Below are 113,523 nucleotides of genomic sequence, written 5' to 3' on the forward strand. Positions count from 1 at the left end.
GGGCGATCGAGTATCTCGGCCGGCTGGACCATCAGGTGAAGCTGCGGGGCCTGCGGATCGAGCTCGGCGAGATCGAGGCGGGCTTGCGCTCATACCCGGGCGTCCGGGAGGCGGTGGTGCTGCTGCGCGCGGGGCGGCTGATCGGCTATGTCGCCGGCGAGACGCAGCCCGACGAGGCCGGGCTGAAGCAGCACCTCGCGGCCCTCCTGCCGGAATACATGGTGCCGTCGCGGCTGCTGTGGCTGGAGCATCTGCCGCTCTCGGCCAACGGCAAGCTGGACCGCAAGGCGCTGCCGGACCCGGAATGGGAGAGCGACGCGGACAGCCGGGCCGAGCCCGAGGGCGAGACCGAGCTCGCCATCGCCCGCATCTGGCAAGACGTCCTCGGCCTCGCCCGCGTCTCCCGACACGACGACTTCTTCCAACTCGGCGGACATTCGCTGGCCGCCATGAAGGTGCGGGCGCTGCTGCTGGAGCGGCACGGCCAAGCCTTGCCGATCCGCCATTTCTTCGACCATCCCACCCTCGCCGGGCTGGCCGCCAGCCTGGACCTCGGGCCTGCCGAGCAGCGCCTGGACGAGATGGACAAGTGGATGAGCGAACTCGAGGACCTGACATGACCGTCGACGCTCAGCAGATCGCCCGCCGTTTCGCCGCGCTGGCGCCGGACCGCCGACGTGCCTTCCTCGACAAGCTGGCCGAGCACGACGTGGATTTCGCCACCCTGCCGATCGTGCCGGTCGAGCGTGGCGCCGACCTGCCACTGTCCTACGCCCAGCGCGGGCTGTGGCTGACCTGGCAGCGCGACCCCGCCAGCCCGGCCTACACCATGGCCGGCATCCTGTCCCTGTCCGGCGATCTCGACGCCGCGGCGCTGCAGGCGGCAGCCGGCGACCTCGTCGCCCGGCACGAGGCGCTGCGCACCACCTTCGGCATCGATGCCGACGGCCGCCCGGTGCAGCGCCTCCACGCCGAGCTGGTGCCGCCCTTCACCATCCGAAACCTGCGTGCGGGAGGGGAAGCGGAGAGCGACGCCTTCGCCGAGGCCCTGGCGCGCCAGCCCTTCGACCTCGAAGCCGGGCCGCTGCTGCGCTTCGAGCTGCATGGGCTGGGCGACCGTGAGCACCGGCTGGTCCTGGCCCTGCACCACATCGTCGCCGACGGCTGGTCGATCGGGCTGCTCATCCGCGACCTCGCCGCCCTCTACGCCGCCCGGCGCGACGACAAGCCCGCCGGCCTGCCGCCGCTGGCGCTGCACTATGCCGATTACGCCGCTTGGCAGCGCGGCTGGCTCGAGGCGGGGGAGGAGGCGCGCCAGCTCGACGCCTGGAAGGCGGCGCTGGGCGACAGCCACCCACCGCTCGACCTGCCCTTCGACCGGCCGCGGCCGGCGGAGCGCAGCGACGCCGGGGCAGCACACCATTCGCGGCTGTCCGGGCCGGTCAGCAACGGGCTGCGCGCTTTGGCCCGCAGCCGCAACGCCTCGACCTTCATGGCCGTGCTGGCGCTGTTCAAGCTGCTGCTGGCCCGCAACGGCGGCGGCGACGACATCCGCATCGGCGCGCCCCTGGCCCATCGCGGCCGGGCCGAGACCCATCCGATGATCGGCTACTTCACCAATGTCGCCGTGCTGCGCACGGTGATCGACCAGCGCCAAGGCTTCACCGCCCTGCTGGACCAAGTGCGTGAGGGCCTGCTGGCGGCCGAGACCCGGATCGACGTGCCCTTCGACATGGTGGTCGAGGCGCTGGCCCCGCCGCGCCAAGCCGGGGTGCACCCGCTGTTCCAGGTGAAGTGCACCGAGCAGGCCGATGCGCCGGGCCGCGGCAACTTCGCCGGCTTGGCCATGACGCTGCGTGGCCTCGGCAGCGGCGCCGCGCATTTCGACCTCAGCCTCGACTTCACCGACCGGGCCGAGGGCATCGACATCCTGATCGCCTACACCACCGACGTGTTCGACGCGGCGACGATCGAGCGGCTGACGGCGGATTTTTCCGTTTTTGCCGAGGCCGTCGTGGCCGCGCCGGGGCGGCGCCTGGCCGATCTCGCGCCGGCCCCGGCGCCGGACACCGCGTTCGGGCCGGTGAGCGGCGAGGCTCCGGCGGATCTGGTCGCGGCTTGGCGGGCACAGGCCATGGCCCGGCCGGAGGTGGTCGCGATCCGGCATGAGGAGCGGTCCTACAGCCGGGCGCAGCTCGACCAGGCCTCCGACCGGTTGGCCCGCCGGCTGATCGCCTGCGGCCTCCGGCCCGAGGACCGGGTGGCACTGCAGATGGGGCGGACACCGGAATGGGTGCTCGGCATCCTCGGCGTGCTCAAGGCCGGCGCGGCCTATCTGCCGCTCGACCCCGCGGCACCGGTGGAACGGCGGGCCGAGCTGCTGGCCGACAGCGGTGCCCGCTGGCTGCTGGTCGATGCCGAGACGCCGGAGAGCTTCGGCTGCGAGGTGCTGCGCCTGTCGCTGGACGACGGCATCGATGAACCTCTGGCGCAGTTGCCCGAGCCGGCGCCCGGCCAAGCCGGCTGCCTGATCTACACCTCGGGATCGACCGGCAAGCCCAAGGGCGTGGTCGTCACCCGCGGCGGCATCGCCGACTACGCCCGCGGCGTGCTGCAGGTCCTCGGCCTGCCGGAGGGGGCGCGGATGGCGATGGTGTCGACCGTCGCCGCCGATCTCGGCAACACCGTGCTCTACGGCGCCCTGTACGGCGGCGGCGAGCTGCATCTGATCGACCCGGTCCGCGCCTTCGACCCCGACCGCTTCGCCGAATACATGGCGGCGCAGCGCATCGAGGTGCTGAAGATCGTGCCGAGCCACCTGCAGGCGCTGCTGCAGGCGCGCCGGCCCCAGGATGTGTTGCCGGTCCACACGCTGGTGCTGGGCGGCGAGGCCACCGGCTGGCCGTTGCTGGAGCGGATTCGGGAGCTGGCGCCGGGCTGCCGCGTGGTCAACCATTACGGCCCGACCGAGGCCACCGTCGGCGCGCTGTGCCAGCCTGCCGCCGAGGCTTGGCGCGCATCCGGCACGTTGCCGATCGGCCGGCCCCTGCCGGATGCCGCGGCGCATGTGCTGGACGACCACCTGAACCCGGTGCCGGCCGGGGCGGCGGGCCAGCTCTATCTCGGCGGCCCCGGCGTCGCGCGCGGCTATCTCGGCCGCCCGGACCTGACCGCGGAACGCTTCGTGCCCGATCCCTTCGGCCCGTCCGGCGCCCGGCTGTACCGCACCGGCGACCGGGTGCGGCGGCTCAAGGATGGCAGCCTCGAGTTCCTCGGCCGGGCCGACGACCAGGTGAAGATCCGCGGCCACCGCGTCGAGCCGGGCGAGGTCGCGACGGCGCTGCGCGGCCTCGACGGCGTCGCCGATGCTGCCGTGGTGGCGCTGCCGGCGGAGGATGGCCGGATGCAGCTCGTCGCCTATGTCGCGGCGCCTGCCGGCACCGATCTGGAGGCGGTGAAGGCCAAGCTCGCCACGCGGCTGCCGGACTACATGGTCCCGGCCGCCTGGATTCGGCTCGACGCCCTGCCGGTCACCGCCAACGGCAAGCTCGACCGCAAGGCGCTGCCGACGCCCGAGGCGGCGAAGCCGGCTGGCGACCCGCCGCGCGGCGAGACCGAGCAGGCGCTGGCCGTCCTCTGGTCCAGCCTGCTCGGCACCGATGCGATCGGCCGCGATGACAACTTCTTCGCTCTCGGCGGGGATTCGATCCTCAGTCTCAAGCTGCTGGCCCGGATCCGCAAGCAGGGGCTGGCGGGAGGGCAGGCTCTGACCTTGGCCGATATCCTGAATGCCCGCAGCCTGGCCGATCTCGCGGCCCGGATCGCGCCGGCGCCGCCAAAGGGGCCGGAGGTGGTGCATCTGCAGCACGGCGGCGACGGGGTGCCGCTCTACTGCCTGCCCGGGCTGATCGTGAACTCGACCGAGTTCGCCTCGATGGTCGCGGCGCTGGGTGGCGACCGACCGGTCACCGGCTTCGTCAGCCACGTCTACACCGGGCAGCGCTGGCGCGGCTACGACATGCCAGCGCTGGCCGAGGAGTTCGCCGCTCATATCGAGCGCACCGCCGGCGGACGCTGCGCCCTGCTCGGCTGGTCCTCCGGCGGCGACCTGGCCTTCGAGACGGCGCACCGCCTGAAGGGGCGCGTGGCTGTCGAGTTCCTCGGCCTCGTCGACGTCTTCGAATCTGTCGATTTCCGCACCGAGCAGCTGCCGTCGGCGGAGGAGCGGCAGCGGGCCGCGACCCTGCTCGAGCGGTGGCTCGGCCGCTCGGCCATGGCGGCGCAATGGCGGTCGCTGTTCGGGCTGATGGACGAGGCCGAGAAGGCGGCTCTGGACGAGTATGTCCTGGCCCATGCCGGCGGCCTGCCGGCCGACGGGCCTGACCTGACCTCGCGCGAATTCGAGCTGTGGGCGATGCTGGACAAGCGGCTGCGCGCCGCGCGCTACGCCTACCGGCCGCTCGATCTGCCGGTGCATGTCTGGCAGGCGGAGGATTCGCTGGGCCGGCCGGAGCGGCTGCGCGACTGGAGCCTGCTGGCCCCGGTGGCGGCGCTGGTCCGGGTGCCGGGCGCCACCCATCTCGACATCATCCACGCCCCGGATTTCCAGTCCGGCGTCCGTGAGGCGCTGCGCCGGGCCGATGCCATCACGGCGGTAGCGGCACAGTAGGGGGAAGTCTGCCGGTCAGTGCGGATAGCTGATCGGCGGGCCGCCGGCCGGGTTGGGCAGGACGCCCATCGGGATGCCGTAGATCGCCTGCAGCCGCTCGGGCTGCAGGATGGCGTCGGGCGCGCCGCGGGCGATCAGCCGGCCGGAATGCAGCGCCACGATATCGTCGCAGAATCTCGCCGCCATGTTGATGTCGTGCAGCACCACGACGACGCCCAGCCCGCGGCTTCGGCTCAGCCGCTGCACCAGCGCCAGCACGTCGACCTGATGGGCGATGTCGAGGGCGGAGATCGGCTCGTCCAGCAGCAGGCAGGCGGCGTCCTGCGCCACCAGCATGGCCAGCCAGGCGCGTTGCCGCTCGCCACCCGACAGAGTCTCGACCAGCCGGTCGCCGAAGGGGGCGATGTCGGTCAGCGCCATCGCCTCCTCGACCTTCTCCCGGTCGACGGTGCCGAAGCGGCCGAGCGCGCCATGCCAGGGATAGCGCCCGAGCGCCACCAGTTCGCGCACCAGCAGGCCGGAGGCGGGCGGCGTCTGCTGCGGCAGATAGGCGACCCGGCGGGCGAAGGCACGGTCGGCCCAGTCCCGCAGCGGCCGGCCTTCGAACTGGACCGAGCCCGCGCTCGGCGGTTGCTGCCGCGCCAGGATCTTCAGCAAGGTCGATTTGCCGGAGCCGTTGTGGCCGATCAGCCCGGTGACCCGGTGCGGCGCCAGCGTGATATCCAGCGGCTGCAGTAGGGTGCGGTCGGCCACGGCGAAGGCGGCCTGCGACAGCTCGAACATCGCCGGCGCGGCCTCGATCCCGGCCGCAGGCGCGGGGGCAGTGTGGTTCATGCCGGTCTCGCTTTCACCAGCGGGCAGGTCGAGCACAGCTCGAGGCTGGGGATCAGATAGCGGATGCAGCAGACCCGCCGCAGCCTCTTTTGCTGGCCGTCGCGCTCGACATAGCGCACCGGCTCGAACAGCGGGTTGCCGCGCCGGCCGGGCCACTCGCGGCTGGCTAGCAGGGCGCGGGCCTGGGCCGGGCCGGGGCCGCGGGCCATGCCGGACTCCTCGATCTGCCGCAGCAGGTTCTCGAACAGGTTGCCGACATTGCTCCACAGTACCTTCGCCGAGGCGCCGCTCTGCGCCACGACCGCCCGGATCAGCGGGTCGATATGGCCGTCGACCAGCGTGCCGAACCGCTCGAAACCGTCGGCCGGCGCGGCCCGGCCGCCGCCATGCGGTAGCCGGAAGGCCGTGGTCTGCCCGTCCGGAGCGATGATCACATCGACCTCGTCGAGGTCGGTCGGCAGCCCATGCTCCAGCAGCAGGCTGGCTGCCATCACCGGCGTCAGCAGCGTCCAGAAATGGAACTTCGACCACATCGAAGCCACCGCCCGCGGCTCCGGCTGGTCGTAGCGCTGGGCGAAGCGCTCCAGGATCGGGCCTAGCACGGCGGGGTCGAGCAGGTCCGATCCGCGCACGCCCGGGCGCGGATCGTCGGCCAGCACCAGCCGGTCGGCGAAATCGGCCAGCGGGCCGATGAAGATGGGAGCGATCGCGTCAATCATCGTCGCTGCATCAGCCAGAGGAAATACGTGCCGCCGACAAAGGTCGCGACCAGCCCGGCCGGCACCTGCCAGGGAAAGGCGATGGTGCGGCCCAGCCAGTCGGCCAGCACCATCAGCCCGGCGCCGAGCAGGCCGGCCGCCAGGATCTGCGGCGTCGGCCGCCGCAGGCCAAGCATGCGGACCATGTGCGGTCCCATCAGCCCGACGAAGCTCAGGGGCCCGACCGTGAGCGTCGCCCCGGCCGTCAGCAGGGCCGCCAGCAGCAGCAGGGCAGCCCGGCTGCGGGCCAGCGACACGCCCAGTGCCCGGCCGGTCACGGCGCCGAGCGGCAGGATGGTCAGCCAGCGCCCGGCCAGCGGCAGGATCAGGGCGGCGGCGAAAGCGAGGCCGCAGGTGATTGCGGCGTCACGGGCGGAGACGCCATAGGTCGACCCCGACAGCCAGCCCAGCAGCAGCGCGGTGCGCGGATCGCCGCTGAACAGCAGCCCCACCAGGAAGGCATAACCGATGGTGGTCAGCGCCGTGCCGGCCAGCAGCATGTGCTCGGAGGAGAAGGCTGAACGCCGGCCGAGCGAGAGCACTGCCAGCAGCGCTGCCAGGGCGCCGAGCCCGGCCACACCGGTGAGTGCCAGTCGGTCCAGCCCGGGCACCACCAACGCGGCCAGGATCAGGGCCAGGGCGGCGCCGGAGGAGACGCCAAGCAACTCCGGGCTGGCCATGGCGTTGCCGGTCAGGCGCTGCAGCACCACGCCGGCCGTCGCCAGCATGAAGCCGGCGCCCAGGGCGGCGGCGACGCGCGGCGCCCGCCAGGGCAGCAGTAGGTCGAGCTCGCCGCCCAGGCTCCAGTGCCAGCCATCCGGCGTGCGGCCCTCCGCCAGCGCGGCCCAGACGACCAGCCCGAGCAGCAGCAGCGCGCTGACGACCCAGGGCCAGGGGTGCCGGCGGCGGTGATCGGTGGTGTCGGCCGGGCGGTCCGGCCGGGCCTGGCCCGCTGCCGGCCGCAGCCGGCGCAGCAGCCACAGCAGCAGCGGCGCGCCGAGGATGGCGGTGACCGCGCCGGTCGGCACCGACCCAGCCGCATCGACGAACTGCACCAACTGGTCGGTCAGCGCCAGCAGCCCGGCCGAGACCGCAGGCCCCCAGACCAGCCGGTCCCGGAAGCGGCGGGCGCCGGTGAGGCGGGCGATCGCCGGCCCGGCCAGGCCGATGAAGCCGATCGGCCCGACCAGCGCGGCGACCGAGGCGCTCAGCAGCACCGCTACCGCGATCGCCGCCAGGCGTGCCGCCGCTGGCGACAGGCCGAGGCTGCGCGCGCCGTCCTCGTCGATATCGAGCAGCGTCAGCGGCCGCAGCATCAGTGCGCCGGCCAGCGCGGCAAGGGCCAGGCGCGGCGCCAGGGCCAGCGCCACGTCCCAGTTGTTCTGGTTCAGCGATCCGCCCTGCGACACGAACAGGTCGGTCAGGGCCTGGTGGTTGAACAGCACCAGCATCTTGCTGCCGGCGTCGAGATAAAAGGTGACGACCAGCCCGGCCAGGATCACGGCGATCGGGGCCAGCCTGTGGCGCCAGCTCAGCAGCAGGATCAGGGCCATCGCCGCGGCGCTGCCGAGCAGGGCCGCGACCTCCTGCCCGACATCGAGCAGCGACGGCGCCGACAGGGTGGCGGCGATCAGCGCCAGCCGGGCGCCGGCGAAGACGCCCAGCGTCCCCGGCTCGGCCAGCGGATTGCGCAGCGCCTGCTGGAACAGCACGCCGGCGAGGCCCAGCGCGGCGCCGCCGAGCAGTCCCACGATCAGGCGCGGCAGCAGGCTGTACTGCGCCAGCATCTGGCGCATGTCGGCCGGGTCGGGCGCGGTCAAGGCTTGCTGCCATTCCGCCGGCGGCAGCAGCGCCCGCAGATGGTGCAGGAACAGGGCCAGGGCCGCGGTAATCAGCAGCGCCGCCAGCAGGGCCGGGCGGCCCGTTGCCGCCGGCCGGGACAACGCCAGGTCAGCCATTCACGGTGCCGTGCGCCGGCAGAACCCGGGCGAGCTGCTGGGCGAAGCGCGCGGCCGAGAACAGCCCGCCATTCGGATAGATCACCGGCATCTCGATCACCCGGCCCTGGCGCACCGCCGGCAGCGCCGCCCAGAGCGGGCTGGCGGCGAGCTGCCGCAGGGCACGCTCGGTCTCGGCGCCGCGGTCGAAATGGATCAGCCGGGCCTCGGCATTGCCGGCCAACTGCTCGATGCCGATCGAGACGGTGCCCCAGACATTGGTCCGCCCGGTCCAGGCATTTCGCAGGCCGAGGCGGGACAGGACGTCGCCGATCATGCCGTTGCCGCCGAAGATCGCGGCGTGGCGCCCATCCTCGTTGAAGCGGACGACATAGACCGGCCGGTCGGTCCAGGGCTCCAGGACCCGGCGCGCCTCCGCCAGGGCGGCGTCGGCGCGGTCGGTCCAGGACCGGGCTTCGGCATCGCGGCCAGTCAGCGCCGCCGCGCGCATCAGCACGTCCCGGGCATGGTCCAGCGCCGGCTTCTGGGTGGAGAAGGTCGGCAGCCACGCGACCGGGGCGATGCGTTCGAGGTTGTTCTGGCCGACCTCGGCCCAGGACGGGGCCAGGATCAGGTCGGGCCGGAGATATTGCAGCAACTCGAGATTTGGTTCCTGCAGCGGGCCCAGATCCGGCACGCCGTCCGGCAGCGCCGGCTCGGCCACCAGCCGCTGATAGAGTGGGATGTTGCCGACCGCGACGGGCGTGATGCCGAGCGTCAGCAGCGTCTCGGTCAGCAGCAGGTCGAGGCACGCGACCCGGCGCGCGATGGCACTGGAAACTTGCGCACGGACCCGGGCCGGGCCCGCCAGGGCCAGGCCGATCCCGCCCAGGAGCGCGCGCCGGTTCAGCATCAGCAGCTCACCAGCGGTAGCCCAGCGAGGCCGAGACGGTGAGGGGTTCGCCGTAGCGGCAGCCGCTGATGTCGGCGCAGGTCATGTACTCCTTGTCGAACAGGTTCTTGGCGTTGAGCTGCAGCGTCGTCCCGGTCAGGCGCTCGTCGAACGCGCCGAAATCATAGGCAATCATGGCGTCGACCAGCACCCGGCCCGGCACGTCCTTCTCGGTCTCCTCATTGCCCGGGATGTTGGTCGAGCTCAGATACTGCAGCCCGGCGCCGATCGTCAGGCCGGCGAGGCCGAGTTCGTCCAGCTTGTAGTCCGCCCACACAGCAAGGTTGTGATACGGCACCTGGGCGAGGCGCTCGTCCTTGAAGTAGTCGGCCTCGTTCTCTAGGAAGCGGGCGTCGGTGTATGCATAGGCGGCGACGAGGTTGAGCGCGCCGATGCTGGCCCGAGCCTCCAGCTCGATGCCTTGCGACCGCACCTTGCCGTTCTGGATCGAAAAGGTATTGTCCTCCGGATCCGTGGTCAGGACGTGGTCCTGGTCGATCCGGAAGATGGCGCCGCTGATCAGGAAGTTCTCGCCGGCCGGCTGGTAGCGCAGGCCGATCTCGTACTGGTCGGCCTTGGTCGGCTCGAACTGCTGCCCGGTCGCGCTGATGCCGGCGTTCAGCGCGGTGGGCTGGAACGACTGGCTGAAGCTGGCATAAGGCGCCAGGCCGTTGTCGAACAGGTACAGCAGCCCGACGCGGCCGGTGAAGGCGGTGTCCTCGCGGCTCTGCTTCCGGTCGAGGTCGAAAGCATCCAGGAACGCCTGCGAGCGGTAGTTGGTGTTGTACGAGTTCGCCCAGTCGTAGCGGCCGCCGAGCACCAGGATCAGCTTGTCGTAGATCTTCATCTGATCCTGCAGGTAGACGCCGACCTGCGATCCCGAATTCTTGAATCCGGTGTTGTTGGTGTTGACGGTGACGTTCGCGTCGTAGACCGGGTCGTAGATGTCGGTGAGCGGGCCCACCGAGCCACCGAAGCGGTTGGTGTCGTAGCTGACGCCGTAGGTGTCGACACCGGCCAGGAGGGTGTGCTGGACCGGCCCGGTCTCGACCTTCGCTTCCAGCGAGGTGTCGGTGGTGAAGCCGGTCGACGTCTCGCGGCGGTTGACCACGGTCCGGGTCAGGCTGTCGCCGGTGAGCGTGCCGTAGTTCAGATAATCCCAGGTCACGTCGGCATGATAATAGCGCAGGGAATTGCGCAGGGTCAGGCTGTCGTTGAACTCGTGCTCGAGCTGGTAGCCGAGCGTGTAGCTCTCGCTATGGTAGCGGTCGTAGCCCTTCTGGCCGATGAACAGGTCGCGCGGGATCGTGCCGTGGCGCAGATCGTCGTAGTCCATCGGCGGGGCGAAGCGGGTGTAGATCTCCTGATAGTCGCTCAGGAAGGTGATCGTGGTCGCGTCCGAGGGGCGCAGGGTGAAGGCCGGGGCGATGTACAGCTTGTCGTCGGGGACGTGGTCCACCCAGTTGCCCGAATCGCGCCACAGCCCGGTCAGGCGGTAGGACAGCATGCCGTTCTCGTCGATTGGGCCGCCGGTATCGCCCGAGAACTGGGTCCGGCCATAGCTGCCGTATTCGGCGTTCACCTCATGGAACGGCGTGTCGGTCGGCCGCTTGCTGATGGCGTTGACCACGCCGCCCGGGCTGAGCTGGCCGTAGAGAACGGAGGAGGGGCCGCGCAGCACCTCGACGCGTTCGAGGCCATAGGGCTCCTGGTTGCCGTCGTAGACGTTGGACTGCAGCCGCAGGCCGTCGCGCAGCATGCCGGAGCCGCCAGCGGCGACGTTGAAGCCGCGGATCATGAAGTCGTCGTTCATCCGGCTGTAGGCCGGGGACTGGAAGGTGATACCGGGCGTATAGGTCAGCGCCTCGGACAGGGTCTCGGCATCGGTCGCCGTGATTTGGTCCTTGGTGACCACCGAGATCGATTGCGGCGTCTCGATCAGCGGCGTGTTGGTCTTGGTGGCGCTGAGGCCGGTGTTGGCCACGAAACCCTGCACCGGGCCGGTCGGGTTCTCGCCCTGGCCGGTGACCACGATCGGCGGCAGTGCGGCAGCACCGTCCGGGGCCCGCTGGGCCGATGGTTGTGCCGGAGGCTGGGCTTGCGTCTGCGCCTGCGCGAACGTGCCGACGGATCCGCCGGCGGCGACGAGAATGGTTGTCGTTAGCAACATCCGCACGCGATCGCGCGTGCCGTATCCAGCACTCATGCCACCCCATCCTTCTTATTCGGAACCGCGGGCGCCGGCGGCTTTCGCCGCACCCGTCTTCGAATGCCGGGTGCTCAATTATCAAGAATAATAATGACTCGCAATCTCAATTCGCGAAGATTTTCGGCGATCTCGACGGATCGGCAGCCCCTGCTATCAGCGGCTCGCCGATCATCACGCCTTGGCAAGCCGGTCGAGGATGGTCTGGGCCTGGTCCAGATGGCGCTTGATGGTCGGCGCGAGCTGGGTCGCGATCGCCTTCAGCGCCGGGTTGGCACCGAAGCTGCTGTAGTCCTGCTGCAGCTTCAGCGCTGCGGTGTGGGCTTCGACCTGGGTCCGCATGTACAGCCGGTCGAAATCCTGCTCGGTGGCGCTGGCCAGATCCTGCAGCAGCTGGTCATGCCGGGCGTCGACGCTGGTGGGCAGGGAGAGGTCCTGGCCCTTCGCCGCCTCCGCCAGTTGCTCACTAGCCTTGGTGTGGTCGTCGAGCATCATCCGGGCGAAACTGCGGACCTCTTCGGTGGACGCCTTCTGCAGCGCCGCCTGGCCGGCCGAGACCTCGAACAGGTTGCTGATCGTCGTCTGCTCGACATAGCCGGCGGCGTCGGTCTGCGCCGGCTGCGCCGCGGCGCTCTGCGCCGATGCGGGCGGGACAATCGCCAGGCAGGTCAGGGCGGCGAGGGCCGCAACCGCCAGGAGGCGTCTCATGGTCGGCTCCGTGCTGGAGGCAGGCGGGCTTGCCTGGTCAACGAGCGGCCCGGATCGCCGGTTCCGACGCCATCGGCACCGGGTCGACGCGGATCTCGGCGATCAGCGGCAGATGGTCCGAGACGTGACGGCCCTCGGGATCGACCCAGCTGCGGATCAGGGCGTGATGCGGCCGGCAATACACCCGGTCCAGCGTCAGCACGGGGCAGCGGGCCGGGTAGGTGCGCTGCGGCGTCCGGCCCGGCAGCACTTCGGCCAGCGACCGCCGGACGGCGCCGTTCCAGGTCCAGTCGTTGAAGTCGCCGAGCATCACCGAGGTCCGCGCCGCGCTGTCGGCGATTCGCGCCAGCATCGCCGCCTGGCGCCGCCGCTCGGCGAAGGCGAGGCCGAGATGCACCGAAGCGATGTGCAGCGGCCCGCCCGGGGCGGTGACCATGGTCTCGATGGCGCAGCGCGGCTCCCGGCTGGAATGGGTCAGGTCGTGCAGCTGGATGGCGGACAGGGGCCAGCGGCTGATCAGGAGATGGCCGTAATGCCCGTCAGGTGCGACGATGGTCCGCGCCGCGGCGGTGTGGTTGCCGAGTGCGGCCGCGAGTTGGGCGAACGGCGAGTCCGGGCCTGTGCCTCGGCCGCGCGAATCCACTTCCTGCAGGGCAATGATGTCGGGCTCATGCCGGCGGACGAGGGCGATCACCCGGTCCAGGTCGTAGCGGCCGTCCGGACCGATGCCGGCATGGATGTTCCAGGTCAGCAGGCGGATCGGCGCATCCGTCACGACCGGGAACGCCGCCTCCGGCTGACCAGGGCCTGCAGCCCGACCGACAGCGCGATCCAGGCGGCGATGACCGCCAGCAGGATGCCGATCTGCGCCGGCGACGGGTCGTTCAGGATCGACAGCAGGCGGTCGCCCAGCGTCGACAGCACCAACAGCCCCGGCGCCAGCCCGATGGCCGTGCCCAGGGTGAAGTCCAGGATCGGGATCCGCGCCGCGCCCGCGACCAGGTTGACCAGGGTGAAGGGCGCGATCGGGACCAGCCGGATGGTGGCCACGGCGACGATGCCGCGGCGGGCGGTGCCGTCCCGGATCCGGTGCAGCCGCGGCCCCATCACAGCGCGCAGGGCCTTCTCGCCGGCCAGCATTCCGACCAGATAGCCGGCGAGCGCGCTCGCCAGCGCGCCGGCCCCGGCATACGCCAGCCCCGGCCAGGCTCCATAGGCGGCGGCGGTGGCGGCGATCAGCACTGTCACCGGGAACATCACCATGCCGCCCAGCACGAAGGCGGCGATGACCAGAGGCGGCCCCCAGCCGGTGCCGGCCAGGCCGTGCAAGGACTGCTGCAGCCGCTCCGGCTGGGCCCAGCCGGCGAGGTCGGTGGTGCTCCAGGCCAGTGCCAGCAGCAGGGCGGCGACGACGATCGGGGCGATGCGCAGCAGGCCGCGCCAGCGTGCCTTCACCGAGGCCAGGGCGCGGTCGACCAGGCCGGTCGCGGGCAGCGGGTGGCGCGGATCGGCCACCGCCGCGATGGTCCAGCCTCGCTCCTCCGCGGCCGGTTGGCCGTCCTCGATCGGTCTCAAGCGGCGTTCTCCGTCTCCCGTCGTGTCAATGGCGGCCAGAAGCGACCCGGCTGCACGGATCCGCCGTTCCATCTCCGCCGGGTCGACCCCGCAATGCTCTCCGAGCAGCCGGGCGCGCACCGCCCGGATGGCCTGGCGCTCCGCCGGGTTCATGGCTTCGATGGTCAGGTCGCATTCGCTGTCGACACCCATCGATCTATTGCACAGGTTGGCGGAGCCGATCCGCAGCAGCCGGTCGTCGACGATCATCAGCTTGGAATGGACCATGATGTCGACGGTCCCGCCGTCGTGGCCGGCCTGGGGATGCAGCAGCCGGACGCGGTCGCCGACGCCGGCGGCGCGCAGGATTTCCAGGAAGCGGATGCGGCCCGCTGCCATGGCGCGGTGCTCGACCCAGCTGTGATGGATCCGCGGCGCCGTCAGCACCGCCTGCAATCCGGGCACCTCCCGCATCCGGCGAGCCAAGCGCTCGGCGATGCGAGTGCAGGTCAGGAACTGGTTCTCGATGTAGATCGTCTCCTGCGCCGCATCGATCATGTCCTCATACAGGGCCTCGATCTCGCGCACCTCGCCTTCGCCGGGATAGAGCGGGAGAGTGCGCGAGATGCCGACCGCGGCATCGCCGAAATCGGCCTTGAGCCCCTCGGGCCAGGGAACGGACCGGGCGGCGATGGCGGGCAGTGCCTCGCAGCTGCTGCGCTCCCAGCGCCACCGGGCCAGGTCGCCCAAGGCCCGCGCGGCGGGGCCGTCGACCGCCATCTGCACGTCGTGAAAAGGCGGGTAGGGGACACCCGCGGGGTCGATGCGGCCGGGTTCTTCCGGCCGGTGCTCGGCCGTGTCCCAGCGCCGGATGGTCAGATCGAGCCCGCCGACGAAGGCGACCGTATCGTCGATCACCACGATCTTCTGGTGGTGCGAGGACCCGACCGGGATCTCGTCGTCCAGGCACAGCTCGATCTGCGGCGGCGTGCTCCATTGCAGGGTCAGCAGCGGCAGCGGCTCGCGCTCCAGCGCGTAATAGAGCGAATAGTTCCACAGCAGCAGCTTGACCGACAGCTCCGGCCTTTCGCGGACCAGGGCGCAGAGGAAGTCGCCCAGCGACTTCGGCAGCCCGTCCGCCGGCTCACCCTCGGGGCCGACCAGTGGCGTGCGGCTGTCGATGTCCCAGCCGATCACCAGGATGCGGTGTTTCGCCTGCCGCATCGCCGATCGCAGCGCCCCGAAATAAGCGGCTGCGTCGACCAGCACCGCGGCGCGGTGGGCGTGCTCGATCCGCCAGACGTTCCGCCGCGGCCGCAGCACGGACGTTTCGGGCGGGCATTCCTCGTCGACGGCGGCACTTCGAATGACCCTCACGCGCGGGATCCCTCGCTTCATCTCCTGTCACTCAACGCGCAGAGGACGAAAAATGTCACCGCCGACGGCTCTTGCCGCGGAAACGGCGGCCGGCTAGGAGATGCGACTTCCTCGCCCGGAGAAGAACTATGAGCCTGCTGACCGACGGCGCCGCCGCCACCTGGGGCATCGCCGCGCTGGCCACGGGCGGGGTGATCCTGCGGCCCTGGCGCCTACCCGAGGCGATCTGGGCGGCGATCGGCGCCGTGGCGCTGGTCGGGTTCGGGCTGCTGCCCGTCACCGACGCCCTGGCGGCGATCGGCAAGGGCGCCGATGTCTACCTGTTCCTGATCGGCATGATGCTGCTGGCCGAGCTGGCGCGGACCGAGGGCCTGTTCGACTGGGCGGCGGCGATCGCGGCCCGGAAGGCGCGCGGGTCGGCCAGCCGGCTGTTCGGCCTGACCTATGTCGTCGGCATCGTCGTCACCGTGTTCCTGTCGAACGACGCCACCGCCGTGGTGCTGACGCCGGCGGTCTATGCCGTGGCACGGGCGGCCGGGGCGGCGCCGCTGCCCTATCTGTTCATCTGCGCCTTCATCGCCAACGCCGCCAGCTTCGTGCTGCCGATCTCCAATCCGGCCAACCTGGTGGTGTTCGGCAGCCAGATGCCGCCGCTGCTGACCTGGCTGTCCTGGTTCGCGCTGCCGTCGGCGCTGGCGATCGGCGCTACCTTCGTCGCCCTTCGGCTGACCCAGGCCGAGGCGCTGCGCGCACCGATCGCGACCGCGGTGACCGTGCCGGCCCTGCCGCCGGGCGGCCACATGGCGGCCTGGGGCCTCGGCGTCACCGCCGTGGTGCTGTTGCTGGCCTCGGCCTTTGGGCGCGATCTCGGCCTGCCGACGGCGCTGGCCGGCCTCCTGACCACCGCGGCGGTGCTGTTGCATCGCCGGGCCGCGCCCTGGGGGTTGCTGCGTCGCATCTCCTGGGAGGTGCTGCCGCTGGTCGCCGGGCTGTTCGTGCTGGTCGAGGGGCTGGCCCGCACCGGCGTGGTCCATCTCCTGGCCACCACGCTGCAGCAGGCCGCCGCCGGCTCGGTCGACGGCGCCGCCTGGGGCACCGGCGCGATCGTGGCGGTCGCGACCAACCTGATGAACAACCTGCCGGCCGGGCTGATCGTGCAATCGACCCTGGCCCAGGCGCCGATGCCGCCGCAGATCGCCGGAGCCGCCTTGATCGCGATCGATCTCGGCCCGAACCTGTCGGTCACCGGGTCGCTGGCCACCATCCTCTGGCTGGTGGCCCTGCGCCGCGAAGGGATCGAGGTCGGGGCCCTGCAGTTCCTGCGCCTTGGCCTCTTGGTGATGCCGCCGGCGCTGCTGCTGGCATTGGCCGGGTTCCTGCTGCCCTGGTGATCAGGGCAGCCGCCACAGGCCGAGGAACAACGTGACCGCGAGGATCATCCCGAACAGGATGGCGAGCGCCCAGATCGTTCTCAGGGGCTTCGGCGTTCTCCGTCCAATCGCTTTCCGGCGTCGGGCGTCCGGGGTCTCGTCTTCGGCGACGCGCCGGTCGGCATAGCCTCGCACTCGCTCCGTCCAAGCTCACAGTTGGCCGTTACCCTGCCAATGACGGTTACCGGCCCAGGGTTCCCGGTCAGGCCGTCCGCACCCAGACCAGCATCTCGCCCGGATCGCGGTTGTCCCATGCGTAGTAGGGCACCGCCCTGATCCGCACCGGCCGCTCCGCCGGCGGCTCGGTGCGGTACAGCTCGTCACCCCAATCCGCCGGTGATCCGGCTCGGGCCTCGCCCTCCAGCGTCACCACCCCGCCCAAGAGGCCGGGCTCCTCGCGCGCGGTCAGTGCCGCATCCGCCGGCAGCACCACGCTGTTCAGCGGCACGCCGTGGTCGACGCCCTCCAGGCAATAGACCAGCGGCCCGCGCCGGATCGCGGCCCGGCCGGCATCGTGCCGGATCTCGGGGTGGGCGTGGATCCGCTCGACCGCCAGGTCCAGGTCCAGCCGCACCGTGTCGCCGGCCGCCCAGCGCCGGGTGATCGCGGCATAGCCGTTGCGGGTGACGGTCGCGAGATCCTGGGGCTCGCCATTGACCGACAGGCTGGCCTTCCGGCACCAGCCGGGGATGCGCAGATGCAGGGTGAAGCCGGCCGGCGCCTCCGGCTCGACCGTCAGGGCGATGGCGCCGTCCCAGGGGTAGCGCGTTGTCTGGGTCAGCCGGACCTTGCCGCCGGCGACATCGAGCGTGGCGGTGCTGTCGCCGTAGAGATGGACGGCGATGCCGTCCTCGGACTGGCCGTACATATAGCTGCCGATCGAGGCGGTCAGCCGGGCGATGTTCGGCGGGCAGCAGGGGCAGCGGTGCCAGGTCCAGCGATGGTGGCCGCCACGGCTCTCAAGCGGATTCTCGTAGAAGAAGGTGGCGCCATCCAGCGACAGGCCGGACGCGGCGCCGTTGTACAGCGCCAGCTCCATCATGTCGGCATAGCGGGCATCGGGGCCGAGGCCGAGCATCCGGCCGGCCCAGAACACCAGCCCGACCGCGGCGCAGGTCTCGGCATAGGCGCTCTCGTTCGGCAGGTCGTAATCGGCGGTGAAGCCCTCATTGTCGGCGGAAGGGCCGAGCCCGCCGGTGACGTAGAGGCGCTTGCTCGTCAGGTCGCGCCACAGCCGCTCCAGCGCCAGGCGCAGGCCGTCATCGCCATACTCCATCGCGATGTCGGCCATGCCGCTGTACAGGTACATGGCGCGGACAGCGTGGCCGACGACCTTGTCCTGCTCGCGCACCGGCAGATGCGACTGGTTGTACTCGTAGGTCTTGAAAATGTAGTCCTGCGGGTCGCGGCCCTGCTCGCGCGCCTCGGCGTCGTAGAAATGCGGCTGCCGGCCGCGCTCGTCGATGAAGTAGCGGGCCAAGTCCATGTATTTCGGCTGCCCGGTGACGCGGGCCAGCTTGACCAGCGCCAGCTCGATCTCCTCATGGCCGCAATAGCCGGGCTTCTGGCCGGCGCCGGTGCCGAGCACGGTGGCGACGTGGTCCATGAAGCGGCACATGATGTCCAGCAGCCGGCGCTTGCCGGTGGCCTGGTAGTAGGCGACGGCGCCCTCGATCAGGTGGCCGGCGCAGTACAGCTCGTGGCAGTCGCGCAGATTGGTCCAGCGCAGCCCCGGCTGGATCCGCTGGTACCAGCTGCTGAGATAGCCGTCCGGCTGCTGCAGCCGGCCGTACAGCTCGATGACATGGTCGACCTTGCGCTCCAGCTCCGGGTTCGGGGTGCGCTGCAGGCAATAGGCGGCGGTCTCGATCACCTTGCCGAAATCCGAATCCCAGAACATCTGGGCGGTGACCAGCCCGCCATGGAACGGGATCTTCACCCCGGGCGAGGGCGCGTCGGGGTCGATCTGCTGCAGCATCCCGGCCTCCTCGCAGCGCTGGTACAGCGTGTCGGCGGTCCTGGCGCAGACGGCGTCGATGCGGCCGCCCCAGAAGCCGCGAACCTCGACCTGCGGCACGGCGGGCGGGCGGAAGCGCGCGCGGGGCGCAGTCTCGGCGGCGAGGGCGAGGGTCATCCGGAACTCCATTGATCGAACGGTCGGTCAGGGAATGCGCCTACTTCACCGCGCCGGCCGTCAGGCCGCGGATGTAGAAGCGCTGCAGGGCGAGGAACAGGATCAGGCAGGGGATCATCATCACGGTGACGCCGGCCTGCACCGCGCCCCAGTTCACGGCGCCGAAGCGGCCGGAGCGGACGGCGGTCATCAGGATCGGCAGGGTGAACTTGTCCTGGTCGGTCAGCAGGATCAGCGCCGCCAGGAACTCGTTCCAGGCGGCCAGGAAGGCGAACAGCGCCACGGTGACGATGCCGGGAAACACCAGCGGCAGCATCACCCGGGCCAGCAGCTGCAGGCTGCCGGCACCGTCGATCCGCGCCGCCTCCTCGATCTCGCGCGGCACTGCGTCGAAGGCGTTGCGCATCATGAAGATCGAGAAGGGCAGCTGCAGCGTGACGTAGACCAGCACCAGCCCGGCCAGCGTGTTCTGCAGCCCCAGCTTGGACAGCAGCAGGAACAGCGGCGTCAGGATCGACTGGAACGGGATCATGATCGTGGCGATGACCAGCACGAACAGCGCGTTCTTCAGCGGGAAGCGGAAGCGCGAGAAGCCGTAGCCGCCGAGCAGGCTGACGACCGAGGTGATGGCGGCGGTGGCGAGGGCGACGGTCAGGCTGTTGCCGGCATAGTGGCCGACGCCGGCGCCGAAGGCGTCGAGTGCCTTGTAGCTGTCGGTGCTCCAGCCCGCGCTGGGCCAGGGCGGCAGCGGCGGCAGGTTGGCCTCCGTCGCCGGCTTGAGGCTGGCCAGCATGGTCCAGGCGATCGGGGCCATGAACAGCAGCGCCGCGATCAGCGCCGCCGCCTGCAGCAGGAAGCCGGGCGCGGCCCGGTGCAACGGCACGGCGGCGCTCATGACTCACCCTCCGGATGGCGCAGCAGGCGCAGCTGGACGACGCTCAGGACCAGCAGGATGGCGAGCAGCACCATCGACAGCGCCGCGCCGTAGCCCAGGCGGAACGAGACGAAGGACTGGTTGAAGATCCAGTAGACCGCGGTCACGGTCTGGTTGCGCGGGCCGCCGCCGAGGATGATGTAGAACTGGTCGAAGGCCAGCATCGACCCGGTGACCGACAGGATCAGCGCCAGCGCGATCGTCCGCCGCATCAGCGGCAGGGTGATGCGGCGGAACCGGGCCCACGGGCCGGCGCCGTCGATCTTGGCCGCTTCCAGATAGTCGGCCGGGATGCCCTGCAGCCCGGTCATCAGGATCACCATGGTGAAGCCCGCGACCTTCCACACCACCATGGCGATGATCGACCAGAAGGCCGGGTCGAAATCGGCCAGCAGGTTGACGCGGCCCGCGGTCAGCCCTGCCGCCTCCGCCGCCGGGCTGAACAGCCCGGCATCGACGTTCAGCAGCCAGGCCCACAGCAGGCTGGCCGAGGCGAAACCGACCACGACGGGTAGGAAATAGGCGGTGCGATAGAAGCTGCTGAAGGGCCGCGGCTTCTCCACGAACAGCGCCAGCGGGAAGGCGGCGGAGAAGATCGCGATGGTGACGACGACGGTGTAGAGGGCGGTGAAGCGCAGCGCGTTCCAGAACCGGGTGTCGCGGGCGATGGCGAGGTAGTTGTCGAGGCCGATGAAGCGCGACGCGCCCATCAGCGGCCAGTTGTGCAGCGACATCCACGCCGTCATCGCCAGCGGCACGACGAAGAACACCACCACCAGCGCCACCGCCGGCAGGACGAAAAGGAAGCCCGCCCATTGGTGCCGGCGGATCGGACGGCGGCGGGCGAGGGCCCGCGGAATGGCGCCGGCGGCCTGGGTCGTCGAGATCATGCCGGTCTCCTCGCGAGTGGAGGCGTGGCTTCGGAGGGGTCTCAATTCCCCGGGGCGCTGTCGATGATGCCCTGCATCGTCTCCTGGGCGTTGGCGAGGGAGGCGTCGATGTCGTCGCCGAAGAACACCTCGTTCACCATCTGCGCCCAGGGGCTGTTCAGGCTGTTGATGATGTCGTTGAACACCACGGAATAGGGCGTCCGGCCCTTCTCCATCGCCTCGGCGGCGATCTTGTAGCGGGGGTCGAGATCCTTCAGCGCTTCGCCCGAGATGTCGCTGCGCACCGGCAGGCTGCCGTAGCGGGCCAAGAGCGTCTGCCCCTCCAGCGAGTAGGAGAAGTCGAGGAAGGCCTTGATCGCCGACAGCTTCTTCGTGCCCTTGGTGACGACGAAATTGTCGCCGCCGGCGAAGGAGGACCAGCCGCCGGTCTTCCCCGGCAGGAAGGTGACGCCGTAGTCGATGTCCGGGAACTGCGTGTTCAGCGCGCCGATGGCGAAGGCGCCGGACGGGGCCAGGCCGATATTGCCGCGGGCGAAGGCGGCGAAGAAGTTCGCCCCGGTGTCGGTGCGCGCGCCTTCTGGCACCAGCCCCTTCTTGACCATGTCGCGGTAGAAGGCGATGGCGTCGCGCATCTGCGGCGTGTCCAGCGTCGCCTTGCCGCCGTCCTCGGTCAGGATGTCGCCGCCGCTGGCCCAGATCAGCGGCGTGAAGGTGAAGATGTTGCAGCCGCCGCAGGCGCCGGAGAAGTAGAAGCCCTTGGTGTCGCCGCCCAGCGCTGCGACCTTCTCCGCCGCCGCCGCGATCTCGGCCCAGGTCGTCGGGCCTTTGTCGGGGTCGAGGCCGGCCTGGCGGAACAGCTTCTTGTTCCAGATCAGGACCGAGCTGTCGGCGGAATAGGGCAGTCCGTAGATCCGGTCCTTGTAGGTGCCGGTCTTCACATGCGCCGGCGACAGTTTGTCGAAATAGGGCAGGGATCTGGCGAGGTCGGTGATGTCCTCGAGCTGCCCGGCGGCGGCGAAGGATGGGGTGTAGATCAGGTCCAGCGACAGCGCGTCGGGCGCGGCGCCGCCGGCGGCCGCGGTGGCGTATTTCTGCACCAGCTCCGCGGTTGGCACGATCTGCAGCTCGGCCTTGTCCTCGTGGCTCTGGTTGAAGGCCTCGACGATGCGGGGCATGAAGTTCGACCCGTCGGACCGCACCCACAGGGTGAAGGTCTCGGCTGAAGCGGCGGAGACGGTGAGGGCCAGAAGGGCGATGCCCCCGGCTAGGCGCTGCATCAGACGCTTCATCTCGTGTCCTCCCTCGGTTTCGGCCGTCCTTCGGGGCGGCCTTGTTGATCGGTCGTTTAGCCGCCGGGTGGGGCGCCGCAGGACTCCCGCACCATCAGGCGGCAGGGCAGCCTGCGGATGCCCGGCTCGGTCGGCTGGCGGTCGACCAGCTTCAGCAGGGTCAGCCCGGCCTCGCGGCCCAGCTCCTTCAGGTTCATGTCGACCGTGGTCAGCGGCGGCCGCGTCGCGGCGGCGACGATCTCCCAATTGTCGAAGCCGATCACGGCGACGTCGTCCGGCACGCGGCGACCGCGCTCGCGCAGCGCGTCGACGACGCCGCGGGCGATCTGGTCGTTGCCGCAGAACACCGCGTCCGGCGGGCGGCCGATGCCGTCGAACAGATAGCCGGCGGCCTCATGCCCCCAGGCCTCGGTCCAGTGCCCGGTCAGCACGCCCTGCTCGGGCTCCTCCAGCCCGGATTCGCGCAGCACGTCCCGGTAGGCCTTGGCCCGCTGGTGCACGACGCGGAAGCTGGACGGGCCGGTGACATGGGCGATGCGCCGCCGGCCCAGCCGGGCGAGATGCTCGACCGCCAGCCGCGCCCCGGCCTCGTCGTCGGAGACGAAGCCGATCGAGTCCGGGTCGGGCTCGGTGAAGGCGTAGATCACCGGGATGCCCAGGTTGGACAGGTCGACCGGCAGGTGGCGGTCGATGCGCTTGCCGGAGGCGATGATGCCGTCGACCCGCTTCTCCAGCATGGCATCGACATGGGTCTGGGCCAGCCGCGGGTCGTCCTCGATGTTGCACAGGAAGACCGACACGCCATTGTCGACCAGCGCGTCGGCGATGCCGGCCATCACCGGCAGGGTGAAGCGGCCATAGGTGTCGTTGGTCAAGAGGCCGACGGTGAAGCTACGACGTCGCGACAGACTCTGCGCCAGCCCATTCGGCCGGAAGCCCAGCGCCTTGGCCGTCTGCCGGACCCGCTCCCGCGTCTCCTCCGCCATCCGGCCCTGGTCGTTCAGCGCCTTCGATGCGGTGGCGACGCTGACCCCGGCGGCCCGCGCCACGTCGCGCAGCGTCACCGGCCGGCCGGGCCCGTTCGGAGCGGATCGTGGTGACCTCTGGTCCATGCCGAGTCCGGTCGCGTCTCTGTGAGAAAGTGGTTTCTCTTGTCACTTCCGTGACGCTTGTCCACTAGAGTGAGAAACCGTTTTCTCAAGCACGGTAAGCGAAGTCGGCCGGCGACGGCAAGTCGGAATCATGGGCCTTCGAGATCTCGTCAGTCCATCCCGTCATGGCGAGGAGTGCAGCGACGTGGCCATCCAGACGCCGGTACCGCTGGATGGCCACGCCCCTTCGGGGCTCGYCATGACGTGTGAGCGTCAGGCCGCCCGTACGAAATGGTTGCCGGCGATCTGGCGCACGCCGCCGGTCATGCGGGCGGCGTCGCGGGCCTGGGCGACGAGGTCGGATTGCAGCTGCGAGGCCTCGCCCTGGAACGGCCGCTCCGGGTCCGGCACGGCGGAGAGCAAAAGCTGGGTGTAAGGGTGTTGCGGCGAGTCGACCACCGCGCCGGTGTCGCCCCATTCGACGATCCGGCCGGCATACATCACCGCGATCTCCTCGGCGACGTAGCGCGCCGTGGCGATGTCGTGGGTGATGTAGAGGAAGGCCATGCCGCGCTCGCGCTTCATCCTTTCCAGCAGGTTGAGCACGCCGAGCCGGATCGAGACGTCGAGCATCGAGGTCGGCTCGTCCGCCAGCACCACCTCGGCCCCGACCGCCAGGGTGCGGGCGATGTTGACCCGCTGGCGCTGCCCGCCGGACAGCTGGTGCGGGTATTTCGGCGCGGTCGAGTCCGGCTCCAGCTCCACCGCCGCCAGCAGCTCCATCACCCGGGCGTTGAGCGCCTTGCGGTCGGCGATGCCGGCATGCAGGGCGAGGGGGCGGGCGATGTGGTGGAAGATGGTGTGCACCGGATTCAGCGACCCGAACGGGTCCTGGAACACCATCTGCACGGCGCGGCGATAGGCCAGCAGCTCGGCCGTGCCGTGCAGGGCGGCGACATCGCGGCCGCGGAACAGCACCCGGCCGGAGCTGGGCTGGTGCTGCAACATGAGAATCCGGGCACAGGTGGTCTTGCCGCTGCCGGATTCGCCGACCAGCGCCAGGGCCCGGCCGGCATGGAGGTCGATCGAGACGTCATCCAGCGCCTGCAGCGGCCCGAAGCGCTTGCCGACGCGCTCGAGGGCGAGGAGGGGGGTGTGGGTCATGATGCCTCCGCCGCGTCCTGCAGCGCCGTGCGCCGGGCCCCGTGCACCGAGGGGAAGGAGGCCCAGAGCTTGCGCGTGTACTCATGGGCCGGGGCGCGGAAGATCTGCTGCGCCGCCCCGACCTCGACCAGCTTGCCCTTCAGCATCACGCCGATGCGGTCGCAGAATTGCACCATCAGGCTGAGGTCATGGGTGATGAACAGGATCGAGAAGCCGAGCTTGCGCCGCAGCCCGTCGATCTGCTGCAGGATCTCGCGCTGGACCACGACGTCGAGCGCCGTGGTCGGCTCGTCCATCACGATCAGCTTCGGGTTCAGCGCCAGGCAGATGGCGATGACGATGCGCTGGCGCATGCCGCCGGAGAATTGGTGCGGATAGTCGCGCAGCCGCGCCGGGTCGATGTCGACCATGCGCATCAGCTCGACCGCGCGGTCATGTGCCTCGGCCCGGCTGCAGCCGGTGTGGGTGGCCAGCACGTCGCGGAACTGGGCCTCGACCGTCAGCACCGGGTTCAGGGCGTTCATCGCGCTCTGGAACACCATGCCGACCTCGCGCCAGCGGAAGCGGCGCAGCGTCTCGCCGTCCAGGCGCAGCACATCCTGCCCGTCGAAGCGGATCTCGCCGCCGCTGATCAGCGCCGGCGGTTTGTGCAGCCGGGTGATGGCGAAGGCGATGGTGCTCTTGCCGCAGCCGGATTCGCCGGCCAGGCCGAACACCTCGCCGCGGCCGATGTCGAAGCTGACGTCGTCGACCGCCCGGAAGTCGCCGCGGTCGCCGATATAGTCGATGGTCAGGCCCTGCACCGACAGCAGCGGCTCCGGCACGGCGCTCTCATCCGGGCTCATGGCCGCGCCTCCCGCAGCCGGGCCAGACGCTTCCACCGCGCCATCGACCGGCCGATGCGCAGCTGCGGGTTGGCGACCTCGTCGATGGCGAAGTTGGTCAGCGACAGCCCGGCGCCCAGCAGGGCCAGCACGGCGCAGGGCGACAACAGCTCCCACCACGCCCCGACCGCCATGGCCGAGGCGTTCTGGGCGTTGAACAGCATGATGCCCCAGGAGATGGTCTGCGGGTCGCCCAGGCCGAGGAACTCCAGCGTCGCCTCCGTGATCACGGAATAGATCACGCTGCCGATGAAGTTGATGCCGACGATCGACACCAGGTTCGGCAGCAGCTCGAACAGCATGATGCGCCAGCGCGGCTCGCCGATCATTTCGGCCGAACGCACGAATTCCTTCTCCCTGAGCGCGAAGGTCTGGGCCCGGGTCACCCGCGCGCCCCAGGCCCAGGATGTGGCGCCGATGATCAGGGTGATGACCAGCGGGCTGGCCTGGCCGATGAAGGCGGCCAACACCAGAAGCAGGGGCAGGTTCGGGATCACCAGCACGACATTGGTGGCGAAGTTCAGCGCCTCGTCGACCTTGCCGCCGAGATAGCCGGCGGTGATGCCGACCGCGGTGCCGATCACGGTGATCAGCAGCCCGGCGCCGAAGCCGACCGCCAGCGAGGTGCGGGCACCGTAGGTCAGCTGGGCGAAGACGTCGTAGCCGTTGCGGGTGGTGCCGAGCAGATGGGTGGCCGAGGGCGGCTCGTGCGGCCGGCCGACCCGGCGGGCCGGGTTGTAGTCGGTCAGCAGCGGCGCGATCACCGCCATCACCAGCAGGAAGGTGACGATGACGAGGCCGATCGCGGCCTTGCGGTTGGACAGGGCAGCCAGGATCATCCGCATGGTTCAGCTCCTGCGCAGCCGGGGGTCGAGCCGGGCATAGGCGATGTCGGCCAGGAAGTTCGCGGTCAGCATCGCCAGGGTCATGATCAGGAGCTGCCCCTGGATCACCGGATAGTCGCGCCCAAGGATCGCCTTGTAGAGGGTGTTGCCGAGGCCGGGATAGTTGAACACCACCTCGGTCACCAGCGACCCGCCCAGGATCTTGCCGATGGCGATGGCCAGGTTGGTGACGCCGGGCAAGAGGGCGTTGCGGGCGCCGTACATCAGCATCACCCGCCGGTCGGCCAAGCCCTTGGCCCGGCCCATGGTGATGTAGTCCTCGCCCAGCAGGTTGATCATGTTGTTGCGCATGGTGACCAGGAAATCCCCGGTCAGCACCACCGACAGCGTCAGGACCGGCAGGATCGCGTGGTACAGCACGCTGAGGATGTACTGGGCGGAGAAGGCGGGGTCGATCGAGGTGTCGGCGGCATAGCCGGTCGGGAACCACTGCAGGGTGAAGCCGAAGACGAACAGCCCGAACAGCGCCACCACCACCGCCGGCGTGGCGGTGGAGATGATGGCGGTGGTCGACACCACGACGTCGAAGCGGCTGCCGCGGCGCCAGGCGGCGACGATGCCGAGCAGCGTGCCGAGGGCGAAGCTGAGCACCGTCGCCCCGCCCATCAGCACCAGGGTCCAGCTCAGGGCGCGGCCCAGCACGTCGGAGACCGGGGTCGGGAAGTACTTCACCGAGACGCCGAGATCGCCGGTGAAGACACTGCCGAGATAGGTCAGGTATTGCTGCCACAGCGGCCCGTCGACGAAGCCGAAGGTCTGCTTCAGTGCCGCCAGGTTCTCGACCGACAACCGGGTGCCGGATTGCGAGAACATGATGTCGATCGGGTCGCCCGGCATCAGCCGCGGGATCAGGAAGTTGATGCTCGCGRCCACCAGGAAGGCGACCAGGTAGAAGAACAGTCGTCGGGCGACAAAGGCCATTCCCGGTCCTCGGATGCGGGGGCAGGGGTGGCGCGGGACCGGCTGTCGGCCCCGCGCCGGACGGTGTCCTTACTGTACCGGCCGCAGCGCCAGCAGGTGCAGCAGCCGCTCGTGGTTCGGATCGTAGTTCTGCGGGCTGACGAAGGGGTTGTCGGCGGTGGCCCAGCCGGTGAACCGCTTCGAGTTGTACTCGTACCAGATCGGGTTGTTGTAGATCGGCACCACCGGCAGCTTCTCCGCCAGCAGCGTCTGCGCCTGGTCAAGCAGGTCCTTGCGCTTGGCGTCGTCGGTGGTCTGGGTGTAGGCGTCCAGCAGTTGGTCCAGCTTCGGGTCGAAGAAGCGCTGCGCCGAGAACCGGGTCTTGCCCTTGTTCCGGGAATGGAAGGCGTCGTCCATCTGGTAGTAGGGCGTGGCGCCAACGTACCAGGAGTTCAGTGCCATATCGAACTTGCCGTCCAGCAGGCTCTGGCGCCACACCGCGCCGTCCGGCGTCGCCAGCTTGACGTCGATGCCGATCTGGTTGAGGCCCTCGATCGCGATCTGCGAGGTGCTGATCCAGTCGGTCCAGCCGCTCGGCACGATCAGGTCGAAGGACAGCTTCTCGCCGTCCGGCGTGTCGCGGAAGCCGTCGCCGTCTTTGTCCTTGAAGCCGGCCTGGTCCAGCAGCGCCTTGGCGCCATCCAGGTCGTACTGGGTGTACTTGCCGTAGGTCTCCTTGACCTTCGGGTCGGCCCAGCTCTCGAAGCGCTTGCCGAAGGTGCCGGGGTCGTCGTTCAGCGTCGGATAGCCGTAGCCGGCGACGTTGACCATGGCGTCGCGGTCCATCGCCATGCTGACGGCGCGGCGGAACTCGACGCTGTCGAAGGCCTTGCGATGGACCGGGTCCGGGCTCTCCAGGTTCATGATCACCGCCACCAGGCTGCCCGGCGGGAACCAGTAGCCATGATGGTCCTTGTCGGAGGCGACATAGGTCTTGTCGATGTCCGGCAGGAAGGAGGCGAACCAGTCCAACTCGCCGGCGGTGGCCGCGGTCAGCGCCTGATCGTTGCTGGCGATCTGCGGGAAGCGCAGGCAGTCCACCTTCAGCGACGCCGCATCCCAGTAATGCGGGTTGCGGCACTGCTCATAGACCTGCGGGGTGAAGCGGGTGACCTCGGTCATCGGCCCGGTGCCGACGGGGGTCTCGTTCAGGAAGGTCACCGGGTCGGCCACGTCCTTCCAGGCGTGCTGGGCGATGATCGGCATCTCGACGATCTTCTCGGGCCCCAGCGCGGTCGGCTCCTTGAAGGTGAACTTCACCTGGGTCGGGCTCAGCTTCTCGACGCCGTCGATCACCTGCCAGATGCTGTTGAAGTCCAGCGCCGGGAATTTCTTCATCAGCTCGAAGCTGAACACCACGTCGTCGGCGGTGAAGGGCTGGCCGTCCGACCACTGCACGTTCTCGCGCAGGTCGAAGGTCACCGCCTTCAGGTCGTCCGACAGGCTCATCGCCGTGGCCAGGCGATAATAGGGCTTGTTGCCCTGCAGCTTGCCGAACACCACCAGCGGCTCATAGATGAAATCCATCGTGCTCTGGCGGTACGAGGTGCGGTTGAACGGGTTGAAGTTCCGCACCCAGTTCGTCTCCTCCTCGATATGCATCGACAGGACGGTCTGGGCGACGGCCGTGGCGCTGGTCGCCGCCAGCAGCGCGGCGGCGAGCAGGAATACGGATTTCTTCTGTCTCATGACATAGGCCTCCATGCGTTTGTCTTATCGTTGATGCGGCGCCGGCCCGATGTCCCGGGCCGGCGGTCTGTCAGGATCAGGCTGCGGCCAGCAGGGCCTCGACCTCGGCGTGCAACGCGGTGACGTCGGCCGGGGCGGCGCCCAGGCGTCGTTCCGCCGCGTCCAGCCGGGCGATTGCGGCGTCGTCCAGCGGCCGGGCGCGGGCGGCGGCGCGCTGCATCTCCGGCAGCTCGCCATGGCAGTGCAGGGCGATGTCACAGCCGCCGTCCAGCACCTGGGCGACGCGGTCATGCACCTCGCCCTGCAGCGAGTTCATGAACACGCAGTCGGAGATCAGCACGCCATCGAAGCCCAGGCGGCCGCGGATCACCTCCCCGGTGATCACCGGGGAGACCGAGGCCGGGCGGTCGGGGTCGAAGGCGCTGTAGACGACGTGGCTGACCATCGCCCAGGGCGTGTCGCGCAGCCGGGCGAAGGGCAGGAAGTCGGTAGCGTCCAGCGTTGCGGCGTCGGCGGTGACCACCGGCCGGGTCTTGTGGCTGTCCTCGGTGGCGCGGCCATGGCCGGGGATGTGCTTCATCACCGGCATCAGCCCGACCTCGAGGAAGCCGTCCACCACCTCGCGGCCCAGCGCCGCCACCAGCTCCGGGTCGCCGCCGAACGCGCGCTCGCCGATCACCGCGTCGGCGCCGGGCATCAGCAGGTCCAGCACCGGCGAGCAGGCGCTGTTCAGCCCGACCTCGCGCATCATCCGGCCCATGGCGATGGAGGACAGTCGGATGGCGTGCTTCGCCGCCGGCAGGTCGCGCTCGGCCAGCCGGCCGAAGCTTCTGAAGCTGCGGAACAGCGGCCAGGCGCCGGAATCGAGATGCGAGACCCTGCCGCCCTCCTGGTCGGTCAGCACCGGCGCGTCCGGCCGGCCCACCGCCTCGCGGAAGGCGGCGCACAAAGCGCGCAGCTGCTGCGGGGCCTTCATGTTGCGGCGGCCGAGGAACAGGCCGTAGGGGTTGGCCTCGCGGAAGAACGCCAGCTCGTCCGTCGACAGCGTCGGCCGCTGGATGCCGAGGACGAGTGCGAGCGGCCGGCCGCCCCTGGACGCATTGGCTGCGGTCACGTCTGAGATCCTCCCGAATGTCTGCGATGGGGCCGGCCGCCTGATCGGGGCCGCGCCCTCCGGATCACTCTGTCCTGGACCGTATCATGCCGTGGTATAGACCACTTGTGGAACCCGGAATCTCGACCGCCCCGACGATTTTCTCGTAGAAGGCGACCGGGCCGGCGCCGCCGATGACGGCATAGGCGTGGCCGAGGTGGCGCATCGCCTCCATGGTCTCGCGCAGCAGCGCCTCGCCGATGCCCTTGCCGCGCTGGCCGGGGTCGACGCCGGTGGGGCCGAAGAAGCCGATGGCGGTGGCATTGTGGCAGGCGAAGCCCAGCAGGGCGCCGTCCTGGACCGCGACCAGGCAGCCGACCGGGCGATGGGCGAAGGCGACCTCGACCTCGCTGGCCCAGCCGTCGCCGAAGCGCTCCGCCACCCAGCGGACGACCGCGCGCTTTTCCGGCGCGATGGCGGGGCGGACGGTGATGCCGGCCGCCGCCATCGCGGCGCGCGACGCCGTCGGCGGCTCCAGCGCGTAGAGCTTGACCAGAAGATCGGCCATCCCAGCCTCCCATTATTCCGCAATAACGAAGTATGTGACGTTATTGCGTGCTAATAGCTAAAGCCGGGAACGGGTGCGGCGTCAATACGGAAGGTGCCGGACGTGTCGGAGCGTCGTGGCCGTTCTCGGTCTCGGTGAGCATCTCTGATCGGTCAATGCTGATGCAATGCCTGCCTCGGATGAAGAATTGTCGTTGTAAACAACATGTAAATAGAATTGGAGGGGAGGAATTCTTACAATAATTTTGATGTCTTCGGTAACCCGAAGGCATTGTTTACTGGTTGTGACAATGGAGGACGTATTGACTGAGATTGCAGGCACCGTCTATGCCGGTCCGATTTCCGGCCCGCCGGCCAATCCGACGTTCCGGCCGCTGGCAACCAGCGATTTGCCGCCGGTCAATGGCATCGTGTCGGTCAAGGCGTTCGGAGCGGTCGGCGATGGCTCCAACGACGAAACCGCCGCCTTCCAGGCGGCGCTCGACTGGATGCGCGTCAACGGCGGCGAGATCTTCGTTCCGGCCGGGAAGTATCGCATCACCGATCAGCTCGACTATGTCGTCGACCAGGCTTGGCATGGGCCGCGCATTCGCGGCGTCGGCACCACCGCCGGCAACGAAGGCGGTGCGTCCGTGCTGTTCTATGCCTTCGCCAACGGCCGGTCGCTGTTCAAGGTCCGGTCCACCCTGGGCTATAACTTCCTCGACGGCGGCTATATCGAAGATATCCATATCGTCTCGCCCTACAGCGCGGGATGCACTGCGACAGCCGGCGGCACCACCGTCACCAATGTGAATGCATTCTATTTCCATGTCGGACAGCGCGTCCGCATGCTGAACGGCAACACGCCGGTCACCTTCGGCGGTGCCGCCGAGACCACCATCGCCGCAATCGACCTCGGACTGCAGACCGTGACGCTGGCCAAGGCCCCGGACGCTTCGGTGCCCGGCGCCACCGGCCTGCTGCTGTACGGCTTCTTCTCGCAGCAGGCGGCGCTTGATCTCGGCAACATGCTCGGCTTCGGCATCCGGCGCGTGCGGTTCGATCGGATCTGCGGCCACGGCATCTGGACGCCGCAGCAATATGCCACCGACAGCTTGCCGCCCAACGACAAGCCCTGGGTCTATGTGGACCGTGCCCGACCGACGGGCCGTATTGCGCAGGTGCTCGCCCGCGTGAACCCCACCAGCGGTGCCATCACCAGCTTCGTGATCAACCGACCCGGCACCGGATACCGGCCGGGCGCGACCATCCATGTGACCGGGTGCGGCAAGAATTTCGTCGGTACCGCCGTGGTCGATTCCGTGGTCGGCGTGATCAGCGACCCCACGGCCACGACCCAGGCGGCGGCGACCTCCTATCCGGCCAGCATCCTCTCGGGCGACAAGTTTCTGGTCGCCACCGGCGGCGTTGCGGGGACCTGGCTGGCGGGCCTGACCGGCACCACGCTCACGGCCGGCTCCTACATCGCGTTCAACGGCCCGTCCTGGGCGCTGTCGACCGCCCCGGCGGCCATCGACGGGGCGATCACGGGCGTCAGGATCGCCGTTGCCGGCACCGACTATTATGAGGAGAACGATCACCTAGACGATCGCGGCCCGGATGCCTGGACCTTCGCCCAATGCCAGATCTGGCAGTGCCGGTTCGCCACCCTGGACGGGATCGGGATCAATGCGCCGCATTTCGCCGACGCCGATCTCGACGTCCGCGGCAACAGCTTCGGCCTTTGCGCACAGGGCGCGATCTTGTTGGGCGGCAACAACTGCGTTATCGAGGCGAATTCGTTCGGCGCCAACGGCTTTCATCCGACGGCCGGGTTCTGGCCGGGCATCCATCTGCTGCGCACGGTGTCCAGCCCGCAGAACGTGCGCATCGCCGCGAACGAGCTGGACAGCAACACCTATGCCCATGTGCTGATGGACGGCTGCACCACGGTCCAGGTGACGCAGAACCGCCTGAACTCCTGGGTGACGGCGTTCAACCGGAGCTCGCGCTACTGGGCGGGCCAGACCGGCTGGACCCAGCAGATCCCGGGCATCCAGATCGCGCAGGAGATCAACACCGCATCATCGACGAATGTGGACTGCCTGATCGAGAACAATTCCCACCGGGCCCAGCCGCCCGACGCCTTCGTCCCGGTCGCGAGCTGCGCCACGACCATCGGCAATCCGGTCATTCCGGCCAATGGGGCGGCCTTCATCATCGGCGCCCGGGTGCAGATCCTGAACCCGGCCAATGTTCCGATCGCCTTCAGTGGCGGCGGCAAGGAGACGAAGATCACCGCGATCGACACCGTGGCGGGCACGATCACGCTGCAACTCTCCCCTTCGGTGACCCTGCCGGCGGCGACGATCAAGGCCGTGATCAACGACGAGCATGTGACCTGGGTCGATCTCGGCCGCCACCCGAATTCGACCCGCACCCGCGTGATCGACCCGAGCCAGTCGCAGAACTCGTCGCTCTTCACCAAGGTGGCCAACTACCGTGCCGACATCGGGCCGGGCAGCCAGGTCCGGCTGGTCGACGGCACAGCACAGAAGATCGGCGATCCCGGGCTCGGCGCCGCGGTCGGTCGCATCACCGCTGCGCTCCAGATCCCCGCGAGCTCGGTGCCGGTGGTGGTGCCATGGGCGAGCTATACCTATAGCGATCCCGGCCAGCGGCTGGAGGGCGGGCCGACCGGTCGGTACTTCCTGCTGACCAGCGGCATCTTCGAGGCCGCGGGCACGATCTCGGTCAAATCGGCCGCTGCCGGCGAGACCTTCATCGTGCAGGCGGTGATCGATAGCGATGCGGTGACGACGGCGGGCGTGATCTCGACCCAGGCGCCCCTGGTGCTGCAGGAGCGCACCTATGCCGCGGTCGGTGCGGCCACGGAGGCGATCTCGTTCTCCTTCGCCGTGCCGGTCTCATCGTTCCGGACCTATGTCGGGGCCAATCCTCCCACCATCGCACCGGCGTCGACCGAAACCGGGCTGATCTGGTGGAACCCGGTGACGTTGGAGAACCGCCGCTGGAGCGGATCGGCCTGGGTTGCCCTGACCCAGCTGCCGGGCACCAGCTGCACCACCGTGGCGGCGAGCGCCACCATCACGGCCGTTGCCGCCGGCTTTGCCGTCGGCGCCATGGTCCGCGTCATGAACGGCGCAACGCCGATCACCTTCGGCGGCGCGATCGAGACCACGATCACCGCAATCGACGCCAAGGTCGGGACGATCACGGTGGCGGACCTTGCCGACGCCGCCGTGGCGAGTGGCAGGCTGGAGCTCCTGTCCGCCTTCGATCCGAAGACCACGGTCAAGATCCGGATCCTGACCAAGGGCGCCGTCGCGCGCGATCTCGATGTCTCGAGCGCGTCCTTGAACTGGTGCTCGTTCCGCCAGATCGGCTAGCGAAGCCAGGAAGAACCTGAACGGGGGCGCCGTGCACCACACGGCGCCCTTTTCGCGCTCTGGCCTGCCCTCTCGGTCGGGACGTCCCGTCACTTCGTGCTCCTTCGCTCCACCAGCGTGAAGGGCAGGGTGACGTCGCCGCCGGCGCCGGGCTCGCCGGCGATGCGGCGGCCCAGCAGGGCCATCGCCTCCGCCCCCATGCGGCGGCGCGGCTGGCGGACCGTGGTCAGCGGCGGCTCATAGGTGCCGGCGAACTGGATGTCGTCGAATCCGGCCACCGCCACGTTGCGCGGCACCTCGCGCCCGGTGACGCGCAAGGCCCGGATGGCGCCGATCGCCATCTCGTCATTGCTGCAGAACACCGCGGTTGGCGGGGCAGGGAGGCCCAGCAGCGCCGCCATCGCTAACTCGCCGCTCGGGATGGTGAAGTCGCCGTGGCGGACCAGCCACGGCTCCGGCTTGAGGCCGGCCGCTCGCAGCCCGGCGCCATATCCGGCCAGGCGCTGCTGGGTCAGGATGTTGCTTTCCGGCCCGGCGATATGGCCGATGCGGCGGTGGCCCAGCCCGGCGAGATGGGCCACCACCGCGGCCGCCGCCGCCGCGTTGTCGATGCCGACCACCGGCACCCGGCCGCCGGGGATCGCCTCCGACACCGCCACGATCCGGCCGTCGAAGTCGCGGTCGCGCTGCAGCCGCGGCGGCAGCCGGCCGTTCACCAGGATCAGCCCGTCGACCGCGCCGGTCAGCATCTGGCCGGCATGCCGGTCCTCGCGCGCCGGGTCCTTGGCGGTGTTGCCGACCAGCATGCTGAAGCCGCGCGCCGCCGCCTCCTCCTCGATCCCCAGCAGCACCTCGGAGAAGAACGGGTTGCCGATATCCGGCACCAGCACCAGGATCTGCCGCGCCTCCTGCCGGCGCAGGCCGCGCGCCAGCGGGTTCACGGCATAGCCGGTCTGGCGCACCGCCGCCTCGATCCGCTCGCGCGTCTCGGCCGTGACCAGGGGCGAGCCGGTCAGCGCCCGGCTCACCGTCGCCACCGAAACCCCGGCCAGCCGGGCGATATCGACCATCCTGGTGCGGTTCGACCCATTCCCGGAAGAAGGCAATATTCGATCCCCGATTCCACGGTTGACGCCCCAATGTAATCGATTGTACGATCCGGTCAAAATACGGAATGCGCTGCAGTTCCAGTGTTCGCTGTCCGCTGTGCGGGCGGTGATGGGTCCGATGAGCCGGTAAACCGAATAATCGAGGGAGGAGACTTATGAATTTTCCCCAACGACTTCTGCTGTCCGCCGCTTTTTGCGGTGCAATATCAGCGGCGGCTGCGGGAACGGCGACGGCGCAGACCGTCGACGTGATCCATTGGTGGACCAGCGGCAGTGAATCCAAGGCGATCGGCGTGTTCGCCGAGGAGTTCAAGAAGCGCGGCGGCACCTGGATCGACAGCGCCGTGGTCGGCGGTACCGCGGCGCGGCAGGCGGCGATGAACCGGATCGCGGGCGGCGACGCGCCGGGCGCGATCCAGTGGAACATCGGCGTCGCCGTCACCAACCTGGCGAAGGAAGGGCTGCTGGCCGATCTCGACGACCTCGCGGCAGCCGGCAAGTGGCAGGAGAAGCTGCCGCCGCTGATCGTCAAGAACGCCTCCTATGACGGTCATTTCTACGCCGTGCCGACCGACATCCATGGCGACAACTGGCTGTGGTACTCGACCAAGATCTTCCAGGAGATGGGCGCCGAGCCGCCGAAGACCTGGGACGAGTTCTTCCCCCTCGCCGACAAGATCAAGGCCAAGGGCTACGTCGCGCTCGGCGTTGGCGGCGAGCCGTGGCAGGAGGCGCTGCTGTTCCGCACCGTCCTGATCGGCGCCGGCGGCAAGGAGACCTACCGCAAGGTCTATGTCGACCACGACGCCGCGGCCGCGGGCGGGCCGGAGATGGTCAAAGCCTTCGAGACCTTCGGCAAGCTGCGCGCCTATGTCGACCAGGGCAGCGCCGGCCGGAAGTGGAACGACACCACCACCATGGTCGCCACCAACAAGGCGGCGATGCAGATCATGGGCGACTGGGCCAAGGGCGAGTTCGCCGCCGCCGGCCTGACCCCGGGCAAGGAGTTCGGCTGCGCCCGGCCGCCCGGCAACCAGGACGCCTATGTCCTGACCGTCGACGTCTTCGCCTTCCCGAAGTTGGACGACCCGGAGAAGACCAAGGCCCAGAAGCTGCTGGCCGAGGTGATGATGGACCCGGCCACCCAGGTCGCCTTCAACAAGTTCAAGGGCGCCCTGCCGCCGCGGACGGATGCCGAGGTCGGCACCCTCGACATCTGCTCGCAGGAAGGCCAGAAGGTGATGTCCAAGGTCGAGAACCAGCTGCCGAACACGGCGCTGGCCTTCAGCAACGACGTCGAAGGCCAGCTGCAGGACCTGATCACCCAATTCTGGACCAGCCCGGAGATGAAGCCGGAGGACGCGGCCAAGCAGTTCTCCGAGATCGTCGCCAACGCCGACATCTGACCGACCACCTCAACCGGACCGCTCCGCCGCCGTGGCGGGGCGGTCCCCGGGAGGGATCATGGCTGCGCTCCGCATTCGATACCTGACGGCCAAGGCCGTGGTCGCGCCGACCGTGCTGGTCATGGCCACGTGCTTCTACGGCGCCATCCTCTGGACCATCTACATCTCCTTCACCCGGTCCAGCCTGGTGCCGAACTACGACTTCGCCGGCATCGCCCAGTATGTCCGGCTGTTCGGCACCGCGCGCTGGTACACCGCCTTCGGCAACATGTTCGTGTTCGGCGGGCTGTTCATCGCCCTGGCCCTGGTGCTGGGCACGCTGCTGGCGGTGCTGATCGACCAGAAGGTGAAGGGGGAGGGGGTGTTCCGCACCATCTTCCTGTACCCGCTGTCGATGTCCTTCATCGTCACCGGCCTGGCCTGGCAATGGTTCCTGAACCCGGCCATGGGGCTGCAGGACTTCGTCCGCGGCCTGGGCTGGGAGGGCTTCACCTTCGACTGGATCGTCGACCGCGACCGCGCCATCTACACCCTGGTGCTGGCCGCGGTCTGGCACTCCTCCGGCCTGATCATGGCGATCATGCTGGCCGGGCTGCGCGGCATCGACCACGAGATCTGGCGCGCCGCCAGGGTCGAGGGCATCCCGCGCTGGCGCACCTATCTGTCGATCGTGCTGCCGATGCTGCGGCCGCTGGTCGTCACCTGCGTCGTGCTGCTGGCGATCGCGGTGGTGAAGAGCTACGACCTGGTCGTCGCCATGACCCGGGGCGGCCCCGGCAACGCCACCGACATGCCGGCCAAGTTCGTGGTCGACCTGACCTTCGAGCGCGCCAATATCGGCCTGGCCTCGGCCGGCGCCGTGGTCATGCTGGTCGCGGTGCTGGCGGCGCTGGCGCCCTATCTCTACATCGAGCTGTCGCGGAGGGCGCGATGACCCACACTGCCGTCGTCGGCCCCCCTCGGACGCAAAGCACCCCGCGCGCCGCCCGCCGCCCGGCACGCAAGGTCTCGGCAAGCCGCGCCGGGCTCTACGCCGTCCTGGTGCTGGCCGCGCTGTTCTTTGCCATCCCGCTGCTGATCGTGCTGTCGACCTCGCTGAAGCCGATGGACGAGATCCGGGAGGGCTCGATCTTCGCCCTGCCGATGGCGCCGACCCTGGAGCCTTGGTCGAAGGCCTGGCTGTCGGCCTGCACCGGCCTGTTCTGCGACGGGCTGCATGTCGGCTTCTGGAACTCGATCCGCATCCTGGTGCCGAGCGTGATCCTGTCGGTGCTGGCGGGGGCGCTGAACGGCTATGCCCTGGCGCAGTGGCGCTTCCGCCATGCCGACAAGATCCTGACCGCGCTGATGCTGGGCGCCTTCATTCCGTACCAGGTGATCCTGTACCCACTGGTCAAGATCTTCTCCAACATGGGCCTCTACGGCACGCTGCCCGGCATCGTGCTGATCCATGTGATCTTCGGCCTGCCGACGCTGACCCTGATTTTCCGCAACTTCTACGCCGGCCTGCCGGAGGAGCTGGTGAAGGCGGCGCGGGTCGACGGCGCCGGCTTCTTCCGCATCTTCCTCCAGATCATGCTGCCGATGTCGGTCAACATCCTCATGGTCGCCCTGATCCTGCAGGTTACCGGCATCTGGAACGACTACCTGCTGGGCTACATCTTCGCCGGCCGCGACAACCTGCCGATGACGGTCCAGCTCAACAACATCGTCAACACCACCACCGGCACGATCGAGTACAACGTCAACATGGCGGCCACGGTGCTGACCGCGCTGCCGCCGCTGCTCGTGTACTTCCTGTCCGGCCGGTACTTCGTCCGCGGCATCGCCTCGGGCGCCGTGAAAGGATAGGCCCATGTCCGCCGGCATCCAGATCCGCAGCCTGAACAAGTCCTACGGCGCGCTGCATGTGCTGCGCGAGATCGACATCGAGGTCGATCCCGGCGCCTTCACCGTGCTGCTCGGCCCGTCCGGCTGCGGCAAGTCCACCCTGCTCAACGCCATCGCCGGCCTCGACGACGTCGATTCCGGCGAGATCGTGATCGGCGGCGTCGACGTCACCGACGCCGAGCCGAGCGCCCGCGGCCTGGCCATGGTGTTTCAGTCCTATGCGCTGTACCCGACCATGACGGTGCGCAGGAACCTGTCCTTCGGGCTGCGCGTCAACCGCATGCCGAAGGAGCAGGTGGAGAAGCGCGTCGCCTGGGCCGCCGACCTGCTGCAGATCCGCGAGCTGCTGGACCGCAAACCCGGCCAGCTGTCGGGCGGGCAGCGCCAGCGCGTGGCGATCGGCCGGGCGTTGGTGCGCGACGCCCAGGTCTTCCTGTTCGACGAGCCGCTGTCCAACCTCGACGCCAAGCTGCGCACCGAGATGCGGGTCGAGATCAAGCGCCTGCACCAGGAGCTCGGCTCGACCATCGTCTACGTCACCCACGACCAGATCGAGGCGATGACGCTGGCGACCCGGATCGCGGTGATGAAGGGCGGCCAGGTCGAGCAATATGCCGACCCGCAGACGCTCTACGAGAAGCCGGCGACCCTGTTCGTGGCCGGGTTCGTTGGCTCCCCGGCGATGAACTTCCTGCCCGGCACGGTGGTACGCTCCGGCGGCATGTCCGCCCGGATCGATGGCCACGACCTGCCGCTGGGCGCCTATCCCTTCCTGTCCGAGCCGGTGGCGGGGGACGAGATCGTGCTCGGCTTCCGGCCGGAGGATATCGGCCTGGCCGAGGACGGCGCGCCGGGCATCCCGGTCGAGGCGCCGCTGCTCTTCACCGAGCCGATGGGCGCCGACACGCTGGCCTGGTTCGACCTGGCCGGCAAGCGCGTCTCCGTCCGCCTGTCGCCGGACCGGGCGCGGGCGCTGTCGGGCGGTGCCCGGCTGGCGCTCGACCTGTCCAAGGCCTCCCTGTTCAGCACCCAGACCGAGCGCCGGCTGTAAGGCCGGGCTCCCGAAACCACGAGGAAGCGATGTCCACTCCGGATGTGATCTCCATCCAGCTCTACAGCCTCCGCAACTATGGCGATCTCGACAAGCAGCTCGACGCCGTGGCCGCCGCCGGCTACCACCATGTCGAGACGATCCAGTCGCATTTCGACGATGCCGCCGGCACGCGCCGCAAGCTCGATAGCCGCGGCCTGACCGCATCCTCCGGCCATATCGGCCTGCCGGCGCTGCGCGATCGGCTGGACTGGGTGGTCGAGGGCGCCAAGACGGTCGGCCTGACCCAGCTGTTCATGCCGGCCCTGCCGACGGAGGAGCGCAAGGGCGGCGGTGAGCATTGGCGCCGCGCCGGCCAGGAGCTGGGCGAGTTTGCGGCCCGGCTGGCCGACAAGGGCATCAAGCTCGGCTACCACAACCACCATTGGGAGCTGGAGGCGGCGGAGGACGGCCGCCCGGTGCTGGCGCATTTCTTCGACGGTGCCAACGGCCTTCCACTGACCTGGCAGGTCGACGTCGCCTGGCTGGCCCGTGGCGGGGCCAACCCGTCCGAGTGGCTGGTGAAGGAGAAGGCGCGGGTGACCTCGGCCCATGTCAAGGACATCGCCCCCGCCGGCCAGAAGGCCGACGAGGATGGCTGGACCGATGTCGGCACCGGCACGCTGGACTGGCCGCGGCTGTGGCGCGAATGCCGGGCGGCGGGCGCCGAATGGATGGTGGTCGAGCACGACAACCCCAAGCACCCCGACGCCTTCGCCAAGGCCAGCTTCGACTTCCTCAAGGGCCTGCAAGCCTGACCGACCCCCGGAGACTCCCCAAATGACCCCCGTCACCCTCGGCATCATCGGCTGCGGCAACATCAGCGACGCGTATTTCCGCGGCGCCGCCGGCTCCAGCCTGGTGCGCGTCAAGGCCTGCGCCGATCTGCGGCGCGAGGCCGCCGAAGCCAAGGCCCAGCAATACGGCGTCACCGCCCTCTCGGTCGACGAGCTGCTGGCCGACCCGGAGATCGAGATCGTCATCAACCTGACCGTGCCGCTGGCCCATGCCGCGGTCGGGCTGCAGATCATCGCCGCCGGCAAGCATGTCTATCTAGAGAAGCCGCTGGCGGCGACGCTGGCCGACGCCCGCGCCCTGGCCGAGGCCGCGGCCAAGGCCGGGCTGCGCATCGGCTGCGCCCCCGACACCTTCCTCGGCGGCGCCCACCAGGCCTGCCGCCGGGTGATCGACGAGGGCCGCATCGGCCAGGTGGTCGGCGGCGCCGCGGCGGTGATCTCGCGCGGCATGGAGATGTGGCACCCGAACCCGGAATTCTTCTTCAAGCCGGGCGGCGGGCCGATCCTCGACATCGGGCCGTACTACGTCACCCAGCTGATCAACCTGCTCGGGCCGGTGAAACGGGTGGCGGCGGTCGCCACCAAGGGCTACCCGACCCGCACCGTCACCAGCGAACCGCTCAACGGCCAGATCATCCAGGTCGAGGTGCCGACCACGGTCAACGGCGTGCTGGAGTTCGAGAGCGGCGCCAACATCTCGCTCACCGCCTCCTGGGACGTGTGGAAGAACAAGCGCATCCCGTTCGAGATCTACGGCACCGAGGGCTCGCTGCTGGTGCCCGACCCGAACTTCTTCGGCGGCGCGCCGCAGATCACCGATCAAGGCGGCGACTGGCAGGATGTCGACATTTCCGCCCATCCCTTCGGCGTGCCGAACCGGCCGCTGAAGGATGGCCGCTCGGTGGCCGACTACCGCATTATCGGCGCGCTCGACATGGCCGTGGCGATCCGCGAGGGCCGGCCGCACCGGGCGTCCGGCGACCTGGCGCTGCACGCGCTGGAGGTGATGGAGGCATTCGCCCTGTCCTCGACCGAGGGCCGGCACGTCACCATCGAGAGCGTCTGCCAGCGGCCGGAGCCGGTGCCGCTCGGCACCGACGAGTCGGTCTTCGTCGCGGCGCGCAAGGCGGCGTAGGCGGATCCTCGCGGCGACACCCCCTCCCCCTAACCCCCTCCCGCGAGGGGAGGGGGGGATGTTGGGACGATTGCTTTTTACTCTCCCCCTCCCCCTGCGGGAGGGGGCAAGGGGAGGGGGCTTTTGCCCTCATCTCCGGCCAGCCTTGATCCACACGGTCACCCCCGCCATTCTCGGCCGTCACCGACCGGGACTGCCATGACCACGCTCGACGCCGCCTTCCTCGCTCGCCTCGACGCGCTGCTCGGCCCGGGCGGCGTGGCGCGGGCCGACGCCTTGGCCGGCCTCGATCCCGGCTACCACCCCGACAATCTGGCGGCCGGTATCCAGGCCTCGCCCCGCACCGTGGACGAGGCCTCGGCGGTGCTGGCGCTGTGCCATGAGGCCGGCGTGTCCGTCGTGCCCCATGGCGGTCGCACCGGCCTGGTCGGCGGCGGCGCCTCGCAGCCCGGGCAGATCGTGCTCAGCACCCGCCGGCTTGATCGGATCATCGAGATCGACACCGCCGCGCGACTTGCCGTGGTCGAGGCCGGGGTGACGCTGCAGCAGCTGCAGGAGGCGGCGGCCGAGCATGGCCTGACTCCCGGCATCGACCTCGCCGCCCGCGGCTCCGCCACCATCGGCGGGCTGATCGCGACCAATGCCGGCGGGATCGAGGCGTTCCGCCGCGGCACCATGCGCCACCGGGTGTTCGGCCTGGAGTTCCTGGGCGCCGACGGCACCGTCGTCTCCGACTTGGTGCGGGTGCTGAAGAACAACACCGGCTACGATCTGAAGGACCTGATCGCCGGGTCGGAAGGCACGCTCGGCCTCGTCACCCGGGCCGTGATCCAGCTGGAACGGCTAGTACCGCCTGCGGCGACGGCGCTGGTCGCCTGCGCCTCGGCCGAGGCGGCGCTGACCGCGGCCGGGCGGCTGCGCGACCGCTTCCCCGGCCGGCTGCGGGCACTCGAGATCCTGTGGCACGCCTATGCCGAGACGGTGGCGCAGGAGCATGGCGTCGCGCTGTCCGGCTTCGGCCTGGACCCGGCGCCGGTCTATCTGCTGACCGAGGCCGAGCAGGACCCGGACATCGACATCGCCGCGGCGATGGAGGCGGAGATCGGGGCGCTGTGGGAGGAGGGGCCGGTGACCGGCGCCGCCCTGGCGCAGAACGAGCGGCAGCGCGAGATGTTCTGGCGCATCCGCGACGATTCCGACGCGGTCAGCCGGCCCTGCCCGGACGCCAAGACCTTCGACGTCTCGGTGCCGCTGTCGGCGCTGCCGGCCTATGTCGCGCGGATCCGCGCCGAGCTGGCGGCGACCTTCTCGCCGGCGATGCGGGTCTATGTCTTCGGCCATCTCGCCGACGGCAACCTGCACGTCATGGTCGGCGACCGGCCGCCGGGATCGGAGGCGCGGATCGAGGCGATCCTCTATGACGGGCTGGCCGAGGCCGGCGGCTCCTTCTCCGCCGAGCACGGCATCGGCCTGGAGAAGCAGGCCGCCTTCCGCCGCTACGGCGACCCGGCCCGGCGGGCGGCGATGGCGGCGATCAAGGCGGCGCTGGACCCGAAGGGGATCCTCAACCCGGGGAAGATCCTGGGGTGAGGGAATGTCGCCTCTCCCGCCGCGCAGGAGAGGCGACGAAGGCGCCGGCTACTTGACCTTGGAGAATGCCGTCGGCTTCAGGATCGTGTTGGTGATGTGCGACACGATCGGGCCGTCGCGCTCGGTCCCCGCGCGCTTCTCCAGCCACTCCGGATCGGTCGCGAAAGCGGTCCATTTCTGCTCCCGCTCGGCCAGGGATTCCCATTCGAGCAGGTAGTACAGGGCCTGGTTGCTCTCGCCGATGTCGACGGTCCAGAAGCCAGCCTGGCGGATGCCGAAGCGCTCCCAGATCTTCAGGGTGATGGTCTCGAAGCGGTTCACCACCGCCGGCAGCTTGCCCGGCACGGCGTAATAGACGCGCAGCTCGTGAATCATTCTGGTCTCCTCCCGCAGGGAAGGGGACTGTGGCCCCGCTTCGGCCCGATTGCAATCGTCCGGCAAAAGGGCCGGCAGCGATCAGTCCTTGTCGGCGTAGGGGTTCTTCGGCTGGCGCAGCACCACCCGGATCGGCACTCCGGCGAGCTTGAAGCTCTCGCGCAGCCCGTTCACCAGATAGCGCAGATAGCTGTCCGGGAATTCCTCCGCCTGGGACACGAACAGGGCGAAGGTCGGCGGCCGGGCTTTCACCTGGGTGATGTAGCGGATCTTCAGCCGGCGGCCGCGCACCAGCTGCGGCGGGTGCGCATCCAGCATCGCCGGCAGCCAGCGGTTCAGCGGGCCGGTGCGGACCCGGCGGTTCCACACCTTGTGGATGTCCAGCACCGCGTCCATCAGCTTGTCCAGCTTCTGGCCGCGCAGGGCGGAGATGGTGACGGTCGGCACGCCGCGCACCTGGGGCATCGAGGTCTGCAGCTTGTCGCTCAGCTGCCGCAGCGCGGCGGCATGGTCCTCGACCGTGTCCCATTTGTTGATGGCGATGACGAGGGCGCGGCCTTCCTCGATCACATGCCGGGCGATGGTCAGGTCCTGCTTGTCCATGATCGCCCCGGCGTCCAGCAGCAGCACGCAGACATGGGCCAGCCGGATGGTCTCCAGCGTGTCGCCGACCGACATGAATTCGAGCTTGTCGTCGATCTTGTCGATCCGCGCCTTGCGGCGCAGCCCGGCGGTGTCGACCAGCTTGATCGCCTGGCCGCGCCAGGTCCAATCGACCATGATCGCGTCGCGGGTGATGCCGGCCTCGGGCCCGGTCAGCACCCGGTTCTCGCGCAGCAGCGCGTTCATCAGGGTCGATTTGCCGACATTCGGCCGGCCGATGATGGCAAGGCGGATCGGACGGGTAAGCTCGACCTCGGGGTCGACCACGTCGCCTTCGCCTTCCTCCTCCGGCATCACCTGGTCGTCGTCCTCGACCAGGGTGTCGTCGTCGGCCGCATCCTCCGGCATCAGCGGCCGCAGCGCGTCCAGCAGGTCGACCAGGCCCTGGCCATGGGCGGCCGAGATCGCCACCGGCTCGCCCAGGCCCAGCGACCAGGCCTCGTGCATCCCGGCCTCGGCGGCGCGGCCTTCGCATTTGTTGGCCACCAGGATGACCGGCCGGCCCTGGCGCCGCAGCCAATTGGCGAAATGCGCATCCAGCGGCGTCACCCCGGCGCGGGCATCGATCATCATCAGCGCGACGTCGGATTCCTGCAGCGCGATCTCGGTCTGCTGCCGCATCCGCGCTTCGAGGCTGTCGTCGAACGCCTCCTCCAGCCCGGCGGTGTCGATCACGCGGAAGGTCAGATGGCCCAGCTGCCCATCGCCGATGCGCCGGTCGCGCGTCACCCCGGGCAGGTCGTCGACCAGCGCGGTGCGCTTGCCGACCAGCCGGTTGAACAGGGTCGACTTTCCGACATTCGGCCGGCCGATGATGGCGAGGGTGAAGGGCATGCGCTCAAACTGCTCAGCGATAGGCGGTCAAGGTGCCGCCCGTGCCGACAATATACAGGGTTCCGTCGGCAATGACCGGGGTGATCCGCGTCGGGTCGGTTTCGAAATTCCCGGTAATCTCGCCGGTCTTGGGCGAGAGCAGCACGCCGTCGCCGGTCGAGCTGGCCAGGATCAGCGTATCACCGGCCAGAACCGGGCCGGTCCAGGTGATCGGGCCTTCCTTGTCCTCGGGGTCGGTCCAGCGCTCCAGCTCGCGCACCCAGCGCACCTTGCCGGTGTTGCGGACCAGCGCCACCACGACGCCGTCATTGGAGACCAGATAGACGGTGTCGCCGGCCACCCAGGGCATCTGGGTGCCGCTGATCGGCTGCTCCCAGACCGTGATCCCCGAGCGCATGTCGATGCCGACCGCCTGGTTGCCGTGGCTGACCGCGACCACCAGTTCGCCGTCGATCGCCGGCAGGGCGGTGATGTCGGCCAGGCCGGCCAGGGCACCCGCAGCACGGGCGGCGCCGCCGCCGACCGTGGCCGACCACACCGGCCGGCCGTTCTCGATCCGCAGGCCGTACAGCTCGCCCGAGGAATAGGGCACCACCACCACGCCGTTGTCGACCGCGGCGCTGCCGCCGCCGAGCAGGGCCGAGGCTTCGGTGATGCCGCTGTGGTTCCACACCTCGGTGCCGGTCTTCGCGTCCAGCACCTCGGTCTGGTTATCGACGGTGATGGTGACGATGCGGCCCTGGGTCACGGTCGGTGCGCCGCGTACCGGCCCGGCCAGCTTGCTGCGCCAGATCAGGCCGCCATTCGACGGGTCGACCGCCACCGCCTCGCCGAAGCCGGTGGTGGCGTAGACCGTGCCGTCGGCATAGGCGGCGCCGCCGCCGATCGGCACGCTGTCCTGCTCCGGATCCGCCACCCGCACCCGCCAGTAGGAGCGGCCGGTGGCGGCGTCGAGCGAGTTCAGCCGGCCGGAGGCGTCGGTGATGTAGACCTTGCCATCGGCGATCACCGGGCCGTTCAGCAGTGCCGTGCTGCTGCTGTCACCGCTGCCGATGCTGCTGCTCCACGCCCGCTGGAACGGGATCTTCAGCGCCAGGTTGCCGTTGACATGGTTCACTGCCCCGCCCGGGTTGCGCCAGTCGGGGTTGGTGCGCACCGCCGGCAGCACGGCCGGCTGCCCGGCATCGGCCGACGGCTCCAGCCCCTGGGTGCGGCTGATCACCGCGATCCGTTCGCCCGGCAGCGGCGTCTTGGCCTCCTTGAACCAGCTGCAGGCGCTGAGCAACCCGGCGAGCGCAAGTATGGAGATCCGGGGCAGCAGGTGGCGTCGCCGCATGGCGTGGTCCCTCAATTGCTCGAAATGCTGAGGAGCTGTTCGGCCCGGCTGCGCACGCCGGGGGACGAGGCCGGGTCCTTCGACAGCGCCTCGAAGATCTCGCGGGCCTTGGCCGCATCTTTCTGGCGCAGGGCCAGCAGGCCCTGCAGCTCGCGCGCCTCGGCGCGCCAGGGTGCACCGTCGGCGGCCAGCGGCGCCAGCTCGTCATTCAGCGCCGCGGGGTCGCCGTCGTCGAGCCGGGCCATGACCGAATAGAGCCGGGCGAGGTCGCGCACCACCGAATTGACGCCGCTGTCGCCGGCGATCTGCTGATAGATCTTGCCGGCCTCGTCGCGCTTGCCGGCGTCGAGAGCGGCGCGCGCCTCCAGCAGGCGGGCCAGGGCCGCCCGGTCGGCGCTGCTGTCGCCGGCGACGGCGGCGTAGATCGAGGCGGCGTTCTGCGGAGTGGCAGCGGCCTGCTGCTGGGCGTTGACCAGGGCCAGGGTCTGCGACTGCGCCTGGCTCTGGCTGTAGCTGCGCCAGCCGACGAAGGCGGCGGTGCCGAGGACGATCGCGACCGCGCCCGCGATGATCAGCGTGCCGTGCCGGTTCCAGATCGCCTTGACGCGATCCTCGCGCAGGGCTTCGTCGACTTCGCGGAAGATATCGGTCATTCACAGGGTTCCGAACAGGGCGCCGCCTCGGCCGGGCGTCGCGGCCGAGCCGCCCTAACTAGACGATTGGTTCGGGGAAGACAATCCAACGGTGTGGCGGCGATATGGCGACGTGCGGAACGATGACAGTCCGGTCGCTCCGGCGACCGCTGCGACTCCGGCTGGACGCGGGGCGAGATTTGTCCAACACTCGGCGGACCGACTCAACGGTGTCGAGGCGTCTCGTCGGCGTATGTCGCAGGTTCTCGATCTCTCTCAGATACGGCGCCGCCGTGGGCGCGTCTATTTCAACCGCGGCGAACTCGGCCGGCTGCTCGGCCTGTATTTCGATCGCGTCGCCGCCGGCGAGTGGCGCGACTACGCGATCGACCACGGGGTCGGTATCGCCGTGTTCAGCGTGTTCCGGCACAGCCATGACCGGCCGCTCTACGGCATCTGCAAGGTGCTGGGCGCGCAGGGGACGGAATACTGCGTCTATGAAGGCCGGCACCGGCTTCGCCGCGGCCACACCCTGGCCGAGGTGCTGGAGATGTTCGAGCGCAAGCTGACGCTGGTCCGCGACTGACCCTGATTCTGTTCATCCCCATCCAGGCGGCATCATGACCGACTTCGCGCACTATCCCAGCCTGCAGGACAGGGCCGTGCTGATCACCGGCGGCGGCTCCGGCATCGGCGCCGCCCTGGTCGAGCATTTCGTCCGCCAGGGCAGTCGGGTGGTGTTCTGCGACATCGATGCGGACTCGTCGCGGGCGCTGGCCGAGCGGCTGGCGGGGGAGGGGCTGGCCGCCCCCGCCTTCCTGCCCTGCGACCTGCGCGACATCGACGCGTTGCGCGCCATGGTGCGGGCGGCGGAGGCGGCAGTCGGGCCGATCCGGGTGCTGGTCAACAATGCAGGCCACGACCAGCGCCACAGCATCGACGAGGTGACGCCGGACTACTGGGACGACCGGCTGGCGGTGAACCTGAAGCACCAGTTCTTCGCCGTGCAGGCGGTACGGCCGGCGATGCGCGAGGCCGGCGGCGGCTCGGTGATCAATTTCGGCTCGATCTCATGGCGCGCCGGGATGGGCGGCATGCCGGCCTACACCACGGCCAAGGCGGCGATCGAAGGCCTGACCCGCAGCCTGGCGCGCGACCTCGGCGCCGAGGGCATCCGGGTCAATTGCGTCCTGCCCGGCGCGGTCCGGACCGAGCGGCAGGTCAAGCTGTGGTACACGCCCGAATACGTCGAGCGGATCATGGCGGCGCAATGCCTGAAGGGCTTCGTCGAGCCGGACGACATCGCCCGCATGGTCGCTTTCCTGGCCTCGGACGACGCCCGCATGTGCACCAGCCAGATGTATGTCGTCGACGGGGGATGGATCTGAGCGGCCGGTCCCTGGCCGCAAGGTGCCTGTTATTCGCTCGCTTGACGATCTTCTCGCCGTAGCCGATCCGGCATGGCCGTCGTTGCGGCGAGAGATCGGCCGTGCCGGCAACCTGGTCGACGTCATCCCACCCGCGCCAACGGCAGCGGCCGATTTGCACCGACTGCAGGTCACTGTGCGCTCGACTCTCGGCGCAGTTATCTACGAGTCCGGCGGACTGCTGATCGACCATGGCTGGGTGCGGCTGCTCGGGTCCGGGGACGATCGGCTGGGTCGCTCGCTCGTCTCCTGGAACCTGATCTGCGGTCTGGCTGTGCCGGGAGATTCGATGCTACTGGTCGGCGATGACGCCGTCGGAGGCCTTTTTGCCGTCAATATCGGTCGGTTTGCCGGCCCGCCGGGCGAGATCCACTATTTTGCGCCCGACAGCCTATCCTGGGATAGCCTCGGCCTTGGCTATTCGGACTTCGTTGCCTTCCTGCTAAACGGGGATCTGGCGGAATTCTACGGCAATGCCCGCTGGGATGGATGGCAGGCGGAGGTCGCGGCCATGGCCGGGCATCAGGCCATGTCGATCTATCCGCCCCTTTGGGCGAAGACATCCGAGACCGGAGAGCGAAGCCGGCGGCCGGTGCCTCTGCAGGAGCTGGTCGGGCTGACGGGAGCGCTCGAAACGCGGCCGTGATCGCTACTCTCTCGTCGATTCTGGTACCATCGATCGCCCCCAACTGGATCTAACGGCCGCGGCCGAAACCCCGCATGCTGCAAGCGACCCGGCATCAGCCGGACCGTCGTGACGCCCCGGGCTCGCCGGGGAGAGGGAAGGCGCGATGTGTGCGATCTGCCCTGGGCCGCTCGGCTCAGGGGCTCAGCAGCGTGCTCTCGATCCGGGCGTCCGGCGCGATCGTGCGGATGCCGTCGGCCAGCTCGTGGCCGACCGCCTCCAGCGCCGCGATCGGCATCGGCTCCAACCGCTCGATCACGAACCACATCTCGGTCGTCGGCAGGTCGAGGCGGGTGCGCGGGCCCTGCCGCCAGTTCCAGCGCCGGCAGGTGACGCCGCGGTCGTCGCGCCAGACGACCTCGCCCGGCTCCGGATGCTCGACCGCGGCCTCGCCGTTCGCCAGCGTCTCGAAGATCTCGTCACCCGTCGCCCGCACCAGCCGCGGCGGACCCGCATAGGCGGCCAGATCCTCGCCGCCGATCGGCACCGCCCAGCGCACGCTCAGCGCGTTGTACAGGTCGACCATGCGGTTGATCGGCGGCAGCCCGCCGTCGCGCTGGGCCCGTTTGCGCAGCGCCTCGGCCGAGCACGGCGTGCGCTGCGGCTTGGCACCGAAGCCGCGATAGGCCTCGCGCCATGCCTCCAGATGTGCCGCCGCCCAGTCCGGCCCCGCCGCTGCAGCCTCGCAGGCCTCGGCCAGCCGAGCCGCGCCGTCGGCGTCACTCGGGCCGTTGCGGGCGCCGCGCGCCACCAGGCTCAGCGCCACGAAATCGGGGCGCAGCCCCCGGATGGCGGGATCGACGACGGGTGGGGCGGACAGCATCGGCTTGGTTCTTTAAAGTGACCGGATATACCAATATGTTGACTAATCTATGACGACCGACGAGGTCAATATGCTGGCCGAGACGGCCGGGATCGACGGGGCTGAGGCGGAGACCACGGCGGCGGTGGCGCGCCGTGTCGCCGAGCTGCGTCGGGCGCGGCGGCTGTCGCTGGACGGGCTGGCCCGGCTGTCCGGCGTCAGCAAGGGCATGCTGGTGCAGATCGAGAACGCCCGCTCCAACCCCTCGATCGCAACGCTGTGCCGGGTGGCCGCGGCGCTCGGCGTCTCGGTGGCGGAGCTGGTGGAGCTGGGCGGCGAGGACGTCGTGCGGCTGGTCGCGCCGGAAGAGGCTGCGCGGCTCTGGGCCGGGCCGGAGGGCGGCCGGGCGGTGCTGCTGGTCGGCAGCGAGGGGCCGGACATGCTGGAGCTGTGGAACTGGGAGATGAAGCCGAAGGAGCGGCACGTGTCCGACCCGCATCCGGCCGGCACGCGCGAGCTGCTGCACGTCACCGCCGGCACGCTGCTGCTCGAGGTCGAAGGCCGGCCGCACGAGGTCCAGGCCGGCACCTCGGTCCTGCTGCACAGCGACCGGCCGCACGCCTATGCCTGCAAGGGCGCGCGGTCGGTCCGCTTCACCATGGCGGTCATGGAGCCGCACGCGGTGCGGCGGTAGAGCCCATTCGGGAGTGCTACTGGCGCGGCTGTCTGACGGCGGTTTCTGCGCTTCCGGTGCTCACGGACCCAAACGTCCGCTGTGCGCCGGTTCTCGAAACCACCGCCACCCGACTCACGCCAGCGCATTCCCAAACGGGCTCTGAGGGGACGGCCGGCGGCCCTCCCGGGTCGCCCCTACGCGCCCATTCCAGCGAGCAGCACGTATTTCAGCTCCACGAACTCCTCGATGCCGTGATGCGAGCCCTCGCGGCCGAGGCCGGATTCCTTGACCCCGCCGAAGGGCGCCACCTCGGTGGCGACGACGCCGGCATTGACGCCGACGATGCCGTAATCCAGCGACTCCGCCACCCGGAACACGCGGCCCAGGTCGCGGGCGTAGAAATAGGCGGCGAGGCCGAAGGGCGTGGCATTGGCCTGGGCCACCACATCCGTTTCGTCGCGGAAGCGGTAGACCGGGGCCAGCGGGCCGAAAGTCTCCTCCTGCGTCACCACCATCTCGGTGGTGGCGCCTGACAGGACGGTCGGCTCGAAGAAGGTGCCGCCCAGCGCATGGCGGTGGCCGCCGGTGACGACCGTGGCGCCCTTGGACACGGCATCGGCGATGTGGCGCTCGGTCTTCTCCACTGCCTCGGCCGTGATCAGCGGGCCCTGGACCACGCCGGGCTCGGTGCCGTTGCCGACCTTCATCGCCTTAACCTTGGCGGCGAAGCGGGCGATGAAGTCATCGTAGACCGCGTCCTGGACATAGATCCGGTTGGCGCAGACGCAGGTCTGGCCCATGTTGCGGAACTTCGAGGCCAGTGCGCCCTCGACCGCGGGGTCGATGTCGGCATCGTCGAACACGATGAAGGGCGCGTTGCCGCCCAGCTCCAGCCCGACCTTCTTCACCGTGTCCGCCGCCTGGCGCATCAGCAGCTTGCCGACCTCGGTCGATCCGGTGAAGCCGACGAACTTCACCGCCGGATGGCCGGTCAGGACGCGGCCGATCTTCGGCGCGTCGCCGGTGATCACGTTCAGCACGCCGGCCGGCACGCCGGCGCGCACCGCCAGCTCGGCCAGGGCCAGGGCGGTCAGCGGCGTCTCCGGCGCCGGCTTGATCACGGCGGTGCAGCCGGCGGCCAGGGCCGGCGAGACCTTGCGGGTGATCATTGCCGCCGGGAAGTTCCACGGCGTGATCGCCGCGACCACGCCGATCGGCTGCTTCATCACCAGGATGCGGGCGTCGGCGCGGTGGCTCGGGATGGTCTCGCCGTAGATGCGCTTGGCCTCCTCGGCATAGAACTCGACGAAGGAGGCGGCGTAGTCGACCTCGCCGCGCGCCTCGGCCAGCGGCTTGCCCTGCTCGCTGGTCATGATCAGGGCGATGTCCTCCTTGTTCGCCAGGATCAGGTCGAACCAGCGGCGCAGGATGGCGGAGCGCTCCTTGGCGGTCTTCTTGGCCCAGGGGCCGAAGGCGGCTTCTGYGGCTTCGACGGCATCGGTCGCTTCGGCCTCGCCGAAGCGGGGCACACGGCCCAGCGTCTCGCCGGTCGCCGGATTGGTCACCGGATCAACGGCCTCGCCGATCCAGGAGCCGCCGATCAGGGCCTGGCTCTTCAGCAGGGTTGGGTCGTTCAGGGTCAGCATAGCGATCTCACGGGGTCACGGAACAGGGGCGCCCCGGTGGGCGCACACTCTCTCGTCATTCCCGCGAAAGCGGGAATCTCTTCGGTCGATGCGTCGCGAGATCCCCGCTTTCGCGGGGATGACGCAGCAGCAGGGACGGGTCAGGCCGCCGCCAAGGCCGTCTCCAGCACGTCCAGGCCTTCGTCGACAATGGCATCGCTGGCGGTCAGCGGCACCAGGATGCGGATGACATTGGCGTTGACGCCGCAGGACAGCAGCACCAGGCCGTTCTCATAGGCCTTCTGCGTCACCTTCTTGGTGGCGTCGGCATCCGGGTCGTAGGCGCCACGCGACTTGACGATCTCGAAGGCGACCATGCCGCCCAGGCCGCGGATGCCGGCGATCGGCAGCAGGTCGTTGCGCCGCGACAGCGTCTCCAGCCGCGCCTTGATCCGGGCGCCGATGGCGTTGGAGCGCTCCAGCAGCTTCTCCTCCTTGAACACCTCCAGCACCGCCAGCGCCGCGGCGCAGGCCAGCGGGTTGCCGGCATAGGTGCCGCCCAGCCCCCCCGGGTCGGCCGCGTCCATGATCGGCGCCCGGCCGATCACGCCGGACAGCGGAAAGCCGCCGGCCAGGCTCTTGGCGACGCAGATCAGGTCGGCCTCGACGTCGAAATGCTCCATCGCGAACATCTTGCCGGTGCGGCCGAAGCCGGTCTGCACCTCGTCGGCGATCAGCACGATGCCGTGCTCGTCGCAGACCCGGCGCAGGGCGCGCATCAGCTCGGCCGGCACATCGTAGAAGCCGCCTTCGCCCTGCACCGGCTCGATGATGATGGCGGCGACGCGCGACGGGTCGACATCGGCCTTGAACAGGAAGCTCAGCGCCTTCAGCGAATCCTCGACGGTGACGCCGTGCTGGGCCACCGGGAAGGGCAGGTGCCAGACCTCGGGCAGCACGGGCCCCAGGCCCTTCTTGTACGGCACCACCTTGCCGGTCATGGCCGAGGCCATCACGGTGCGGCCGTGGAACGCGCCGGTGAAGGAGATCACGCCGCTGCGGCCGGTGGCGGCGCGGGCGATCTTGACCGCGTTCTCGGTCGCCTCGGCCCCGGTGGTGAAGAACACCGACTTCAGCGGGCCGCTGATCGGCGCCAGCGCGTTCAGCTTCTCGGCCAGCTCGATATACGGCTCGTACATCAGCACCTGGAAGCAGGTGTGGGTGAAGTTCGCCATCTGCGCCTGCACGGCGGCGATCACCTTGGGATGGCAATGACCGGTGTTGACCACCGCGATGCCGCCGGCGAAGTCGACATAGCGCTTGCCTTCGACGTCCCAGATCTCGGCGTTCAGCGCGCGGGCGGCGGAGATCGGCGTGGCGTGCCCGACCCCGCGGACGACGGCGGCGTTGCGGCGCTGGAACAGCTCGGCATTGGTGGTCATGAACATCCCCTCGGGTCAGGCTATGCAGAAGGTCGGTGCGGTAGCCGCGTTGAACAATCGCCTAGTTTGAACGTGTCTGGTGCATCCTATGCACCGTCGCCGTTCGGTGTCGCGAACAGATGGCGCAGCCAGCCCCGCAGCGTGGCCAAGCCGGGCTCGTCCCAGCGCGCCGCCTCGGACAGGAAATAATAGCCGCCGAGCCGGATGTCGGACGGCACCATCTCGACCAGCCCGCCGGCGGCCAGATCCTCGCCGGCCAGCACGGCATTGGCCAAGGCGACGCCCTGGCCCAACCGCGCCGCTTCGATCGCCAGATGGGCGTGCCACAGCCGCGGACCGCGCAAGGGCGGCAACTCCGCCACACCGGCCCGGTGCAGCCAGCGCTCCCACTGCTCGGTCGATTCCTCGTGGATCAGCGGCACCCGCAGCAGGTCGGCCGGGGCAGCGACATCGGCATGGCGGGCGCGGAAGGCGGCGCTGGCCACCGGGAAGACGCGCGGGCTGGACAGCAGCTCGGCCCGGACCCCGTCGCGCGGTGCGGCCGCCTCCAGATAGATGATCTCGGCGTCCGCCCCCTCTGGTCCCAAGCCTGCGCGCGAAAAATCGGGTCGGGCCAGGGTCGGCAGCAGGGTGATCTCGTGCTCCGGCAGCAGCGCCTCCAGCTCCGGCAGCTTCGGCAGCACCCGGCGCGAGGCGACGCCGGGGGCGCACCAGATCGCCAGGGTGCGGCGGCGCGGTGCCGACAGCTCGGCGGTGGCGCGCTCGATCAGATCCAGCGCCTGGGCCACCTGGGCCAGATAGCGCTGACCCTCCGGCGTCAGCGCCAGGCCACGCCCGGCCGGCCGCAGCAGCCGGGCGCCCAGCCGCTGCTCCAGGTTGCGGACATGGCGCGACACCACGGTGTGGCTGACCGCCAGCTCCTCCCCCGCGGCGCGGACGCTGCCGAGGCGGCCGACGGCCTCGAAGGCGCGGAGCGCGATCAGCGGAGGCAGGCGTCTGGCCATGGCGGTCTCGGGTGGGGCCAAGGGTCGGGGGCGGCGAGGCGGACCCTAGCACGGCGGCGGCGTAGCCGGGCGTCCGGCCGATATATGAATTTTTTCACGAATTTATAAAATCCGCATTGCCGAGCGGGGCGGAGCCGGGATTAAGCTGGCAAGGGCGCGAGAATGCCGGGAGACACCGGCCGTGGTGCGCCGATTTGAAGGGGGAGAGGATTTCATGCCGGTATTTTGGGGAACGGCGGCTGCCGACAGGATCGTCGGCAGCGCCGGAGCGGACCAGATTTACGGCCAGGCCGGTGCCGACACGCTCTATGGCGCGAGTGGCGACGACTGGCTGAACGGGGGCCTGGGCAGCGACCTCATGGTCGGAGGGCTCGGCAATGACGTCTACTACGTCGCCGCGGCCGGCGATGGGGTGGTGGAGCGCGCGGGTGAAGGCACCGACTCGGTGCTGGCTTGGATCAGCTACCAGCTCGCCGCCAATGTCGAGCATCTGACGCTGTCCGGGACGGCCGATCTGTCCGGCACCGGCAACGCGCTGAACAACACCATCATCGGCAACGCCGGGAACAACGTGCTCAACGGCGGCGCCGGGACCGACACGCTGGCCGGGGGCAAGGGTAACGACGTCTACGACGTCGACTCGGCCAGCGACCGGGTGCAGGAGGCGGCGAACGAGGGCTATGACCGGGTGCGGTCATCGGTCAGCTTCGCGCTCGGCGCCAATCTCGAGGAGCTGAACCTGACCGGCTCGGCCGCTATCAACGGCACTGGCAATGCTCTCGCTAACACGATTGTCGGGAACGCCGGAAACAACCTGCTCAACGGCGCCGCCGGGGACGACGTGCTGATCGGCGGCAAAGGCGACGACATCTATCTCGTTGGCGCGGCGGGCGACCGGGTGGTCGAACAGGCGGGCGAGGGCTTTGACCAGGTGCAGGCCTGGGTGAGCCATCAACTCTCCGCCAATGTCGAGGCCCTGACCCTGCAAGGCACAACCRCCATCAACGGCTTCGGCAACGCGCTGGACAACCTGATCACCGGCAATACTGGGAATAACGTGCTTAACGGCGGCGCCGGTGACGACACGCTGGTCGGCGGGCAGGGTGACGACGTCTACGACGTCGACTCGTCCGGCGACCGAGTCCAGGAGGCGATCAACGGGGGCCATGACCGGGTGCGAACATCGGGCAGCTTTACGCTCGGCGCCAATTTCGAGGACCTGAACCTGATCGGTGCGGCCGCCGTCAACGGCACCGGCAATGCGCTTGCCAACACCATCATCGGCAATGCCGCGAACAATGTGCTCAACGGCGCCGCCGGCGACGATCTGCTGATCGGTGGCAAGGGCGACGACATCTACTACGTCGGTTCGGCAGGCGACCGGGTGGTGGAGCGTACCGGCGAGGGCTTCGACCAGGTTCACGCCTGGACCGGCCATCAGCTTTCCGCCAATGTCGAGGCCCTGATCCTGCAGGGCACGGCCGGCATCAATGGCTTCGGCAACGCACTGGACAACCTGATCATCGGCAATGCCGGGAACAACGTGCTTAACGGCGGCACCGGGAACGACACGCTGGTCGGGGGCAAGGGCAACGACGTCTACGACGTCGACTCGGTCGGCGACCGGGTCCAGGAGGCGGCGAATGAAGGATGGGACCGGGTGCGGTCGTCGGTCCCCTTGGTGCTCGGAGCCAATCTCGAAGAGCTGAACCTGACCGGCACGGCCGCCATCAACGGCACGGGTAATGTGCTCGCCAACACGATTGTCGGCAATGCGGCAGCCAACGTGCTGACCGGCGGATCCGGGGATGACACACTGGATGGCAAGGCCGGAAACGACCGCTTGGTCGGTGGTGTCGGCAACGACATCTACGTGGTCGATTCGACGAACGATCAGGTGGTCGAGCTTGCCGGCGAAGGCATAGATCGGGTGCGGGCGTCAGTGAGCCATACGCTCGTCGCGAATGCCGAAGATCTCAATCTGACCGGCGCGGGTGCCATCAACGGCACCGGCAACGCTTCGGCCAACACCATCATCGGCAATGCCGGGGCCAACGTGCTGACCGGCGGAGCCGGGGACGATATGCTCTTTGGCGGCGCGGGAGACGATGCTTTGTATGGCGGTTCGGGACGAGATCGCCTCTATGGAGGGACCGGTTCGAACACTCTGGGCGGCGGGATTGGGGATGACATCTACGTCACGGATAACGACCTGCACTTTTACGACCCGTGGAATTTGGACATCCTCGTCGAGCGTGCAGGCGAGGGGACCGATCTCGTCATCGCGTCGCACGCCTATGCTCTGGCGGACAACATCGAGAACCTTGTCCTAGTCGGCACGGAGGACGGCGAGGCCATCGGCAATCGGCTCTCGAACTCCATCACCGGAAACATTGGTGACAACGTCCTCGACGGCCGCGAAGGGAATGACCGGCTGGCGGGGGGCGAAGGTGACGACACCTATATCGTGGACAGAGTCGGCGATATCGTCATCGAAAACAGCAATTCCGGGATTGATACGATCCGCTCGCAGTTTGACTACGTGATGGGCGCGAATATCGAGAACCTCGTCCTCGAAGTACCGCGTTCATTCGATCCAGCGCATGGAACCGGCAATGAGCTGAACAATACGATCTGGGGGAGTGACGGTGACGATGTCCTGGATGGACGAGGCGGCAACGACACTCTCATCGGCGGAGCCGGCCTCAATACCTACCTCGTCGACTCTGCAGGAGATATCGTTGTCGAAAGCGACAGTGTCTTCTCTGCCGGAGTTGTTCGAGCCACCGTCAGCTATGCCCTCGGCGCCAATATTGGCAGCCTGGTCCTGCTTGGTGGCGCAAATCTTAACGGTACAGGAAACGCGACAGACAATCGGATTGAGGGGAACAGTGGTAACAACATCCTCCGCGGAGAGGGTGGAATTGACTATTTGACGGGTGGTCTGGGTCGAGACCAAGTGTATGGTGGTGATGGAGATGACTACATATACACAAATAAGTTGCATATAATGTCTGGGGAGATCTATGATGGGGGCTTGGGTTATGATCAGATCGAGCTGACTTTTGATTCCGGATTATCGAATGGATTCATCGATATCAGCGGATTGAGGATCGATGGCGTCGAGTCGATCATGAGTTTTTATCAGGTAACCAAGATGACTATGGCGCAGGCCGCCCAATTCTCCGAGTTGGATACGTATGGCCTGCAGCTTTCTGATGGCGGTGTTCTCGATCTGACGGCGAATCCGAACGTATCGGTCGGATGGTTCATCCTTTCAGACCAGGGCACTACCCTCAATCTGACCGGGCGGACGAACCCAAGCGTGGTCGACGGAGGGGCAGGCGCGGACACGATTCTCGGTGGGACCTACTCCAATCAAATTACCGGGGGCGGCGGTGACGACTATATTGTCAGTGGGGGTGACAATAATTCTAGTCTCGAGGGTGGGGGTGGAAACGACCGCATCGATGCAAGCCAGGGTAATGACTCATTTATCAATGGAAATGACGGTGCAGATATTATCGATGGTAGGGCTGGAGACGACGCGCTCTCTGGCGATGCCGGAGATGATCGCCTTATCGGCGGCGGAGGCGACGACCGCCTTGATGGCGGGGTCGGAAATGACATCATGGTCGGTGGCCTCGGCCGCGACTCCTATAATGTGGATTCCCTGAACGACATCGTCACGGAACTACCCGGAGAGGGGATCGACACCGTCCTGTCGTCGCTGAGCTACGCACTCGGGGCCAGTCTCGAGAACTTGATCCTATGGGGAACCAGCATAATCGACGGCACAGGAAATGAGCTCGACAACACGTTGGAAGGCAGCGCCGCCGCCAACGTCCTGTCGGGGAGATCGGGCAGTGACACGCTGCTCGGGTATGCCGGAAATGACACCCTGATCGGCGGCGGCGGCGGCGATTCATTCGCTTACTTCGGCAGCCGCAATCAAGGTGTGGACACCATCGTCGACTTCAGTTCCGCGCAGGGTGACAAACTGCTGTTCCAGGGGGTGCTCCACGGCACCTTTAATTATCTTGGAACGGCGTCGTTCACGGGCAGTGGCAATAGCCAAGCGCGCTTCGCCGCCGGGCAACTGCTCGTCGATACGGACGGCGACGGCACAGCGAACATCACCGCGAACCTGACCGGGATCACTGCCGCGTCCCAGCTCCACGCTTCCGACTTCGTGTTCACCTGAGACGTCGGCGGCCGGCATCGGCCGGCCGAAGCGGACCGGACGCTACGGCTCAATCGGCATCGCGCAGCTTGGCCGAAACGATACCGGGCACCAGCGCGCGGAATTTTAAGGGGGAGAAAATTTCATGACCGTATTTTGGGGAACGGCGGCTGCCGACGCGATCCTCGGCAGCGCCGGGGCGGACCAGATCTACGGCCAGGCCGGCAACGACACGCTCTATGGCTCGGGCGGCGAGGACTTGCTGAATGGAGGCCTGGGCAACGACCTGATGGGCGGAGGGCTCGGCGACGACGTCTACTATGTCGCCGCAGCCGGCGATACGATCGTGGAGCGCGCGGGCGAAGGCACCGATTGGGTGCTGGCCTGGGTGAGCTATCAGCTTGCCGCCAATGTCGAGCATCTGACGCTCTCCGGGACGGCCGACCTGACCGGCATGGGCAACGCTCTCAACAATACCCTCATCGGCAATGCCGGGAACAACATCCTCAACGGCGCCGCCGGCGACGATCGGCTGGTCGGGGGTGAGGGTAACGACGTCTATCTTGTCGGCGCGGCCGGCGACCGCGTGGTTGAGCAAGCAGGCGAGGGCAATGACAAGGTGCTCGCCTGGGTCAGCCATCAACTCGCCGCCAATATCGAGGCTCTTGTCCTACAGGGCACGGCTGCCATCAATGGCACTGGCAATGCACTGAACAACACAATCGCCGGCAATGCCGGGAACAACGTCCTCAACGGCGCCGCCGGTGACGATCTGATGATCGGAGAAGCCGGCAATGACACCTATTATGTCGCCGCAGCCGGCGACCGCGTGGTTGAGCAGGCAGGCGAGGGCGCCGACCAGGTGCTCGCCTGGATTAGTCATCAGCTCGCCGCCAATGTCGAGATCCTGATCCTGCAAGGTATGGCGTCCATCAGCGGCACCGGCAACGCGCTGAACAACACAATCATCGGCAATGCCGGCGACAACGTGCTCAACGGCGGTGTGGGGAGCGACACTCTGGCTGGGGGCACGGGCAATGACGTCTACGATGTCGACTCGATTGGTGACCGTGCCCAGGAGGCAGCGAACGAGGGCTATGACCGGGTACGATCAGCGGTCAGTTTCACGCTCGGCGCCAATATTGAGGAACTGAATCTGACCGGCACGGCCGCTATCGACGGCACCGGCAACGCAYTGAACAACACCATCATCGGCAATGCCGGGAACAACGTCCTCAACGGCGGGACGGGGAACGACACGCTGGTCGGGGGCAGTGGTGGAGATATCTACGACGTGGACTCGGCCGGCGATCGGGTTCAGGAAGCGGCGGGCGGGGGCCATGACCTGGTGCGGTCCTCGGTCAGCTTCGCGCTCGGCGGCAATCTCGAGGATCTGACCCTGACCGGTACCGCCGCCATCAACGGCACCGGCAATGCGCTGGCCAATACCATCACCGGCAATGCCGGAAACAACCTGCTCAACGGCGCCGCCGGCAACGACCTGCTGATCGGGGGCAAGGGCGACGACATCTACTATGCCGCCGCGGCCGGAGACCGGGTCGTGGAACTGGCGGGCGAGGGTCTCGATCAGGTCGTGGCTTGGATCAGCTATCGGCTCACCACCCATGTCGAGAACCTCACCTTGGCAGGCACAGCTGACCTAGACGGCGCCGGCAACTATTGGAACAACACCATCATCGGCAATGCCGGGAACAACGTGCTTAGTGGCGGCGTGGGCGACGACCTGCTCATCGGTGGCGACGGGGCCGACAAACTCTACGGCGATGCCGGCCGCGATCGTCTCTATGGTGGTGCCGGGAACGATACATTCTATGTCGAGATCGCTCATTTCGCGGCGGGCGAAGTCTACGATGGTGGAGCAGGCGCGGACGGACTTTTTATATCGAACGGCGTCGCTGGTAATGGTGTCATCGATCTGTTTGCCCTTTCATTGGTCGGAGTCGAGGCTATTTTTGGGTCATCGACCGAAGTCATGAATATTACATGTCAACAAATTAACAATCTCAATAAGATATCTGTCAACGTGCTGAATGTTCATGATAGTGGATTCATTGATTTGTCGGATATGGCGTATTTCAACGCTTCTCATTTCAATCTGAACGGCTTCGGGAATGTGGTGGATGTCGGGTCCGGCTTCGATGATTTGATTATCAGCGGTGGGGTTGGGGACGATAAGATCACCGGCGGCACTTTTTCTATCGGTGGGGGTGGCGATGATATTCTTGTAGCCTCCACACACGGCGCGACTCTTCGTGGCGGGGCCGGTGACGATACCCTGAGCGGCGGTGCGGGTGGGGACTTGCTCTATGATGGAGCCGGGGTTGACGATGTGTTCGGCGCTGGCGGAAGCGACGTCTTGTTTCTCACCGCGGGTGATGTTGCCCTTGGTGATCGGTATGATGGCGGCTTGGGTCGCGACACGATTGAGGTATCACCGATTTCCACTATTGATATATCTGCTGCTGAGATTTCGGGATTTGAATATTTGAGCGCGTTTGGAGTCCGTGCAAGTGCATCGCAGATCGACTCTTTCTCGGAAATAAGTGTAACGACAATAGAGCTAACAACATCAGGAGTTGTCGAATTTTCTAGTCAAGATGTCATATATCTTCGTGAGATAATTCTGTCATCTCAAGGAAATACTATAGAAATGGGGGCCGGTGGCTTCTTTGTTACCGGTGGTGCGGGAAATGATGTGATAAATGGTGGAAATTGGGACGATGTAAATACAGGTGGTGCGGGAAATGATGTGCTCTCCGGGAGAGGAGGCCAGGATGCTTTGAGTGGAGAGGCAGGGGACGATTATATTCGTGGCGATTCCAATGGTGATGGCTTGGTCGGAGGCGACGGAAACGACACCCTCTCGGGTGGCGATGGCGGTGACTATCTGGTCGGTGGAGCCGGAAACGACCTTCTCACCGGTGGAGCCGGAGATGACTATTTTCGATTTTCAGCACTCTCGGACGGCCGCGACACAATATCAGATTTCAGCTCGGCGCAAGGTGACAGGTTGGAATTCGAGAATCTTCTTCACGGTTCCTTCAGCTACCGCGGTACGGCCGCCTTCACCGCCAGCGGCAACAGCGAAGCGCGGTTCGATGGGGGCATCGTCTTGGTCGACGCGAATGGCAACGGTGTTGCGGATATCACGATCATCCTGACCGGCATCTCCGCGGCCACGCAGCTGACTGCCACAGATTTTACGATATGGTGAGTGGAATCGACCGGCCTCGTCCCAGCATTCAATAGCTGGGACGAGGCTATGAGGCCCTTTGGTCGCCCCGCATTTCCCGAATGCTGCATTGCAGCATTCGTATGACCTGTCGCGAAGGTAAGCGCGCATCTTAGGGGCGATATCCCGTCACCGGATTCGCCCTCATGCCGCTGCCGCTCTTCGCTCTGGCCGTTGCCGCGTTCGGCATCGGCACCACCGAATTCGTGATCATGGGCCTGCTGCCCGATGTGGCGCGGGACCTCGGCGTCACCATTCCGGCGGCCGGCATGCTGGTCTCGGGCTATGCCCTCAGCGTCACCATTGGCGCGCCGATCGTCGCGCTGCTGACGGCGAAGCTGCCGCGCAAGACCGTGCTGCTCGGGCTGATGGGCGTCTTCGTCCTCGGCAATCTGATGTGCGCGCTGGCGCCCGACTACTGGTCGCTGATGGCGGCGCGGGTGCTGACCGCGCTGTGCCACGGCGCCTTCTTCGGCATCGGCGCCGTCGTCGCCGCCGGGCTGGTGCCGCGGCACCAGCGCTCCCGCGCCATCGCGCTGATGTTCTCCGGCCTCACCCTGGCCAATGTGCTGGGCGTGCCCTTCGGCACCGCGCTCGGCCATGTCGCCGGCTGGCGCGCCACCTTCGGCGCGATCGTGCCGATCGGCATCGCCGCCGCCCTGGCCATCGCCTTCATCCTGCCGCGCGACCGCGAGGCGCCGGCCGGGAACCTGCTGTCCGAATTCTCGGTGCTGCGCAAGCCGCAGGTGCTGCTGGCCATGGCGCTCAGCATCCTGTCTTCGGTCAGCCTGTTCTGCGTCTTCACCTACATCACGCCGATCCTCGAGACCGTCTCCGGCCTGACGCCGCAGGGCGTCACCACCGCGCTGCTGCTGTTTGGCGTCGGCATCACCGTCGGCAACCTGTTCGGCGGCCGTCTGGCCGACTGGCGGCTGATGCCGGCGGTGATGGCCAGCTTCACCGCGCTGGCCGTGGCCTGCGCCGGCTTCGGCCTGGCTGCGCCCTTCACCATCCCCGCGGTGGGGGCGATGGTGCTGTGGGGCGTGGTCCAGTTCAGCCTCGGCGCGCCGCTGCAGACCCGCGTGGTCGACCAGGCGCATGAGGCGCCGAACCTGGCCTCGACCCTGAACCAGGGCGCCTTCAACCTCGGCAACGCCGCCGGTGCCTGGCTCGGCGGCGCGGCGATCACCGCCGGCATGCCCTATGGCCAGATCCCCTATCTCGGCGCTGCCGTCGCCGTGATCGGCCTCGCCGTCGCGGTGCTGTCCTACACGCTGGAGAAGCGCGCCCCGGCCCTGGCCTGAAGCGCCCCTTCCGGCTTGATCGAGGCGAGCACCAAGCTCAACTTAGCTTGAATGCTCGATCGGCACGGTGGCGGAGCCATGGACGGAGTCCTGACGATCAACCAGGTGTCGCGGCGCAGCGGCGTCGCCGCCTCAGCGCTGCGCTATTACGAGGCGCGGGGGCTGATCCGGTCCGAGCGCGCCGGCTCCGGCCACCGCCGCTTCCCTCGGGCGGTGCTGCGGCGGATCGCCTTCATCGTCTTCGCCCAGCGCCTCGGCATGTCGCTGGAGGAGGTGAAGGCGGAGCTGGACACGCTGCCGACCGACCATATCCCGACCGGCGAGGACTGGTCGCGCCTGTCCGGCGGCTGGACCCGCCGGATCGACGAGCGGATCGCGGAGCTGGAGCGGCTGAAATCCGGCCTCGCCGGCTGCATCGGCTGCGGCTGCCTGTCGCTGTCCACCTGCGGCCTGGTCAACCCGGCGGACCGTGCCGCCCGGCTGGGGCCGGGGCCGCGAGCCTGGGTCAGCGACGACAAGCGGCGAGGCTGAGGCGTCTCAAGCCCGCTTCCAGCGCTGAAGCAGCTCGGTGACGCGGCCGAGGGCGAGGTCGGCCAGCACCGCCAGCGTGCCCACCACCAGCGCGCCCTGGATGACATAGGCCAGGTTGTTGCCGTTCAGCCCGACGATGATCGGCGTGCCCAGGGTCCGGGCACCGACGGTCGAGGCGATCGCCGCGGTGCCGATGTTGATCGCGACCGAGGTGCGGATGCCGGCCAGGATCACCGGCGCCGCCAGCGGCAGCTCGACCGACCACAGCCGCCGGGCCGGCCCCATGCCCATGCCCTCGGCCGCGTCGCGCGCCGCCGGCGGCACCTGCTCCAGCCCGGCGATGGTGTTCTCGACGATCGGCAGCAGGCCGTACAGCGACAGGGCGATCAGCGCCGGCCACGCGCCGAAGCCGATCAGCGGCACCGCGATCGCCAGTACCGCCACTGGCGGGAAGGTCTGGCCCATCGCCGTCACGGTCTCGACCAGGCCGCGGAACTCGGCCCCGGACCGGCGGGTGACGAAGATGCCTGCGGCGACGCCGATGACGATCGCGATCAGGCTCGACGCCCCGACCAGCAGCACATGGGCCAGCACCAGGCCCGGGAAGCTGTCGGCTTCGTAGAAAGGCCGTTCCAGTTGCGGGAACCAGGCGGCGAAGATCGGCTTGGTCAGCGGCAGCCCGAACACCAGCGCGGCGAAGCCGGCCGCCAGCCACAGCAGCGGGTCGCGCCAGGGCTGCCAGCCCGGACGCGGAGAGGCTGCGGCGGCGACGCTCACGCTCGCACCAGGTCGTCGAGATGCAGGGCGCCCAGCGGCTTGCCGTCCGCCGCCGCCACCGGGGCGCTGTCGGCATGGCGCGCCACCAGGATCGACAGCGCGGTGCGCAGCGAGGCGTCGGCCGGGATCGGCGCGCCTTCGGCCGCCTCGCCGGGCCGCACCCGGTCGGCCGCCGTCTCGGTCGCCAGCAGCTTCAGCCCCAGATCGTCGCGGCCGATGAAGTCGCGTACGAAGTCGTTGACCGGTGACGTGAGGATCTCGCGCGGGCTGCCCAACTGCACCAGCCTGCCATGATCGAGGATGGCGATCTGGGTGGCCAGGCGCAGCGCCTCGTCCATGTCGTGGGTGAYGAAGACGATGGTCTTGCCGGTCTCGCGGTGGATCCGCGCCATCTCCCCCTGCAGCGCATCGCGGGTGATCGGGTCCAGCGCGCCGAAAGGCTCGTCCATCAGCAGCACCTCGGGGTCGGCCGCCAGCGCCCGGGCGACGCCGACCCGCTGCTGCTGCCCGCCGGACAGCTGGTGCGGGTATTTTTCCGCAAAGCGCGGGTCGAGCTGCAGCAGCGCCAGCAGCTCGCGCACCCGGTCGTCGATCCTCGGCTGCGGCCAGCCCAGCAGGGCCGGCACCGCGGCGATGTTGCGGGCCACGGTCCAGTGCGGGAACAGCCCGATCGACTGGATCGCATAGCCCATGCGCCGGCGCAGCGTCTCGACCGGGATCGCCGCCACATCCTCGCCGCCGACCCTCAGGCTGCCGGAGGAGTGCGGGATCAGCCGGTTGATCATGCGCAGGCTGGTCGACTTGCCGGAGCCGGAGGAGCCGATCAGGGCGCAGAAGGCGCCCTTGGGGATGCTCAGGGTCAGGTCGTCGACGGCCTTGACGCCGTCGAAGACTTTGCTGACATGCTCGAACTCGATCATGCGGCTCTCCTTGCCGAAGAGGGCAGGGCGTCGACCAGGATGCGGAACAGAGCGTCCACCACCACCGCCATCAGGATGATCGGCAGGGCGCCCAGCAGCACCAGGTCGAGGGCGTTGGCGAACAGGCCCTGGAACATCACGGCGCCCAGCCCGCCGGCGCCGATCAGGGCCGCCACCGCGGCCAGGCCGATCGCCTGGATCAGGGTGATGCGCAGGCCGGACAGGAACACCGGCAGGGCCAGCGGCACCTCGACCTTGCGGAAGATCTGGCGCCTTGTCATGCCGATGCCGCGGGCGGCGTCGATCACCCCGGCCTCGACCTGGTCCAGCCCGGCGGCGGTGTTGCGGGCGATCGGCAGCAGCGAATAGAGGGTGAGGGCGATCACCGCCGGGGTCAGGCCGATGCCGCTGATGCCAAGCCAGGGCAGGGCGGCGGACAGGGCCGACAGCGGCGCGATCAGCAGGCCGAACAGCGCGATCGACGGTACGGTCTGGATGATACCGAGGATGGAGAAGATCGGCCCGCGCGCGGCGGCGGAGCGATGCGCGGCGATGCCGAGCGGAACGCCGATCAGCAGCGTCGGCACCAGCGCCAGCCCGACCAGCAGCAGGTGGCGCAGCACCTGCGGGCCGAACACGCCGTGCTGCTGGACATATTCCTTCATCAACGACAGCTGGTCGACCGCGCCGCCGGCGATCAGCGCCGCGACCGGCACCGCCAGCAGCAGCGCCGCGCTCAGCCGGGCGAGGGGGCCGAGCTGCAGCCGGCGGGCGCCGTCGGCCGCGGCCAGCAGCGCCGCCAGGGCCAGCACCCAGAAGCCGGCACCGAGCGAGGTGCGGGCCGAGGGCCGGGCGCCGGCCGCCAGCACTTCTGCCTGCATCCMCGCCAGCCAGACCAGGCCGACGGCGATGCCGATGCCGGCGACCAGCTGCAACGTCAGCGTCCAGCGCCGGGACGGCACGGCGGCGCCCACCAGCAGCAGGACGGCCGCCGCGACCGGCAGCGCCGCCCAGGGGCCGGCGAGGTCGAGCGCGCCGATCGGCTTGCCGGACAGCAGCCGGTTCGGCGCATGGGTCAGGATCGGCAGCGCCATCCCCCCGGCCAGCGCCGCCAGCCCCAGCACCAGCAGCACGCGGTTGCGGATGACGGTCATCGTGGGGACACCGCGAAGGGTGCCGAATATTCAATTCTCCCCCTCCCCCTGCGGGAGGGGGGCGGGGGGAGGGGGCTGTCGCAGCTCAAACCCGCCGACGACCGCAAGGCGGCACAAAACCCCTCCCCCTTGCCCCCTCCCGCAAGGGAAGGGGGAGAGTGGAGAGCAAGGTCGGTCCCGATCGGCACCAGGCTATGCCTTACTTCACGAACCCCTTCGCCTTCAGGTACTCGGCCGCGACCGCCTGCGGATCCTCGCCGTCGACCGCGATCTTGCCGTTCAGCTCCTGCAGGGTCTTGAGGTCGAGCGAGGCGAAGACCGGGGCCAGCGCGTCCTTGATCTTCGGGTATTTGGCCAGCGTGTCGGCGCGGATCGTCGCCGCCGGCTCATAGACGATCTGGGCGCCCTTGCTGTCGTCCAGCACCACCAGCCCGACGGAGGAGATGGCGCCGTCGGTGCCGTAGACCATCGCGGTGTTGACGCCGGAGGTCTGCTCCGCCGCGGCACGGATGGTGGCGGCGGTGTCGCCGCCGGCCAGGGTGACGACCTGGTCCTGGTTCAGCTTGAAGCCGTAGGTCGACTGGAACGAGGGCAGGGCCGCCGGACTCTCGACGAACTCGGCCGAGGCCGCCAGCTTGACTTCGCCGCCGTCCTTCACCCATTTGGCGAAATCCTCCAGCGTCTTCAGCTTGTTGGCGTCGGCCACCTCCTGCCGCACCGCCAGCGCCCAGGTGTTGTTGGCCGGGGCCGGGGTCAGCCAGACGATCTTGTTCTGGGCCTCGTCCAGCTGCTTGACCTTGTCGTAGCCGGCCTGCGCGTTCTTCCAGCCCGGGTCGGTGTCGATGTTGAAGAAGAAGGCGCCGTTGCCGGTGTATTCCGGATAGGCGTCGATCTCGCCGGACAGGATCGCGCTGCGCACGATCTTGGTGGTGCCGAGCTGCAGCTTGTTCTCGGTCGGGATGCCGTTGGCCTCCAGCACCTGCAGGATGATGCTGCCCAGCAGGCGGCCCTCGGTGTCGATCTTGGAGCCGACGCGGACCGCATCGGCGGCCATGGCGGCGGAGGCGGCCAGGAGGCCGGCGCCGAGCGCGGCCGCGGCCAAAAGGCGCTTGAACGGGGAGGGGGTCATGGGCGCTGCCTTCTCTGTTCGAGCCGAGCGGAACGGGAAGTCTTCTTCACCGAATGCGTTCGCCGGCTCGCTTGTTCCGGTTGCGGAGAGGCAGCTTAATTGACGTTTCCGGAACGTCAATTAGATAGATGCGTTGTGCGAAGAATGTAAAAATTCTGGCATTGGCTCCAGGCGGCGGTATTCCGCTATCCGCAGCGATGCCGCCGTCGGCCGTTTAAATTCGTTATGGAGCCGGAACTACTGCTGTCCTGAACCTGTGGACCAAGTGACTGAGGCAATCTCAGGAGGCAGAAGATGACGCTCCACACACGGCTGGTCAGGGTCGCCTTCCTCGCCGCTGCCCTCACCGCCACATCCCCGATCATCGTGGCGCCAGCTCACGCGCAGTCGAGTTGGGGCGAGGATCAACGAGGCCGTTGGGTTCCCCCTGACGACCGCTGGCGGAACGACGACGATCGATACTACGATCGGCGTGACGATAATCGACGCTATGAGCGGCACTCCGATCGCTATCGGCGATATGATGGCGATCGGCGCTACGACCGCCACTCCGATCGCGATCGCCGGTACGATGACGACGACCGCGACCGCTACAGCCGGCGCGATCGAGACCGCGATCGCGATCGAAACGATCCAGTTGACTTCCTCCAGCAGCTGTTGCGTTGAGGGTCGGCTGAACGTGTTGCCGAGCCCGCGTTGTATCGCGGGCTCGGCATCTTCGCTTCTGCGAAGCTCAGCTCAGGCCCAGCGTGCCGCGCAGCTGGGACAGGTCCTCGGCCAGGGCGGTGATCGGGCCCTTCATCGCGTTGCGATCGGCGTCGGTCACCTTGTCGTAAGTCTCGAAGCCGCCGTCCTTGGTCTTGTACTTGGCCAGGATCGCGTCGACCGTCTTGAAGTTGGCGTCGACCTTGGCCAGCAGCGCCGGGTCGCTCTTCTCCAGGATCTGGCGCAGCAGGTCGACGATCTTCTTAGCGCCGTCGACATTGGCCTGGAAGTCCCACAGGTCGGTGTGGCTGTAGCGGTCTTCCTCGCCGGAGATCTTGGTGGCCGCGACCTCCTCGATCAGCGCCGCGGCGCCGCCCACCACTTTGTCCGGCGGCGTGGTCAGGTCCTTGATCCGGCCCTGCAGGTCGATCACATCGGCCAGCAGCTTGTCGGCGAACGGGGCCAGGCCCTCGGTCGACTGCTTGGCGAACAGCCCGTATTCGATGCGGTGGAAGCCGGTGAACTCCGGATCCTCTTCGTTCTTCGCGTGGTCGTCGGCGCGCGAGTCGATGCTGCCGTCGAGATCGCTGAACAGCTCGGCCAGCGGCTCGATCCGCTCGTAATAGACCCGGCTCGGGGCATAGAGCGCCTGCGCCTTCTTCAGGTCGCCGGCCTTCACCGCCTCGGTGAACTGGCGGGTGTGCTCGACGAACTGGTCGACCTCGCCGACGACCCAGGTCTTGTACTTGGCGATCGGGTCGACCAGCTCGAGTGGCGAGGGCGGGGCGGCCAGGGCCCCGGATGCTGCCAGCAGCGCGACTGCGCTCAGGCTGAGAGTCAGAATGCGTTTCATGTTCAACCCCCTCTTGTGATCAGCCCAGTGGGCGATGGTTCGATCGTCATGGCCTCAGGTCGAGACCGATTGCAGCAGCCCCTGGCCGAGATAGCCGTCCTTGTCCGGCACTCCCGGCAGGGCGAAGAAATAGCCGCCGCCGGTCGGCTTGATGTATTCCTCCAGCGGCTCGCCGTTCAGCCGTTGCTGGACCGCGATGAAGCCGGCGTTCAGGCTCGACTGGAAGCAGATGAACAGCAGCCCCATGTCGAGCTGGCCGGACTTGGTGACCCCGCGCGAATAGTTGAACCCGCGGCGCAGGACCACATTGTTCGCGGTCTGATGGGTGCGCGGATTGGCCAGGCGGATATGGGCGTCGAGCGGCATGGTCTTGCCCTCGGGGTCGCCGGAATAGTCCGGCACGTCGAACTCGTCCTTCAGGCCCAGGGCGGCGCCGGACGCCTTCTCGCGGCCGATGATCGCCTCCTGCTCGCCCAGCGGGGTGCGGTCCCAGCGCTCGACGAAGTTGCGGACGATGCGCACCACCTGATAGGTGCCGCCGGCCGTCCAGGCCGGCTCCTCGCTGCCCGGCCGGATCCAGACGATCCGGTCCATCATCGTGCCGTCGGCCGGGTTCGGGTTGGCGGTGCCGTCCTTGAAGCCCAGCAGGTTGCGCGCCGTCTCCTTGCGGCCGGCCTTGCTGGTCGCGGCCGGCAGGAACCCGTCCAGCTTCCAGCGCAGGCTCAGCAGGTCCGGCGTCGCCTTCAGGACGGCGCGCAGAGCATGGATATTGGCTTCCGGCGTGTTGGACGAGAACTGCAGCAGCAGGTCGCCATGGCAGTATTCCGGGTCCAGCGCGTCGTTCGGGAAGCGGGTCATGGTCACCAGCTCCCGCGGCTTCGCTTCCGCCAGGCCGAAGCGCTGGTCGAACAGCGAGGCGCCGATCGCGGCGGTGACGGTCAGGTTGTCCGGCACGATCACCGGCCCCAGAACGCCGGAATCGGCCGGCGGGAACTTCGGGTCCAGCTCCGGCGGGGTGCCGCCGCCCATCAGGAAGGCGACGCGCTCGGTCAGGGTGCGGAACATCCGCTCCAGGTCAGGCCGCGAGGTCGCCAGCACGTCGAAGGACGCGACAAGGCCGGCGGCGGGCGCGGGGGTAACGATCCCGGCCTGGTGTTCGCCGTGGAAGGGCTGCACCTGCTGTGCGGCCTCCGTATCGCGGCCCGCCGGTTGCTTCATCGACTGGGCGACGGCGGGCGCCGCGGCCAGCGCGCCGAGCGCGGCGCCGCCGCGGGCCAGGCCGCGCAGGATGCTGCGCCGGCTGGCGATGGTTGGATCGGTGGAGGAGATGGTGGTCTTGCCCTGTTCGTCGGTCATGGCGGTTCGTCCGGTCAGTCCAGCCCCAAGGCGGTGCGCAGCTTCGGCAGGTCGTCGGCCAGGGCCGTCACCGGGGGCTGCAGCCCCGTGCGGTCGTCGCGGGTCAGCGCCAGCCCGGCCGCGGTCAGGTTGCCGTCGACCCGGTCGCTCAGCGCCTTGTCGGCCTTCTGGCTCAAGGGCCGCAGCAGCCCGACGATCCGGGCCGCGCCCTCGAGATCCGCCTTGGCGGCATCGGGATCGATGGCCGGGTCGGCGGCCAGGCGGGCGAGCACGGTGGCGGCGCCCCCGGCCATCTTCTCCGGCGGGATCGACAGGTCGGCGATCCGGGCCTGCAGCGCCTGCACATCGGCCGCCAGCTTGTCGGCGACCGGCGACAGGCCGTCGGTCGTGCCTCCGGTGAACAGCCCGTATTGCAGGCGGCGGAAGCCGGTGAAGCCCGGATCCTGCTCCTTCGTCTCGAAATAATCGGCGCGGGCGTCCAGCGCCGTGTCGAGATCGGCGAACAGGTCGGCGATCGGCTTGATCCGCTGGTAGTGGATCCAGGCCGGGGCCAGCAGGTCGCGCGATTTCGCCAGGTCGCCGGCCTTGATCGCGGCGACCAGCGGCGGCGTGGCGTCGGCCAGCGCCTTGGCCTCGACGGTGACGTAGACCTTGTACTCGGCGATCGGCCCGATCAGCTGGATCAGCGAGGGCTGCAGCGCCTGCGCCGGGGCGTTCTTCGCAGCGGTCACGGTCAGGGTGCCGCGCGGGTTGCTCAACAGGCCGCAGGTGATCTGGTAGGCGCCCGGCTCCAGCTTGGCGGTCAGGCTCTGGGTGAAACCGGGGGCGATGTTCTCGCGCTCCTCCACCACCATCACGCCCTGCAGGATCTCCCATTCCAGGGCGCGGTCGCTGGCGTTCTTGACCTGGAAGGTGACGCGGCCGGTCTCGACCGTCAGGTCGCTCGGCTCGCAACTCCTGGCGGTGATGGTCACAGCGTTGCCGCCCGCGGCGGCCTTGGGCGCGGCGGCGCGATGGAGATAGGCGTAGACGCCCAGGCCGGCGACGGCGACGGCCAGCAGGGCGACGACGCCGATGCCGATCCGGGTGGTGCGATGCAGGGACATTCCGGCTCCAGGTTCAGGCGTTCGATCGCGCTTCCTGCGCGACCCGGCCGCCGCTCAGGAACAGGGGCAGCGTGACGAGGAGGAAGAGGATGTAGACAGCGACCTCGCCGACCGTCGGCGTGTCCTGGTAGCCGAAGATGCCGGCCAGCACCGAGCCGAGCGGCCCGTCGATCGGCAGGACATGGCTGAGGTCGAAGGCGATCTCCTGCAGCCCATTCCACAGCCCCGCCTCATGCAGCGCCCGCACCGACCCGGCCAGCAGGCCGGCGGCGACCACCAGGATGAACAGCCCGGTCCAGCGGAAGAAGCGCTTCAGGTTCAGCCGCACGCCGAACCAGAAGATGGCGAAGCCGACAGCGACGGCGACCAGCACGCCGGCCAGGGCGCCGATCGGCGCCTCCAGCCCGACATCCTGCTGGAAGGTGGCGAGCAGGAAGAACACCGATTCCAGCCCCTCGCGGGCGACCGCGAAGAAGGCCATGCCGATCAGCGCCAGCCCTTTGGCGTCGGGCCCGTCCAGCGCGGCGTCGACCGAATGCTGCAGCTGCGCCTTGATCGAGCGCGCCGCTTTGCGCATCCAGAACACCATCGAGGTCAGGATGCCGACGGCGACGAGGCCGACCAGGGCCTCGAACAGCTCCTGCTCGCGCTGCGGGAACTCGGCGCTGACCAAGTCCAGCACGATGCCTGCGGCGATCGAGAGCAGCACGGCGACGGCGATGCCGATCCAGACCAAAGGCATCCATTGCGACCGCCCGGTCTGGCGCAGATAGCCGGCAATGATGCCGACGATCAGGGCGGCCTCGATGCCCTCGCGCATCATGATCAGGAACGGTACAAGCATCCCGACATCATCCCGAACCTGCCGCCTGCGGCGGCCCACATGCTCGCGGCCAGTTGCGAGCAAGAATGCGTATCTCTCGCAATTCTTCTGCTCCGATCGTTCGGCGTTGTCGAGGCCGCTTCGCTGCGGAATTGGTTAAATTTGTCGTAATCCGTCGATGCGAAGGCCTTCGTCCGGAACCGGCGATGCGCAGCCGCTGTTGCCAGAAACAGAAAAGGAGTCCGCCATGCCCGAGACCGGAGCGAACAAATCTTTCGAGACTGGAGCCCCAAAAACCGCTGCCGACGCCGCCGCGCAGGTATCGGGATCCAAGTCGACGCGTGCCGCCGCCGAACTGGACGCGGCAACGACTGAGACGGAAAGCGTCCGTCGCGACCTGGAGGCGGATCTCCGCGCCCTGCGCGAGGACGTCGCCCGCCTCGGCGAGACCGTGGCGTCGATGGCCCAGGCCCGGGCGAGCGCACTCGATGAGGCGGTGCACCGCAACCCCTGGTCGGCCGTGGTCGCCGCGGTCTGCGTCGGCTTCTGCCTGGGCCTCAAGGCGCGGCTGTAGACTCGCTGTCCCGGACGGCACGCCGGGCCGCCGCCAGCGCCTCGGCGGGGTCCGCCTTGAACCGGACCAGGGGCGGCCGCACGCCGTGGATCAGCAGCGCCCGCAGGACCGGCCGGCGGGCGCCGGCGATAGTGATCGTGGCGCCCTGGCGGCGGGCCTTGCGGACGAAGCCCTCGATCGTGGCCGCGGCGGTGGAATCGATCACCGGCACCGCCGAGAAATCGACGACATAGGCCTTCGGGTGCTCGCCGATCCGGTCCAGCGCCGCTGCCACCCCCGCCGCGGCGCCAAAGAAGAAGGCACCGGAGATCTTGTAGACGATGACGTCGCGGTCGGTGGCCAGCGTCGAATCATAGGGCACGCGGCCGTTGCCGGTGTCGGGCCGATCGACCTGCACTGCCTGCGCCATGCGGTGCAGGAACAGCAGGACGCCGAGGCCGAAGCCGACAAGAATGCCCTCGGTCAGGTCCCGGAAGACCACCAAGCCGAAAGTCGCCAGCAGCACCACTGCGTCGCCGACCGAGGCGCGGATCAGCGTCGCGAACTGGTGCTTCTCGGCCATGGTCCAGGCTACCACCGCCAGCACGGCGGCCAGGGCCGGAAGCGGGATGAAGGCCGCCAGCGGCGCCGCCGCCATCATGAACAGCAGCAAGAACACCGAGTGCAGCATGCCGGACACCGGGCTGCGCGCGCCGGCGCGGACATTGGTGGCGGTGCGCGCGATCGTGCCGGTAATGCAGATGCCGCCGAACATTGCCGAGGCGATGTTGGCCAGCCCCTGGGCCACCAGCTCGCAGTTCGAGCGGTGGCGCCGCCCGGTCATGCTGTCGGCGACCACGGCAGACAGCAGGCTCTCGATCCCGCCCAGCAGGGTGAAGGACAGGGCGGCTGGCAGCACCGCCTGAATCCGGGCCCAGGACAGGTCGGGCAGGTGCGGCGCAGGCAGGGCGGACGGAATGCCGCCGAAGCGGCTGCCGATGGTCTCGACCGGCAGTTGCAGCACCACGGCCAGGATTGAGGCCAGGGCGACGCCGATCAGGTAGGACGGCCAGTGCGGCCGCAGCCGCCGCACCAATAGGATGGTGCCGACCGCCAGCGCCGCGACGGCGATGGCCGGGCCGCTGGCCGTCGGCAGCGCCCGGCCCAGCGCCTCCAGCTTCGGGATGAAGGGCCCCGGCTCCGGTCCCGCCAGGGTGAGCCCCAACAGATCCTTCAGCTGGCTGGCGAAGATGATCGTGGCGATGCCAGCGGTGAAGCCGACGGTCACCGGATAGGGGATGTATTTGATGAAGGTGCCCAGCCGCAGCAGGCCGATCGCCGACAGCATCAGCCCGGACAGGAAGGTCGCCAGCAGCAGCCCGTCGACGCCGTGCGTGGCCACCGTCGCCGCCACCAGCACGATGAAGGCGCCGGCCGGCCCGCCGATCTGGAACCGGCTGCCGCCCAGCGCCGAGACGATGAAGCCGCCGATGATCGAGGCATAGAGGCCGCGGTCCGGGGTGACGCCGGAGGCGATGGCGATCGCCATCGACAGCGGCAGCGCCACGATCGCCACGGTCAGCCCGGCCACCGCGTCGGCCTTGAGGTCGGCGAGGCGATAGCGCTCGCGCAGCACGGTCACGAGCTTCGGCGTGAACAGCTCGATGAAGGACGGATCATGACTGCGTGCCACCATGGGCCTCGACACTCCCGACACCGCTTGGGCGGCGAGATCGTCGGGTCGGCCGGCGGTCGCGTCGCTGAACTCGTCAGCCGGCGCCGCCCTCCGGCACCCGTGGGGTCTTGAACCGCACCCCTCGGCCGCCTTCGCGGCTCACCGCATGATCGCCGATCAGCTCGACCCCGGCGCGGTCGAACGCCTCGACCACCTTGGTCAGCGTGTCGACCACACCGCGGACGTTGCCCTCGCTGGCCTCCATGCGCTGGATCGTCGGCAGCGACACCCCGGACAGCTCGGCGAGCTGCCGCTGGTCGATGCCGAGCAAAGCGCGGGCGGCGCGCATCTGGGCGGCGGTGATCATGCAGTTTCCTCTGACGGAGATAATGTACCAAGCTGCAGAAATGATGTCTAGTACATCATTATAGATGTTTCAGATCTGGATTCTGATGTTTATATCGCATCGGATCCTGCGGCTGCCGGCGGTGGGGGCGCCATCCGATCACGCTTCCCAAGCCGAGGGAAGGGTCAGCGCCAAGCAAGAAAAAACAACAGAATGGTCTGTGAAAATTATATATGCACGTTTCGCATTTGCGCATTCGGTGGCGGTTCACCATCTCTCGCACTCGCCGCGCCGATCCCGCCACGGGACGGGGTATCCGGCCCGAACAGCAGGTTGACGCTTCCCATGCACGTCCCATCCTTCCTGGCCATCCGCCACGCTGATGGAGCGTGCGAGGAATTCCGCGCGGGGGCCGCATGACGATCTTCGACTTCGACTATTTCCTGTCGGCCTTCCCGCTGATCCTGCCTTACCTGCCGGTGACGCTGCTGATCGCCTTCAGCGCCATGGCCTTCGGCCTGGTCATCGGCACCGGCGCGGCGCTGATCCGGATCTACCGGATCCCGGTGCTGCGCCAGCTGGCGACGCTGTACATCTCCTTCATCCGCGGCACGCCGCTGCTGGTGCAGATCTATCTCGCCTATTACGGCATCCCAAAGCTGCTGCAATATGTGAACGCCCAGATCGGCACCGACATCGACGCCAACCGGGTGCCGGCGCTGGTCTTCGTCATCTTCAGCTGCGCCGTCAATGTCGGCGCCTATCTGTCGGAGGCGATCCGCTCGGCCCTGCTGTCGATCGACCGCGGCCAGGCCGAGGCCGCCTATTCGATCGGCATGACCCCGTTTCAGGCGATGCGCCGGATCATCCTGCCCCAGGCGCTGGCGGTGGCGCTGCCTAACTTGGGCAACAGCTTCATCAGCCTGATCAAGGACACCTCGCTGGCCTTCCTGATCGCGGTGGTCGACATCATGGCCGCGGCCAAGATCATCGGCGGCCGGTCGCTGCGCTTCTTCGAGCTCTACCTGGCGGTGGCGGTGATCTACTGGGTGATCTGCATCCTGGTCGAGATCGGCATGCGGCGTTGGGAGGCCTATCTGACGCGCGGCCGGCGGGATATCTCGGCATGATCGCGATCCGCGACGTCCGCAAATCGTTCAAGGGCCAGGTCGTGGTCGACGGCATCGGCCTCGATCTCGACCAGGGCGGCATCGTCTCGATCCTCGGCCCCTCCGGCTCCGGCAAATCGACCTTCCTGCGCTGCCTGAACCGGCTGGAGACGCCGGATGACGGCACCATCGACATGGCCGGCGACCGCTACGACCTGCCGCGGGTGGATCGGCGCCGGCTGCAGTCGCTGCGCATGCGCATCGGCATGGTGTTCCAGACCTACAACCTGTTCCGCCACAAGACCGCGATCGAGAACATCCTTGAGGGCCTGCTGGTGGTGAAGCGCCTGAAGCGGCGCGAGGCGCGGGAGATCGCGGAGCATCACCTCGCCCTGATGGGGCTGGCCGACAAGGCGGATGCCTATCCGTCCTCCCTGTCCGGCGGCCAGCAGCAGCGCGTGGCGATCGCCCGCACCTTGGCGATGGCGCCCGAGTTGATCCTGTTCGACGAGCCGACCAGTGCCCTCGACCCCGAGCACACCGGCGAGGTGCTGGAGGCGATCCGCAAGGCGGCAGGGCAGGGCATCCCGATGATCATCGTCACCCACGAGATGGGCTTCGCCCGCGAGATCTCGAGCGAGGTGCTGTTCATCGACGCCGGCCGCGTGATCGAGCAGGGCGACCCGAAATCGCTGTTCGGCAACCCGCAGCAGCAGCGCACGCGGGACTTCCTCAAGAACTATCTGCGGTCCTTCAGCTTCGACATCTGAAAGGCCCGCCCATCATGGAGAGAGCGATGCGACGGATTCTGGCCAAGGGCGCCGCGGCGGCGCTGGTCGCCCTGGCCGTGGCGGCGGCCCCGGCGGTTGCGCAGGAGACGGTGCGGGTGGGGACCGAGGGCACCTACGCGCCCTTCACCTACCAGGACGACAGCGGCAAGCTGACCGGCTACGACGTTGAGGTGCTGCGCCTGGTCGAGACCAAGGTGCCGGACATCAAATTCGAGTTCGTGCCGCAGCCCTGGGACAGCATGTTCCTGGGCCTGGAGGCCGGCAAATACGACGTCGTCGCCAACGAGATCTCGAAGACGCCGGAGCGCGAGGCCAAGTTCCTGTTCTCCGACGTCGCCTATTTCCACAGCGGCTCGGCCATCATTGTCAAGAAGGGCGTCACCGGCATCCACAGCCTGGACGACCTGAAGGGCAAGGTGGTCGGCGCCGGCACGGGCAGCGAGCACACCAAGCTGGTCGAGGATTATCTCGCCGCCCATCCGGGCGCTTTCGAGATCCGCTACTACGACGGCAACGTCACTCCGGTGCTGCTGGACATCGCCGAGGGCCGGGTCGATGCGCATGTCAACGACCCGATCGTGGCCAAGGAGCATGCCGACAAGCTGGGCCTGGCGGTCGAGGCGACCGGCGACCTGCTGGCCAAGGTCCCGTCCTATCTGGTGTTCCGCAAGGACGCCAAGGGCGAGGCGCTGAAGGCCAAGGTGGACGCCGCCCTGACCGGGCTGAAGGCCGACGGCTCGCTGGCCAAGCTGTCGCAGCAATGGTTCGGCCAGGACTACACCCAGGATTGAGAAGGGAAGGGGCGGTGCCTGCGCGCCCGCCCCTCCGGTCTCACTGCGCCGCAGGCAGGTTCAGCGCCGCGGTCAGATCGCCCAGCGGCGGGTTGCCGTTGGCGGCGATTCCGGCGTCGCGCGTCACGATGCCGGGCAGCAGAGGCAGCCCGAAGCGGTGGGTGATGAAGCGCAGGATCGAGGTCGTGTCGTAGGGCGTGTGGTCGACATAGCCCTTCTTGGCGAAAGGCGAGACGATGATCGCCGGTATGCGCGTGCCAGGCCCCCAGCGGTCGCCCTTCGGCGGCGCCACATGGTCCCAGAGGCCGCCATTCTCGTCATAGGTCACCACCACCAGCATATGCGGCCATTGCGGGCTCTTCTGCAGATGGTCGATCAGCATGGCGATATGGGCGTCGCCCGACGAGATATCGGCATAGCCGGAATGCTCGTTGAGGTTGCCCTGCGGCTTGTAGAAGGTGACCTGCGGCAGGGCACCGGCGTCGATTGCCTTGACCAGCTCGGCGCCGTCCAGCCCGCCGTCGCGCAGATGCTGCTGCCGCGCCGCGGTTCCAGGCGCGAAGCTGGCGAAGTAGTTGAAGGGCTGGTGGTGGTACTGGAAGGCCGGGACCGGCGTCTGGTTGCCATGGTCCAGCACTGACTGCCAGGCGCCGGAATACCACGCCCAGCTGATCCCCTTGGCGCTCAGCAGGTCGCCGATTGTGATCTCCGTCTGCGGCGGCAGCGTGGTCGGCGCGTTCGGGTCGGCCAGGGCCGGATCGCCGCCTTCGGCCGGCTTGTTGGCGCTCGGCTGGTAGGGCGGCTGCATCGTGTTCACGGCGAAGAAATCGGGCGTCAGGTTGCCGTCGGCGACGAATTTCGGGATGCCGTCCATCGCCGATTTCGGCGAGTTCTCGGCCAGCGCCAGGCTGACGCCGTCCGGGTCGACCACGGCGATCGACGGCTTGGCCGCGGCCTTATCGGCGCCGGGATAGTAGCCGACGCAGGCGCAGGCCAGCCAGATGTGGTTCATGTACGAGCCGCCGAAGGCGCCCATGAAGAAATGGTCGGCCAGCGTGTATTGCCGGGCGATGGTCCACATCGCCATCTTCGAGCCGTCGACATGGCTCATCACCGCGGCCCCGGCATCGGCCCAGGCAACGAATTTGTCGTTCTTGCCGCCGTCGATCTGCATCTGGTTCTGATAGAAGCGGTGCCACAGATCGCGGGTGATGGTGCCGAGCGAGACGTTGAAACCCTGCGGGTCGTCCATGGCGAAGGGGCCGTTCGGCAGGTTCTCGGTCTGGGCCTGAGTCACCGGCGGGGTCACGCCCTTGGCGGTCAGCCCGCCCCAGACTGGCGGCAGCTCCTTCAGCGGCGTGCCGTCACGGTCGATCTGGGTCCTGGTGACGTCCGACGCGTCCGCCAGCCCGTCCGCACCCGGGAAGGCGCCGTACAGATTGTCGAAGCTGCGGTTCTCGGCATAGATCACGACGACGGTGTCGATGGCGCGCAGCGCTCTGGTCTGGGCAGTGTCGGCGCTGCCCGGCGCGTCCGCGGCCAACAGCGGCGGCGCGATCAGCCCGGCGGCGCCTGCTATGAGGGTGGTGGCGATCAGTTTATGCATGCGGCTCTCCCCGTTGGCTCCCGGTATGACGGCCCGGTGGCTAGTCCCCTTCCGCCCGCCAGCACTCGCGCGAAGCGGGCTGTCGCTCAAGTGAAACTTTTTCGGCATAGATAGGGGGCTGCGGCCGGCGGCGGTGCCGCGTCACGCAGATCACGGGATGGCCGGAATGGCGTTGCGATCGGGTCGCTGGGGAGCGGTTGGCGGCGGTGTGGCCGCGGCGATACTGGTGATGTCCGCCGCCGTGGCCGGGTCCCATCCGGAGGGCGGCCTGTCGCGGGCCGAGGTGCGGCGCCAGGTGGAAGAGCTGACGGCGCTGGGCCGCGCCATGTTCGTCGACCCGTCGCTGTCGGCCTCGGGCAAGCTGTCCTGCGGCTCCTGCCACGATCCGCAACACGGCTTCGGCCCTGCCGACGCGCTGCCGGTGCAACCGGGCGGCGGCGACATGGCCCGCTTCGGAGTCCGCGCCGTGCCGTCGCTGACCTATCTCCAGGTCGTGCCGCCCTTCACCGAGCACTTCTTCGACTCGGAGGATGATTCGGACGAGAGCGTCGACAACGGCCCGACCGGCGGCCTGACCTGGGACGGGCGGATCGACCGCGGCGCCGACCAGGCGGCGATCCCGCTGCTGTCCGACTTCGAGATGGGCAATGCCGGCCCCGACGAGGTCGTGACCAAGGCGCTGGCCGCCGGCTATGGCGACGCGCTGCGGCGGATCTACGGCGATGACGTGCTGCGGGACCGCAAGGCGATCTATGCCGGCATCCTCAAGGCCTTTGAGGCCTATGAGCAGGACGCTGCAAGCTTCTACCCCTACAGCAGCAAATACGATGCGTTCCTGGCCGGCACGGCGACGCTGACGCCGCAGGAGGCGCGCGGCCTTGACCTGTTCAACGACCCGGCCAAGGGCAACTGCGCCGAATGCCATATCAGCCAGCGCGGCAATGACGGCACCCCGCCGCAGTTCAGCGACTACGGCCAGATTGCCATCGCCTTGCCCCGGAACATGCAGATCCCGGCCAATGCTGATGCGGCATACTTCGACTTGGGCGTCTGCGGGCCCTTGCGCACCGACCTGAAGGACCGTCCGGACTATTGCGGCCTGTTCCGCACCCCCAGCCTGCGCAACGTGGCGCTGCGCCGGACCTTCTTCCACAACGGCGTGTTCCACAGCCTGCGCGACGCGGTGGCCTTCTATGTAACGCGCGAGACCGACCCAGGCCGCTGGTATCCGCGCAACCCGGACGGCAGCGTCCGGCTCTATGACGACCTGCCGCCGCAGTACTGGGCCAACATCAACCGCGACCCGCCCTTCGACCGGCATCCGGGCGACGCGCCGGCCCTGACCGATGCCGAGATCGACGATGTCGTCGCCTTCCTGCAGACGCTGACCGACGGCTACCGCCCGCCATCGTGAGCCGGTCGGGCGCGACACGGCGCCGCGCCGTCGATTGCCGCGCCCGGTCGCCGGGCCCATATCAGCGACGGAAGGGGATGCCCGCGGCAGCGGGCCCGACCGGAGAGCGCAAGATGACACCCCAGGAACGCGAGCTGCTGACCAATCTGGTCGCCCGGCTGAAGCAGGCCCCGCCCGCCGAGACCGACGAAGAGGCCGCGGCGATGATCCGGGACCTGGTCCGCGACCTGCCCGACGCGCCCTACCTGCTGGCCCAGACCGTGCTGATCCAGGACTTCGCCCTGCATCAGGCCCAGTCCCGCATCGCCGAGCTGGAGCGCCAGGCCCAGCCGCAGCGCAGTTCCGGCGGCGGCAGCTTCCTCGGCGCCATCTTCGGCAGCGGCGCGGCGCCGCGCCCGCAGCCGGCGCTGCAGCCTCAGTCGCCTGCCTACACCCAGGCACCACAGAGCTACGCCCAAGCCCAGCCCGGTCCGTGGGGAGGCGGCGGCGGGCCCTTCGCCCAGTCCTCCGGCCCGTCCTTCCTGCGCAGCGCCGCCACCACCGCGGCCGGCATCGCCGGCGGCGCCTTGCTGTTCCAGGGCATCGAATCCCTGTTCGGCATGGGCCATGGCGGGTTCGGCGGCTTTGGTATCGGCTCGGCCCCCGGCCTGACCGAGACGGTGGTCAACAACTACTACGGCGATGCTACACCCGGCGCCGACGGCAACGATCTGCGCGACGCCGATGCCATGCCGGCGAATGACCAGGGCGTCCAGGACGCCGACTACCCGGACGATGGCGGCCAGGATTTCGGCGGCGACGATTTCGGCGGGGGCGGGGACGACACGGCGGGTGTCTGACTCGGGCGGGTGAGCCGCCTATGCCCCGGGCGTGGGAAAGACATGGGCGCCGCCAAGCACCGCGATCCGCACCCGGGTCCCGACCGCCGGCAGGTTGAGCGCCGGCCGGCGCAGCAGCAGCCGGCCGGCACCATCGGCGGCCTCCAGCAGTCGCACAGTGACGCTGCACAGCGCGCCGGCGAAATCGATCTCCACCACCTCGCCCGGGGCGCCGTCGGAGGCATGGCCGTCGTCGGCCAGCACCAGCTGCTCCGGCCGCAGCATGATCCGGCCCTCGCCGCTGCGGTGGTCATCGACCTTGATCCGGCCCAGCGTGCACTCGGCCCAGCCTTCGGCCAGCCGGGCCGGCAGGACGATGGCCTCGCCCAGGAACTCGGCGATCATCGGGTCCTTCGGCTGCAGGTACAGCTCGCGCGGCGGCCCAACCTGCAGCAGCCGGCCGGCACGCATCACCGCCACCTGGTCGGCGAAGGACAGGGCTTCGGCCTGGTCATGCGTGACCATGATCGTGGTGATGCCGGCTGCCTCCAGCAGTGCCGCCACCGCCTTGCGTGTGCTGGCCCGGAGGCCGGCGTCGAGCGCCGAAAAGGGCTCGTCCAACAGCATCAGCCGCGGCCGCCGGGCCAGTGCGCGGGCCAGCGCCACGCGCTGCTGCTGCCCGCCGGACAACTGGTCCGGCCGGCGCTTCAACATGGCGGGGTCCAGCTCCACCATCGCCAGCAGCTCGGCGATCCGCTCGGCCCGGTGCGGCGCGCGGCGTGGCAGGCCGAAGCCGATGTTGTCGGCGACGCTGAGATGCGGGAACAGGGCGCCGTCCTGGGCCACCAGGCCGATGCCGCGGAGATGGGCGGGCATCGCCGCCGGGCCGTCGGCCAACACCTCGCCGCCCAGCGTGACCCGGCCTGAATCGGGCGCCTCGAAGCCGGCGATGATCCGCAGCAGCGTCGACTTGCCGGAGCCGGAGGGGCCGACGACCGCGGTGCGGCTGCCCGCCGCCACTGCCAGGTCGACGCCGTCCAGCGCCGTCACCGCGCCATAGCGCCGGCTGATGCCGCGGATGTCGAGAAAGCTCATCGTCCCGCCGTCCGCTTGGATTGCGTGTACAGCAGCCAGGTCAGGGGCAGGGAGATCAGGATCATCAGCAAGGCATAGGGCGCCGCGGCGGCATAGTCGATCTCTCCGCTGTAGGACCAGAAGGCCGTGGCCAGGGTGCGGGTACCGTTCGGCGCCAGCATCTGGGTCGCGGTCAGCTCGTTGGCGATACCCAGCGCCACCAGCGCCATGCCGGCGGCGGCGCCCGGCGCGGCCAGGCGGATGGTCACCGACCACAGCGCCCGGCCGGGCGACCGGCCCAGGCTGGCGGCGGCATGCTCCAACTCCACCGGCGCCTGGGCGATGCTGGCGCGCAGCCCGATCAGCGCCCGCGGCAGGAACATCAGCAGATRGGCCAGCAGCACGGTGGCCGCGGTCTGGTACAGCGGCAGGGCGACCCGCACGGTGAAGGTGACCAGGGCCAGCGCCACCACCACGCCGGGCAGCGATCCGACGATGTAGTTGCAGGCCTCCAGCACCCGCTGCAGCGGTCCGGGGCGGCGGACCGACAGCCAGGCCATGGGGATCGCCGCGACCGTGGTCAGGACACCGCCGGCGACGGCGAAGGCCAGGGTCTGCCACAGTGCCGGCCCGATCTCGTCGAGCTTCCAGATCGCCGCCCCGCCGGCGGTCAGCCACCGGCCCAGCGTGACCAGCGGTACGCCCAGCGACAGCGCCGCGGCCGTGGCCGGCAGCAGCAGGCAGGGCAGCGTCATCCGGCCCAGCCGAATCCGCCGCGGCTGCCGGGCGGCGCCCGACCCGATCCGGGCATAGCGCGTCCGGCCGCGCAGCGCGGAATCGAGCCACAGCAGGCCCAGGCAGCAGAGCACCAGCACCCCGGCCAGCATGTTGGCGGCGGGGCCGTTATAGGTCGATTGGAACTGGTCGATGATCGCGGTGGTGAAGGTGTCGAACCGGATCATCGCGAACAGACCGTATTCGGCCAGGAGATGCAGCCCGACCAGCAGCCCGCCGCCCAGCAGCGCCAGGCGCAGCTGCGGCAGCACCACGCGCAGGAACCCCCGCCCGGGCGGGACGCCCAGCGACGCCGCCGCGTCCTCGAGGCCAGGGTCCAGCCGGCGCAGCGCGGCCGAGACCGGCAGATAAAGCAGGGGCGAATAGGCGATGGTCGAGACCAACACGGCGGCGAACAGGCCGTTCAGGCTGGGGGCCAGGCTGATCCAGGCATAGGAATGGACGAAGGCCGGCACCGCCAACGGCGCCACGGCCAGCCAGGACCAGATGCGAGCGCCCGGCAGGTCGCTGCGCTCGGTCAGCCACGCCATGGCCACCGCCAGAATGGCGCAGATAGGCAGCGTCAGCACCACCAGCAGCGCGGTGTTGACCAGGATCTCGGCCACCCGCGGCCGGAAGATCAGGGCCGACGCCGTCTCCCAGCCGGTCTGGATCGACACCCAGATGACGAAGCCCAGCGGCAGCAGTGCCGCGAGCGAGACCAGCACCGCCGCGCCCGTCATCGCCGGCAGGAAGGACCGCCGGCGCCAGCGGAGGCCCGCCGCGAAGACGGGCACCCCCGGCCGGCGCTCGAGCGAGGCCTGGGTCACGCCGGCCCCGCGGGCCGGCTGAACCGGGGCTGGTGCATTACAGCAGGCCGGCCTGGGTCATCAGGTCGGTGACCGCTTTGCTGTTCAGCGACGACGGCTCGACCTTCGGCGCCTGCAGGTCGGCCAGCGGCACCAGCTTCGGGTTCGACAGGGCGTCGACGCCGACGGCGTATTCGAAGGAATCGCCGGTCTTCAGCACGTCCTGGCCACCCTTGCCGGTGATCCATTTCAGGAAGGCCTGGGCCTGCTGCTGGTGCTTGCTGGAGGCCAGCACGCCGCCGCCAGAGATGCTGACGAAGGCGCCGGGGTCCTGGTTGCGGAAATAGTGCAGCGCCACGTTCTTGCTGTTCTCGCCGGTCTTCGCCTGGTCGCCGAAATAATAGTAGTGATAGATCACCGCGCCTTCGACTTGGCCGGCATTGACCGCCTTCATCGCGGTGCTGTTGCCGCGGAAGGGCAGGAAGTTCGTCTTCATCGCCTTCAGCCAGTCGGCGGTCGCCGTCTCGCCCTTCAGGACCAGCAGGGCGCTGACGATGGCCTGGAAATCGGCGCCGGACGGGGACGCGCCCCAGCGGCCCTTCCAGGCCGGGTCGGCCAGGTCCAGCAGCGACTTCGGCAACTGCTCCGGCTTCAGCTTGGTCTTGTCATAGGCGAAGACGGTCGAGCGTGCGGCGATGCCGACCCAGCGGCCATGCGCCGGGCGGAAATTCTCCGGCACCTGGGACAGCACGTCCTGACCCAGCGGGGCAAACAGCCCGGCATTGTCGACCAGCACCATGGACGGCGAGTTTTCGGTCAGGAACACGTCGGCGGGCGAGGCCGCGCCCTCCTGCACCAGCTGGTTGCCCAGCTCGGTGTCGCCGCCATTGCGCAGCGTCACCTTGATGCCGGTGTCGCGGGTGAAGTCCTCGGCCCAGGCCTTAGTCAGGCTCTCATGCTGGGCGTTGTAGACGACGATGCCATCATCCTGCGCCCGGGCGGGGGTGATCAACAGAGCAGCCGGGGCAGCCAGCAGGAGGGTCGCCAGCGCGGCGACGCTCGCAAGGGATCGGGTGATGGGTGTCACGGAAATCCTCATTGTCCGGCGCTCACGCCCGTGTGGCGCAGAAGGACGGTTCTGTGCTCAACCGAGGCCGGTCGTCAAGTGATCGATTATCAGAAGCATTCGCATCTCTGCGGCAGACGGTCTCAGTCCCCTGCGTCCAGGATCTCTTCCAGTCGATCGAGCAGGGGACGTTGGCCCTCCAGAATCTTGTGGCGGGCGGTCGGCAGGTCGAACCATTCGGCACGGTCGACCTCCGGGAACGACTGGACACGGCCGCTTCGGGGTGGCCATTCCAGCTGGAATTCGCCGCCGCGGATCTGCGCGATGTCGAAATCGCCGGCGAGGGCGAAGGCGGTGACCGCCTTGCCGCCGCGCTGGCGGATCCGGCCGAGCGGCAACAGCGGCCCCTCCGGCGCCGTGCCCAGCTCCTCGGCGAATTCCCGCCTCGCGGTGGTCTCGAGATCCTCGCCTGGCTCCGGCTCCCCCTTCGGAATCGACCAGGCACCCAGGTCCTTACCGCGCCAGAACGGTCCGCCGGGGTGCACCAGCAGGACGAGCCGCTGTCCGTCGACGCGCTTATGCATCAGGATCCCGACGCTTTCCGCAGGCATGACATCGTCCTCAGGCGAAGGCTTCCTCCAGAAGATAGCGCTCCAGCCGGTCGAAGCAGCCGCTCCAGCCCTCATTGTGCCGGTCGCGGGCCGGCTCGTCGAAGAACTGCTCATGCGTCAGGATCAGCACGGTGCCGTCGCCGTCCGGCCGGAAGGTCAGCGTCACCTGCGACTCCCGCTCCGGCATGGAGCGCCAAGCCCAGCTGAACACCAGCTTCTCATTCGGCACGACCTCCTTGTACACGCCGGCGACGTCGTGGCGCTCGCCGTCCGGGGTAGAGAAGGCAACGTGATAGCGGCCGCCGATGCGCGGGTCGGCTTCGGCGCTGATGGTCTCGGCGCCGTCCGGCCCGAACCAGCGCATCATTTTTTCCGGGTCGATCCACGCCCCATAGACTTTGGCGGGAGGGGCGGCGAGGCAGCGCCGGATGCTGAGGCTGGGTTTGGCGAGCACGATTCCTCCTCGACGAAGGCGGCCAGTCGGTCGAGCTGTTCGGACCAGAATCGCTGGTATCGGGCCAGCCAGTCCATCGCCTGCTCCATCGGTGCCGCGGACAGGCGGCAGGTCACGGTGCGCCCCGTCTTGGTCCGCGTGATCAGCCCGGCGTCGGACAGCACGTCGAGGTGCTTCATCACCGCCGGCAGCGACATGGTGAAGGGCCGCGCCAACTCGCTGACCGAGACGTCATGCTCTTCACCCAGCCGGGCGATCAGCGCCCGTCGGGTCGGGTCGGCCAGGGCGGCGAAAGTACGGTCGAGGACGGGCTCTTGATAGTTAACCATCAAGTGAACTTTGCGTTTGCGGGAGCAGGCTGTCAAGCCATATGCGACGACATGGGGAGAGGGGTCCAGAATGCCAGACGTTTAGGGTCCGGCCTGGAATTGCGCGTGGCCGGCTTGCGTGCCTGGTATGAAGAATTCATACTGCGGGGGTCAGCCAGCCATCACAAGGACAGCGCGATGCCGTCCGTTGCGAAACGCACCTTCAGCCTGCCGCGTGAGCAGGCCGATTACATCGACTCACTGGTCGCTTCGGGCAACTATGCCAGCAGCAGCGAGGTGATCCGGGCCGGACTTCGGGCCTTGCAGGAACGTGATGCCGCGGTGGACCGCTGGCTGCGCGACGAAGTGGTGCCCGTGGCCACCGCCATGCAGGCCGCTCCTGGTCGGGCGATCGCAGCGGAGACGGTGTTCGGTGAGATCCGGGCCCTGCATCGACGGCGGGTGAAGTCCGGTGGCCGGGACTCATAGGGTCGTTTTCTCGCCCGAGGCGCGAGACGATCTGCTGCGGCTCTATCTCTTCATCGCCGAACGATCGGGAGAAGCCCGCGCGCTGGTCTATGTCGAGAGGATTGAGGCTTGGTGCCGAGGCCTCGCCACGTTTCCCGAACGTGGGCGGCGACGGGACGACCTGCTTCCAGGGCTGAGGGTGGCCGGCTTCGAAAGTCGTGTGGCGATCGCGTTCCACATCGCGCCGGGCTTGGTGACCTTGGACCGCATCCTCTATGGTGGGCGGGATCTGGATGCGCTGATAGAACAGCCGGATTGAGGCTGGTCCGCCGCCTACCGCACCCAGCGCCGGAAGCCCAGCCGCTCGACCAGCACCACCGCGCCGAACGCCACCAGCCCCATCGCCGCGGCGACGAAGACGGCGGCGAACAGGCGGTCGGCCTGGTAGTTGAAGGTCGCCTGGATGATCAGCGCGCCCAGCCCGGCATTCGACCCGATCCATTCGCCGACGATGGCGCCGATGACGCTGCCGGTGGCGGCGATACGCAGGGCGGTGAACAGCATCGGCAGCGACCGCGGCGCGCGCAGCCGCCAGAAGGTCTCCCAGCCGCTGGCCGACAGCACCCGCATCAGTTCGTGCTCGTTCGGGGTCGCCAGGGTCAGGCCGCGGACCATGGCGATCAGGGTGGGGAAGAAGCAGATCACCGCCGCGATCACCATCTTGGGCAGCAGGCCTAGCCCGAACATCAGGATGAAAATCGGCGCCAGGGCCAGCACCGGGATGGTGTTGAGGAACAGCACGATCGGGAAATAGGCGGCGCGGACCGGCCGGCTGTAGGTGAACAGGATCGCCAGCAGCACCGCCACCGTATTGCCCAGCAGGAAGCCCAGCACCGCCTCCAGCGCCGTCGGCCAGGCATTGGCCAGCAGCAGCGCCCGATCGGTCCAGAGCTTGCCGAACACCGCGGCCGGCGTCGGCATGATGAAGCCCGGCACGCCCAGCGCCGGCACGAGGAACTGCCAGACCATCAGGATCGACAGCGCCCCCAGCGCCGGCCATAGGATGTCGCTGGGGCGGGTCATGCCGGCGACCCCATCGCCAGCAGCCGGCGCAGATGGGCGGCGACGGCGGTGATCTCGGGCGCGTCGCGGTCGCAGCGGCCCACCGCATCCTTCAGCGGCCGCAGGTCGACGATCTCCAGCACCCGGCCGGGATGGGCGGCCAGCACCAGCACCTGCTGGCCCAGATACACCGCCTCGGCGATGCTGTGGGTGACGAAGACCACGGTGGAGCCGGTGCGCCGCCACAGCGCCAGCAGCTCGTCGTTCAGCCGGTCGCGGGTGATCTCGTCCAGCGCGCCGAAGGGCTCGTCCATCAGCAGGATGCGCGGCCGGGACAAGAGGGCGCGGGCGATCGCCACGCGCTGGCGCTGGCCGCCCGACAGCTGATCCGGCATCCGCTCCGCCAGCTCGCTGAGGCCGAGCAGGACCAGGAGGTCGTCCGTCGCCAAACCGTCGGGGCGGGCCGCCCGGCCCCGGCCGACCTGCAGCGGCAGCTCGATATTGGCGCGAACGCTGCGCCAGGGCAGCAGGGTCGGATCCTGGAACACGAAGCCGATGTCGCGGCGCACCCGGGCCGCATGCGGCGGGCCGCCCAGCACCGTGATCTCCCCGCCCAGCGGCGCCAGCAGGTCGGCCACCACCCGCAACAGGGTCGACTTGCCGCAGCCTGACGGCCCGAGAATGGTCAGGAAGCCGCCCTGCGACACGTCCAGGTCGACGCCGTCCAGCACCGGCACCGCGCCGAAGCCATGCCCGGCCGCCGGATAGCCGATGGCGAGACCCCGGCAGCAAATCGCGGTGTTGGTTTCCAACCGCCCCGTCACCCCAGCTTCGGCCGGTCGGCTGCGGTCATCTCCAGGATCGCGCTCGACCAGCATTCTTCCGGCTTCGGCGCGCTGCCCTGAAACTGGCCGATAGCATCGTAGATCCGCACCTGCTCGGCGATCGCGGCCGGGTCGAACCAGCCCCAGCCCTTCGCCTCGGTATCGGCGTCGAAGCTCAGCTTCAGCACCAGATCGACCGTTGCCTGCTCGGTCCCGCGGTCCAGCTGCGGATAGGCGTCGACGGTCAGGTCCACCGCCTCCTTCGGATGCGCATGGGTCCAGGCCCAGCCCTTGGCCACGGCGCGCAGGAACTTGGCCAGCACCTCGGCATTCTCGGCCAGCGCCTGATCGGTGGCGAAATAGACGTTGGAGTAGGAGGGCAGGCCGGTGTCCTTCATCATCAGGTCGATCCGATCCGGCCCGATTACCGACAGCGCCTGGGTGTTGGTGATCCAGCCGGTGACGGCGTCGACCTGGCCCGTGACCAGAGGCGTCATGTCGAAGCCGATATTGGTGATCTGCATCTGGGCCGGGTCGATCTTGTTCTGCGCCAGGATCGCGTCCAGCACGAAGCGCGCGGTCGGCTGGATGCCGATGCGTTTGCCGATCATGTCCTTGACCGAGCGGATCGGCGCCTTGGGCAGGGAGTAGAAGGCGAAGGGGCCGGAGCGGTAGCCGCAGGCGATCACCTTGACCGGCACGCCGGAGCCGCGGGCCAGCAGCAGCTGCGCGGAATCGGAGAACTGGCCCAGCGCCGCCTGGCCGGTGACGACCGGCGGCACGGTGGCGGAATTCGGGCCACCGGGCGAGAACTCGACCGCCAGCCCCTCGGCCTCGAACAGCCCCTGCTTCAGCGCCACCACGTCGCCGATCTGGCCGTTGCTGATGAGCCAGTCGTATTTGATCACGACCCTGGCGGCCTCGGCCCGACCCTTCGGGATCCTCAGCGCGATGCCGGCGCCGAAAGCGGCGATGCCGGCCAGGACGGTGCGGCGGTCGAAGGCGGTGCTCATCGCGGTAACCTCCGTCAAGCAGCCGGGCTTTCGACGTCGCCCACAGGGCCGCCGTCGAGCCAAGCATAGATCTCCCACAGATTGTCGTCCGGGTCGGTGAAATAGGCGCAGCGCGCATTCCACGGATAGTCCGCCGGCGGCCGGGTGAACGGCACGCCGAGCGCGTTCAGCTCGTCATAGACGGTGTCGACCGTCGCGGGCGAGGGCAGCTCGGCCGCGGCGCAGGCCTTGTGCACCTGCGGCGGGGCGCGGCGGGCGGAGACGCCGGTGTGCTCGGCGATGTGGCCGATCTCCCACAGCGCCAGGGTCAGCCCGGCGCCCTTGAAGTCGGCGAAACCCGGGGCGCGGCGGCGCCGCTTGAAACCCAGCTTGTCGATGTAGAAGGCGGCTGCCCGCTCGACATCCTCGACCAGGAAGCAGACATCGGTGATCGGGTGGGCCTGGGCGAAGGGCATGGCGGTCTCCGAGCGGTCTCGGCCCGATCATGCTGCCGGCCACCGCTGCCCTTCTTTCGCAATCCTGCGGTTTCGTTGCGGGAACTTGCGGTCACCCCTCCGACCGGTAGCGTGCTGGGGTGGTGCCGATGGCGCGGCGGAAGGCGGTGGAGAAATGCGCCTGGCTGGCGAAGCCGGCGCGATAGGCGATCTCGGCCAGCGCCAGGTCGGGCCGCGCCAGCAGCGCCTTGGCCCGCTCGACCCGTCGCGCCAGCACGAATTGGTGCGGCGCGCGGCCGGTCGCGGCCTTGAAGGCACGGCTGAAGTGGAACGGGCTGAGCCGGGCGATGGCGGCGAGCTCGGCCAAGCTCAGATCGCCGTCCTCCAGCGCATCCTCGATGTGGTCCAACACACGGCGCAGCCGGTCCGGCGACAGCGCGTCGGGCCGCTCCGGCCGCAGCGCCGGGCGATGGGATAGAAGACGGAGGGTGCAGACGGCGAACGACAAGCCCAACTGCTCCGAGAGCAGCGGGTCGGTCGCCTCCGGCCGTCGTGCCAGCTCGGCCAGCGCCAGGGCGACATGGATCGTCACCGGGTCGGCGGCGACCAGCATCTCGCCGTCCTCGAACTCGGCCGGGCCGAGCTCGCGGCCGATCCGGCGATAGGCCTCGGGCGGCTGGAAGATCGAGATGTAGTCGGCGCCKTCGCCATCGACGAACAGCGGCAGCCCGGCCGGCTGCACCCCCAGCGTCCAGGGCGGCCGCGCCACCCGCCGCGTCGGCCCGTCGCCGATCCGGAAGGCATAACGCCCATGGCCTGTGCGATTCAGCGACAGACGATGCAGCGCGCCGCGCGAATCCATCTGCCCGGCATCGCTGTGGTAGCATTCCACCGTGATGTCCGGCCGCGCTGCCGCCGCATAATCGTGCAGCGCCGGCCGGCTGATGGCGAAGACCGAAGGGTCGAGACCGCCCATCCCATGCTCTCCCTGCCTGCCCAGTCCGCGGCTCTCGCGGCCACGGTCCCGAGCCGCCGTTCCTGCCTCGGAACGACGCAAGCAGCATGCCAGACGGGGGCGGGCAGGACCATCGGCTCGCCCGCTGGGAGCTCAGCCTGACTTGGCCGCGAGCTGCCGGCGATACTGCGCGACCGGCAGCCCGCCGACGCCCCAATTCTCCATCGGCACCTCCTCGATCACCACGAAGGTGGCGTCGAGCGGCTTGTTCAGGACGTCGAGCAGCAGCTGGCTGACGCCCTTGATCAGGGCGGCCTTCTCCTCCGCCGTCACCGCGCTGCGGTCGGGCGACGACCCTTCCCGGGTCACCTGGATGGTCACCATAGGCATGACTGGTCTCCTCCTTGGCAGGGACGGCGGCGGCGCTGTGCCGCCGCCGTCCTGATTGTTACCAGCGGCCGGCGTTCTGGCCGCCATCGACATGCAGGATCTCGCCAGTGACGAAGCCGGCATTCTCCAGGAACAGGACCGCGTCGACGATGTCGCGGATCTCGCCCATCCGGCCCACCGGGTGCAGCTTGCCGAAGGCTTCATGCGTCTCAGCCGGATGCATCGGCGTCTTGATGATGCCGGGCGACACGGCATTCACCCGGATGCCCTGGGTCGCGTATTCGATCGCCAGCGCCTTGGTGGCCGAGTTCAGGCCGCCCTTGGTCAGCGAGGCGAGCACGGCGGGCACGCCGGCGATCGGCTGGTCGACCAGGCTGGTGGTGATGTTGACGATGTGGCCCGAGCCCTGCTTCAGCATCGCCGCCGCGGCGCGCTGCGAGACGTGGAAGAAGCCGGCCAGGTTGACCGACAGGACCGCGGCGTAGTCCGCCTCGGTGTAGTCGGTGAAGGGCTTGGCGATGAAGATGCCGGCGTTGTTGACCAGCGTGTCGACCCGGCCGAAGCGGGCCAGGCCTTCCTCGACCACTCGGGCGGCGGTGCGTGGGTCGGCGATGTCGCCGTCGACCGCGAGGATGTCGGGATCGCTGCCCTGGCGGATCGAGCGGGAATTGGCGACGACCCTGTAGTTCAGGTCGCGATAGGCCTGGACCAGGCCAGCGCCGATGCCCTGCGAGGCGCCGGTGATGATGGCGACCTTCCGTTCGGTACCCATGATGTGTCTCCGATCATGCAGCGGCCGGAGGTTCTCCGGTCGGCCGGGCCACTGCGGCGCCGGTGCCGATGTATTTACGGCCTGCCGCCGGTCGTTCGAATAGGCGTCATCCGGGAGACACTGTTGCGCGAGACGGAATGCCGGATCAGGGGTCGGGGGTAAGGCGGGCGAACCGGGCCTTCAGCCGCGGCAGGGCGAAATCGACGAAGGCGCGGACCTTCGGCACCGACAGGCGCCCCTCCGGGGTGATGATGTGGACGGGCAGCGGCGCGGGCTCGGAATCGGCCAGCACGATCTTCAGCCGGCCGGCCCGGATCTCCTCGCCGACATGGTAGGAGAACAGCCGGGTGACGCCGTGGCCTTCGGCGGCGGAGACGACCGCCGCCCGGACGCTGTTGACGATCAGCCGCGGGGCGAACTGCACCGTCCGGGCGGTGGTCGATCCGGGCGCCGGCGGGAAGCTCCAGGAATCGGTGCCGAAATGGGTCATCGAGACGACCCGGTGCCGGGCTAGGTCGGCCGGCTCGTCGATCCGCGGATGCTGCGCCAAATAAGAGGGGGCGGCCGCCACCACCCGGCGGACCTCGCCGACCCGCACCGCGACCAGGGTCGAATCCGGCAGATGGGCGATGCGCAGCGCGGCGTCGATGCCTTCGTCGACCAGGCCGACCGGCCGGTCGAGCAGCAGCAGCCGGGCCGAGACGGCGGGATAGGCGTCGAGGAACGCGTCCAGGATCGGCCGCAGCACGTCCTCGCCGCTGATCAGGGGCGCGGTCAGGGTCAGCAGGCCACGCGGCGCCGCCCGCTCGCCGGCGGCCAGCATGTCGGCCTCTTCCAGGTCGGTCAGCACCCGCCGGCAGGCCGCGGCATAGCGCTCGCCGGCCTCGCTCAGCCGGATCGAGCGCGTCGTGCGGTGCAGCAGCTGCACCCCGACATGGGTCTCGAGGAAGGCGATGGCCCGGCTGACCGCGGCCGGCGAACGGCCCAGCCGCCGCCCGGCGCCGGCCAAGCTGCCGGTGTCGAGGGCCGAGACGAACACGCGCATGGCGTCGATCCGGTCCATCATTCTTCCCGGATGTGGAACAGCGAACGCCCGAGCCTAGGCATTCCCGCGTTCGGTGCAAAGGCCGGGCCTAAGCCACGGCCTCGATCCGTACCTCGCGGCTCTTGGCGCCCTCGGCGACGAGGTCCAGCAGCCTCTCGCCCTCCTCGGTCACTGCCGCGGCCTGCGGCTTCGGCAGCGGCTCGAAGGCATCGATCCGCAGCACCGCGGCGCCGCGGGCCTGGGTCGCTTTCCAGCGGCCGCGCACAAAGCCGTCCACCAGCAGCACCGGCGGCATGAAGTTGCCGTAGACCAGCGGGCGGTGCCGCTCGGCAATGACATGCTCGCGCTCGGCGTGGGACAGCAGCAGGTTGTCGTATTCCGGCAGGAAGCGCGGCGGCGCCGGCACGTCCGGGCCCGGTCGCGGCGCGTCCGGCAGGTCGAACAACTCGCGGCCGTTCTCGTCGCTGAAAGTCACCAGCTTCGGCCGCAGCTCATCGACCACGGGCTGCAGCCGGGTCAGCCCCGACCAGGTCTGCATGTCCTGCACGCTGGCCGGGCCGAAGGCAGCCAGATAACGCAGCAGCATCGGCTCCGGCGCCGTGCCGGTGCCCAGCGATTGCTGCAGCCAAGCCTCGGCCGTGGTGCACAGCGGCAGGCCGCCGATGCCCCACAGCCCGCGCGGCGGCACCTGCACCAGGGGCGCCAGGTTGCGCATGGCGTAGGACAGGGACTTGGCGTCGCGGTCCGGCCACTGCTTCTGCAGCAGCCGCCCCATCTCCTCGACCGTGCGCGGCTGGTCGACCAGCAGGCGCCGCCCGGCCGCCACCACCGCCTCGAGGTCCAGCCCGGCCAACGCCTTGCCATAGGGCGTGCCGGTCATCAGCAGCCGTTCCTGTAGCGCCTGCAGCACCGGGCGCAGCGCCCGGCAGTCGCGGGCGGTGACGAGGTGGATGGTCGACCGCATCAGGGCGATGCGCACCACCTTGCGGTCGCGGATCAGCCCGGCGAGATCCTCCAGCTCGAACCGCTCCAGCCGGCTCCACAGCCCGACATAGCCGGCGGTCGGGGATTGCGACTGCATCCCGACCAGCCGCTCGATCGCCTCGGCCGCGGTCGTCTTCCAGCGCTGCAGCAGCCCCTGCCGGGCCAGCAGCGCCCGGTTGCGGCTGCGCCGGTCCATCACCTCCGCCGCCGCATCTCCCTTCGCCATGCGTCCCCCGATCGCCTCGAATCCGGGCGCCAGCCTGTCCCGGATCGGCGACAGGGCACAAGCCGCGGCGTCCGGCCGATCCGTCTCGGGGCTTGCATCCGGCCCGCCAGGGCGTCGAGAATTGGGGGACTATCCCGCCCGACACCCATGGAGGCCGCGATGGCCCTCGGACCGGACGACTGGGAAGTGCCCGTGCGGGCGCAGCCCGATCCCGACGACTATGCCTTCGACCTCGACCGCGCGCTCGACGCCGTGGTCGGCCTGACCGCGCGCGTCCCGCCCGACGCCTTCACCGCTGGTACGCTGGGCACCGAGCGGTCCGGCAACGGCGTGGTGATCCGCGACGACGGCATCGTGCTGACCATCGGCTACCTGATCACCGAGGCCGAGGAGGTCTGGCTCACCACCAACACCGGCCGGGTGGTGCCCGGCCATGTGCTGGGCTACGACCAGTCGACCGGCTTCGGTCTGGTCCAGGCGCTGGGCCCGCTCGGCGTGCGGGCGCTCGAGCCCGGCTACGCCCGCGACGCCGAGCCCGGCACCGAGGTGGTGATCGCCGGCGCCGGGGGCCGCCGCCGGTCGCTGGCCGGGCGGATCGTCGCCCGCCAGGAATTCGCGGGATATTGGGAATACGTGCTGGACGACGCCATCTTCACCGCGCCCGCCCATCCGCATTGGGGCGGCACCGCGGTGATCGGCCCGGGCGGCGACCTGCTCGGCATCGGCTCGCTGCAGATCCAGCACCAGGCGGAGGGCGGTCGGGTGCTGCCGCTGAACATGGTGGTGCCGATCGACCTGCTGCAGCCGATCTTCGACGACTTGGCCACGCTCGGCCGCGCCGACCAGCCGCCGCGCCCCTGGCTCGGTCTGTTCGCGACCGAGGATGAGGGCCGGGTGGTGGTGGTCGGCTTCGCCGGCAACGGCCCGGCCAAGCGGGCGGAGCTGCGCGAGGGCGATGCCGTGCTCGCGGTGGACGGCGAGGCGGTCACCGACCTGGCCGGCTTCTTCCGCGCCGTCTGGGCGCTGGGCGAGGCCGGGGTCGAGGTGCCGCTGACGCTTGACCGCGAGGGCGATGTGTTCGACGTCAGCATCCGTTCGGCCGACCGCGCCCGCGTGCTCAAATCGGCGAAGCTGCATTAGGGACCGGGATGCGGCCCGGCGATCCGGTCCTGGCCAAGCGTGCCGGCCTCTATCGCGAAGGCCGGCCGGCGCCGGCGCTGGCGCCGCACCTGCTGTGCCGCTGGGTCCATGTGATCCCGCAGGGCCCGGCCCTGCCGGTCGCGGTGGTGCCGGATGGCTGCGTCGACCTGCTGTGGGTCGGCGACCGGCTGGTGGTGGCCGGGCCGGACCTGACCGCGGCGCATCCCGTGCTGCCGCCCGGCGACCCGGTGTTGGCCGTGCGCTTCCGTCCCGGCGCTGCGCTGCGCTGGCTCGGCCTGCCGATGTCGGAGATCACCGGCAGGCAGGTCGATCTGCAGGAGTTCCGGCCCTGGGCGCGCGAGCTGGCCAACCGGATCGGCGAGGCGCGGACGACGGCGGAGCGTATGGCCCGGCTCGAGGCCGGGCTGGCCCGCATCGCTCCCGAGATCGGCCTGCCGGCGCCGGAGATGGCGCTGGCCTTCCGCTGGCTCGGCCAAGGCGCGGAGGAGGCGGGGCTGGCGGCGCTGCGCGACCGGCTCGGCATCAGCGAGCGCAGCCTGCGCCGGCGCTGCCACGAGGCCTTCGGCTACGGCCCCAAGACGCTCGACCGGATCCAGCGCTTCCAGCGCTTCCTGCGGCTGGTGGCGGCGGGCGAGGAGCCGGGGCTGTCGGCCCTCGCCGCTGCGGCCGGATACTCCGATCAGGCTCATCTGACGCGCGAGACACGGCGCCTGTCCGGCTTGACCCCGGCGGCGATCGTCGGCCAGCTCACCGCCGGCACGGAGAACCGCGCGGCCGCCTGACTGGCCGTTCCGTTCAAGACCGCCCGCGCCGGCCATGCCACGCTCGCGCTGAAACAGAGACAGGAGGACGCCCATGGCCAGCCCCGGCAACGATCGCCGCATTGATTACATCGAGTTCGCCGTCGCCGATATTCCGCGGTCGCGCGACTTCTACGGCCGCGCCTTCGGCTGGAGCTTCACCGATTACGGTCCCGGCTATTGCGAATTCGACGACGGCCGGCTGAAGGGCGGCTTCGCCCAGGGCAGTCCGGCCAAGGCCGGCGGCCCGCTGGTGATCCTCTATGCCGAAGACCTCGCCGCGACGCAGCAGCGGCTGGAGCAGGCGGGCGGCCGGGTGGTCAAGCCGATCTACAGCTTCCCCGGCGGCCGGCGTTTCCACTTCCAGGACCCGGACGGCTACGAGCTCGCCGTCTGGTCCGACCGTTAGAGACCGTTTGGAAATGCTACTGGTGCGGCCGTCTGGAGGCGGTTTCTCCGCTTCCGGTGCTCACGGACCCAAACGTCCGCTCCGCGCCGGTTCTCGACACCACCCCCAGCCGACTCACACCAGCGCATTTCCAAACGGTCTCTTAGCGCGAAAAGAGGGWAGGGGGCCGAGGCCCCCTTCCGGTCGTCCTTAGTTCACGACGATCTTAGTTGACGACGATCTCGACCCGCCGGTTCTGCGGCTCGCGCACGCCGTCGGCGGTCGGCACCAGCGGATCGGCCTCGCCGACGCCGCGGGTCACGATCTCGCTGTCGGCGACGCCATCGGAGACCAGCTCGCGGCGGACCGCCTCGGCCCGGCGCACCGACAGGGCCTGGTTGTACTTGTCCGAGCCCGAGCGGTCGGTGTGGCCGGTGACATCGATCCGGGTGCTCTTACCCTGCAGCGCGTCAGACGCGGCGGAGCCGACGATCTGCTTGGCCTCCGGCGTCAGCTTCGAGCTGTCGAAGTCGAAGAATACCAGGTAGCTGCGGGCCTGGGTGACCTCCTGGACCTGCTCCGGCGGCGGCGCCTCTTCCGCGGCGCCGAAGGTGTAGCGCAGGCCGACCAGGACGGTGTGGTTGTTGTCGTCGTCCGACTTGATCCGGACGCCGTTGTCCTTGAACACCGGCCCGGTGTTGCCGAGGTAGCGGTATTCGAGGGTCGCGGCCATGTTCGGCGCGAAGTTGTAGGCCACGCCGGCGATGCCCTGGTAGGCGAGCTGCGCCTTGGTCGAGCTGAAGTAGTTGCCCGGACCGCTCGGGTTGAAGTCGGCATCCACCAGCGCCACGCCGATGCCGGCGCCGATATAGGGCACGAAGGGCGACCCGAAATCGAAATCGTAGTAGCCGTTCGCCATCAGGCCGTAGGTGGTCTGGTGGTTGTTGCCGTCGTGGCTGTTCTCCCGGATGCTCGCCTCCAGGTCGGTGCGGAAGCCGTTGCCGAAGCCATAGCCGACATAGAGGTTGCCGGCCGGTCCGACATCGTAATCGTCCTTGTTCAGGCCGTTGCCCTGGAGGAAGTTGGCGCCCGCTCCGGCGCCGACATAGAGGCCGTCCACCTGCTGCGCCACGGCCGGCGTCGCGGCGAGCAGTGCGGCTGCCCCTGCGGCGAAGACGATGCGTTTGCTCATTCCTGACTCCACGAATTTCTCGCTTAGGATTTCGGTCTCGAATCTCGTCCCAGGCCAGACGATACAGAGGCATACGTGCTTGAATGTATGCCAAAATGGCGCGCAGCGGCATTGTCGCACCTTGAAGCGACGTCGATCCGTCATACGGAAACAGGCGGGGAATGGACGAAAGCTGCAAAAGCGCAGGAACGGCAAGGTGTCGGCTGGAGCGTGGCCATCCGGCAACACCGTTCCGGGATTGCCGGCGGGCGGGCTTCAGCGCCGCGGCGGTGCAGTGCTGGCGCGGACGATCAGGCGGTACGGCACCTCGACGCCGCGTTTCGGCCCGGCGACTCCGGCCAGCCGGTCGGCCAGCAGGCGCATCGCTTCGAAGCCCAGCCGCCGGCTCGGCTGGTCGATGGTGGTCAGCGGCGGGTCGGTGACGGCGGCGAAGTAGATGTTGTCGAAGCCGACGATCGAGATGTCCTCCGGCACCCGCAGCCGTGCCTGCTTGATGGTGCGGATGGCGCCCATGGCGATCTCGTCGCTGCCGCAGAACACGGCGGTCGGCGGTTCGGGCAGCGCCAGCAGCTCCGCCATCTCCTCGGCCCCGGTGGCGATCGAGAACACGCCGTAGCGCACCAGCTCGGGCCGCAGCTCCAGCCCCGCCTCGGCCAGGGCCGCGGCATAGCCGTCGAAGCGCTTGGGCGTCGCCGTGGTCGCGGCAGTGCCGCCGATATGGCCGATCCGGCGGTGGCCCAGCCCAATCAGATGGCGCGTCGCCTCCCGCCCGCCGGCCCGGTTGTCAATCTCGACCACCGGCACGCCGGCGGCGGCGACCGGCTCGATCACCGCCACCAGGCGTTGCTGCAGGGCCGGGGCCTTCAGCGGCTCCGGCAGCCGCCCGCCCAGCAGCAGCATGCCGTCGACCGCGCCGGTCAGCAGCTGCCGCGCATGCTCCTCCGCCCGCGCCGGGTCGCCGGCGGTGTTGCCGATCAGCACGTGGAAGCCGGCCGCCACCGCCGCCTCCTCGGCGCCCAGCAGCACCGAGGCGTGGAACGGGTTGGCGATGTTCGGCACCATCACGAACACCTGCCGCGCCTGCTGCAGCCGCAGGCTGCGGGCCATGCGGTTGACGACGTAGCCGGTGTCGCGCACCGCCGCCTCGATCCGCACCCGGGTCTCGCCGGTCACCCGCGGCGATCCCGCCAGGGCACGGCTGACCGTCGCCACCGACACGCCGGCGATGCGGGCGATATCGGCCATGCGCGGCCGGCCATCCTCGGGCGCCGGCGGCAGGCTGCGGCTGCGGCTCACGGCCGAATCTCGGAATCCTGGATCATGCCCCGGACGATGCCCCGGAAAAGCGGTGCGGGCCAAGGGGTGCGATCGGCCCAGTCCGACCAAGGGGGCCCAACCAAGGGTGGATTGCGAATTGACAGCGGCCGCATTCCCCGGTTCACTTGTAACCAACTGGTTACTTCTCGGGCAGGCACAACTGCCCGGATCGTCGAGAATCCAGCAAGGGAGGGTGCGATGTCGACTCCGATCGGGCGCAGATCCGTGTTGGCCGGGGCGTTGGGCTTGGCGGGGGCGGCGGCGCTGCCGGCCGCCCTGCGGGCCGAATCGGAACGGCTGCGCGTCGTCTGGTGGGGCAATGACGACCGCACCCGCCGCACGCTCGAGGTGCTGAAGCTGTATCAGGCCAAGGCGCAGGGCGCCGAGCTGGTGGGCGAGGTCAGCAATGCCGAATACTTCCCCAAGCTCGCCACCCAGCTGGTCGGGCGCAACGCTCCGGACATCTTCCAGCTCGAGCCCGGCAGCTTCGCCGATTTCGTCCAGCGTGGCGCCACGCTGCCGCTCGACGATCTGATGCCACAGCCGATCGACACCAGCGGCATCAGCCGCGACCTGCTCGACCTCTGCTCCCTCGACGGCAAGGTCTGGGGCATCCCGCACGGCCTGAACTCCTTCGCCCTGATGTACGACACCGCCGTGTTCAAGGCGGCCGGCATCGCCCCACCCGATGAGAAGACCAGCTGGGACGACTATGCCGACCGGATGGCCGAGCTGACCAAGGCGGCGGGGCGCGACCAGTACTGGGGCTCCTGCGACGCCAGCGGCTACGGCTACGCCTTCCAGGTCTGGCTGCGGCAGCGCGGCGCCGACCTGTTCACCGCCGACCGGACGCTCGGCTTCAGCCAGGACCATGCCGCCGAGTGGTTCAGCTACTGGGACAAGATGCGCCAGCGCGGCGGCTGCGTGCCGGCCGACATCGCGGCGCTCAGCCCGGATTCGACCATCACCCAGATGCCGCTGATCCAGGGCAAGGCGGCGACCAGCCTGGCCTTCTCCAACCAGATCGTCGGCATGCAGTCCGCCACCCAGGTGCCGCTGGCGCTGACGATGTACCCGAATGGCGGCCCGGGGGCGAAGCCGGGGCAGTTCTACCGGCCGGCCACGTGCTGGTCGATCTATGCCCGGTGCAAGGCGCCGGAGGCAGCGGCCGGCTTCATCGCCTTCTTCCTCAGCGACCCCGAGGCCGTCAAGGTGCTGGGGGTGGAGCGCGGCGTGCCGATGGCCCCGGCCGTGCGTGAGCTGATCCTGCCGACGCTGAAGCCGGTGGAGCGCGCCACGATCGACTACGTCAACTTCATCGCCGACAAAGTCGGCCCCTATCCGCCGCCGCCGCCCAAGGGGTCGCAGCAATTCGGCCGGGTGATGAAGCGGGTGGCGGACACGGTCGCCTTCGGCAACGCCTCGATCAGCGACGGCGCCGCCCATCTGATCGCCGACGCCGGCGCTATTCTCTGAGAGGTTCGATGTCGGTCCCAGACGCCCGCCCGGTGGAGGAGTTCGACTCCCATCCCTGGCGGTTCGAGAGCCAGGCCACGGAGGCGCAGCGCCGCGCCCAGGCGGCCTTCGTCGCCGAGCTGGCGCGGCGCCTGCCGTTGCAGCTCGGCGTGGGCTGCTACCTGTCGCCCCAGGCCTATATCTTCCCCGACAGCCTGGCGCTGGGCGACGGTTGCGTCGTCGCCGCCGGGGTGCGCCTGCATGGGCAGCTGACCGCCGGCGACCGCTGCTCCTTCAACCTGCATTGCTCGGTGATCGGCCAGGTGCGGATGGGCTCCTGGGTCCGCATCGCCGCCGGCGCCATGATCGCCGGCTTCGACCATGTGTCGGAAGATCCGGAGACGCCGATCGCGCAGCAGGGCGTGTCGACCAAGGGCATCGAGATCGGCGACGACGTCTGGATCGGCGCCAACGCCGTGGTCACCGACGGGGTGCGGATCGGCAGCCACTGCATCGTCGCCGCCGGGGCGGTGGTCACCCGCGACGTGCCGGATTACGCGCTGGTCGGCGGCAACCCCGCCCGGGTGATCCGCGACCGGCGCCGGCCGCGCGGCGCGCCCCCGGCCGATGCGTTACTGGCCGAGGTCAGGGTGTTCGACACCCGGATCGCGGAGGAGTGGCCAGCGATTCTCGCCGGCCACGTCGCGCCGCCCGGCCAACCCTGCTGGTACGGCGACCCGCGAAACGCCGGAAACGCACCGTTCCGCGCCGATTGCGATGCGGTCCAGATTGCGGCGATGTTCGGCGCCGTGCCGCCGCCCTTCGATCGCGAGGACTGGATCGCCCGCCTGCGGGCGCTGCAGGATCCGGACACCGGGCTGTGCTTCAACCCGGACACGCCGGCTGCGGTGCGCCGCGACCCGCCGGCCGATCCCGGCGGCGACAACCTCTACAACATCCTCTGCGTCGGCTATGCGCTGGAGTGCCTGGGCGCCGCCTTCCGCCATTCCGTCGCCTGGGCCTCGCGGCTCGACTCTGCGGCGCTGCAGCGGGCGCTCGACGGTCTGCCCTGGGCCGAGCACGGCTGGTCCTCCGGCGCTTGGATCGATGCGCTGGGCACCGCCTATCATCTCAACGCCCGCCACTTCGGGGATCCGGGCCAGCTCACCACGCTGATCGGCTGGCTGACCACCCGGGCCAGCGCGGCCACCGGGCTGTGGAGCGGCCCGGTCGGCGACGACTGGCTGCAGCCGGTGAACGGCTTCTACCGGCTGACGCGCGGCACCTACGCCCAGTTCGGCCTGCCGCTGCCCTGGCCGGAGCGGACGATCGATTCCGTGCTGGCCCATCTCCGCCGGAACGGCGGGTTCCAGAACACCGGCTTCAACGCCTGCAACGTGCTCGACGTGGTGCACCCGCTGATGCTCTGCGCCCGCCAGACCGGCTATCGTGCAGCGGAGATCACGGAGGCGCTGCGCCTGCTCCTCGCTGCCGCGCTCCGGCACTACCAGCCCGGCCGCGGCTTCGCCTTCAGCCGCGGCGAGGCGCCGGGGCTGCAGGGGACGGAGATGTGGCTGTCGATCATCGCCCTGATCCTGACCCATCTCGGCCTGTCCGATGCCGCGAGCTTCCGGCTGGTTGGCGTGCATCGCTGGGGCCCGGCCCTGCCGGCCGACCGGATCTGGCCGCAGCGCTAGGACACGGTTCCGCCATCTTGGTCTGCAGCATGGGCCGCGCGGCGGAATTGGGGCAGGGCCATGCGTGACACCGGGCGAAACGACGCCGTCGACCTGCTGCGCGGGCTGTCGATCATCCTGGTGGTGCTGTTCCACATCCAGCTGCGCATCCCGTTCGAGGCCTCGGCGATCGGCGCGATGCTGCCGCGCGAGGCCTTCAACCTCCTGTTCCGCAGCGGCTACTACGCCGTCGTCGTCTTCTTCGTGATCTCGGGCTTCCTGATCACCTCGACCGCACTGCGCCGCTGGGGATCGCTCGGCGCCGTGCCGGCCGGGCCGTTCTACCTGATGCGCTTCGCCCGGATCGCGCCCTGCCTGGTGGCGCTGCTGCTGGTGCTGGCGGTGCTGCATCTCGCCGGCGCCGGCGGCTTCGTCATCGAGACGGTGTCGCTCGGCCGGGCGCTGCTGGCGGCGGCGACCTTCCACCTCAACTGGCTCGAGGCCGAGACCGGCTACCTGCCCGGCGCTTGGGACGTGCTGTGGTCGCTGTCGGTGGAGGAGGCGTTCTATCTCTGCTTCCCGCTGCTCTGCCTCGCGGCGCGGCGGCCGGCGGTCTTCGTCCTGGCCATGCTTGCCTTCGTGGTCCTCGGCCCCTTCGCCCGGGTCACCGTCAACGAGATCTGGGCCGACAAATCCTGGCTCTCCGGCGCCGACGGCATCGCGCTGGGCTGCCTTGCCGCCGTCGCCGCGCACTGCCTGCCGATCAGCCGATCGGCCGGCCGCGCCTGCCTTGCCGCCGGGCTGGCGCTGACCCTGCTGGTCTTCGTCTTCCGCCGCCAGGTCTTTCAGCTCGGCCTCACCGATCTCGGGCTGAACGTCACGCTGCTGGAGACCGGCATCGCCCTGATGCTGGTGGCGCTTCGCGGCCAACGCTGGGGCTCTCCGGTGCGGCGGCTGACGGCGCCGCTGCGCTGGTTCGGCCGCAACAGCTACGAGGTGTACCTGACCCATATGCTGGTGCTGACGCCGCTGGCGCCGCTCTTCGCCGCCACCGGCCAGGCACCCAACACGGCGCCGTTCTGGTTCATCGGCCTGCTGGCGCTGTCCGGGCTGGCGGGGGCGATCGTCGCCCGGCTGTGGTCCGAGCCGCTGAACCGCGCCATCCGCTCCCGTTTCGCCGGGCCGGAGCTCAGCTCCACACGCCAGACACCGGCCGCGCCCGCTTAGCCGTCAGCTCCGAGTCAAGCCAGGCGCGGAACAGCTGCACCTTGCGCTGCCGCGACCGGGATTCGGTGGTGACGAACCAGTAGGCGATCTCGGTCGGCGCCGCGATCGGGAAGGGGCGGACCAGCCGTCCGTCCGCCAGCGCGTCGGCGGCGATCAGCTGCCAGGCCATGAACACGCCCTGGCCGGCCACCGCCGCCTCGATCGCCGGGATCGGGTCGGTGTAGGACGGGCCGGACAGGCGTGGCGGCGACGCCACCCCGGCGGCGGCGAACCACTCGGCCCAGGAGATCAGCGAGCCCTCGTCGCGGATCACCGGCACCGTCGCCAGGTCGGCCGGGCGCTTCAGCCGCGCGGCCAGCGCCGGGGCGCAGACCGGGAACACGGTCTGCGGGATCAGCTTCTCGGCCAGCGCCCCGGTCCAGCCGCCGCGGCCCATGCGGATGGCGCAGTCGATGTCGCCCAGCGCCAGGTCCAGCACGTCGGCGGTGGCGACGAAGCGCAGCTCGATCTCCGGATGGGCGCCGGTGAAGCGCGACAGCCGCGGCACCAGCCAGCGCGCGGCGAAGGCGCTGCCGGTGGTGACGGTCAGGATGCCGGCGCGCTCGACCGCCAGCGCGGCCATGGCGTCGGCCAACATGCGGAAGCCGGCGTCCAGCATCGGCCGGATCCGCCACAGCTCCGCGGTCGGCACCAGCCCGGTCGGGGTACGCTCGAACAGCATCACGCCCAGCCGCGCCTCGGCCCGACGGATGTGCTGGCTGACCGCGCCCGGCGTCACCCCCAGCTCCTTCGCCGCGGTCGACAGCGAGCCGCCGCGTGCCACCACCGCGATGGCGCGCAGCGCGTTCAGCGGAATCGGGAAGGGCGAGGCCATGCCCCTTCTTGATCGGACCAGAGAGGGCTGTCCAGGTGTTGACTCGTTAATACCTTACTGGTTATATAACCATATGGTTTTTGAAGACTCGCTCACCCTCAAATTCGCTGCGCTCGCCGACCCCACCCGGCGCGCCATCCTGCTCCGCCTGTCGCGGGGCGAAGCCACGGTGTCGGAGCTGCAGGCCCCGTTCCGGATCAGCCAGCCCGCCATCTCCAAGCACCTGAAGGTGCTGGAGGGGGCGGGGCTGATCGAGCGCGGCCAGGCCGCCCAGTCGCGGCCGCGGCGCCTCAACCACCAGGCGCTGAAGGAGACGGTCGAGTGGTTCGAGCACTTCCGGAACCTCTGGAACGACAGCTTCGACCGCCTCGAGGCGCTGCTCGAAGCCGATCCGACGCCCGAACCCAAGAAGGAAGACTGACGATGAGAACCGCCACCGCCGACACCGAATTCGTCATCACCCGCCTGTTCAAGGCGCCGCTCGCCCGGGTCTGGCAGCATTGGACGAGCGCCGAGCGGATGTCGCAATGGTTCGGCCCGAAGGGCGTGATCACCACCGTCAAGACCCTCGACCTGCGGCCGGGCGGGATCATGCATGCCCGTATGGACCAGCCCGGCGGCGGCCGGATGTGGGCGAAGTTCGTCTATCGCGAGGTGGTCGAGCCGTCGCGCTTGGTCTGGGAGCACTCCTTCTCGGACGAGCAGGCCAACATCGTCGAGTCCCCCTTCGGCGGGCCCTGGCCGCTCAGGATCCTGTCGACCGCGACCTTCACGAAGGAGGGGGCGGGCACCCGGCTCCGGCTGGTGTGGACCCCGCTCGACGCGAGCGCGGAGGAGCGGCAGGCCTTCACCGAGATGCTCGACTCGATGACCGAAGGCTGGGGCGGCACCTTCGACAAGCTGGACGAGGCGCTGGCAGGTTAGGCCGACCCCGGTGGACTCTATGGAGATTTTCTATAGTCTCGGAGAGACACTGTCCATCGCAGCCGCCGGCCGGCGGATCTATCTCTTGGAGAAGATCTGCCGAGGAGGCTGCGATGTTCTCCTTCCTGCGGCGCCGGGATGTCCGGCGCCGGGCCGACGGCGCCGAGGCGCTGCTGGCCATGACCCCGCGCGAGCTGGCCGACCTGCCCTTCTGGGCCGAGCCGCCGCAGCCGGATTGCGCCGACGGTGCCCCGGCGGCGCGCCCGCTCACAGCCCGAACCGCGCCTCGGCGTCTGCCAGCGTGACGGCGAGGAACGGCCGTCTTCCGGCCAGGATCGCCAGCGGCCCCGTTGGCGGGAAGACCCAATCGATCCCGCCGAGGCCCGGCCGGCCGGTGGCGGCGGCGCGCGTGATCCGGATGCCGCTTCCATCCGGCTGCAGCACCAGCAGCGGCACCGGCAGGCGCAGCGGCAGGATGCGTTCCGGCCGGTCCGCAAAGATCGCCACAGGCCCCTGTGGGTCGGCCAGCGCCGTCCGCCCGTTCACGCTCTCGAACCGGCCCAGCCGCTTCGGGATCGCCCACAGTGTCCGGCCACCGGCAAGGGAGGCGGGACTGTCGACCCAGGCGGCGGTGATCGCGACCCCGATCCGGCGCCCCAGCCGCACCGGCACCGCCACCACCAGCTCGGCATAGGTCAGGTCGCCGGCCGGCTGCCACTCGGCCCGCACCGTCGCCAGCAGCGCGCTGCGGCCCCAGCCCAATGGCCTGGCCCCGTCCGGCAGCGGTCCCGGCAGCGCCGCCCGCGGCACCCGCCACAGCGCTGCGTGGACCGTGCCGCGCAGCCGCCAGGGCGGGGAAGGGTAGGGAGCATCGATCATGCTGGAGACAGAGTCCGAGATTTCAGGCGGCGAGTCCAAAACGCACTTGGATTGCGAAGTTCGCGACGGCTCCAACTAGGTATTGACGGAAACCGGCGGAAGGACGTCTATATCTAGACATCACGGGCAACCAAGGGAATCCGGTGYGCCGCTGGTCGGCAAGGCCGGAGCTGCCCCCGCAACTGTAAGCGGCGAGTCGGTTCGTCGTTCGGGCCACTGGCGGGCAACCGCTGGGAAGGCCGGACGATCCGACGGCGACCCGCAAGCCAGGAGACCGGCCTGTGATCACGTAGTGCGTCCTCGGGCGGGGTGACCCGGCGGTGCGATGAGCGAGATGCGCCGGCCTGCCGGCGCGTTGTCGACTCCGCATCTTCGGCCCAAGCCCCAATACGATCATGGGGTTTGCCGATGTCCGTCCTCCTCGAATCCGACCGCGCCCTCGCCGGCGCACCCGCCGTCCCGGCCCCCCGTGCCGCCGCCGAGCCTGCCTATCAGGTGATCCGCCGCAACGGCGCCGTCACCGCCTTCGACGAATCCAAGATCTCGGTGGCGCTGACCAAGGCCTTCCTGGCGGTCGAGGGCGCCGGCGCCGCGGCCTCGCGCCGGGTGCATGACATCGTCGAGGGGCTGACCGCCCAGATCGTCGGCGCCCTGGCCCGCCGGGCCGATCACGGCCGCACCTTCCACATCGAGGAGGTGCAGGACCAGGTCGAGCTGGCGCTGATGCGCGGCGAGCACCACAAGGTCGCCCGCGCCTATGTGCTGTATCGCGACGAGCGGTCGCGCGAGCGCGCCGCCGCCAAGGTCGAGGCGTCGCCGGTGGCGCCGGCGCTGCATGTCACCGCGGCCGACGGCAGCCGCGCGCCGCTGGACCAGGCGCGGCTGGTCCGGCTGGTCGAGGAGGCCTGCGCCGGCCTGGACGATGTCGCCGCCGCGCCGGTCCTGGCCGAGACCCGGCGCAACCTCTATGACGGCATCAGCGAGGCCGAGCTGGCCCTGGCGCCGATCATGGCCGCCCGCACCCTGATCGAGACCGAGCCGAACTACAGCCAGGTCAGCGCCCGGCTGTTGCTCGACCTGTTGCGGCACGAGGCGCTGAGCTTCGCTTACGGCCGGCCGACCCGCGCCACCCATGCCGAGATGGCGCAGGGCTATGCCGAGTACTTCCCGGCCTATGTCAAGAAGGGCATCGCGGTCGACCTGCTGGATCCGGAGCTGGCGCGCTACGACCTGAAGAAGCTCGCCGCGGCGCTGAAGCCGGAGCGCGACCTGCAGTTCCAGTTCCTCGGGCTGCAGACGCTGTACGACCGCTACTTCCTGCAGACCGGGGGCATCCGCTTCGAGCTGCCGCAGGTGTTCTTCATGCGCGTCGCCATGGGGCTGGCCGCGCGCGAGATCGATCGCGAGGCGCGGGCGATCGAGTTCTACGACCTGATCTCCTCCTTCGACTTCATGTGCTCGACGCCGACGCTGTTCAACGCCGGCACGCCGCGGCCGCAGCTGTCCTCCTGCTTCCTGACCTCGGTGGCGGACGACCTGGACGGCATCTTCAAGGCGGTGAAGGACAACGCCCTGCTGTCGAAATACGCCGGCGGCCTGGGCAATTCCTGGACCCGGGTGCGCGGCCTGGGCGCCCATATCCGCGGCACCAACGGCCAGTCGCAGGGCGTCGTCCCGTTCCTGAAGGTCGCCAACGACACCGCCATCGCGGTGAACCAGGGCGGCAAGCGCAAGGGCGCGGTCTGCGCCTATCTCGAGACCTGGCACGTCGACATCGAGGAATTCCTCGATCTGCGCAAGAACACCGGCGACGACCGGCGCCGCACCCACGACATGAACACCGCCAACTGGGTGCCCGACCTGTTCCTGCAGCGGGTCGAGGCCGACGGGCCCTGGACCCTGTTCTCGCCGGACGAGGTGCCCGACCTGCACGACCTGTACGGCCCGGCCTTCAAGACCGCCTACGAGGCCTATGAGGCCAAGGCCGCGCGCGGCGAGATCCGGGTGCACAAGCAGGTCCGCGCGCTCGACCTGTGGCGCCGCATGCTGACCATGCTGTTCGAGACCGGCCATCCCTGGGTGACCTTCAAGGACCCCTGCAACATCCGCTCGCCGCAGGGCCATGTCGGCGTCGTGCACTCCTCGAACCTGTGCACTGAGATCACGCTGAACACCTCTGATGACGAGGTCGCGGTCTGCAACCTGGGCTCGATCAACCTCGCCAACCACATCGGCGAGCGCGGGCTCGACCGGCAGCGGCTGGAGCGCACTATCCGCACCGCGATGCGGATGCTGGACAACGTCATCGACATCAATTTCTACACCATCCCCGAGGCGCGCCGGTCGAATCTGCGGCACCGTCCGGTCGGGCTCGGCATCATGGGCGTCCAGGATGCGCTGCAGGCGCTGCGCCTGCCGGTCGCCTCCGACGCCGCGGTGCGCTTCGCCGATGAGAGCATGGAGGTGATCAGCTTCCTCGCCATCGAAGCCTCGGTCGATCTGGCGGCGGAGCGCGGGCGCTACCCGTCCTTCGACGGCTCGCTGTGGAGCCGCGGCATCCTGCCGATCGACTCCGTCGAGTTGCTGGCCGAGGCGCGCGACGGCGTGCTCGACCTCGACCGTTCCACAAGCCTCGACTGGAGCGGCCTGCGTGAGCGGGTGCGCACGGTCGGCATGCGCAACTCCAACACCATGGCGATCGCGCCGACCGCGACCATCTCCAACATCTGCGGCGTCGCCCAGTCGATCGAGCCGGCGTTCCGCAACCTCTACGTCAAGGCCAACATGTCGGGCGACTTCACGGTGGTGAATCCCGGCCTGGTCCGTGACCTCAAGGCGCTCGGCCTGTGGGACGAGGTGATGATTTCGGACCTGAAGTATTTCGACGGCAGCCTCGGCGCCATCGACCGGGTGCCGGACGACCTCAAGGCGCTCTACGCCACCGCCTTCGAGATCGACGCCTCCTGGCTGGTCGAGGCGGCGGCCCGGCGCCAGAAATGGATCGATCAGGCGCAGTCGCTGAACCTCTACATCGCCAACCCGAACGGCCGGAAGCTGGACACGCTGTACCGGCTGGCATGGAAGCGCGGGCTGAAGACCACCTACTACCTGCGGGCGATGAGCGCGACCCATGTCGAGAAGTCGACGCTGAAGGGCACCGACGGCAAGCTCAACGCCGTCTCCGCCCCGGGGCCGGTCACGACCGCGCCGATCGTCGCCGCACCGGCCCCGGATGAGCTGGTGCTGACCGACGGGGCGCCGATGGTGTGCCCGATCGACGACCCGACCTGCGAAGCCTGCCAGTAGCGGTTCCGGCAGATCCTCGGCGTCTCAGCGCGCGGCGTCGAGGATCATCGCCGCGCCCTTCTCCGCGATCATGATGGTGGGGGAGTTGGTGTTGCCCGAGGTGATCGTCGGCATCACCGACGCATCGACCACCCGCAGGCCGGCGATGCCCCGGACGCGGAGGAAGCCGTCGACGACGGCCATCGGATCGCCGTCGACACCCATCCTGGCGGTCCCGACCGGGTGGAAGATGGTGGTGCCGACATCACCGGCCGCCGCGATCAGCTGCGCGTCGGACTGCAGCTCCGGGCCGGGCCGCAGCTCCTGCGGCGAATAGCGGGCCATGGCCGGCTGCCGCATGATGTGCCGCACGATCCGGATCGAATCGGCCGCGACCTGGCGGTCCTCCGCCGTCGCCAGATAATTGGGTGCGATGACGGGCGGGGCCGCTGGGTCGCTTGACCGCGCATGGATCGAGCCGCGGCTGCTGGGGCGGAGATTGCACACGCTGGTCGTGATCGCCGGGAACGGATGCATGCTGTCGCCGAACTTGTCGAGCGACAGCGGCTGGATGTGCATCTGCAGGTTGGGCGTCTCGTACTGCGCTGCCGAGCGGGTGAAGGCGCCGAGCTGCGACGGCGCCATGGTCATCGCCCCGCGCCGCAGCAGGGCGTATTCGGCGCCCATCAGGCCGCGGCGCAGCAGCGACCGGTACTGCATGTTCAGCGTCGGCACGTTGGCGACCTTGAAGATCGGCCGCAGCTGCAGGTGATCCTGCAGGTTCTCGCCGACGCCCGGCAGGGGACGCACGACCTCGATGCCGAGCTGCCGCAGCCGATCGCCGTCGCCGATGCCCGAACGCTCCAGCAGGGCAGGGGTCGCCACCGCGCCGGTCGCGACGATCACCTCCACCCGCGCCCGCAGCAGGCGTTCCTGCCCGTCCTGGCAGATGACGACGCCGGTTGCCCGGCCATCCTCGACGATGACTCGCTCGGCGATCGCCTGGGTGAAGACCGCGAGGTTCGGCCGCTTCAGCGCCGGCTGCAGGAATCCCCGCGCCGCGCTCCAGCGTCGGCCCCGCTTCTGGTTGACGTCGAAATAGCCGCAGCCCTCGTTGCTGCCGGTGTTGAAATCGGCCGACCGCGGGATCCCGGCCTGCTCCGCCGCGCCGATGAATGAGTCCAGGACCTGCCAGCGCAGCCGCGGCCGGTCCACCCGCCACTCCCCGCCGGCGCCATGGAGGGCGTCGGCGCCGCGCCAATGGTCCTCGTGCTTGCGGAAGACGGGCAGCACGTCGTCCCAGCCCCAGCCGACCAAACCCCGCTGACGCCAGCCGTCATAATCCGCCGCCTGGCCGCGCATGTAGATCATGGCGTTGATCGCGGAGCAGCCGCCGAGCACCTTGCCGCGGGGATAGGCGAGATCGCGGCCGTTGAGGCCGGGGACGGGCTCGGTCCGGAACAGCCAGTCCGACCGCGGATTGCCGATGGCGAAGAGATAGCCGACGGGGATGTGGAACCAGATCCAGTCGTCGCGCCCGCCGCCCTCGACCAGCGCCACCCGATAGCGCCCGCTCGCGGACAGGCGGTTGGCCAGCACGCAGCCGGCGGACCCTCCGCCCAAGACGATGAAGTCGAACTCCTGACCGCCGGCCATCGCCATCCTCCCATTGCTGCCATTGCATTACTGGGAGAATTTGATCAGCAATACGGGAATGTTCCCCAAGGGCCTGTGCGATTGTGAACAGCGTGCATCGCTATGACTGGAACGACCTGAGGTTCTTCGTCGAGGTGGCGCGGCACGGGACGCTGAGCGGCGCCGCCCGTGCCATCGGCAGTGACCATGCCACGGTGAGCCGGCGCGTTGCTGCGCTGGAGCATGCCCTGGGATCGGCGTTGTTCCACCGTAGCCCGGTTGGCTACATGCTGACCCCGGCCGGCGCCGAGCTGCTGCCGCATGCCGAACGGGTCGAGACCGCGGCGCGAGAGGCGACGGAGGCCCTCGGCCGGCCGCAGGCCGGGCTGGTCGGCAAGATCCGCTTGGCCACGCCCGACGGTTTCGGCAACCACTTCCTCGCCCGGCATCTGGGCGAATTCGCCTCGGCCTATCCGCAGCTGACGATCGAGCTGGTGACCGTCTCGCAGATCCTGTCGCTGTCGCAGCGCGAGGGCGATTTGTCAGTGACGCTGGCGCCGCCGGCCCGGGGCCGCTTCCAGACCGAGCGGCTGACCGAATACGACCTCGCGATCTATGGCGAGGCCGGCTATCTCGCCGAGGCCCCGCCGATCCGGACCCGGCAGGATCTGCGCGGGCACCGCTTCATCGGCTATGTCGACGACCTGATCTTCACACGCGAGCTGGACTATCTCGGCGAGGTCCTGCCGGGCCTGGCCGTGCCGCTTCAGGCGACGAGCCTGCTCGGGCAGCTGAACGCCGTCCTGCGGGGCGACGGGCTGTGCGTCCTACCGCGGTTCATCGCGCAGCAACACCCCACCCTGGCCGCGGTCCTGCCCGGCGAGGTCAGGCTGCGCCGGAGCTATTGGGTCAGCGCCCATCAAGAGCACATGGACCTGCCGCGAATCAGGGTCCTGCGGGACTTCATCCGCCGCTGCGTCGAGCGGCATGGCGACTTCCTGACGGATCAATAAGAACGCTCCCGAATGCCGGGCGCCTGCTGCCGGCCGTGCCCCGACGCGCATCCGGCGGCTTACAATTATCGGCCGCCGAGCCTATATTCTCTTGGTCGACCGAGATTTGTTCGGCCAGCGCTCAATGCTCGTGATCGGGCGCCGAGCCCAGCTTTCCGCACCTTTCGAAGTTGCACCGCTTGCTGTTGTGGAGCGCTATTGTCGTCTGCTTTGCCCTCGAGAATTCTCAAGAATAGTAGCGCCTGGCTTTGCCGGGCAGTTCAGGGACAAACATGCAAAGCACTTCGAACCTCGTGATGGGCCAGCCGCGCCTGCCGCTCGACGCCGATGCGGCGCTGCGGGTCGAGGTGGCGCGCTTCCGGACGCCGAGCCTGCCGCGGGCGGCCTGGCAACTGGCCTCGACACTGGCCGGTTTCGTCGCGGTCTGCGCCACGATGTATGCCAGCTTCGGGGTGTCGTACTGGCTGACGCTCGGGCTGGCCGTGATCGCGGCCGGCATGACCGTCCGCCTCTTCATCATCCAGCATGATTGTGGGCACTCGTCGTTCTTCGCCTCGCGCCGCGCCAATCTGGTGGTCGGCCGCCTGTGCAGCCTGATCACCTTCACGCCCTTCGCGAATTGGCGCCGCGCGCATGCCGGGCATCACGCCGTCTGGAACAATCTCGACCGGCGCGACAGCGGGGCCGACATCTATTCGACCTGCCTGACCGTCGCGGAATACCAGGCCCTCGCTCCGCGCCGCCGCTTCCTGTACCGGCTGAGCCGCCACCCGGCGATCACCGGGCTGCTGCTGCCGCCGCTGGTGTTCCTGCTGCTGTACCGGATTCCCTTCGACACGCCGAAGGATTGGCGCCGGGAGCGGCTGTCGGTCCATGCCACCAACGCCGGCATCGCCATTGTCTTTGTCGGGCTCGGGCTCGCCTTGGGGTTCGAACGCGTGCTGCTGGTCCAGGTGCCGATCATGGTGATCGCCTCGATCATCGGCGTCTGGCTGTTCGCGGTGCAGCATCGCTTCGAGGAGACTCTCTGGCAGCGGGACGCCGATTGGACGTTCGGCGCTGCCTCGCTGCAGGGATCATCCTATCTGAAGCTGCCGCGGATCCTGCAATGGTTCACCGGCAACATCGGCTTCCACCACATCCACCACCTCAATCCGCGCATCCCGAATTATCGCCTTCCGGCCTGCCACGCCGCGATCCAGCAGCTGCATGCCGTGCCGAGCCTGACCCTTTGGGATGCCCTGCGCGCGCCGTTCTTCGCGCTGTGGGACGAGCAGCGGCAGCAGATGGTTGGAT

101 protein-coding genes and 1 riboswitch (1 of these 102 only partly in view) are annotated in these 113,523 nt (G+C 69.1%); of the genes, 40 read left to right on the forward strand and 61 right to left on the reverse strand.

Going from position 1 to position 113,523, the window contains the following annotated elements; all coding sequences use genetic code 11:
* Positions 1-620: phosphopantetheine-binding protein (locus AB4Z01_RS02525; protein ID WP_441690265.1), on the forward strand; the 620-nt coding region annotated here is incomplete at its 5' end.
* Positions 617-4,669 carry an amino acid adenylation domain-containing protein gene (locus tag AB4Z01_RS02530; protein WP_441690268.1) on the forward strand — a complete coding sequence of 1,351 codons (4,053 nt, stop codon included), beginning with the start codon at positions 617-619 and terminating at the stop codon, positions 4,667-4,669. The genes AB4Z01_RS02525 and AB4Z01_RS02530, both read left to right, overlap by 4 nt.
* A 15-nt stretch (positions 4,670-4,684) precedes the next feature.
* Here the strand turns inward: AB4Z01_RS02530 and AB4Z01_RS02535 are convergent, their stop codons facing one another.
* The 8 genes from AB4Z01_RS02535 to AB4Z01_RS02570 all read right to left on the reverse strand — a co-directional run bounded on the left by AB4Z01_RS02535 (position 4,685) and on the right by AB4Z01_RS02570 (position 14,995).
* A complete protein-coding gene (locus tag AB4Z01_RS02535) occupies positions 4,685-5,503 on the reverse strand; it encodes an ATP-binding cassette domain-containing protein (protein WP_441690271.1) in 819 nt (272 codons plus the stop codon).
* Positions 5,500-6,222: a siderophore-iron reductase FhuF gene (gene fhuF, locus AB4Z01_RS02540; protein ID WP_441690274.1), complete on the reverse strand. Its 723-nt coding sequence runs from the start codon at positions 6,220-6,222 to the stop codon at positions 5,500-5,502. The genes AB4Z01_RS02535 and fhuF overlap by 4 nt, the downstream gene beginning before the upstream one ends.
* Complete coding sequence (fhuB, locus tag AB4Z01_RS02545; protein WP_441690277.1) at positions 6,219-8,219, reverse strand: Fe(3+)-hydroxamate ABC transporter permease FhuB; 2,001 nt, start codon at positions 8,217-8,219, stop codon at positions 6,219-6,221. The genes fhuF and fhuB overlap by 4 nt, the downstream gene beginning before the upstream one ends.
* On the reverse strand, positions 8,212-9,111 hold the full coding sequence (locus AB4Z01_RS02550) for an ABC transporter substrate-binding protein (RefSeq protein WP_441690279.1): 900 nt from the start codon (positions 9,109-9,111) through the stop codon (positions 8,212-8,214). The genes fhuB and AB4Z01_RS02550 overlap by 8 nt, the downstream gene beginning before the upstream one ends.
* Positions 9,112-9,118: 7 nt before the next feature.
* Positions 9,119-11,356, reverse strand: a complete 2,238-nt coding sequence (locus AB4Z01_RS02555) for a TonB-dependent siderophore receptor (RefSeq protein ID WP_441690281.1) — start codon at positions 11,354-11,356, stop codon at positions 9,119-9,121.
* Positions 11,357-11,530: 174 nt separating this feature from the next.
* Entirely contained in the window at positions 11,531-12,064 is a 534-nt protein-coding gene (locus AB4Z01_RS02560; RefSeq protein ID WP_441690284.1) for a DUF4142 domain-containing protein, read from the reverse strand.
* Between the two features lie 37 nt (positions 12,065-12,101).
* Positions 12,102-12,839, reverse strand: a complete 738-nt coding sequence (locus AB4Z01_RS02565; RefSeq protein WP_441690287.1) for an endonuclease/exonuclease/phosphatase family protein — start codon at positions 12,837-12,839, stop codon at positions 12,102-12,104.
* Complete coding sequence (locus AB4Z01_RS02570) at positions 12,836-14,995, reverse strand: VTT domain-containing protein (RefSeq protein WP_441690289.1); 2,160 nt, start codon at positions 14,993-14,995, stop codon at positions 12,836-12,838. The genes AB4Z01_RS02565 and AB4Z01_RS02570 overlap by 4 nt, the downstream gene beginning before the upstream one ends.
* 128 nt (positions 14,996-15,123) lie before the next feature.
* Between AB4Z01_RS02570 and AB4Z01_RS02575 the strand changes: the two genes are divergently transcribed.
* Positions 15,124-16,386, forward strand: coding sequence for an arsenic transporter (locus AB4Z01_RS02575; protein ID WP_441690292.1), 1,263 nt, complete (start codon positions 15,124-15,126; stop codon positions 16,384-16,386).
* Here AB4Z01_RS02575 and AB4Z01_RS02580 read toward each other — a convergent pair whose 3' ends face one another.
* From AB4Z01_RS02580 to AB4Z01_RS02640, 13 genes are all read right to left on the reverse strand, one after another.
* Positions 16,387-16,560, reverse strand: a complete 174-nt coding sequence (locus tag AB4Z01_RS02580) for a hypothetical protein (RefSeq protein ID WP_441690295.1) — start codon at positions 16,558-16,560, stop codon at positions 16,387-16,389.
* 67 nt (positions 16,561-16,627) lie between these two features.
* Entirely contained in the window at positions 16,628-18,559 is a 1,932-nt protein-coding gene (locus AB4Z01_RS02585) for a glycoside hydrolase family 127 protein (RefSeq protein WP_441690298.1), read from the reverse strand.
* A 40-nt stretch (positions 18,560-18,599) separates the two neighbouring features.
* Complete coding sequence (locus tag AB4Z01_RS02590; RefSeq protein WP_441690300.1) at positions 18,600-19,454, reverse strand: carbohydrate ABC transporter permease; 855 nt, start codon at positions 19,452-19,454, stop codon at positions 18,600-18,602.
* Positions 19,451-20,383: a carbohydrate ABC transporter permease gene (locus tag AB4Z01_RS02595; RefSeq protein WP_441690303.1), complete on the reverse strand. Its 933-nt coding sequence runs from the start codon at positions 20,381-20,383 to the stop codon at positions 19,451-19,453. Before AB4Z01_RS02595 ends, AB4Z01_RS02590 begins: the two co-directional genes overlap by 4 nt.
* A gap of 41 nt (positions 20,384-20,424) precedes the next feature.
* Positions 20,425-21,672 carry an ABC transporter substrate-binding protein gene (locus tag AB4Z01_RS02600; protein WP_441690305.1) on the reverse strand — a complete coding sequence of 416 codons (1,248 nt, stop codon included), beginning with the start codon at positions 21,670-21,672 and terminating at the stop codon, positions 20,425-20,427.
* A 56-nt stretch (positions 21,673-21,728) separates the two neighbouring features.
* Positions 21,729-22,784 carry a LacI family DNA-binding transcriptional regulator gene (locus tag AB4Z01_RS02605; RefSeq protein WP_441690308.1) on the reverse strand — a complete coding sequence of 352 codons (1,056 nt, stop codon included), beginning with the start codon at positions 22,782-22,784 and terminating at the stop codon, positions 21,729-21,731.
* A 252-nt stretch (positions 22,785-23,036) separates the two neighbouring features.
* Complete coding sequence (locus AB4Z01_RS02610) at positions 23,037-23,927, reverse strand: ABC transporter ATP-binding protein (RefSeq protein WP_441690311.1); 891 nt, start codon at positions 23,925-23,927, stop codon at positions 23,037-23,039.
* A complete protein-coding gene (locus tag AB4Z01_RS02615; protein ID WP_441690314.1) occupies positions 23,924-24,772 on the reverse strand; it encodes an ABC transporter ATP-binding protein in 849 nt (282 codons plus the stop codon). The genes AB4Z01_RS02610 and AB4Z01_RS02615 overlap by 4 nt, the downstream gene beginning before the upstream one ends.
* Positions 24,769-25,656 carry an ABC transporter permease gene (locus AB4Z01_RS02620; RefSeq protein ID WP_441690316.1) on the reverse strand — a complete coding sequence of 296 codons (888 nt, stop codon included), beginning with the start codon at positions 25,654-25,656 and terminating at the stop codon, positions 24,769-24,771. The genes AB4Z01_RS02615 and AB4Z01_RS02620 overlap by 4 nt, the downstream gene beginning before the upstream one ends.
* 3 nt (positions 25,657-25,659) lie before the next feature.
* Entirely contained in the window at positions 25,660-26,637 is a 978-nt protein-coding gene (locus AB4Z01_RS02625) for an ABC transporter permease (RefSeq protein WP_441690317.1), read from the reverse strand.
* Between the two features lie 69 nt (positions 26,638-26,706).
* Positions 26,707-28,365, reverse strand: coding sequence for an ABC transporter substrate-binding protein (locus tag AB4Z01_RS02630; protein WP_441690320.1), 1,659 nt, complete (start codon positions 28,363-28,365; stop codon positions 26,707-26,709).
* 76 nt (positions 28,366-28,441) lie between these two features.
* The gene (locus AB4Z01_RS02635) at positions 28,442-29,479 is read right to left on the reverse strand and encodes a glycoside hydrolase family 3 N-terminal domain-containing protein (RefSeq protein ID WP_441690323.1); all 1,038 of its coding nucleotides are present in this window, start codon (positions 29,477-29,479) and stop codon (positions 28,442-28,444) included.
* 64 nt (positions 29,480-29,543) lie between these two features.
* Positions 29,544-30,026 (reverse strand): GNAT family N-acetyltransferase, encoded by a 483-nt coding sequence (locus AB4Z01_RS02640; RefSeq protein ID WP_441690326.1) that lies wholly within the window; start codon positions 30,024-30,026, stop codon positions 29,544-29,546.
* Positions 30,027-30,273: 247 nt separating this feature from the next.
* Here AB4Z01_RS02640 and AB4Z01_RS02645 point away from each other — a divergent pair, with 247 nt between their 5' ends.
* A complete protein-coding gene (locus AB4Z01_RS02645; RefSeq protein WP_441690329.1) occupies positions 30,274-33,417 on the forward strand; it encodes a glycosyl hydrolase family 28-related protein in 3,144 nt (1,047 codons plus the stop codon).
* Positions 33,418-33,506: 89 nt separating this feature from the next.
* Here the strand turns inward: AB4Z01_RS02645 and AB4Z01_RS02650 are convergent, their stop codons facing one another.
* Complete coding sequence (locus tag AB4Z01_RS02650) at positions 33,507-34,487, reverse strand: LacI family DNA-binding transcriptional regulator (protein ID WP_441690332.1); 981 nt, start codon at positions 34,485-34,487, stop codon at positions 33,507-33,509.
* Between the two features lie 287 nt (positions 34,488-34,774).
* Between AB4Z01_RS02650 and AB4Z01_RS02655 the strand changes: the two genes are divergently transcribed.
* The 7 genes from AB4Z01_RS02655 (at position 34,775) to AB4Z01_RS02685 (ending at position 42,434) form a co-directional block, all read left to right on the forward strand.
* Complete coding sequence (locus tag AB4Z01_RS02655; RefSeq protein WP_441690334.1) at positions 34,775-35,932, forward strand: ABC transporter substrate-binding protein; 1,158 nt, start codon at positions 34,775-34,777, stop codon at positions 35,930-35,932.
* Positions 35,933-35,990: 58 nt separating this feature from the next.
* Complete coding sequence (locus tag AB4Z01_RS02660; protein WP_441690337.1) at positions 35,991-36,866, forward strand: carbohydrate ABC transporter permease; 876 nt, start codon at positions 35,991-35,993, stop codon at positions 36,864-36,866.
* The gene (locus AB4Z01_RS02665; RefSeq protein ID WP_441690339.1) at positions 36,863-37,783 is read left to right on the forward strand and encodes a carbohydrate ABC transporter permease; all 921 of its coding nucleotides are present in this window, start codon (positions 36,863-36,865) and stop codon (positions 37,781-37,783) included. Before AB4Z01_RS02660 ends, AB4Z01_RS02665 begins: the two co-directional genes overlap by 4 nt.
* Before the next feature lie 4 nt (positions 37,784-37,787).
* Positions 37,788-38,873, forward strand: coding sequence for an ABC transporter ATP-binding protein (locus AB4Z01_RS02670; protein ID WP_441690342.1), 1,086 nt, complete (start codon positions 37,788-37,790; stop codon positions 38,871-38,873).
* Positions 38,874-38,902: 29 nt separating this feature from the next.
* Positions 38,903-39,670 (forward strand): sugar phosphate isomerase/epimerase family protein, encoded by a 768-nt coding sequence (locus tag AB4Z01_RS02675; RefSeq protein ID WP_441690344.1) that lies wholly within the window; start codon positions 38,903-38,905, stop codon positions 39,668-39,670.
* Positions 39,671-39,692: 22 nt separating this feature from the next.
* A complete protein-coding gene (locus AB4Z01_RS02680; protein WP_441690347.1) occupies positions 39,693-40,844 on the forward strand; it encodes a Gfo/Idh/MocA family protein in 1,152 nt (383 codons plus the stop codon).
* Between the two features lie 198 nt (positions 40,845-41,042).
* Positions 41,043-42,434 (forward strand): FAD-binding oxidoreductase, encoded by a 1,392-nt coding sequence (locus tag AB4Z01_RS02685; RefSeq protein ID WP_441690350.1) that lies wholly within the window; start codon positions 41,043-41,045, stop codon positions 42,432-42,434.
* A 48-nt stretch (positions 42,435-42,482) separates the two neighbouring features.
* Here AB4Z01_RS02685 and AB4Z01_RS02690 read toward each other — a convergent pair whose 3' ends face one another.
* From AB4Z01_RS02690 to AB4Z01_RS02705, 4 genes are all read right to left on the reverse strand, one after another.
* Positions 42,483-42,809: an NIPSNAP family protein gene (locus AB4Z01_RS02690; RefSeq protein WP_429230340.1), complete on the reverse strand. Its 327-nt coding sequence runs from the start codon at positions 42,807-42,809 to the stop codon at positions 42,483-42,485.
* Between the two features lie 81 nt (positions 42,810-42,890).
* A complete protein-coding gene (der, locus tag AB4Z01_RS02695; protein WP_441690354.1) occupies positions 42,891-44,306 on the reverse strand; it encodes a ribosome biogenesis GTPase Der in 1,416 nt (471 codons plus the stop codon).
* Between the two features lie 13 nt (positions 44,307-44,319).
* On the reverse strand, positions 44,320-45,642 hold the full coding sequence (locus AB4Z01_RS02700; RefSeq protein WP_441690357.1) for an outer membrane protein assembly factor BamB family protein: 1,323 nt from the start codon (positions 45,640-45,642) through the stop codon (positions 44,320-44,322).
* Between the two features lie 11 nt (positions 45,643-45,653).
* On the reverse strand, positions 45,654-46,295 hold the full coding sequence (locus tag AB4Z01_RS02705; protein WP_441690359.1) for a tetratricopeptide repeat protein: 642 nt from the start codon (positions 46,293-46,295) through the stop codon (positions 45,654-45,656).
* A gap of 232 nt (positions 46,296-46,527) precedes the next feature.
* Here AB4Z01_RS02705 and AB4Z01_RS02710 point away from each other — a divergent pair, with 232 nt between their 5' ends.
* The 3 genes from AB4Z01_RS02710 to AB4Z01_RS02720 are packed head-to-tail and all read left to right on the forward strand — an operon-like array spanning position 46,528 to position 48,347.
* Positions 46,528-46,860 (forward strand): DUF2794 domain-containing protein, encoded by a 333-nt coding sequence (locus tag AB4Z01_RS02710; RefSeq protein WP_441690362.1) that lies wholly within the window; start codon positions 46,528-46,530, stop codon positions 46,858-46,860.
* A 34-nt stretch (positions 46,861-46,894) separates the two neighbouring features.
* On the forward strand, positions 46,895-47,662 hold the full coding sequence (locus AB4Z01_RS02715) for an SDR family NAD(P)-dependent oxidoreductase (protein ID WP_441690365.1): 768 nt from the start codon (positions 46,895-46,897) through the stop codon (positions 47,660-47,662).
* A gap of 22 nt (positions 47,663-47,684) precedes the next feature.
* The gene (locus AB4Z01_RS02720; protein WP_441690368.1) at positions 47,685-48,347 is read left to right on the forward strand and encodes a DUF2625 family protein; all 663 of its coding nucleotides are present in this window, start codon (positions 47,685-47,687) and stop codon (positions 48,345-48,347) included.
* 175 nt (positions 48,348-48,522) lie between these two features.
* Here AB4Z01_RS02720 and AB4Z01_RS02725 read toward each other — a convergent pair whose 3' ends face one another.
* Positions 48,523-49,209 carry a B3/B4 domain-containing protein gene (locus AB4Z01_RS02725; protein ID WP_441690370.1) on the reverse strand — a complete coding sequence of 229 codons (687 nt, stop codon included), beginning with the start codon at positions 49,207-49,209 and terminating at the stop codon, positions 48,523-48,525.
* A 49-nt stretch (positions 49,210-49,258) separates the two neighbouring features.
* Between AB4Z01_RS02725 and AB4Z01_RS02730 the strand changes: the two genes are divergently transcribed.
* On the forward strand, positions 49,259-49,882 hold the full coding sequence (locus AB4Z01_RS02730; protein WP_441690372.1) for a helix-turn-helix domain-containing protein: 624 nt from the start codon (positions 49,259-49,261) through the stop codon (positions 49,880-49,882).
* Between the two features lie 176 nt (positions 49,883-50,058).
* On the opposite strand, the gene AB4Z01_RS02735 is transcribed toward AB4Z01_RS02730, so the two are convergent.
* From AB4Z01_RS02735 to AB4Z01_RS02745, 3 genes are all read right to left on the reverse strand, one after another.
* Positions 50,059-51,510, reverse strand: a complete 1,452-nt coding sequence (locus tag AB4Z01_RS02735) for an NAD-dependent succinate-semialdehyde dehydrogenase (protein WP_441690373.1) — start codon at positions 51,508-51,510, stop codon at positions 50,059-50,061.
* Positions 51,511-51,650: 140 nt separating this feature from the next.
* Positions 51,651-52,931, reverse strand: a complete 1,281-nt coding sequence (gene gabT, locus AB4Z01_RS02740; protein ID WP_441690376.1) for a 4-aminobutyrate--2-oxoglutarate transaminase — start codon at positions 52,929-52,931, stop codon at positions 51,651-51,653.
* Between the two features lie 86 nt (positions 52,932-53,017).
* Positions 53,018-53,935, reverse strand: coding sequence for a LysR family transcriptional regulator (locus AB4Z01_RS02745; protein ID WP_441690378.1), 918 nt, complete (start codon positions 53,933-53,935; stop codon positions 53,018-53,020).
* Positions 53,936-54,116: 181 nt separating this feature from the next.
* Between AB4Z01_RS02745 and AB4Z01_RS02750 the strand changes: the two genes are divergently transcribed.
* From AB4Z01_RS02750 to soxR, 4 genes are all read left to right on the forward strand, one after another.
* A complete protein-coding gene (locus tag AB4Z01_RS02750; RefSeq protein WP_441690380.1) occupies positions 54,117-58,139 on the forward strand; it encodes a beta strand repeat-containing protein in 4,023 nt (1,340 codons plus the stop codon).
* A gap of 124 nt (positions 58,140-58,263) precedes the next feature.
* The gene (locus tag AB4Z01_RS02755) at positions 58,264-61,353 is read left to right on the forward strand and encodes a beta strand repeat-containing protein (protein WP_441690382.1); all 3,090 of its coding nucleotides are present in this window, start codon (positions 58,264-58,266) and stop codon (positions 61,351-61,353) included.
* A gap of 164 nt (positions 61,354-61,517) precedes the next feature.
* Positions 61,518-62,675 (forward strand): MFS transporter, encoded by a 1,158-nt coding sequence (locus tag AB4Z01_RS02760; RefSeq protein WP_441690384.1) that lies wholly within the window; start codon positions 61,518-61,520, stop codon positions 62,673-62,675.
* Positions 62,676-62,753: 78 nt separating this feature from the next.
* Positions 62,754-63,206: a redox-sensitive transcriptional activator SoxR gene (soxR, locus tag AB4Z01_RS02765; RefSeq protein WP_441690386.1), complete on the forward strand. Its 453-nt coding sequence runs from the start codon at positions 62,754-62,756 to the stop codon at positions 63,204-63,206.
* 6 nt (positions 63,207-63,212) lie between these two features.
* On the opposite strand, the gene AB4Z01_RS02770 is transcribed toward soxR, so the two are convergent.
* From AB4Z01_RS02770 to osmF, 4 genes are all read right to left on the reverse strand, one after another.
* On the reverse strand, positions 63,213-63,983 hold the full coding sequence (locus AB4Z01_RS02770; protein ID WP_441690388.1) for an ABC transporter permease: 771 nt from the start codon (positions 63,981-63,983) through the stop codon (positions 63,213-63,215).
* Positions 63,980-64,903, reverse strand: a complete 924-nt coding sequence (locus tag AB4Z01_RS02775; RefSeq protein ID WP_441690389.1) for an ABC transporter ATP-binding protein — start codon at positions 64,901-64,903, stop codon at positions 63,980-63,982. The genes AB4Z01_RS02770 and AB4Z01_RS02775 overlap by 4 nt, the downstream gene beginning before the upstream one ends.
* Entirely contained in the window at positions 64,900-66,057 is a 1,158-nt protein-coding gene (locus AB4Z01_RS02780) for an ABC transporter permease (RefSeq protein ID WP_441690391.1), read from the reverse strand. The genes AB4Z01_RS02775 and AB4Z01_RS02780 overlap by 4 nt, the downstream gene beginning before the upstream one ends.
* 199 nt (positions 66,058-66,256) lie before the next feature.
* Entirely contained in the window at positions 66,257-67,186 is a 930-nt protein-coding gene (osmF, locus tag AB4Z01_RS02785; RefSeq protein ID WP_441690393.1) for a glycine betaine ABC transporter substrate-binding protein OsmF, read from the reverse strand.
* Positions 67,187-67,480: 294 nt separating this feature from the next.
* On the opposite strand from osmF, the gene AB4Z01_RS02790 reads away from it, so the two are divergent.
* Positions 67,481-67,852 carry a hypothetical protein gene (locus AB4Z01_RS02790; protein ID WP_441690395.1) on the forward strand — a complete coding sequence of 124 codons (372 nt, stop codon included), beginning with the start codon at positions 67,481-67,483 and terminating at the stop codon, positions 67,850-67,852.
* A 67-nt stretch (positions 67,853-67,919) separates the two neighbouring features.
* Here the strand turns inward: AB4Z01_RS02790 and efeO (AB4Z01_RS02795) are convergent, their stop codons facing one another.
* The 4 genes from efeO (AB4Z01_RS02795) to efeU are packed head-to-tail and all read right to left on the reverse strand — an operon-like array spanning position 67,920 to position 72,050.
* Complete coding sequence (efeO, locus tag AB4Z01_RS02795; RefSeq protein WP_441690396.1) at positions 67,920-68,744, reverse strand: iron uptake system protein EfeO; 825 nt, start codon at positions 68,742-68,744, stop codon at positions 67,920-67,922.
* A 54-nt stretch (positions 68,745-68,798) separates the two neighbouring features.
* Positions 68,799-70,100 (reverse strand): iron uptake transporter deferrochelatase/peroxidase subunit, encoded by a 1,302-nt coding sequence (gene efeB / locus AB4Z01_RS02800; RefSeq protein WP_441690398.1) that lies wholly within the window; start codon positions 70,098-70,100, stop codon positions 68,799-68,801.
* Positions 70,101-70,114: 14 nt separating this feature from the next.
* The gene (gene efeO, locus AB4Z01_RS02805) at positions 70,115-71,206 is read right to left on the reverse strand and encodes an iron uptake system protein EfeO (RefSeq protein ID WP_441690400.1); all 1,092 of its coding nucleotides are present in this window, start codon (positions 71,204-71,206) and stop codon (positions 70,115-70,117) included.
* A gap of 13 nt (positions 71,207-71,219) precedes the next feature.
* Positions 71,220-72,050 (reverse strand): iron uptake transporter permease EfeU, encoded by an 831-nt coding sequence (efeU, locus tag AB4Z01_RS02810; protein WP_441690402.1) that lies wholly within the window; start codon positions 72,048-72,050, stop codon positions 71,220-71,222.
* 226 nt (positions 72,051-72,276) lie between these two features.
* On the opposite strand from efeU, the gene AB4Z01_RS02815 reads away from it, so the two are divergent.
* On the forward strand, positions 72,277-72,603 hold the full coding sequence (locus AB4Z01_RS02815) for a hypothetical protein (RefSeq protein WP_441690404.1): 327 nt from the start codon (positions 72,277-72,279) through the stop codon (positions 72,601-72,603).
* Here the strand turns inward: AB4Z01_RS02815 and AB4Z01_RS02820 are convergent.
* Positions 72,587-74,278 carry a SulP family inorganic anion transporter gene (locus tag AB4Z01_RS02820; protein WP_441690406.1) on the reverse strand — a complete coding sequence of 564 codons (1,692 nt, stop codon included), beginning with the start codon at positions 74,276-74,278 and terminating at the stop codon, positions 72,587-72,589. The two genes, AB4Z01_RS02815 and AB4Z01_RS02820, sit on opposite strands and share 17 nt — an antisense overlap.
* 73 nt (positions 74,279-74,351) lie before the next feature.
* Positions 74,352-74,624: a helix-turn-helix domain-containing protein gene (locus AB4Z01_RS02825; protein ID WP_441690408.1), complete on the reverse strand. Its 273-nt coding sequence runs from the start codon at positions 74,622-74,624 to the stop codon at positions 74,352-74,354.
* A 395-nt stretch (positions 74,625-75,019) separates the two neighbouring features.
* Here AB4Z01_RS02825 and AB4Z01_RS02830 point away from each other — a divergent pair, with 395 nt between their 5' ends.
* The 3 genes from AB4Z01_RS02830 to AB4Z01_RS02840 are packed head-to-tail and all read left to right on the forward strand — an operon-like array spanning position 75,020 to position 77,294.
* Positions 75,020-75,733 (forward strand): amino acid ABC transporter permease, encoded by a 714-nt coding sequence (locus AB4Z01_RS02830; protein WP_441690409.1) that lies wholly within the window; start codon positions 75,020-75,022, stop codon positions 75,731-75,733.
* Entirely contained in the window at positions 75,730-76,482 is a 753-nt protein-coding gene (locus AB4Z01_RS02835) for an amino acid ABC transporter ATP-binding protein (RefSeq protein ID WP_441690411.1), read from the forward strand. Before AB4Z01_RS02830 ends, AB4Z01_RS02835 begins: the two co-directional genes overlap by 4 nt.
* Before the next feature lie 26 nt (positions 76,483-76,508).
* Positions 76,509-77,294, forward strand: coding sequence for a transporter substrate-binding domain-containing protein (locus AB4Z01_RS02840; protein WP_441690413.1), 786 nt, complete (start codon positions 76,509-76,511; stop codon positions 77,292-77,294).
* Between the two features lie 40 nt (positions 77,295-77,334).
* On the opposite strand, the gene AB4Z01_RS02845 is transcribed toward AB4Z01_RS02840, so the two are convergent.
* Complete coding sequence (locus tag AB4Z01_RS02845) at positions 77,335-78,900, reverse strand: acid phosphatase (protein WP_441690415.1); 1,566 nt, start codon at positions 78,898-78,900, stop codon at positions 77,335-77,337.
* A 229-nt stretch (positions 78,901-79,129) separates the two neighbouring features.
* Here AB4Z01_RS02845 and AB4Z01_RS02850 point away from each other — a divergent pair, with 229 nt between their 5' ends.
* Positions 79,130-80,314 (forward strand): cytochrome-c peroxidase, encoded by a 1,185-nt coding sequence (locus tag AB4Z01_RS02850; protein WP_441690417.1) that lies wholly within the window; start codon positions 79,130-79,132, stop codon positions 80,312-80,314.
* Positions 80,315-80,427: 113 nt separating this feature from the next.
* Positions 80,428-81,153, forward strand: a complete 726-nt coding sequence (locus AB4Z01_RS02855) for a DUF2076 domain-containing protein (protein ID WP_441690418.1) — start codon at positions 80,428-80,430, stop codon at positions 81,151-81,153.
* An 18-nt stretch (positions 81,154-81,171) separates the two neighbouring features.
* On the opposite strand, the gene AB4Z01_RS02860 is transcribed toward AB4Z01_RS02855, so the two are convergent.
* From AB4Z01_RS02860 to AB4Z01_RS02885, 6 genes are all read right to left on the reverse strand, one after another.
* Entirely contained in the window at positions 81,172-82,227 is a 1,056-nt protein-coding gene (locus AB4Z01_RS02860) for an ABC transporter ATP-binding protein (protein ID WP_441690420.1), read from the reverse strand.
* On the reverse strand, positions 82,224-83,810 hold the full coding sequence (locus AB4Z01_RS02865; RefSeq protein WP_441690422.1) for an ABC transporter permease: 1,587 nt from the start codon (positions 83,808-83,810) through the stop codon (positions 82,224-82,226). Before AB4Z01_RS02865 ends, AB4Z01_RS02860 begins: the two co-directional genes overlap by 4 nt.
* 37 nt (positions 83,811-83,847) lie before the next feature.
* Positions 83,848-84,876 (reverse strand): iron ABC transporter substrate-binding protein, encoded by a 1,029-nt coding sequence (locus AB4Z01_RS02870; protein WP_441690423.1) that lies wholly within the window; start codon positions 84,874-84,876, stop codon positions 83,848-83,850.
* Positions 84,877-84,998: 122 nt separating this feature from the next.
* Positions 84,999-85,466, reverse strand: coding sequence for an NUDIX domain-containing protein (locus AB4Z01_RS02875; protein ID WP_441690425.1), 468 nt, complete (start codon positions 85,464-85,466; stop codon positions 84,999-85,001).
* 10 nt (positions 85,467-85,476) lie between these two features.
* Positions 85,477-85,833, reverse strand: a complete 357-nt coding sequence (locus AB4Z01_RS02880; RefSeq protein WP_441690426.1) for an SRPBCC family protein — start codon at positions 85,831-85,833, stop codon at positions 85,477-85,479.
* Positions 85,830-86,249, reverse strand: a complete 420-nt coding sequence (locus AB4Z01_RS02885; protein WP_441690535.1) for an ArsR/SmtB family transcription factor — start codon at positions 86,247-86,249, stop codon at positions 85,830-85,832. The genes AB4Z01_RS02880 and AB4Z01_RS02885 overlap by 4 nt, the downstream gene beginning before the upstream one ends.
* 105 nt (positions 86,250-86,354) lie before the next feature.
* Between AB4Z01_RS02885 and AB4Z01_RS02890 the strand changes: the two genes are divergently transcribed.
* Positions 86,355-86,717 (forward strand): type II toxin-antitoxin system ParD family antitoxin, encoded by a 363-nt coding sequence (locus AB4Z01_RS02890; RefSeq protein ID WP_441690427.1) that lies wholly within the window; start codon positions 86,355-86,357, stop codon positions 86,715-86,717.
* Positions 86,701-87,015, forward strand: coding sequence for a type II toxin-antitoxin system RelE/ParE family toxin (locus AB4Z01_RS02895; RefSeq protein ID WP_441690428.1), 315 nt, complete (start codon positions 86,701-86,703; stop codon positions 87,013-87,015). Before AB4Z01_RS02890 ends, AB4Z01_RS02895 begins: the two co-directional genes overlap by 17 nt.
* A 14-nt stretch (positions 87,016-87,029) precedes the next feature.
* On the opposite strand, the gene AB4Z01_RS02900 is transcribed toward AB4Z01_RS02895, so the two are convergent.
* The 9 genes from AB4Z01_RS02900 to AB4Z01_RS02940 form a co-directional block, all read right to left on the reverse strand.
* Complete coding sequence (locus AB4Z01_RS02900; RefSeq protein ID WP_441690429.1) at positions 87,030-87,779, reverse strand: ABC transporter permease; 750 nt, start codon at positions 87,777-87,779, stop codon at positions 87,030-87,032.
* Positions 87,776-88,570 carry an ABC transporter ATP-binding protein gene (locus tag AB4Z01_RS02905; protein WP_441690430.1) on the reverse strand — a complete coding sequence of 265 codons (795 nt, stop codon included), beginning with the start codon at positions 88,568-88,570 and terminating at the stop codon, positions 87,776-87,778. The genes AB4Z01_RS02900 and AB4Z01_RS02905 overlap by 4 nt, the downstream gene beginning before the upstream one ends.
* An 8-nt stretch (positions 88,571-88,578) precedes the next feature.
* On the reverse strand, positions 88,579-89,595 hold the full coding sequence (locus AB4Z01_RS02910; protein ID WP_441690431.1) for an ABC transporter substrate-binding protein: 1,017 nt from the start codon (positions 89,593-89,595) through the stop codon (positions 88,579-88,581).
* 14 nt (positions 89,596-89,609) lie between these two features.
* On the reverse strand, positions 89,610-90,050 hold the full coding sequence (locus tag AB4Z01_RS02915) for a VOC family protein (protein ID WP_441690432.1): 441 nt from the start codon (positions 90,048-90,050) through the stop codon (positions 89,610-89,612).
* Between the two features lie 91 nt (positions 90,051-90,141).
* Entirely contained in the window at positions 90,142-91,005 is an 864-nt protein-coding gene (locus AB4Z01_RS02920) for a helix-turn-helix domain-containing protein (protein ID WP_441690433.1), read from the reverse strand.
* Positions 91,006-91,137: 132 nt separating this feature from the next.
* The gene (locus AB4Z01_RS02925) at positions 91,138-91,374 is read right to left on the reverse strand and encodes a tautomerase family protein (protein WP_441690434.1); all 237 of its coding nucleotides are present in this window, start codon (positions 91,372-91,374) and stop codon (positions 91,138-91,140) included.
* 58 nt (positions 91,375-91,432) lie between these two features.
* Positions 91,433-92,146, reverse strand: a complete 714-nt coding sequence (locus tag AB4Z01_RS02930; RefSeq protein ID WP_441690435.1) for an SDR family NAD(P)-dependent oxidoreductase — start codon at positions 92,144-92,146, stop codon at positions 91,433-91,435.
* 145 nt (positions 92,147-92,291) lie between these two features.
* Positions 92,292-93,209, reverse strand: coding sequence for a LysR family transcriptional regulator (locus AB4Z01_RS02935; protein ID WP_441690436.1), 918 nt, complete (start codon positions 93,207-93,209; stop codon positions 92,292-92,294).
* 70 nt (positions 93,210-93,279) lie between these two features.
* Complete coding sequence (locus tag AB4Z01_RS02940) at positions 93,280-94,401, reverse strand: winged helix DNA-binding domain-containing protein (protein WP_441690437.1); 1,122 nt, start codon at positions 94,399-94,401, stop codon at positions 93,280-93,282.
* Positions 94,402-94,560: 159 nt separating this feature from the next.
* On the opposite strand from AB4Z01_RS02940, the gene AB4Z01_RS02945 reads away from it, so the two are divergent.
* The 3 genes from AB4Z01_RS02945 (at position 94,561) to AB4Z01_RS02955 (ending at position 96,771) form a co-directional block, all read left to right on the forward strand.
* Positions 94,561-95,541, forward strand: coding sequence for a S1C family serine protease (locus tag AB4Z01_RS02945; protein WP_441690438.1), 981 nt, complete (start codon positions 94,561-94,563; stop codon positions 95,539-95,541).
* Positions 95,542-95,549: 8 nt separating this feature from the next.
* Positions 95,550-96,344: a helix-turn-helix domain-containing protein gene (locus tag AB4Z01_RS02950; RefSeq protein ID WP_441690440.1), complete on the forward strand. Its 795-nt coding sequence runs from the start codon at positions 95,550-95,552 to the stop codon at positions 96,342-96,344.
* A gap of 73 nt (positions 96,345-96,417) precedes the next feature.
* Positions 96,418-96,771 carry a VOC family protein gene (locus AB4Z01_RS02955; protein ID WP_441690441.1) on the forward strand — a complete coding sequence of 118 codons (354 nt, stop codon included), beginning with the start codon at positions 96,418-96,420 and terminating at the stop codon, positions 96,769-96,771.
* A gap of 205 nt (positions 96,772-96,976) precedes the next feature.
* Here the strand turns inward: AB4Z01_RS02955 and AB4Z01_RS02960 are convergent, their stop codons facing one another.
* Entirely contained in the window at positions 96,977-97,942 is a 966-nt protein-coding gene (locus tag AB4Z01_RS02960) for an OmpA family protein (protein WP_441690443.1), read from the reverse strand.
* Between the two features lie 255 nt (positions 97,943-98,197).
* On the reverse strand, positions 98,198-99,238 hold the full coding sequence (locus AB4Z01_RS02965; protein WP_441690445.1) for a LacI family DNA-binding transcriptional regulator: 1,041 nt from the start codon (positions 99,236-99,238) through the stop codon (positions 98,198-98,200).
* Positions 99,239-99,457: 219 nt separating this feature from the next.
* On the opposite strand from AB4Z01_RS02965, the gene AB4Z01_RS02970 reads away from it, so the two are divergent.
* Genes AB4Z01_RS02970 through AB4Z01_RS02980 form a run of 3 tightly spaced genes read left to right on the forward strand, consistent with a single transcriptional unit; the run spans position 99,458 to position 103,617 of the window.
* Positions 99,458-100,735 carry an ABC transporter substrate-binding protein gene (locus tag AB4Z01_RS02970; protein ID WP_441690447.1) on the forward strand — a complete coding sequence of 426 codons (1,278 nt, stop codon included), beginning with the start codon at positions 99,458-99,460 and terminating at the stop codon, positions 100,733-100,735.
* An 8-nt stretch (positions 100,736-100,743) separates the two neighbouring features.
* Positions 100,744-102,411 carry an acyltransferase gene (locus AB4Z01_RS02975; RefSeq protein ID WP_441690449.1) on the forward strand — a complete coding sequence of 556 codons (1,668 nt, stop codon included), beginning with the start codon at positions 100,744-100,746 and terminating at the stop codon, positions 102,409-102,411.
* Between the two features lie 60 nt (positions 102,412-102,471).
* Positions 102,472-103,617 carry an acyltransferase family protein gene (locus tag AB4Z01_RS02980; protein ID WP_441690451.1) on the forward strand — a complete coding sequence of 382 codons (1,146 nt, stop codon included), beginning with the start codon at positions 102,472-102,474 and terminating at the stop codon, positions 103,615-103,617.
* Here the strand turns inward: AB4Z01_RS02980 and AB4Z01_RS02985 are convergent.
* Positions 103,580-104,491, reverse strand: a complete 912-nt coding sequence (locus AB4Z01_RS02985; protein WP_441690453.1) for a LysR substrate-binding domain-containing protein — start codon at positions 104,489-104,491, stop codon at positions 103,580-103,582. The two genes, AB4Z01_RS02980 and AB4Z01_RS02985, sit on opposite strands and share 38 nt — an antisense overlap.
* Positions 104,492-104,564: 73 nt before the next feature.
* On the opposite strand from AB4Z01_RS02985, the gene AB4Z01_RS02990 reads away from it, so the two are divergent.
* The 3 genes from AB4Z01_RS02990 to AB4Z01_RS03000 all read left to right on the forward strand — a co-directional run bounded on the left by AB4Z01_RS02990 (position 104,565) and on the right by AB4Z01_RS03000 (position 105,720).
* A complete protein-coding gene (locus tag AB4Z01_RS02990) occupies positions 104,565-104,912 on the forward strand; it encodes an ArsR/SmtB family transcription factor (RefSeq protein ID WP_441690455.1) in 348 nt (115 codons plus the stop codon).
* A gap of 2 nt (positions 104,913-104,914) precedes the next feature.
* The gene (locus tag AB4Z01_RS02995; protein WP_441690457.1) at positions 104,915-105,415 is read left to right on the forward strand and encodes an SRPBCC family protein; all 501 of its coding nucleotides are present in this window, start codon (positions 104,915-104,917) and stop codon (positions 105,413-105,415) included.
* A gap of 113 nt (positions 105,416-105,528) precedes the next feature.
* Positions 105,529-105,720: a hypothetical protein gene (locus AB4Z01_RS03000; RefSeq protein WP_441690459.1), complete on the forward strand. Its 192-nt coding sequence runs from the start codon at positions 105,529-105,531 to the stop codon at positions 105,718-105,720.
* Here AB4Z01_RS03000 and AB4Z01_RS03005 read toward each other — a convergent pair.
* Positions 105,683-106,294 carry an acetoacetate decarboxylase family protein gene (locus tag AB4Z01_RS03005; RefSeq protein ID WP_441690461.1) on the reverse strand — a complete coding sequence of 204 codons (612 nt, stop codon included), beginning with the start codon at positions 106,292-106,294 and terminating at the stop codon, positions 105,683-105,685. The genes AB4Z01_RS03000 and AB4Z01_RS03005 overlap by 38 nt on opposite strands.
* 107 nt (positions 106,295-106,401) lie before the next feature.
* A riboswitch (cobalamin riboswitch) is annotated at positions 106,402-106,591 on the forward strand.
* Between the two features lie 111 nt (positions 106,592-106,702).
* Here AB4Z01_RS03005 and AB4Z01_RS03010 point away from each other — a divergent pair.
* Positions 106,703-109,600 (forward strand): ribonucleoside-diphosphate reductase subunit alpha, encoded by a 2,898-nt coding sequence (locus AB4Z01_RS03010; protein ID WP_441690463.1) that lies wholly within the window; start codon positions 106,703-106,705, stop codon positions 109,598-109,600.
* Between the two features lie 24 nt (positions 109,601-109,624).
* Here the strand turns inward: AB4Z01_RS03010 and AB4Z01_RS03015 are convergent, their stop codons facing one another.
* Positions 109,625-111,235: a GMC family oxidoreductase gene (locus AB4Z01_RS03015; protein ID WP_441690465.1), complete on the reverse strand. Its 1,611-nt coding sequence runs from the start codon at positions 111,233-111,235 to the stop codon at positions 109,625-109,627.
* 92 nt (positions 111,236-111,327) lie between these two features.
* On the opposite strand from AB4Z01_RS03015, the gene AB4Z01_RS03020 reads away from it, so the two are divergent.
* Positions 111,328-112,227, forward strand: a complete 900-nt coding sequence (locus tag AB4Z01_RS03020) for a LysR family transcriptional regulator (RefSeq protein ID WP_441690466.1) — start codon at positions 111,328-111,330, stop codon at positions 112,225-112,227.
* 272 nt (positions 112,228-112,499) lie between these two features.
* On the forward strand, positions 112,500-113,523 hold the 5' portion of the coding sequence (locus AB4Z01_RS03025; RefSeq protein ID WP_441690468.1) for a fatty acid desaturase. It continues 29 nt past the right edge of the window; only the first 1,024 of its 1,053 coding nucleotides appear in the window; its start codon is at positions 112,500-112,502; its stop codon lies off the right edge, out of view.

Origin of the sequence: Inquilinus sp. YAF38 (assembly GCF_052113205.1) — a bacterium.
In the GTDB taxonomy this organism is placed as follows: Bacteria; Pseudomonadota; Alphaproteobacteria; order DSM-16000; family Inquilinaceae; genus Inquilinus.

Coding starts and splice junctions, on each gene's coding strand:
- AB4Z01_RS02615 (WP_441690314.1), bottom strand. CDS start 24,772: ATGAGCCCGGATGAGAGCGCCGTGCCGGAGCCGCTGCTGTCGGTGCAG.
- AB4Z01_RS02885 (WP_441690535.1), bottom strand. CDS start 86,249: ATGGTTAACTATCAAGAGCCCGTCCTCGACCGTACTTTCGCCGCCCTG.
- AB4Z01_RS02935 (WP_441690436.1), bottom strand. CDS start 93,209: ATGGACCGGATCGACGCCATGCGCGTGTTCGTCTCGGCCCTCGACACC.
- der (WP_441690354.1), bottom strand. CDS start 44,306: ATGCCCTTCACCCTCGCCATCATCGGCCGGCCGAATGTCGGAAAGTCG.
- AB4Z01_RS02560 (WP_441690284.1), bottom strand. CDS start 12,064: ATGAGACGCCTCCTGGCGGTTGCGGCCCTCGCCGCCCTGACCTGCCTG.
- AB4Z01_RS02680 (WP_441690347.1), top strand. CDS start 39,693: ATGACCCCCGTCACCCTCGGCATCATCGGCTGCGGCAACATCAGCGAC.
- AB4Z01_RS02855 (WP_441690418.1), top strand. CDS start 80,428: ATGACACCCCAGGAACGCGAGCTGCTGACCAATCTGGTCGCCCGGCTG.
- AB4Z01_RS02645 (WP_441690329.1), top strand. CDS start 30,274: ATGTCTTCGGTAACCCGAAGGCATTGTTTACTGGTTGTGACAATGGAG.
- AB4Z01_RS02825 (WP_441690408.1), bottom strand. CDS start 74,624: ATGATCACCGCCGCCCAGATGCGCGCCGCCCGCGCTTTGCTCGGCATC.
- AB4Z01_RS02640 (WP_441690326.1), bottom strand. CDS start 30,026: ATGGCCGATCTTCTGGTCAAGCTCTACGCGCTGGAGCCGCCGACGGCG.
- AB4Z01_RS02555 (WP_441690281.1), bottom strand. CDS start 11,356: ATGAGTGCTGGATACGGCACGCGCGATCGCGTGCGGATGTTGCTAACG.
- AB4Z01_RS02845 (WP_441690415.1), bottom strand. CDS start 78,900: ATGCATAAACTGATCGCCACCACCCTCATAGCAGGCGCCGCCGGGCTG.
- AB4Z01_RS02600 (WP_441690305.1), bottom strand. CDS start 21,672: ATGAAGCGTCTGATGCAGCGCCTAGCCGGGGGCATCGCCCTTCTGGCC.
- AB4Z01_RS02850 (WP_441690417.1), top strand. CDS start 79,130: ATGTCCGCCGCCGTGGCCGGGTCCCATCCGGAGGGCGGCCTGTCGCGG.
- AB4Z01_RS02535 (WP_441690271.1), bottom strand. CDS start 5,503: ATGAACCACACTGCCCCCGCGCCTGCGGCCGGGATCGAGGCCGCGCCG.
- AB4Z01_RS02660 (WP_441690337.1), top strand. CDS start 35,991: ATGGCTGCGCTCCGCATTCGATACCTGACGGCCAAGGCCGTGGTCGCG.
- AB4Z01_RS03010 (WP_441690463.1), top strand. CDS start 106,703: ATGTCCGTCCTCCTCGAATCCGACCGCGCCCTCGCCGGCGCACCCGCC.
- AB4Z01_RS02630 (WP_441690320.1), bottom strand. CDS start 28,365: ATGAGACAGAAGAAATCCGTATTCCTGCTCGCCGCCGCGCTGCTGGCG.
- AB4Z01_RS02595 (WP_441690303.1), bottom strand. CDS start 20,383: ATGATCTCGACGACCCAGGCCGCCGGCGCCATTCCGCGGGCCCTCGCC.
- AB4Z01_RS02960 (WP_441690443.1), bottom strand. CDS start 97,942: ATGAGCAAACGCATCGTCTTCGCCGCAGGGGCAGCCGCACTGCTCGCC.
- efeO (WP_441690400.1), bottom strand. CDS start 71,206: ATGTCCCTGCATCGCACCACCCGGATCGGCATCGGCGTCGTCGCCCTG.
- AB4Z01_RS02950 (WP_441690440.1), top strand. CDS start 95,550: ATGCGGCCCGGCGATCCGGTCCTGGCCAAGCGTGCCGGCCTCTATCGC.
- efeU (WP_441690402.1), bottom strand. CDS start 72,050: ATGCTTGTACCGTTCCTGATCATGATGCGCGAGGGCATCGAGGCCGCC.
- AB4Z01_RS02725 (WP_441690370.1), bottom strand. CDS start 49,209: ATGCTGTCCGCCCCACCCGTCGTCGATCCCGCCATCCGGGGGCTGCGC.
- AB4Z01_RS02970 (WP_441690447.1), top strand. CDS start 99,458: ATGTCGACTCCGATCGGGCGCAGATCCGTGTTGGCCGGGGCGTTGGGC.
- AB4Z01_RS02585 (WP_441690298.1), bottom strand. CDS start 18,559: ATGACCCTCGCCCTCGCCGCCGAGACTGCGCCCCGCGCGCGCTTCCGC.
- AB4Z01_RS03015 (WP_441690465.1), bottom strand. CDS start 111,235: ATGGCCGGCGGTCAGGAGTTCGACTTCATCGTCTTGGGCGGAGGGTCC.
- AB4Z01_RS02665 (WP_441690339.1), top strand. CDS start 36,863: ATGACCCACACTGCCGTCGTCGGCCCCCCTCGGACGCAAAGCACCCCG.
- AB4Z01_RS02990 (WP_441690455.1), top strand. CDS start 104,565: ATGGTTTTTGAAGACTCGCTCACCCTCAAATTCGCTGCGCTCGCCGAC.
- AB4Z01_RS02925 (WP_441690434.1), bottom strand. CDS start 91,374: ATGCCTATGGTGACCATCCAGGTGACCCGGGAAGGGTCGTCGCCCGAC.
- AB4Z01_RS02840 (WP_441690413.1), top strand. CDS start 76,509: ATGCGACGGATTCTGGCCAAGGGCGCCGCGGCGGCGCTGGTCGCCCTG.
- AB4Z01_RS02690 (WP_429230340.1), bottom strand. CDS start 42,809: ATGATTCACGAGCTGCGCGTCTATTACGCCGTGCCGGGCAAGCTGCCG.
- AB4Z01_RS02575 (WP_441690292.1), top strand. CDS start 15,124: ATGAGCCTGCTGACCGACGGCGCCGCCGCCACCTGGGGCATCGCCGCG.
- AB4Z01_RS02955 (WP_441690441.1), top strand. CDS start 96,418: ATGGCCAGCCCCGGCAACGATCGCCGCATTGATTACATCGAGTTCGCC.
- AB4Z01_RS02930 (WP_441690435.1), bottom strand. CDS start 92,146: ATGGGTACCGAACGGAAGGTCGCCATCATCACCGGCGCCTCGCAGGGC.
- AB4Z01_RS02530 (WP_441690268.1), top strand. CDS start 617: ATGACCGTCGACGCTCAGCAGATCGCCCGCCGTTTCGCCGCGCTGGCG.
- AB4Z01_RS02815 (WP_441690404.1), top strand. CDS start 72,277: ATGCCCGAGACCGGAGCGAACAAATCTTTCGAGACTGGAGCCCCAAAA.
- AB4Z01_RS02975 (WP_441690449.1), top strand. CDS start 100,744: ATGTCGGTCCCAGACGCCCGCCCGGTGGAGGAGTTCGACTCCCATCCC.
- AB4Z01_RS02915 (WP_441690432.1), bottom strand. CDS start 90,050: ATGCCCTTCGCCCAGGCCCACCCGATCACCGATGTCTGCTTCCTGGTC.
- AB4Z01_RS02835 (WP_441690411.1), top strand. CDS start 75,730: ATGATCGCGATCCGCGACGTCCGCAAATCGTTCAAGGGCCAGGTCGTG.
- AB4Z01_RS02910 (WP_441690431.1), bottom strand. CDS start 89,595: ATGAGCACCGCCTTCGACCGCCGCACCGTCCTGGCCGGCATCGCCGCT.
- AB4Z01_RS02980 (WP_441690451.1), top strand. CDS start 102,472: ATGCGTGACACCGGGCGAAACGACGCCGTCGACCTGCTGCGCGGGCTG.
- AB4Z01_RS02610 (WP_441690311.1), bottom strand. CDS start 23,927: ATGACCCACACCCCCCTCCTCGCCCTCGAGCGCGTCGGCAAGCGCTTC.
- AB4Z01_RS02700 (WP_441690357.1), bottom strand. CDS start 45,642: ATGCGGCGACGCCACCTGCTGCCCCGGATCTCCATACTTGCGCTCGCC.
- soxR (WP_441690386.1), top strand. CDS start 62,754: ATGGACGGAGTCCTGACGATCAACCAGGTGTCGCGGCGCAGCGGCGTC.
- fhuF (WP_441690274.1), bottom strand. CDS start 6,222: ATGATTGACGCGATCGCTCCCATCTTCATCGGCCCGCTGGCCGATTTC.
- AB4Z01_RS02670 (WP_441690342.1), top strand. CDS start 37,788: ATGTCCGCCGGCATCCAGATCCGCAGCCTGAACAAGTCCTACGGCGCG.
- AB4Z01_RS02710 (WP_441690362.1), top strand. CDS start 46,528: ATGTCGCAGGTTCTCGATCTCTCTCAGATACGGCGCCGCCGTGGGCGC.
- AB4Z01_RS02745 (WP_441690378.1), bottom strand. CDS start 53,935: ATGGCCAGACGCCTGCCTCCGCTGATCGCGCTCCGCGCCTTCGAGGCC.
- AB4Z01_RS02880 (WP_441690426.1), bottom strand. CDS start 85,833: ATGATGCGCTGGTTCGGGCCGGACGGCGCCGAGACCATCAGCGCCGAA.
- AB4Z01_RS02590 (WP_441690300.1), bottom strand. CDS start 19,454: ATGAGCGCCGCCGTGCCGTTGCACCGGGCCGCGCCCGGCTTCCTGCTG.
- efeB (WP_441690398.1), bottom strand. CDS start 70,100: ATGACCGACGAACAGGGCAAGACCACCATCTCCTCCACCGATCCAACC.
- fhuB (WP_441690277.1), bottom strand. CDS start 8,219: ATGGCTGACCTGGCGTTGTCCCGGCCGGCGGCAACGGGCCGCCCGGCC.
- AB4Z01_RS02995 (WP_441690457.1), top strand. CDS start 104,915: ATGAGAACCGCCACCGCCGACACCGAATTCGTCATCACCCGCCTGTTC.
- AB4Z01_RS02620 (WP_441690316.1), bottom strand. CDS start 25,656: ATGCGGATGATCCTGGCTGCCCTGTCCAACCGCAAGGCCGCGATCGGC.
- AB4Z01_RS02820 (WP_441690406.1), bottom strand. CDS start 74,278: ATGGTGGCACGCAGTCATGATCCGTCCTTCATCGAGCTGTTCACGCCG.
- AB4Z01_RS03005 (WP_441690461.1), bottom strand. CDS start 106,294: ATGATCGATGCTCCCTACCCTTCCCCGCCCTGGCGGCTGCGCGGCACG.
- AB4Z01_RS02940 (WP_441690437.1), bottom strand. CDS start 94,401: ATGGCGAAGGGAGATGCGGCGGCGGAGGTGATGGACCGGCGCAGCCGC.
- AB4Z01_RS02875 (WP_441690425.1), bottom strand. CDS start 85,466: ATGCCTGCGGAAAGCGTCGGGATCCTGATGCATAAGCGCGTCGACGGA.
- AB4Z01_RS02860 (WP_441690420.1), bottom strand. CDS start 82,227: ATGAGCTTTCTCGACATCCGCGGCATCAGCCGGCGCTATGGCGCGGTG.
- AB4Z01_RS02605 (WP_441690308.1), bottom strand. CDS start 22,784: ATGGACCAGAGGTCACCACGATCCGCTCCGAACGGGCCCGGCCGGCCG.
- AB4Z01_RS02945 (WP_441690438.1), top strand. CDS start 94,561: ATGGCCCTCGGACCGGACGACTGGGAAGTGCCCGTGCGGGCGCAGCCC.
- AB4Z01_RS02760 (WP_441690384.1), top strand. CDS start 61,518: ATGCCGCTGCCGCTCTTCGCTCTGGCCGTTGCCGCGTTCGGCATCGGC.
- AB4Z01_RS03000 (WP_441690459.1), top strand. CDS start 105,529: ATGTTCTCCTTCCTGCGGCGCCGGGATGTCCGGCGCCGGGCCGACGGC.
- AB4Z01_RS02715 (WP_441690365.1), top strand. CDS start 46,895: ATGACCGACTTCGCGCACTATCCCAGCCTGCAGGACAGGGCCGTGCTG.
- AB4Z01_RS02900 (WP_441690429.1), bottom strand. CDS start 87,779: ATGACCCGCCCCAGCGACATCCTATGGCCGGCGCTGGGGGCGCTGTCG.
- AB4Z01_RS02550 (WP_441690279.1), bottom strand. CDS start 9,111: ATGCTGAACCGGCGCGCGCTCCTGGGCGGGATCGGCCTGGCCCTGGCG.
- AB4Z01_RS02705 (WP_441690359.1), bottom strand. CDS start 46,295: ATGACCGATATCTTCCGCGAAGTCGACGAAGCCCTGCGCGAGGATCGC.
- efeO (WP_441690396.1), bottom strand. CDS start 68,744: ATGAAACGCATTCTGACTCTCAGCCTGAGCGCAGTCGCGCTGCTGGCA.
- AB4Z01_RS02985 (WP_441690453.1), bottom strand. CDS start 104,491: ATGGCCTCGCCCTTCCCGATTCCGCTGAACGCGCTGCGCGCCATCGCG.
- AB4Z01_RS02650 (WP_441690332.1), bottom strand. CDS start 34,487: ATGGTCGATATCGCCCGGCTGGCCGGGGTTTCGGTGGCGACGGTGAGC.
- AB4Z01_RS02675 (WP_441690344.1), top strand. CDS start 38,903: ATGTCCACTCCGGATGTGATCTCCATCCAGCTCTACAGCCTCCGCAAC.
- AB4Z01_RS02790 (WP_441690395.1), top strand. CDS start 67,481: ATGACGCTCCACACACGGCTGGTCAGGGTCGCCTTCCTCGCCGCTGCC.
- gabT (WP_441690376.1), bottom strand. CDS start 52,931: ATGACCACCAATGCCGAGCTGTTCCAGCGCCGCAACGCCGCCGTCGTC.
- AB4Z01_RS02830 (WP_441690409.1), top strand. CDS start 75,020: ATGACGATCTTCGACTTCGACTATTTCCTGTCGGCCTTCCCGCTGATC.
- AB4Z01_RS02685 (WP_441690350.1), top strand. CDS start 41,043: ATGACCACGCTCGACGCCGCCTTCCTCGCTCGCCTCGACGCGCTGCTC.
- AB4Z01_RS02730 (WP_441690372.1), top strand. CDS start 49,259: ATGACGACCGACGAGGTCAATATGCTGGCCGAGACGGCCGGGATCGAC.
- osmF (WP_441690393.1), bottom strand. CDS start 67,186: ATGACCCCCTCCCCGTTCAAGCGCCTTTTGGCCGCGGCCGCGCTCGGC.